The sequence below is a fragment of the Pantoea sp. B623 genome, assembly GCF_024814475.1.
Taxonomy (GTDB): Bacteria; Pseudomonadota; Gammaproteobacteria; order Enterobacterales; family Enterobacteriaceae; genus Pantoea; species Pantoea ananatis.
The window spans coordinates 1,549,909-1,665,251 of record NZ_JANUXM010000004.1; the positions used below are offsets into that span (position 1 = coordinate 1,549,909).

Here is a 115,343-nt window from a genome sequence, read left to right on the forward strand (position 1 = left end):
CGCCAGCCGGGTGACTGGCGCAACAGCACCAGCGCATCAACAATGCGGGTCGCAAAATAGCGCCCATCCAGTACGCCATCATGACGGCCAGGCGTCCTGCCTGGAATCCCCTGGGCATAATTCAGGTTTGGATTCATACGGCTGGCAGGATCGATAAACCAGTGGCGGATCATCGATTGTGCTTTGCTGGCATAGCGTGCATCGCCAGAAAAGAACCAGGCCAGCGAGAGTGTCTGTACATCTGCGCTAAAGCGCGCCAGCCGCACGCCGTCGGTTTGGTTATTTTTCGTGTCGGGATTAATCTCACCATCCCGACGAATCCAGGGCAACCCCGTTTTCTGCTTTCCGTCCGGCCACCAGTAGGCGCTCAGGCTCAGATAGTCATGCCGCGATCCGCTGGGCGGCATCAGCCCCTTATCCATCACGCTGGGATCGGGCTGGCTGAGCGCCTTTTCTGCCTGATGTTGCAGCTGACGCCAGGCCTGTTCCGTCAGTGTGCTCGCCTGATGATTCTGCAAAGCCTGCCGGGTATTCATCAGGGCATCAGTAGAGAGAAAAATCAGGCTGTCAGGCCGTGCCTGGCAGGTAAACGTAACGATTAGCAGGCAAAGTATGGCGGGCAATATACGCATCGGGCGTCCTCATGGTTTCATAAGCAGCGTCATCAGCCCTGCTCATCCAGCTGTAACGCAATATACAGCAGTAATCGATCGTCAAAATGACCAAGGTTCAGTCCGGTTAACTCAGCGATCCGATTCAGTCGATACTCCAGCGTATTACGATGAATAAACAGCGCGCGTGATGTTGCGCCGGGCTGGACGTTATTGCTGAACCAGGCGCTTAAGGTCCGGCGCAGTAAACCGTTGCTGTCCATGCTTTTCAGTTTTTCCAGCGGACGTGCCAGCTCGTTCGCCTGCCAGCCACCGCGTAAACTGTCCAGTAATACCGGCAGCATCAGATCCTGATAAAAATAGCTGCGGACGTCTGGCATGCGCTGCTTTCCAACGGCCATGGTGGTGCGCGCAGTGCGGTAAGAGCGGGCGATGCTGCCCGGACCGGTAAAGAAGTTGCCCAGCGCAATACGCATGCGCAGATGACCGCTTTCGTTCATTCGCTGCATCAGTTGCTCAACCCGCTTGCGATGATCGTGACGGTCGTAACGTCCGTGTGTGTTTAATGCCGGTTTCAGTACGACCATTTCGGTTAGCGACACAATGGCTATCAGGTTATCCCGAACGGGGGTGGTGAGTAAGGTTTGCAGCTGCTGTAATTCAGACATGGCGCTGTCCACGCCTAACTGCCCGCTGTCGACTTCGATCACTGCCACCACGCGGGGCTGATTAAGATCGATCCCCAGGCGCTGTGCCCACTCTGTCAGCTGTGGCGTCAGCGCATCACTTCTTATCAGGTTGAGCACCAGCTCTTCACGCAGTCGGCTGTCCTGAGCCAGCATATGTAATAGTCGGGCCTGCTCCAGCATCATCTCTGCCGCCATACAGACTAATTCGCCATAGTGACGCAGTGCGCCCGGCTCGCCTGTCAGGCCAATGACGCCCACGATCGCCCCGTCAATACGTAGCGGAAGGTTGATGCCTGGCCGCACGCCGTGCAGATGTTTTGCCACAGCATCGTCGATATCCACGATGCGCCCCTGAGACAACACCAACAGCGCGCCCTCATGCAACTCCCCGATGCGCTCCCTGTCACCACTGCCAATGATTCGCCCACGCGCATCCATCACGTTGACATTGCCATCAATGATTTTCATGGTGCGCGCAACAATTTCCTGCGCCAGCCGCGCGTCGAGATGACAGGTAGCCATCCTTATCTCCTGAGTCATATGAGAGGAAGGACAGAATAGCCGTGTGACACGCGGAGAACATTATGCATTCGCCCATAGCCGCGCCGGCTTTGGCAGAAATGCGGCAGGCATCACATTTGTGATCTGTGCCATAAAAAAGGCGGACCGAAGTCCGCCTGATAAGCATCAAGCAGTGATTACTGCATCAGCAGGTAGAGCGATGTGTCGCCACGTTGCACATTCAGCGCCAGCACCGGTGGTTTGGTATCGAGGATCTTGCGTAGTTCCCCTAAGTTGGTCACCGGCTGCTGGTTGACGCCAAGAATCAGGTCGCCTTTTTTCAGACCCACTCTTGCCGCCGCACTGCCCGCTTTCACGCTATCGACCCGCACGCCTTTCTCTTTGCCTGCGTTATTACTCAGATCTGCACCTTCAATGCCGGTGTAAATCGTAGCGGACTGCACTTTGTCCTGGGTGCTCTGCTGCAGCTGCACGGAGACATCCAGCGGTTTGCCATCACGCAGCAGGCCCAGCTTCAGCGTCGTGCCTACCGGTAAAGAGCCGACTTCAGCGCGCAGTGAGGCAAAGCTGGTGAGCGGCTTGCCGTTCATAGAAACGATCACGTCACCCGCTTTAATACCGCCTTTCGCTGCGGCGGAATTGGGCACGACCTGACTAACAAAGGCGCCGCGCTGCGCATCGACCTTCATCGCTTTAGCCAGTTCAGAGTTGAGCTCTGTTCCCATGATACCCAGCTCACCGCGTTTCACCTGACCATACTCCACCATCTGTGCGGTCAGGTTTTTCACCATGTTGCTGGGGATGGCAAAACCAATACCAATGTTGCCGCCGTCTGGGGCCAGAATCGCGGTGTTAATACCAATAAGCTCACCGTTGAGGTTCACCAGCGCGCCACCCGAGTTACCGCGGTTAATCGCGGCATCGGTCTGGATAAAGTTTTCATAGTTCTCAACGTTCAGACCACTGCGTCCCAACGCCGACACGATGCCCGAGGTTACGGTTTCGCCCAGACCATAGGGGTTACCGATTGCTACGGTATAATCGCCAACGCGCAAATTATCAGAGTCAGCCATTTTAATGGCGGTCAGATTTTTCGCGCCTTCCAGCTGAATCAGCGCTATATCCGAGCTGGGATCTTTGCCGATGACTTTGGCGTCGTAACTACGACCATCGCTCAGTTTGACCTGAATTTTCGTCGCATCGTTGACCACGTGGTTGTTGGTTACCACATAGCCTTTTTCTGCGTTAATGATCACGCCAGAACCCAGCGCTCTGAATTTTTGCTGCTGCGTATCCGGGCCTGCAGGCGCACCGCCGCCGCTCCCGCCCGCGCCCTGGCACAGCGGCGAGCCCATGAACGGAGAACCGTCCTGACAGAAAGGCGAATTATCGCCAAAAAATTGCTGGAACTGCTGCGGCATACGCGGCGTTTTGACCGTTGTACTGCCTTCCACGCTGATGCTCACAACGGAAGGCATCACCTTCTCCAGCATGGGGGCAAGGCTTGGCAACGGCTGGCTTGGGGAAGATGAAACGGAAGAGGATGTCTCCGCAGCGAAAGCACTCACAGGGGTCAGTGCCATGCCAAGACTAAGCGCCAGAGCGCTTAACATTAACGAGGTTTTTTTCATTTTGGTATCTCACAATGATGGATATACTGACCATTGCTGTGGTCGAATGTTGAGATAAATGTTTTAGCGCGAAGTTCCTCGAAAAGTTTTAGGCAAAGGTAAAAATTTATTCGCGCTCTTTACAATTCTCTGCTTATTCCACCGCCATCAAACGACGGTACTCATCCCAGGCATAGAGATCGGTCATGCCGCTAATGTAATCCTGAATCAGACGAAAGCGATAATAACGTTCCCATAACAAACGCTCATATTTGTGTTCAACAACCAGCGTGCGCATTTTATGCAGATAGGCTTTTCTGTGCTTTCCGGAAAGTTTATGGAAAAGACGTGTCTCAATCGGATGGTTGCGCAAAAAATCTTCATTTATCAGGGTAGTAAAGTCTTCATAATTCAACATCATTAACGGTTGGTATATTTCAAGCAACCCCTTTATGACGCGATAACCCTGCAGCTCCAGCTGTTCAACTTCGGAATGATTAAACACCTGCTGCCGTGCTACAGTTTTAAATATTTGTAATAAACGCCCCTCTTCGCCGCCGTCTTCTAATAATGCATGGTTGAAGTTTCCGTCAAAAATAGCGGGCAGATTGTCGATAAAACGTTTAACGGCATAGGTGACCAGAACATTCTGAACATTAACCCGGAGGGACATGAAAAATTGATCGCTTCGGCTGCGGCGTTTTTTACTTCCTGCTTCGCGCCAGGCCTCACCTACGGTACGGCTGAACGCATCATTGTTATTTATTGGCCCCCAGGCTTTGCTGAGGAATTCATACAAACTGTCGACATTGAAAATGGCTTTTTCGACGGCGTCATCCAAATCGGCAATACAATATGAAATGTCATCAGCCGCTTCCATGATATAGGTCAGCGGGAAACGATGATGCTCCGTCAGATGCGTCGCGGCACGGAGATCGCTGATATATTCCCGCTCAGACAAATAAAAGCCCGGCTTTTTCATTAATACGCTAAATTCGGCCGGTTTCTCACCCTGCCACCATGCCGGCGCGGTATATTTAAGAATACAGGCCACCTGAGAGTAGCTCAGGTTGAGCTGCAGCAAGGTGTGCACCATACGGATCGCCTGGGCATTGCCTTCAAAATGGCATAAATCCTGACGAATCATAGCGTTCATTTGATCAAAGGACTGGCGCTGCTCTTCGCTTTCGACGCCAGCCACCAGCGGATCGACCAGTTCGGCAGCCAGATTATCTTCAAACCAGTCGTTAATGGCAGCTTCGCCAAAATGCCCGAACGGAGGATTCCCGACGTCATGCAACAGACACGCCATTTCGACCAGACTTTCAAAGGCCCCTTCCATGTCGTCCAGTCCATATTTTGCCAGCCCACCCTGCATTTTTAAGGTTTGCAGAATCTCTTTGCTGATATATCGACCGGTTTGCTGCACTTCAAGCGAATGCGTCAGGCGTGAACGGACGGCGGCGTTGCGCTCAAGCGGAAAGACCTGGGTTTTTTGTTGCAGTCGGCGAATGGCCGCCGAATTAATGATGCGTCCACGATCGCTTTCAAAATGGCGGGTAATAAAATATTCACCTTGCGGATCTTTACGGTTGCTATAAGGGCGAGTGAAGCTGATCTTCTTCCTGAAATTGATCGCCGCCATACCTGTCCCCTTATTTTTTCGTGAAATGATCCCGTCAGTGCCATGATAGACTATGCCCGATTTTTAAATTCATTACATTAGCGAGACGCAAAATGAAAGCAGGCATCATTGGCGCAATGGAGCAGGAAGTGACCCTGCTGCGTGACAAAATTGAAAATCGTCAGACTCTGTCTCTGGCGGGCTGTGAAATTTACACTGGCACACTCAATGGTGTTGACGTTGCCTTGCTGAAATCAGGCATTGGTAAAACCTCGGCAGCCCTTGGCACCACGCTGTTGCTGCAGCTGTGTAAACCCGATCTCGTTATTAATACCGGTTCCGCAGGCGGTTTAGCCCCGACGTTAGCCGTAGGTGACATCGTGGTGTCGGAAGAAGTGCGCTATCACGATGCCGATGTGACCGCGTTTGGCTATGAGCCGGGCCAGATGGCAGGTTGTCCGGCTGCCTTTACGGCTGACAGCACCCTGATTGCCGAGGCGGAAGCCTGCATTAAGCAGCTCAACCTGAACGCGGTTCGCGGCCTGGTGGTGAGCGGCGATGCGTTTATCAACGGGGCTGAGCCCCTGGCGCGCATCCGGGCGACCTTCCCACAGGCTATTGCGGTTGAAATGGAAGCGACCGCCATCGGCCATGTCTGTCATCAGTTCCAGGTGCCTTTTGTGGTCGTCAGAGCGATTTCCGACGTGGCCGATAAGGAATCACACCTGAGTTTTGACAAGTTTCTGAGCGTCGCGGCCAGCCAGTCGTCACTGATGGTTGAAAATTTGCTGGCCCGTCTGGCTCGTGGCTAAACGGCTGTTGTTGTGCTGGCTGCTGCTGTTGAGCAGCAGCCTGTATGCTGCCCCACCCCGCGTCATCACCCTTGCTCCCCATCTGACTGAGCTCGCCTTTGCCGCAGGTATTACTCCGATTGCGGTCAGCGCCTGGTCCAGCTATCCGCCTGAAGCAAAAAACATTGAACAGGTCGCTAACTGGCAGGGCATCAATCTTGAACGTATTTTGCAGCTTAAACCCGATGTGGTGTTGGCGTGGCGCGGCGGCAATCCGCAGCGTCAGGTAGACCAGCTGCAGCAGTTGGGTATTAAGGTTGAATGGGTCAATGCCGCAACGCTGGATGGCATGATTGATGCACTGGCAGGATTAGCAAAGTGGAGTCCAGCTCCGCAACATGCCGCACAAGCCGCCGGGGAGCTGCGCCAGCAGGAAGCGGCTTTGCGGAAGCGCTACCACACACAACATCCCATTCCCGTCTTTCTGCAGTTTGGCTTTTCGCCCATGTTTACCGCGGCTAAGGCGACGCTGCAAAACGATATCATCAGGCTGTGTGGCGGGCAGAATATCTTTGCCGACAGTGCGGTGAGCTGGCCCCAGGTGAGCCGGGAACAGGTGCTGATGCGCCATCCGCAGGTCATCGTCACAACAGGTGATGCACAGCAGGCGAGTCACACGGCGCAGTTCTGGCGACCGCAGCTTAACGTCAGCGTGATTGCCATTAACGACGACTGGCTCAGCCGTCCGGGACCGCGCATCCTGTTAGCCGCCGACCAGCTGTGTAAAGGCCTGCACCCGGTTAAATAATGCTGTCGGTTCTGCATGCGTTACACCGTCAACTAAAGAAATCACCCTGACTGCCGTTAATTTTAAGTATGAGACACGTGCCACGTATGCCCGATGTCCGTTTTAGCGCTTAGCGCATTCGACTACACCAGGAATTTAAATATGACCAAAGCACCGCTTCTGGCCATAGGGCTTCTGATCGCGCAGCAGGCCTACGCGGGATCGACGACCGGCTCTATTAACGTCAGACTCGTCATCTATTCACGTTGTGAAATTAACCGTTCAATGGGTCAGTCTGTGCCGCAGGTTGAGTGCGGTCGTCAGATAAACGCACAGCCGCGCGTGACACAAACGGTGTTAAAGCGACAGGGAAGCAGCGGGACGAACGATCGTCTGGTGACGGTTGAATGGTAACCGAGGCCGCCCGCAGAGGCGGCCCGATAATCAGATACTGAATGACGACCCGCAGCCGCAGGTGGTTTTGGCGTTAGGGTTGGTGACGATAAAGCGCGATCCTTCCAGCCCTTCCGTGTAATCAACAGAACCGCCCACCAGATACTGCAGGCTCATGGGATCAACCACCAGCGAGACGCCCTGCTTTTCAATGGTCATGTCGCCGTCGTTCATTTGATCGTCGAATGTAAAACCATACTGAAAGCCGCTGCAACCACCACCAGTGATATACACACGCAGCTTCAGTGCCGGGTTCTCTTCGTCAGCAATCAGATTCTTAACTTTTTTGGCTGCTGCGTCGGTAAACTGCAACGGCAGTGCTACTACTTCATCACTCATGAGTTACTCCGTAAACGTCCGGGTCAGAAAACGACCTCAATATTGCTATTATCTGCCAGCGACCCGGCGCAATCAAGCTTTCAGCTTCGCACTCTGTGCCGGATTCACTTTGATGATTATAGCGGCCTTTCGTCAGCAGCCCCTCTTCCGTAGAATAGCCCGATATTTTATGAACTGCTGGAGCCGAAAATGAGTAAGTCTGAAGAACTGTTCGCCGAAGCACAACGCCTGATCCCCGGCGGTGTGAACTCGCCGGTACGGGCGTTTACCGGTGTGGGTGGCGTTCCGCTGTTCATTGAGCATGCTGACGGTGCATATCTTTATGACGCCGACGGTAAAAAGTACATCGACTATGTTGGGTCATGGGGCCCGATGGTGCTGGGACATAACAATGATGGCATTCGTCAGGCCGTGATTGAGGCTGCCCAGCGCGGCCTGAGCTTCGGGGCACCAACCGAGATGGAAGTCACCATGGCGCAGCTGGTGTGTAAACTGGTGCCCAGCATGGAAATGGTGCGGATGGTGAACTCCGGCACCGAAGCCACCATGAGCGCGATTCGTCTGGCGCGCGGTTTTACCGGTCGCGACAAAATCATCAAGTTTGAAGGGTGCTACCACGGTCATGCCGACCATCTGCTGGTGAAAGCCGGTTCCGGTGCGCTGACGCTGGGGCAGCCTAACTCACCGGGCGTGCCCGCCGATTTTGCCAAGCATACGCTGACCTGTACATATAACGATCTGGATTCGGTGCGCGCTGCGTTTGAACAGTATCCGCAGGCTATCGCCGCTATTATTGTCGAGCCCGTGGCCGGAAACATGAACTGTATTCCGCCCCAACCCGAATTCTTACCCGGCCTGCGCGCGCTCTGTGATGAGTTTGGCGCACTGCTGATTATCGATGAAGTGATGACGGGTTTCCGCGTTGCCCTGGGCGGTGCGCAAGAGTACTACAACGTTAAACCGGATCTCACCTGCCTCGGCAAAATCATCGGTGGCGGTATGCCGGTGGGTGCTTTTGGCGGCCGTCGCGAAGTCATGGAGGCACTGGCACCGACCGGACCGGTTTATCAGGCGGGTACGCTGTCCGGTAACCCTGTCGCTATGGCTGCCGGCTATGCCTGCTTAACCCAGATTGCCCAGCCGGGCATGCATGACAAACTCAATCGTCTGACCTCACAGTTAGCGCAGGGACTGCTCGACGCGGCAAAACAGGAAAATATTCCGGTGGTGGTGAATCAGGTTGGCGGCATGTTTGGCCTGTTCTTTACCGATGCCGACAGCGTCACCTGCTATAAAGATGTGACGCAGTGCGATGTTGAACGCTTCAAGCGCTTTTTCCACCTGATGCTTGAAGAAGGCGTTTACTTTGCGCCGTCCGCCTTTGAAGCCGGCTTTATGTCGCTGGCGCACAGCGCAGAGGACATTCAGCACACTGTCGATGCCGCCCGTCGCTGCTTCGCTAAGCTGTAAAAAATGCAGACCGGCAAACGCCGGTCTTTTTTTTAACGAGCGCGCCGCAATAACCAAATAAAATAGGGTGCCCCTAAAAATGTGGCCATCAATCCCGCCGGAATTTGGTTTGGGAACGCCACCATTCGCCCACACCAGTCAGCTATCATCATTAAACCTGCGCCAAGCACACCCGACTGTAACAGCTGCGGCAACGCGCGACGGAACCCCAGCATGCGCGCCATGTGTGGTGCCATCAGCCCCACGAAGCTCAATGGCCCAATCGTCAGCGTGGCACTGGCCGTTAAGGCCGCGGCCAGCAGCAGCAGCGCCAGCCGCGAGGCGGTGAGCGCCATGCCGGCCGAGCGCGCCGTGGCGCTTCCCAAAGGCAGCAGCGTGAGCCAGCGGCTGGCCAGCGGCGCTAACGACACCAGCACGACTGCACAGCCTGCACTTTGCAGCGCCTGGGTGGCGCTGACGTTATAGGTCGAGCCGGAGATCCAGGTCAGTAAACCCGACATCCGGGGATCGCCACTGGCCATCAACAACATCAGAATGGTGACAAAAGCGCTGTTTAACGCCATCCCGGCCAACAGCATGCGTTCGGGTGAAAACCCGCCACGGCTGGCAACCAGCATAATGATCGCCAGGGTTACCGCTGCGCCCAGCGCACCGGCAGGCAACAGAAACGCCAGCGCATTACCGGGTACCAGGAATAACATCACGACCACACCACAGGCCGCCCCGGAACTGATGCCCAAGACTTCCGGGCTGGCCATCGGGTTACCGGTCAGTCGCTGAATCAGGCTACCGGCTACGCCCAGCATTAAGCCTACCGCCAGGGCCGCCAGCACACGCGGTGCGCGCCACGGAAGCAGCGCATTGAGCATGTCACCCTGGGTCCAGATCCAGCCTTGCGCGTCCCGTCCAAACGCCAGACAAAGCCAGGCCAGCATGCCTAACACCACCAGACCGGTCAGGCTCCAGCGCAGAAAATGATGACGTTCAACCGGCACGCTGTCGCCCTGATCCAGTGCGGGGGGAACGGACCCCGTCCGCAGGCGCGGGAGCAGCCAGAGCAGAATCGGCACGCCCAGTAACGCCGTCACCGTGCCGGTGGAAACCTCGCGCCAGTGCGTCGTAAGCCACAGGACGCAGGCATCCGCCAGCCACAGCAGCAATGCGCCAATCAGCGGAGCCAGCAGCATGCGGCTCAGCAAGCGGCGTCCACCGAGCAGCCTTGCCAGCAGCGGCGCAAACAGGCCGATAAAACCAATGATGCCGGCGACGCTCACCAGCTGTGCGCTCAGCAGTATTGCCAGCGCCAGAATCGCTAGCCGGGTGACGGACAGGGCCAGCCCGAGGTTTTTTGCCACGCCATCGTCCAACCCCATGAGCGTCAGCGGCCGCAGAAGCGCCAGTGACAGTATCAGCGCCAGCACCAGGCGCGGCCAGAGCTGGGTAACGCTGTCCCAGCTCATCTGGTTCAGTGCGCCCGTGCTCCACAAAAACATATTTTGCAACTGGTCGTGATTGAAGATGGCGAAGATCTGATTAACCGCCCCGCTGTAGAGACTCAGGACCAGCCCTGCCAGAATCAGGGTAACGGGCGATAAGCGTTTACTCCAGGCCACGCTAAAGACCAGCGCCCCCACCAGCAACGCACCACCTGAGGCGGCAAGCTGCTGGGTGAGTGCTCCGCCCGGCAGGTGCCACAATGTGGCGACGGTGATCCCCAACTGTGCGCCGGATGAAACCCCTAGCGTTCCCGGTTCCGCCAGCGGGTTTCGCAGTACCTGTTGAAACAGCAAGCCCGCTAATCCCAGACCGGCACCCACCAACAGCGCCAGCGCCCAGCGCGGCAGCAAACTGTAGTGAAACACCATCTGCTGGACATTAGCGGTATCCGGTGACCACAAGGCCTGAGTCCACTGCCCCGGAGGCAGGGCCTGCTGAAGGTTTATCGCGGTGAGCGCCAGCGCGAGCAGAAACAGGACGCTCAGCACGGTGACAGGAAAATAACGATGCCGCATCAGACCTTCTCCAGCGCATGTTCCAGCACGCGTATAAAATGCAGGGCCGACAATGTTGCCCCGTAGTACCAGACCGCCGGTACGCGTTGAAAATGACCGCTTTGGACAAAAGGCATTGCCTGCCACAGCGGGCTGCGCGACAGCTGCTGCATAACGGCCGCATTGTCGTGGTCGAAGCAGATGGCTTCGACATCGTGAAACGCCGCCAGCCTTTCCAGGCCAATCACTGAACTTCCCCAGAAATTGGTTTCTCCCTGCCAGGCATTCTTCAGGCCAAGCCGTTCCATGACTTCAAGGAATAAGCTGTTCTTACCGAAGGTGATGGCATGGCGGCTGTCAAGCAGTGACATCAGCAAGATAGCGCGTCCGGCATAGGGAGCCAGACGCTGACGGGCTGCGGCGATTTCCGCATCCACGTATTGCAGATGCGCTTCAGCCTGAGCCTCTCGCCCCAGTCTGGCTCCGAGCGCGCGCAGCGAGACACGCGCGCGCGACAAGGGTTTACCGTCGCCGCCGTGCAGGTCAAACCCCATAATGGGCGCAATACGCTGGAGTTTCTCTTTAGGCGGTCCATAGCCGTTTGAACAGAGAATCAGGGAGGGATGCATCTGGGTCATCAGTTCAAGGTTAGGCTCGGTACGCAGCCCAACATCCACCACGCCGGCAGGCAAGGCTGGCTGCCCGACCCAGATATTATAATTATGCACATCGGCGACCCCAAAGGGCTTAACGCCTAACGCCAGCAGCAGTTCGGTAGGTAACCACTCCAGCGCGATGATGCGATCGGGATCGGGCTGCGCCGCCTGGAGTGAAAAGGGGCTCATCAGTGGCGATAACGCCATCGCCATCATCAGGCGACGGCGGAATAAATCGGGCATTATCCTGTCCTTAACACACAAAGCTCACCGGCGCGCCGCCGCCAGGATGGGGAAAGATCCCCATTGGAATACCATAGATATCCTGCAAAACGTCCGCCTGCATGATGTGCTCCGGGCCGCCTTGCGCGATAAGCCCACCGCCACGTAATGCCACCAGATGGTCGCAGTAACGGGCCGCCATGTTGATGTCATGCAATACGGTAATGACGGTTAAGCCATGCTCCCGGCTCAGCGTCTGAATCAGGGCCAGCACGTCCACCTGGTGGGCAATGTCCAGCGCGGAAGTGGGTTCATCCAGCAGCAGACAGCGGCTGTTTTGCGCCACCATCATCGCCAGCCAGGCCCGTTGCCGTTCCCCACCCGATAAGCTGTCTACCAGACGAAAGGCAAAAGGCGTTAATCCGACGAGCGAAATCGCCTGCTCAACGCGTGCCCGGTCCTCCTGACTGAAACGTCCCAGCGCCCCATGCCAGGGATAACGCCCGATGGCCACCAGCTCACGCACCGTCATGCCTTCGGCAGCCGGTAACTGCTGCGGTAAATAGGCGACCTCCCGGGCAAACACTTTGCTTTTTAAGCTCTCTACAGGCCGACCGTTAAGGAGCACCCGGCCTTCGCTGGCCGCGTGATGCCGCCCCAGCATTTTTAACAGCGTGGATTTGCCTGAACCATTATGACCTATCAGTGCGGTCACTTTGCCTGGAGTAAAAGAGAGAGACAGCGGCTGGAGAAGCGTGCGACCGGGTACACGAAAGCTGGCATTCTCCAGTTGGAAGGTCGTTTGTTGATGCTGCGGAAGCTGCATGGTAATCCCTGTAAACGGGCGCCGGAGCGCCCTCATCTATCAGAACCGGAACGTGGCGGTACCTGTAATCTGCCGTTCTGCGCCCCAGTAGCACGCATACTCACGGTAACAACTGGCAACGTAGTCGCGGTTAAACAGGTTGTTAACGTTAACGCCTACCGTTGAGCCAGGCAAACCAAAACGTCCTAAATCATATTTCAGTGCAGCATCGACAGTGGTATAACCCGCCACGCTAAAGTTCTGGTTGGCATCAGGACCTGTGCTATACAGCCCCTGACTTTCGCCCACGTAACGGACGCCCGCTCCGACCGTGACGCCTGACAGCGCGGTTTCGTGGAAGGTATAGTCACTCCACAGTGACGCCATGTGTTTGGGCACCTGTACCGGGGTTTTGCCCTGGAGCTGGGTATCTTCCGTATACTCGGCATCGGTATAGGTATAAGAGGCCGTCAGGTTTACGTTGGCGTTTAGCGCCGCTTTGGCTTCCAGTTCCAAACCGCGAGAACGGATTTCGCCGCTCTGGATGCTGAAATTAGGACTGTTAGGATCAGCTGTTAAGTTCTTGGTCTTTGTCAGCTCATAAATCGCGGCCGTGACAACGACAGGGCGATCTTTTGGCACAAACTTTACGCCCGTTTCATACTGCTTAGCGCGTGAAGGGTCGAAAGGTTGACCACTTTGAGTCGTTCCGGATGTCGGAATGAAGGATTCGCTATAACTGAAATACGGCGCGATACCATTATCGAACACATAGTTTAAGCCGCCACGCCAGGTAAACGCCTGGTCATGACTTTTAACTTCGGTACTGCTACTGCGATTAAAAGCAGAGGTCATTGCGTAATCATAGCGACTGCCCAATGTCAGTACCCAACGATCCCATTCCATCTGGTCTTGTGCATACAGGCCGGTTTGCTCCTGTTTGTTGAGATAGCGATACGGGAAAGCTGTGCCGTTTAGCGCGTCATTGCCGTATTGCGGATTAACCGCATTCAACGGGAATGCTGAGCCAAAAGCCGCATTAATATCATTTCGCATGCGCTGATAATCAACGCCAAGCAGTAACGTATGATCAAGCTGGCCGGTGGCAAATTTAGCCTGAGCCTGATTATCTACCGCAAACTGATTCAGTTTCTCGTCTGAAGCCGCAGACCCGCGGGTGATTTGCTGAGTGGTTGCATCAAAGCCGTTTCCATAGATACTGCGGTAATCCGTGGTTAACTCGGCATAGCGCAGATTCTGACGCACCGTCCAGGTATCATCAAAACGGTGCTCGAAGCTGTAGCCCAGCATTTTGGTATTGCGTGAGATGCGGTTGCTCTTCTCGCCCTCATCAAAGTTGGTCGGCAGTTTGTACTGGCTGCCATCAGGCCGGGTGATCGGCACAACGGTCCCTTCACGCGGCAGCCAGCCGTAGTAGCCGGTGTCCGGCTCGTTCTGGAAATAGGTCAGCAGATCTAAACGGGTATTTTCATCCGGACGCCAGCTGAATGAAGGGGCGATAGTGTAACGCTTTTGTTTATTGTTCGCCTGTTGGGCATCCTGGCTGCTGGCCTGGCCTGTCAGGCGATAGCTGTATACGCCCGCATCATCTATGGCACCGCCAAAGTCGAAACCGGTGGAGTAAAGATTATGGTTGCCCATCTGGAACTGGACTTCGCGCAGCGTTTCCTGAGTGGGACGCTTGCTGACTAAAGCGACAACACCGCCGGGATTGCTTTTACCGTACAGCACGGAAACCGGACCGCGCAGCAGTTCAGCCCGCTCCAGAAAATAGGGATCGATAGCGAATTCAGAGTAGTTGTCACCCTGCAGCTTCAGCCCATCGAGATACTGGTTGGTGTTGGTTTCGCTAAAGCCGCGAATCGACAGCGCGTCAATGACTGAAGAGCTGCCGCGGTTGCCGGTCAGTACGCCAGGCGTATAGTTAAATGCCTGCTTGACGCTGCTGACGTTGCGCATCTCCATCTCTTCACGCGTGACCACGGAAACCGACTGCGGGTTCTTTTCAATCGGCGTATCCGTTTTGGTACCGGTAGCGCTGCGTTTCGCAGCAACGGTGGCCGCCGGTCCCCACGGATTTTCCTGCCCGACAGCGGCACCACCGTTGGCCGAAACCACCACCGTTTGTTCGGCGAAGGCCAGCGAACTTGCGCCGCCGGAAAGCAGCGCAATCATCAGTGCCAGAGGGCGACGGGTAAATAACCTTTGTGGGAAACCAAAAGTGGTAGTGCGCGCAGTCATGAAGGTGTCTCTCAAATGGGGATGAACAAGCGAATCGAAACGATAATGATTATTATAACGTTTCGATAATATGCGAGATCCAACATTTTCTGCAAGCGGAATTCCCTTCAGTGGCGCTGTTTGTCGCTCGATTCCTTCATCATCAGCAGGCACAAAAAAAGGCACCGGAGTGCCTTTTTTTAACCGCTTTTAGCCGGTTATTTACCAAACATATCTTTTATCCAGCCCGCAACGCCATCACTGTCTTTCTGTTCCTGTTGTTGCTGCTGTTGCAATTGTTGCTGCTGTTGCTGTTGTTGTTGCTGCTGCATTTGCTGCTGCTGAACCTGCTGCTGCTGCTGTTGACACAGCGCGTTGGGATCCAGCGCCCAAACCGGTAGCGAACGCCAGGTGCTGCTGCCCGAGCCACAAACAAAGTTGCCTGCCGAATCTATATTCATCATCGTGACATCTTCAGGCGGCGTCAGCTGCAACGGCATGGGTGCCTGGTTATCAAGATAGCGACGATAGATCTGCATGGCGCCGCTGGCACCGTACAGTTTGGTGGGCTGGTTGTTATCACGCCCTACCCAGGTTATCGCTACTTCTTTACCGTCGATGCCCGCAAACCAGCTGTCGATCAGGTCGTTTGTGGTGCCTGTTTTACCTGCCAGATGCGCATTCGGGAAACGCGCGCCCAGAGCGCGCGCTGTACCGTGATCGGCAACCTGCTGCATCGTGTAGAGCGTTAAATAGGCCGCCTGCGCCGGTTCAACCCGCTGGGCCTGTGGGAAGCTCTGGTACAGTACGGTTCCATCTTCCGCAATGACGGAGCGCACTGCAGACAGATCGGCACGATTCCCTCCGCTGGCAATCGACTGGAACGCCTGGGCAACTTCAACCGGCGTCAGGTTGAGTGCGCCCAGCAGCATAGCCGGCACCGGGTTGAGCTGATCTTTTGGCACGCCCAGTTTGGTCCAGGTATCCACCACTGCATTGAGCCCCAGCGTCATGCCCAGGTTCACCGTTGGCACGTTCATAGAGTTGGTTAACGCGTCCACCAGCATAACTTTGCCACTGAAGCGGCGGTCGTCATTCATGGGTTTCCAGACGCTGCCGTTGGGCTGTTTCAGCGCAATAGGTTCGTCGGCGATCCATGTATTCAGCCGGTACGTATTCGGCTGGCTCAGTGCGGTAAGATACGTCGCGGGTTTCGCCAGAGAACCAATTGAACGGCGAGCCTGTAACGCACGGTTATAGCCTGCAAACTGCGGATCGGCGCCGCCGACCATCGCGCGAACTTCACCCGTGAAGCGGTCAACGACCACCATTGCGGTTTCCAGATCTTTCAAACCGCGCTGCTTTTTCAGGGTGGGAATACCATCGATCACCGCTTTTTCAGCGGCATCCTGTGAGACCGGATCTAACGTGGTGAAAATTTTCACACCCGACAGATCTTTGACCTTGTCGCCCAGCTTCGCCTGCAGCTCATTGCGTACCATTTGCATAAAGGCAGGCTGAGGCGTGATCACACCGCCTTTCGGTTGCACGCCTAACGGACGGGCTGACAGCATGTCATACAGTTCCTGGTCGATGACTTTCTGCTGCTGCAGTAAGCGCAGAACCAGATTGCGTCGTTCCAGCGCCAGCTTCGGGTTACGCCATGGATTATAGAGCGAAGCGCCTTTTACCATGCCAACCAGCATTGCCTGCTGATCGAGGCTCAGTTCATCTACCGGTCGGCCAAAGTAGTAAAGGCTGGCCAGGGGGAAACCACGAATCTGATCGTTACCTGCCTGGCCGAGGTACACCTCGTTAAGGTAAAGCTCCAGAATGCGATCTTTACTGTAACGGGCGTCCATGATCACGGCCATATAGGCTTCACGCGCTTTACGCCACAGTGAACGCTCGTTGGTCAGGAACAGGTTTTTTACCAGCTGCTGAGTCAGCGTGCTGCCGCCCTGCACCGCTTTACCTGCCGTAATATTCGCGACGAAGGCACGACCGATAGAATAGGGGCTGATACCGTCATGCTCGTAAAAATGGCGATCTTCGGTGGCAATCAGCGTATCAACCAGCAGATCCGGGAAACCCGCACGGGGCACAAACAGGCGTTGTTCACCGTTGGGTGACTGCAGCATGGTAATCAGACGTGGATCAAGACGGAAGAAACCAAAATCACGTCCGGTTTCAACGTTTTTAATCTCGCTGAGTTCATCTTTGCTAAAGGTCATACGGGCATGGATCTGCCCCTCTTTGCTGTCCGGAAAATCAAACGGACGGCGCAACAGTTCAATGGTGTTGCCCTTGACCGAGAACTCACCCGGGCGCGTAATACGTGAAACTTCACGGTATTGCGTGCCTTCAAGCAGCGCGATCATTTCACTTTTGTTGTAGGCCATGCCAGGTTCAAGGCTGACCATACGACCGTATACGGCGGCGGGCAGTTGCCAGACTTTCCCGTCTATACGGCTGCGAATTTCCGAGTCGAGGTATACGCCCCACGCGGCCATTACCACCACAAATACCAGGAACAGCTTAATTAACCATCCCAGCCAACGGCGTTTGCCGCGCGGCGGTTTTCCACCTTTACCTTTACGTGGCACCGGCGCTTCCTCCTCGTAGTCATCATCAAAATCGTCCTGAGCATCGTCATCGATGTCTCTGCGCCGCCCACGGCGGGCGCTACTGCGCGGTGGCAGCGGTTTTCCTTTGCGCCCAATAGGTTCGCGATCGTTCCCAGACATGCGTTTTATTCTCCAGGCATAGCTTACGGCTGCGCCGCTACTCTAACTGCTTTCTTCACTGTCGCATGGCAGAACCCTCTGAATTAACCTGAGGTTCCGCCCTGTGACGTATTCTTTTTTGTCCGCCTTGTCGGCAAGGCAGAGGCAGGATCGTCAGGCCAGAGATGTTTGGGATAACGCCCTTTCATCTCTTTTTGCACGTCCGCATAGGCACCCCGCCAGAAGGCCGCAAGATCGCGGGTGATCTGTAAAGGGCGCTGGGCGGGCGATAACAGCTCCAGTACCAGTGGAACCCGCCCTTCTGCCACGGTCGGATTGCTGGCTTCGCCAAACATTTCCTGGATGCGTACCGCCAGTGCAGGCGGTTTATCCGCATCATAGCGGATGGGCAGCCGACTTCCGGTGGGCACAGTGTAATGAGTTGGCAGCACAGTATCCAGCCGCTGACGTTGTGACCATGTGAGCAAATGTAAGAGCGCGCTGACAAGGTTCACGGACTGTAAACTCTTCAGGTCGCGCACTCCGCTCATCTCAGGCAGAAGCCAGTGTTCGAGCGACTCAAGCAGGCTGGCGTCATCAACCTGAGGCCACGGCTCCTCGGGTAACCATTGGGCCGCACACTGAATGCGCAGGCGCAACTGCCCGGACGCCGGCGTCCAGCCCAACACCGAGAGTCCTTTTTTACTGATCCACCGTAGCATGGCCGCCTGCAGTACTTCTGTATCGGGCCGGGCAAGCGGTTGGGTTTTCAGGACCAGTTCGCCAATCTGCTCACGCCGCAACGTGCGCAGTGTGCCTTTCTCCTCATCCCATTCCACCTCGGTACGCTGTTCAACGAGCAGCGGACAATGTTGCGTCAAGGTATCAATATCGACGGGCATGGCCAGCAGGATGCGCGCGTCCGGCGCGCTGCTGCCCTGTAACAATGTGGGCGCGATTAACCATTCGTAACGCGTCAGTGCCTGTTGTTCGTCCAGCATCGCGCCCAGTCCGTTAGCGAGCTGATACCGGCCGCTGTTATCGCGACGTCGTGCCAGGCGGTCGCTGAATCCAGCAGTCAGCAGCGCGGCAAACCGGTCTTCGTCCACCCGGCCACCCAGGACGCCGATGCGTTTTTGCCAGTGCTGTGCGCGGCGTTGCCACTGAGGCGATGGACGATAAAGCGCGTCACGTAAATCGACGCTGGCGCTGCGAGGAGGATCTTCCAGAATGGCCACCAGCAAGGCCGCGCTGGCAACGGCATCAGCGTCGCCGCCTGCCGCACATAACATCGCGCTAAGACGGGCGTCGCTGCCCAACTGCGCCATTCGTCGTCCCTGGGCATTAAGATGGCCCTGATCGTCCAGCGCCCCCAGCCGCAACAGCTGCTGCCGGGCCGCGCGCAAATGCTTTTCCGGCGGCAGATCGATCCACTGTAGTTGATCGATACGGGTACATCCCCACTGCAGCAGCTCCAGCCACAACGAGGTGAGATCGCTGTGCAAAATTTCCGCTTCGCTCTGCGCAGGCGCGCGTGAGGCCTGTTCCTGCGCTGCCAGATGCAGGCAAATACCGGGCATGACACGTCCGGCTCGTCCGGCGCGCTGCGTCATGGAGGCCTGACTGACGCGCTGGGTCTGCAGCCGCGTCACACCGCTGCGGGCATCAAACAGCGCGCTTCGTTCCTGCGCGCTGTCCACCACCAGGCGAATGCCTTCAATTGTCAGGCTGGTTTCGGCGATGTTGGTCGCCAGCACCACTTTGCGGCGTCCGCTGGCGGCAGGCAGGATGGCCCGTTGCTGGGCCGCAAGGGGAAGTGCGCCATACAGCGGGGTCAGATCCACATCAGCGTCAACGCGCGCTTCCAGCTCTCGCTTTACCCGCTCGATTTCCGCAACGCCAGGCAGAAACAACAGCAGTGAGCCCGTTTCCTCTCGCAGCAACTGCGCGACTTCGCGCGCCACCGCCTCTTCAAACCGCAGAGTCTGGCTCATTGCCGTATAGCGGCGTTCAACCGGGTAGCTCCGCCCTTCCGAGGTAATGAGAGGGGCATTCGGTAACAAGGCTGCCAGCCTGGCGTTATCGAGCGTCGCCGACATCAGCAGGATTTTCAAATCTTCACGCAACCCCTGCTGCACGTCCAGCAGCAGCGCCAGCGCCAGATCGGCCTGGAGGCTGCGCTCATGAAACTCATCCAGGATAACCAATGATACGCCGTCCAGCATGGGATCCTGCTGCAGCATTCGGGTCAGAATGCCTTCGGTCACCACTTCAAGCCGGGTCATCGGCCCTGTGCAGCTTTCGCCACGCATACGGTAGCCTACGGTCGCGCCGGGTTGTTCACCCAACTGTTCTGCCAAGCGTTGCGCCACATTACGTGCGGCAAGCCGACGCGGCTCCAGCATAATGATGCGTCCCGCTATCGCCTGATGCTGTAAAAGCTGAAGCGGCAACCAGGTGGATTTACCTGCGCCAGTGGGCGCGGCCAGCAGGATGTTTGAGGCGTCGTTAAGCGCGCTCAGAAGGTCAGGCAACACCGCGCTGACGGGTAGATCACTCACCGCAAACTCCACGAATGGCTGTGTTAAGATGGCGCGCATTGTAGCACTCATCCGTGAGGATTGCCGGAGACCGCCATGGCGTCACAACGCTTATTTTTTGCTATTACCCCGCCAGAGGCGCTGCAACAGCAACTGGTGCACTGGCGGGCACACACTTTTAGTGAGGATGCTGGCCGCCCGATTGCAGCCGCCAACCTCCACCTGACGCTGGCTTTTCTGGGGGATGTCTCCCCTGAAACCGCCATCCAGTTGCAGACGCTGGCGTCGCGTATCCGCCAGCCCGCGTTTGACGTCGCATTAGACGATGCGGGCCACTGGCCTCGTCCCGGCGTGGTGTGGCTGGGTTGCCAGCGTCCGCCGCGCGGCTTGTTACAGTTAGCAAGCCTGCTGCGCGCCCAGGCCGCGCGCCACGGCTGCGGGCAACCGGCCCAGCCCTTTCATCCCCACGTGACGCTGCTGCGTGCGGCGACGCAGCCCGTCGCCCTGCCCCCTCGCGGCTTTCACTGGCAATTTTCAGCCAGCGAATTTTCCCTTTTCGCCTCCGAGTACGTGCAAGGCCGGACCCGCTACCGCACGCTGGCCAGTTGGCCCTTACTGCCTTAATCAGGAGCCTTATGCTTTTTTCCCCCGTTCTCAAATCTGCGCGACTGGTTACCCGCTATAAACGTTTTCTGGCCGATGTCGTGACGCCTGAAGGCGAGACGCTGACAATACATTGCGCCAATACCGGCGCAATGACCGGCTGTGCAACCCCGGGCGACACCGTTTGGTATTCAACCTCTGACAGCCTGACGCGCAAATATCCGCATAGCTGGGAGATGACCGAGACGCAGCAGGGCCACTGGATCTGCGTGAATACCCTGCGCGCCAACCAACTGGTACGTGAGGCGCTAAGCAAAAACCAGATTTTACCGCTGGCGGGCTACGAGGAATGTCAGGCCGAAGTCAAATATGGCACTGAAAAAAGCCGAATTGATTTCCTGCTCAAGGCACAGGATCGACCTGAGTGCTATATTGAGGTGAAATCCGTGACGCTTTTGCAGGAAGGTAAAGGCTATTTTCCGGATGCGGTGACGATTCGAGGACAGAAACACCTGCGCGAGCTGAGTCAGGCTGTGGCAGAGGGTCATCGGGCCGTTTTGTTGTTTGCCGTTCTGCACTCGGGGATTGAGGACGTTTCCCCGGCGCGTCACATTGATGCCGCTTACGCAGAGCAACTGGTACAGGCGCAGCTGAGTGGCGTGGAGATTTTGGCTTATCGGGCAGAACTGTCATCCGCGGGGATGTTATTAACGACGCCGGTTGACGTAACATTGTAATATCACTGGCATCCTTCTGTGATATGACTACCTTCTGTCAGGGGTCAACTACGCTGTTCCTCACAGGCTTGTCAAGATGCGATCAGGAATAATTGCCAACCTTGACTGCTTCTGTTATTTATAGCGGCCTGTTTTTTCCCCGTTGGGGGATCGATGTACCCAGGAGAGGGCCATAAACACGGTCAGCGTGAATGCGCTTACCGATGGCTATCGAAGGGTATAGTGCGTGTTATCCAGGAGAGAAACAACATGCAAGAAGGGCAAAACCGTAAAACATCGTCCCTGAGTATTCTCGCCATCGCTGGGGTGGAGCCTTATCAGGAGAAGCCGGGCGAAGAGTATATGAATGACGCGCAACTGGACCATTTTCGCAAGATTCTGGAAGCCTGGCGCAATCAATTGCGGGACGAAGTCGATCGCACCGTTACACATATGCAGGATGAAGCTGCTAACTTCCCTGACCCGGTTGACCGTGCCGCTCAGGAAGAAGAGTTCAGCCTGGAACTGCGTAACCGCGACCGCGAGCGTAAGTTAATTAAAAAGATCGAGAAAACGCTGAAGAAAGTCGAAGATGATGACTTTGGCTATTGCGATTCCTGTGGCGTAGAGATCGGTATCCGCCGTCTTGAAGCGCGTCCTACCGCCGATCTGTGTATCGACTGTAAGACACTGGCAGAAATTCGTGAGAAGCAAATGGCGGGTTAATGTTGCCGTCTGACTGCAGCCACACGGCGGAAGAAGTCCCACTTTTTCCGCCGTGTGATTCATAACGCCTATGTCATACTCATCCTGCGTTGGGCGCTTCGCGCCATCTCCCTCTGGCGAACTCCATTTCGGCTCCCTGATTGCTGCGTTAGGCAGTTACCTGAGCGCACGTTCACAGCACGGCCGCTGGCTGGTTCGTATTGAAGATATCGATCCGCCGCGCGAAGTCGCCGGTGCCGCAACGCGTATTCTGCAACAGCTGGAGCATTACGGCCTGTTCTGGGACGGCGAGGTGATGTGGCAATCCCAGAGACACAACGCTTATCGCGATGCACTGCACTGGTTAAGAGCGCACCGTCAAAGTTATTTCTGCACCTGTACCCGAAGCCGCATTCAGCAAGCCGGTGGCTTTTATGATGGTCACTGTCGGGATCGTCAACGCGGCCCCGAAGGTGCGGCCCTGCGCCTGCGCCAGCATGCGCCTGTTTATGGTTTTCAGGATCGGCTCAGAGGCGAGATCATTGCCGATCGGCGGCTGGCTGAGGAAGATTTTATCATTCATCGTCGTGATGGGCTGTTTGCTTACAATCTGGCTGTCGTCGTGGACGATCATCATCAGGGCATCACGGAAATTGTGCGCGGTGCAGACTTAATTGAGCCTACGGTACGGCAGATTGCCCTTTACCAGCAATTTGGCTGGACGCTGCCGGACTATTTGCATTTGCCGCTGGCAACGACGGCCGATGGTCACAAACTTTCTAAGCAAAATCATGCGCCCGCGTTACCGGAAGGGGATACGCGGCCGAGCCTGGTGCAGGCTTTACGCTTTCTGGGGCAGCCTGTCGCCGAAGGCTGGATGGACAAAACGCAGGAGAAACTGCTGTCTGACGCCGTGAAGCAGTGGAATATCGCTTTGATACCTCACGATAACGCCCTGATAACGGATGCATAGACAACAGCATTCTCAAATGATTCACAACAGGCTATGATTAGCCGCTGATTTTACCTACACCCTAATTGTCACTGTCGAGGTGTCCCATTTTTACCCGAGTCGCTAATTTTTGCCGGAAAGTCCTGAAGCGTGATGACGAGGAAGCACCAGCAGAGGTTGAACCTGAGAGTCATATGACCATCATTCCTCGTGAAAGCCACACCATCTCACGTAAAGACATCAGCGAAAATGCCCTCAAGGTGCTGTATCGTCTGAATAAAGCCGGTTATGAAGCCTATCTTGTTGGCGGCGGCGTGCGCGATTTGCTGCTGGGACAGAAGCCTAAAGACTTCGACGTGACCACAAACGCCACGCCGGAGCAGATGCGTAAACTGTTCCGCAACTGCCGTCTGGTTGGCCGCCGCTTCCGTCTGGCGCACGTGATGTTTGGGCCGGAAGTGATCGAAGTGGCGACATTCCGCGGTCATCATCAGATTGAAGAGACCAGCGACGATCATAACAATTCTCAGCGTGCCCAGAGCGGTATGCTGCTGCGCGACAATATTTTCGGCAGCATCGAAGATGATGCTCAGCGTCGCGATCTGACGATCAACAGCCTCTATTACAGCGTGGCCGATTTTTCGGTTCGGGATTATGTTGGTGGTCTGAACGATCTGCAGCAAGGCATTATTCGCTTGATTGGCGATCCGGAAACCCGTTATCGCGAAGATCCTGTGCGCATGCTGCGCGTTGCGCGTTTCGCTGCCAAATTAAATATGCGTATTGCGCCTGAAACGGCTGAGCCGATTCCCCGTCTGGCGTCGTTACTTCGTGACGTGCCCGCCGCGCGTCTGTTTGAAGAGTCGCTAAAACTGCTGCAGGCCGGCTATGGTTACAGTACCTGGCTTAAGCTGTGTGAATACCAGTTATTTCAGCCGCTGTTCCCCACGCTGGCCCGTAACTTTACCGAGAACGGCGACAGCCACATGGAGCGCATGCTGGCCCAGGTGCTGAAGAACACGGATAACCGTATTCAAAATGATATGCGGGTTAATCCGGCCTTCCTGTTCGCCGCGATGTTCTGGTATCCACAGCTCGAAGCGGCTGAACGCATTGCGCAGGAAAGTGGCCTGACCTATTACGATGCCTTTGCCCTGGCCATGAACGATACGCTGGACGAAGCCTGCCGTGCGTTAGCCATTCCTAAGCGCATCACATCGTTGATTCGCGACATCTGGCAGCTGCAGCTACGCATGTCTCGTCGCCACGGTAAGCGGGCCTGGAAGCTGATGGAGCATCCTAAGTTCCGTGCTGCTTACGACCTGCTCTCGCTGCGAGCGGAGGTAGAAAACAATCCGGAACTGCTGCGCCTGAGTAAGTGGTGGGGAGAGTTCCAGGTTGCCGCGCCGCCACAGCAGAAAACGATGCTGAATACCCTGGGAGACGATCCGGCCCCGCGCAGCCGTACGCGCCGCCCTCGTCGCCGTTCAACGGCTCCGCGTCGTGATAACAACAACGCCTCATGACCCGGGTTTATCTGGCATTAGGCAGTAACCTTGCCGATCCGCTGCATCAGATTGATGCAGCGCTCTCAGCCCTGGACGCTCTCCCTGAGACTCAACGCGTAGCTACCTCCCCCTTTTACCGCACGCCGCCCTATGGCCCACCCGACCAGCCGGACTACCTTAATGCAGCGGTAGCGCTTGAAACCACGCTCACTGCCGAGGCGCTCCTGGATCAAACCCAGCGAATTGAACGGGAACATGGTCGCGTTCGCAAAGCCGAGCGCTGGGGCCCGCGCACGCTGGATATTGATATCATGCTGTTTGGTACAGCCAGCCTCAACAGCGATCGGCTGATCGTGCCGCATTACGACCTGCTTAATCGCGCATTTATGCTGGTACCGCTGCTGGCGATTGCGCCCAATCTGCACCTGCCTGATGGCCGCCCGCTTCAGCCGCTTCTGGCCAGACTTGACTGCTCCAGCATCCGTCCCTGGCACAGTTGATCATCTATTCACACGTCACAGATTCCGCTCAGCAACGCGATACAGTAAAATGCGTCCATCTGAATTTCTGAGTTGAGAGCGCCATGAAACCCACCACCATTTCTCATTTGCGTCAGTGGAAAGAAAGCGGCAAAAAATTCGCGACCCTGACCGCCTACGAGTTTAGTTTCGCCCGGCTATTTGCCGATGAGGGCATTCAGGTGCTACTGGTAGGCGACTCGCTGGGAATGACCGTACAGGGCCATGATTCGACGTTGCCTGTAACGGTAAGCGATATCGCCTACCATACCGCAGCGGTGCGTCGGGGTGCGCCTCAGTCGCTCTTACTGGCTGACCTGCCCTTCATGAGTTATGCCACGCCAGAGCAAACCTTTAATAACGCAGCGCAGCTCATGCGAGCCGGAGCCAATATGGTGAAGCTGGAAGGCGGCGCATGGCTGGCAGAGAGCGTACGCATGCTGACGGAGCGCGCCGTGCCGGTATGTGGCCATCTGGGATTAACGCCGCAGTCTGTGAATATTTTTGGCGGTTATAAAGTACAGGGGCGCGATGAAGCAGGCGCGGAGCAGCTTCTGGCTGATGCGCTGGCTATCGAAGCGGCGGGGGCTCAGCTGCTGGTGCTGGAATGTGTCCCTGTTGCGCTGGCGCAGCGCGTGACCCAGGCGCTGGCGATTCCTGTGATTGGTATCGGCGCAGGTAACGTTACCGACGGTCAGATACTGGTCATGCATGACGCCCTGGGGATCACCGGCGGGCACGTGCCCAAATTTGCGAAAAACTTTCTGGCTGAGACCGGCGACATCCGGGCGGCCATCCGCCGCTATATTGCTGAAGTTGAAGCAGGAAGCTATCCCGCTGTTGAACACAGTTTCCAGTAATTCAGGAGAATTGCCGTGCTGATCATCGACACTCTGCCTATGTTGCGACGTGACGTTCGTCGCTGGCGCGAGCAAGGTAAACGTATCGCGCTGGTGCCGACAATGGGCAACCTGCACGAAGGGCATTTAACGCTGGTCGACGAGGCGCGTGAACGGGGTGATATCGTTATCGTGTCCATTTTCGTCAACCCCATGCAGTTTGATCGTCCTGACGATTTGGCTCGCTATCCGCGTACGCTCCAGGAGGATTGCGAGAAGCTCAACCGTCACGGCGTCGATGTCGTGTTTGCGCCCTCACCTGCCGAGGTTTATCCCCAGGGGCTGGCGAATCAGACGTTCGTAGAGGTCCCGGTGTTGTCATCGCTGCTGGAAGGCGCGAGCCGTCCCGGCCATTTTCGCGGCGTCGCGACCATCGTCAGCAAGTTGTTTAATCTGGTTCAGCCCGATATTGCCTGCTTCGGTGAGAAAGATTTTCAGCAGTTAGCCATCATTCGTAAAATGGTGGCGGATATGGGGTTCGACATCGAGATTGTCGGTGTGCCCACCGTCCGTGCCAAAGATGGCCTGGCACTCAGCTCACGCAACGGCTATCTCACTGACGATGAACGCAAGCTGGCCCCCGGTTTGAGTCAGGTAATGAATGAAATGGCCGCCCGACTGGCTAATGGCGAGCGGCAGATTGACGATATTATTGATGCCGCGAATCTGTCGCTGCAGGAAAAAGGATTGCGGCCGGATGGCCTGGCAATCTGCGATGCAGAAACGCTAGCCCCTCTGACGGTGGACAGCCAGCGTGCCGTGGTTTTAATGGCGGCCTGGCTGGGGAACGCACGGCTGATCGATAATCAACAGGTCGACCTCACGCAGTAAAGGCTGCAGGTCGTATTTTTGGCTGTATAACAAGGTTTCTGACTATGATTCGCACGGTTTTACAAGGCAAATTGCATCGCGTGAAGGTGACGCAGGCAGACCTCAACTATGAAGGCTCCTGCGCCATCGATCAGGATTTCCTTGATGCTTCTGGCATCCTGCAATACGAAGCCATCGATATTTACAACGTGACCAACGGTCAGCGTTTCTCTACCTATGCTATCGCCGCCGAACGAGGTTCAAAAATCATTTCGGTCAACGGCGCAGCGGCGCGCTGTGCCTGTGAAGGCGATATCCTGATTATCTGCTCCTATGTGCAGGTTGAAGATGCAGAAGCCCGTCAGTGGAAGCCCAACGTGGCCTACTTTGAAGGGGATAATCAGATGAAGCGCCTGGCGAAAGCCTTGCCGGTACAGTTGGCGTAAGCCCGGCCCACATAAAAAAGCAGCGATATCGCTGCTTTTTTTGTCCGTCATGGCATCAGGTACGCAATCCGCGCCCGCGCTGAATCAGGAAGTAGACCGCGATATAGAACACCACGATAAAGGCAATCAGTACCGATAAGGTCAGCGCCAGCGGAACATCGTGGATGCCGAGGAAACCAAAGCGGAAGCCGCTTATCATGTACACCACCGGGTTCAGCTTTGAAATGGCTTGCCACACGGGCGGTAACAGCGTCAGCGAATAAAACACGCCGCCCAGGTAAGTTAATGGCGTCAGTACAAAGGTCGGTATCAGGCTGATATCGTCAAAGGTACGGGCAAACACCGCGTTAATCAGGCCGGCCAGCGAAAACAGCACGGCAGTGAGCAGCAGCGTGACGGCAACCATCATCCATGAATGAACATGGAAAGGGACAAAAAACAGCGACACCGCCGTAACCAGCACACCGACACAAACGCCGCGTGCCACACCGCCACCGACATAGCCCGCAATGATGATGTGCGTCGGCACCGGTGCCACCAGCAGCTCTTCGATATTGCGCTGAAACTTGGCGCTAAAAAACGAGGAAGCCACGTTGGCATAGGCGTTGGTGATCACCGACATCATAATCAGGCCAGGCACAATAAACTGCATGTAGCTGAACCCATTCATATCGCCGATACGCGCACCAATAAGGTTGCCGAAGATAATAAAATACAGCGTCATGGTGATAACGGGTGGCACCAGCGTCTGAATCCAGATACGGGCGAAGCGGTTCACCTCCCTGGCCCAGATGCTCTTTAACGCCACCCAGTACAAATGTGTCATGCTTTAGCTCCTGTTTTTCCTTGCGTCAGGCCGACGAACAGCTCTTCCAGACGATTCGCTTTGTTGCGCATACTCAGTACCTGCACGCCCTGAGCGCTGAGCTGGCTAAATACACTGTTCAGCCCCTGCTCACGTAGGACTTCGACCTCCAGCGTCGATGTATCGACCAGGCGATACTGGAAACCTTCCAGCGACGGCAGCGGACTGCGCGGGGCCAGGTCCAGGATAAAGGTTTCCGATTTCAGCTTTGACAGCAGAGATTTCATTGAGGTGTTTTCCACCAGCTCGCCATTTTGAATAATGCCGATGTTGCGGCACAGCATTTCTGCCTCTTCAAGATAGTGAGTGGTCAGAATGATAGTGGTGCCCTGCGCGTTCAGATCTTTCAAAAACACCCACATCGAGCGGCGCAGTTCAATATCGACCCCGGCGGTAGGTTCATCCAGAATCAGCAGCTTGGGCGCATGCATCAGGGCGCGGGCGATCATCAAACGACGTTTCATGCCACCGGACAACATCCGCGCACGCTCATTGCGTTTTTCCCACAGGTCGAGTTGCTTCAGGTGCTTTTCCGCACGTTGCAGGGCTTCACGGCGCTCAACGCCATAGTAACCGGCCTGATTCACTACGATCTGCATGACCGTTTCAAACGGGTTAAAGTTAAACTCCTGTGGGACAAGGCCCAACTGGCGTTTGGCGTTCACTACGTCTTTTTCCAGATCGTAGCCAAAAACCCTGACGCTGCCCTCAGACTTATTCACCAGCGAACTGATAATGCCGATAGTGGTCGATTTACCCGCGCCGTTAGGCCCTAAAAGCGCATAAAAATCACCGGCTTCGACGTTCAGATCGATGCCCTTGAGCGCCTGTACGCCGCCGGGATAGGTCTTGGTCAGCCGGGAAAGTTCCAGTGCATAGGTCATTCTGAATACATACCCTGTTGTATGGCATTGTAATGCCGTTTGAATTTAGGAAGCCTTCGCCTATAGTACGCGCACGCAAATGCGCAGTAACAGGTTGCTTAACGCCATGACAGATATTGATACCCTGATCAGTAATAACCGCGAATGGTCCACATTACTGGTCAAAGAAGATCCCGGCTTTTTTGAGCGACTGGCTCAGGCGCAAAAACCGCGTTTCCTCTGGATTGGCTGTTCAGACAGCCGCGTGCCCGCCGAACGCCTTACCGGCCTTGAGCCCGGCGAACTGTTTGTTCATCGCAACGTCGCCAACCTGGTCATTCATACCGACCTCAACTGCCTTTCTGTGGTGCAGTACGCGGTAGAGGTGTTAGAAGTTGAACATATCATCGTGTGCGGCCACTATGGCTGCGGTGGTGTTCAGGCCGCTATGGATAACCCGGAGCTGGGTCTCATAGATAACTGGCTGCTGCACATTCGCGATCTCTGGTACAAGCATAGCGTGTTACTGGGGGAACTCTCGCCGGATAAACGCCTGGGTAAACTTTGCGAAATCAACGTTGTTGAGCAGGTTTATAATCTTGGGCATTCCACGATTCTGCAATCCGCCTGGAAACGTGGACGCAAAGTGTCGCTCCATGGCTGGGTTTACGGTATCCAGGATGGCTGCCTGCGCAATCTTGATGTGACAGCAAGCAGCCGGGAGAATCTTGAACAACGCTATCGTCACGGCATGGCTAATCTGTTAGTTAAGGGCGATTTTCAGCGCCAGTAACGCTGTTGCGCGACAAGCCTACACGAAACGACGGGCTCAGGCCTTGGAAGAATGTGCGGTCAACGGCATTCAGTCTTCGAGCGGCACCACTTTGCCGATGTAAGGCAGGTGGCGATAATGTTGCGCATAATCAATACCAAAGCCCACCACAAACTCATCGGGAATAGAAAAGCCGACGTATTCAACGTTGACGTTGACTTCCCGACGTTCAGGCTTATCCAGCAGCGTACAAATCGCCAGGGATTTTGGCTCACGCAAGCGCAGGATTTCACGCACTTTCGAAAGCGTGTTACCGGAGTCGATAATGTCTTCGACAATTAAAACATCTTTGCCGCGAATATCTTCATCCAGGTCTTTCAGGATTTTCACATCCCGGGTCGTGGACATACCGCTGCCGTAACTGGATGCGGTCATAAAATCCACTTCGTGCGGAACGTCAATGACGCGGCATAAATCAGCCATAAACATAAATGAGCCACGAAGTAGCCCCACCAGCACCATATCACTGCCGCTGTCGCGGTAATGGTCGGTGATTTCTTTGCCCAGTTCAGCGATGCGCGCGGCGATTGCCTGTTCAGGGATCATTACGTCAACAGTATGTTTCATTGCCTTTTGCCCGGTAGCTCACAAAGCCACGCAGTCTATCATAGTAGAAAGGCGTACTGATGCCGCGCGGAAAAAGCAAACGTTTACGTGTAGTAAAAATCTTCACCTGTCGTCTGGCAGTTGCACACTCAGCATTACCTTAGAACAACACAGCATTTAACAGCATTAATTGCTGCATGATAGGATTTTATCAACATATCGTTATGCAGTTAACGACCTTATTGGGAGATCTCAATGACTTCACCCTCAAGTAAGAAAACTCACGTTGGCGATCGTCAACTGCATCCTGAAACCCAGATGCTGAATTATGGCTACGATCCTCGCCTGTCGGAAGGTGCCGTGAAGCCGCCCGTGTTTCTTACCTCTACCTTTGTTTTTGACAGCGCAGAAGAAGGCCGCGATTTTTTCGACTATGTTTCAGGCCGTCGTCAGCCTCCGGAAGGCAAAAGCGGCGGACTGGTTTATTCCCGCTTTAATCATCCCAACAGCGAGATCGTAGAAGATCGCCTGGCCATTTACGAACAGGCGGAAAGCTGTGCCCTGTTTGCTTCCGGTATGGCGGCTATCTCGACAACGCTGTTAACCTTTGCACGACCGGGAGAAGTCATTCTGCATTCGCAGCCGCTGTATGGCGGCACGGAAACGTTGCTGAGTAAGACACTGCACAATCTGGACATTCAGGCGGTCGGCTTCAGCGACGGACACGATGAAGCAAAAGTGCGTGATGCGGCTCATCGTGCGATGGCGCAGGGGCGCGTCGCGATGATTCTGGTGGAAACCCCGGCGAATCCCACCAACAGCCTGGTGAATATTGCGCTGATGGGGCGCATCGCCGACGAGATCGATCGGCATCAGGGTTCGCGTCCGGTCATCGCCTGTGATAACACCTTGCTGGGCCCGATTTTTCAACAGCCGCTGACGCTGGGGGCGGACTTATCGCTGTATTCTCTGACGAAATATGTCGGCGGGCACTCTGACCTGATCGCTGGCGCGGTGATGGGTAAGAAAACGCTGATGACGCAAATTCGCGCCCTGCGAAGCGCTATCGGTACGCAACTGGATCCGCACTCAAGCTGGATGATTGGCCGTTCGCTGGAAACGCTGTCGCTGCGCATGGAAAAAGCCTTTCGCAATGCCGAAGCCGTTGCCGCCTTTCTGCAGCCGCATCCTAAGGTAGCAGCGTTGCACTGGTTGCCCTATCTGGATGCAGAAAGCCCCGCGGGCAAAACGTATCGCGAGCAGTGCAGCGGCGCCGGCTCGACCTTCTCTTTTGATATCGTGGGCGGACAACCTGCCGCGTTTCGCTTTCTCAATGCGCTTGCGTTGTTTAAGCAGGCCGTTAGCCTGGGCGGCACCGAGTCACTTGCCAGCCATCCCGGCACAACCACGCATTCTGGCGTGCCGGATGCAGTCCGTGAGCGCATCGGTATTACCGACGCGACGATACGCTTATCGATCGGCATCGAACATGCCGGAGATCTGGTAGAAGACATCCGACTGGCCCTTGAACAAGCCTGATCAGGTCACGGTGAAGCCCAGCATCATCCCGGTATCTTCATGCTCCAGCAAATGGCAGTGGGCCATATAAGCATGATCGGCGGCGGCGGCGTGATTGAAACGCACCAGTACTTCACTGCGCCAGCCGTCGACATTCACCATGTCTTTCCATCCCTGACGATGGGCGGCGGGCGGTTTGCCGTTTTCTGAAAGAATACGGAACTGCGTACCGTGAATATGAAAAGGATGCAGCATGCTGTCGCCTTCGCCGGAAATGGTCCATTTTTCCACGGCGCCCTGCTTCACATTGAAGGCGGGACGCGTCATATCAAATGCCAGACCGTTAATTTTATTGCCATTATGGAAATCATAGGCGGCAGCGGACATTGCGCCATGGTCCATATTTTGGTGATCCATCGTCTCTGCGCCGCTGTCATGTTTCATCCCGCTCGCGTCGTTGCCCATTGGCATAGCGTGCTGCCCTCCTTTGCCCATGGCTTTCTCAGCGTAACGCGCCATTAACGCCTGCATACCTTGCTGATCCAACTGGGGATCCATACTGAGCTGCAGCCAGCGCGTTGTCAGGCCTTCTGTTTTTGGCACAGCTGGCAGCGTGGCGAGCTGGTCGGGTAAAGTTGCACTGGCCATGATCCGCAGCGGCAAGATATTCACCAGCGGCAGGGGGCGATCGAAAGGTGCCAGCGTCATGCCCATCTGCGTGACCGGCAGCGTAACGATATCAAAGGCGTTGCCGTCAGAGGTATCGACCATGATCTCAAAACGCTCACCAGGGAGCAGCGGAAGTGAATCCACTTTCACCGGCTCCGACAGCAGCCCACCGTCACTGGCGATAACATACAGGGGACGTTTGTCGCTGGCCGCGATATGCAGCGAACGGGCATTGCAGCCGTTAAGCAGGCGCAGACGTAGCCAGCCACGCGGCACGGCGTGCTGCGGATACTGCACGCCATTCGTCAGCATCATGTCGCCAAACCAGCCCACCGCCGCCCGCATCACGTCAAGTTGATAATCGATATGCTCGCCAGACTGACTCAGCAGCTTATCCTGAAAGATAAGCGGTACATCGTCGGTGCCCCACTGGCTGGGCAGCCGGAGCGTACCTGACGGCTGATCCTCCAGCAAAATTAACCCCGCCAGGCCCTGAGCGACCTGATGGCCGGTTTTGCCGTGTAGATGCGGATGATACCAGCAGGTTGCCGCAGGCTGATCCGGGGTAAAGGTCACCTGACGCATCGCACCCGGCGCAATGACGCCCTGTGGGCCGCCGTCTACCTCACCGGGAATGTCCAGCCCGTGCCAGTGAAGCGTCGTCGCTTCTTTAAGCCGGTTATGAATGTTGATGGTGGCTGTCGTACCGCGCTTCAGGCGAATGGCCGGGCCCAGCAGGCTGCCATTGTAGCCCCAGGTGGGTACGGCTTTCCCCTGCCACTGCGTCGTGCCCTCCATCGCCGTCAGGCTGTACAGGCCATTCGCATCCGCCTCCAGCAACGCGGGGATAAGAAGCGGCGGTCGGGTAGCGGCCATGAGCGAGCGGCTCCAGAGCGGCAGCGCACCCGCCGCGCCCAGTGCCGCGCTGAGTTTCAAAAAGTGGCGACGTTGCATAATCAGCATCCTTGTAACGAAATTACCTGAAGCCTAAACCCTGCCCTTATGGCAAGGTCAAGCATAGCCGGACAGAATGCCCCGAAAAGCGTAAATTGATCGAAAATCTTTACATAACTGTGCTAACGTCTTAAGACAATTATCTGATGAGAATAACTATGAAGAAAAGCATCAAGATCCTGCTGCTGGCGGGACTCTTCGGCTTCTCCTCCACCAGCTTTGCCCTGAGCGAATCCGAAGCAGAAGATCTTGCCGATCTCACTGCCGTATTCGTTTATTTAAAAAATGATTGTGGCTACCAGGATTTGCCCGATGCGCAGATTCGTAAGGCGTTGGTGTTTTTTGCTCAGCAGAACCGCTGGGACTTAAGCAATTACAACAACTACAACATGAAAGCCCTCGGCGAAGCCAGCTATCGTGATTTAAGCGGCATCGCGATTGCTAATGACCAAAAATGTAAGTCGTTGGCCCGGGATTCTCTCAGCCTGCTTGCTTATGTAAAGTAGCGCGCCAGCCCGCTCTCCCACCAGACATTTGCCCGTGCAAGGACTATCATAGTTAGCTATGATGTCCCGCCGATTTTCGGGGTGATGTCACGAAAGGAGAGCTTCATCATGGCCCAAAATGAGATGTGGTATGAAACACTTCATGCCGGCTTTGGCCAGTATTTTACCGTCGATAAACAGCTTTATCGGGATAAAACGGCCCACCAGGATTTAATCATCTTTGAAAACGCGGCCATGGGTCGCGTCATGGCGCTGGATGGCGTGGTGCAAACAACCGAACGTGATGAGTTTATCTATCACGAGATGATGACGCACGTGCCGTTGCTGGCTCACGGCTCGGCAAAAAGCGTGCTGATCATCGGCGGCGGCGACGGTGCCATGTTGCGCGAAGTGTCCCGCCACGCTGATATCCAAAAAATCACAATGGTCGAGATTGATGCTGGCGTGGTCACCTTTTGCCGTCAGTATTTGCCCAATCACAGTGCCGGCGCTTACGACGATCCGCGTCTCAATCTGGTTATCGATGACGGCGTGAATTTCGTCAATCACACCACTGAAAAGTTTGACGTTATTATCTCAGACTGTACCGATCCCATCGGTCCGGGCGAAAGCCTGTTTACCTCTGAATTCTATGCAGGCTGTAAAAAAGCCCTGAATGAGAACGGTATTTTCGTTGCACAAAACGGCGTCTGCTTCCTGCAGCAGGATGAGGCAGTGAACAGCCATCGTAAACTCAGCCACTACTTCCAGGATGTCAGCTTTTATCAGGCGGCTATCCCGACCTACTATGGCGGGATCATGACGTTTGCCTGGGCCAGCGACAATCCTGCTTTGCGCCAGCCCGACGCGGCCCTGTTACAGGCGCGTTTCGAAGCCTCTGGCTTGCGCTGCCGTTACTATACACCGGCGATTCATACTGGCAGCTTTGCCCTGCCACAATATCTGTTGAATGCACTGGAAGACCCGCGCTGACTGGGCATTTATAAGGGGGTGAATAAAATTGCAAAAGCTAAAACTACATGGCTTCAATAACCTGACCAAAAGCCTGAGTTTTTGTATCTACGATATTTGCTATGCAAATACTGAAGCTGAACGTGATGGGTATATTGCTTATATCGATGAGCAATATAATGCCAATCGCCTGACAGAAATTCTGACCGAAACCTGTTCCATCATTGGCGCAAATGTCCTGAATATTGCCCGTCAGGATTATGAGCCACAGGGTGCCAGCGTGACCATTCTGGTCAGTGAGGAACCCATCGATCCCAAAGATATTGATACGTCAGAACATCCGGGTCCGCTGCCCAACTCCGTCGTTGCGCACCTTGATAAGAGTCATATCTGTGTACATACCTATCCAGAGAGCCACCCAGAAGGCGGCCTTTGCACCTTCCGTGCCGACATCGAAGTATCGACCTGTGGCGTGATCTCCCCTCTTAAGGCGCTTAATTATCTGATTCATCAGCTGGAGTCAGACATCGTCACGGTGGATTATCGCGTGCGCGGCTTCACGCGTGACGTGAACGGCGTGAAACATTTTATCGACCATGAAATCAATTCTATTCAGAACTTTATGTCTGAAGACATGAAGGGCATGTACGACATGGTGGATGTTAACGTTTACCAGGAAAACATCTTTCACACCAAGATGTTATTAAAAGAGTTCGATTTAAAACACTATCTTTTCAATACCCGCCCTGAAGATCTGACGCCTCAGGAGCATAAACGTATTACCGACCTGCTGTGGAAGGAAATGCGTGAGATTTACTACGGCAGAAATATTCCGTCAGTGGGATTAAAAACGTACTAGTCACCCTACCGCTGCCCTGCCCCCTGCGTTGGGGGCCATTTTCTCCTTCGTCATTATCCATGCCTCTTCCCGTTTCAACCAGAACAGGACTTATTATGCGCTGCAAACCAGGATGGCCGCCGTCCGGTTAATTTGCCTCTTCTGGTGGCTTTATCGCCTGGTGGCCGCGAGCACTTTTCTTGTAATACGCGCAGAACCCCGCGTCTCACTTTCTCCTGCTCAGCGCTGTCATCGCTGCCCTCCTCCGGCCGTTCTTGTCTCTTTTCCGCTACAACACAGGTATTAATTCAAATATTCAGCACTAAACACTAAAAAACCAATCCAGATCCGTCAAAATCATTAATTTATTTAACATGAATTTCTGTAATGAAAATGATGTGACCTAACAAACTGCATCGCTTTACGCCACGCTAACCAATGCTTTTTCCATGAGGAAGATCACATTATATCGCAAGAAAACATAAGATTAATTTTTGATTAAAAGTAAGCCATTTAAGGTTAGTCATCTAAAACCCCATTAAAAACCTTAACTATCATAGGTATAAAAATAATCCCATTAAAAAAACCAATAAAACATAAAAATAACTTAATGATCACATCACCCTGTGATATACATTAAAAAAATTTACTTTTCGCGGGTAATCGTTGGTAAGGAGAGTGATATGAGTCACGCATACTCTGTTATAAACATAAACAAACTTAACGTTTATGTGGAATTAGTGAAATGCAGCGTGCCCACACGTAACAGGACCATCCTGATAAATGGCGCGCTGGCGACCTCGTCTTCCTTTCGGAACTGGAAGCGGTTTCTGGCGGATAAATCAGATGTGATTACGTTCGATCTGCCTTTTTCCGGCAAATCGAAACCCTACAATGAGCAGGACTGTAATATCGTTACGCTGGATGATGAAGTGGCGATCATTCGGGAAATTATTTCAATCTATAAGCCTAACATTATTGCCTCTGCTTCGTGGGGCGGCGCATCGACGCTGAAGCTGTTAAATAACGGCGAAGATGGCCTGGAACACGCCATTATTGCGTCTTACTCTTTCGAATTTAACGATCGAATGCGCACCTACGTTAAACAGGCAAATCTGTACTCAAAAGAGAAAAAATTTGTCGATCTTGCGCATTTGATGAACGAAGAAGTCGGCGCCTATTTGCCGAACAAAATGAAATTCTGCAATTTCAGACACCTCACCACGCTGGATGAAATTGAGTACCGCCAGGGGCGCTTCCACCTTGAGCAAATCGCTAATATTCGCAATCATGACTACAAAAGTATTATCGATAATTCGGCATGTCAGTTTCACTTTATCAATGGCGATCTGGATATTCATACGCCGCAGAAAAACATTGAAAAGATTTGCGGCGAGTCGGACAAAACCTGCTTTTATCAGATCAGAGATGCGGGACACTTTTTAGATCTGGAAGGAAAAGTTAGCCGGGAGCGTACGGCTGCCGCCTTTAACACCATTTTTAACCAGATTGGTGTCTGAAATGAAAGTGATCATTGGCGCACTCGGCTCAGCTGGCGATGTCTTTCCCTGTATTGAAATTGGATCGCTTCTGAAAGAAAAAAATCACGATGTTTATTTGCTCGCTAACGATTACTTCAGGTCAGAAGCCGTTTCTCGCGGACTTTCCTTTGTTGCGGTAGGCGATAAAGAAACGTACGTCAACGCGGTACAGGACCGTTCGCTGTGGGAAAAAAAGCACTCTCTGAAACGTATCTCACACTATATGGCGGAACAGCAGGAAGCCATGTTCAATGCCATGAGCGCCCTTGTGGATGATGACTGCATTATCATTCATTCTTTATGGTGCTTCGCTGCAAAAGCGGTAAGTGACAAATACCAGATTAAGAAATATGCAATCAGCCTGACCAATTCAAATTTAAAATTGCAGCCCGGGCGCGTGATTAACGCGCTGGAAAAAGGCCTGCGAGTGAATCTGAACTGGAAACTGGCCTTATTTCAACGCGCACTGGTGTCACCCGCACTTCAGGATACGCTGGACAAATTACGCCGCGACAATCACCTGCCCGCCTGTCGAAATATTTATGCTGACTGGGTGAGCGGTGGACAGCGTTCGATCGTGTTATATGAACCCTGGTTCTATCAGAAAAAAGCGCCTAACGGGTTTTACGCTGGTTTTATGCTTAATAAAAGCCGTGCATCAACGGATGACGAACAGATTACCGCCTTTATTGACTCCCGAACGGTGGTGTTTTTTACCAGTTGGGCACTGGCTGAGAAAAAGTCCGTTAGCCAGATATTGCAGGACTTAAAAGCTGAGGGGTTAAAATGCGTACTTGTTACGCCAACAGCAACCACCTTGTCGGTGAACGATGACGTGATGACCGTACCTCAACTGAATATTGCCCTTGTCGAAACGTGCTTATTTGCCATTCATCATGGCGGTATTGGCACCACCGCGCAGTTACTCAAGAATGGCGTTCCCCAACTGATCTATCCCCGCGCGTTCGATCAGTTTGAAAACGCCCGTGCACTTGAGCGGCTGGCCTGTGGGCTGAAAGGAAAAGGGATAAAGGAAATCCGGAAAATGGCGGTGCTTTCACGCCATAAGAAACATAATTGCGATTACTACGCGGCGCAATTTGATAAAGCGGGCAATAAAAGTCACGAACTGGAAAACTTTCTGACCCGTTAAGCCATCCGGCACAGCCAGCCAGGCATGATTTACCCTGGCTGGCCGATGGGCATCAGATCTGAAACGCGGCCGTTAATACTCTCAGGCTCCTTGCCTGTTCCGTTAACGACTGGGATGCAGAAGCGGACTGTTCGACCAACGCCGCGTTGCTCTGCGTTACGCTGTCCATTTGGGTCACAGCCACGCTGACCTGCGAAACGCCCTGCATTTGTTCTACCGATGCCAGAGCCAGCCCATCCATATATTGTGCCAGCGAGGCGACCTCGCTCGCGGCTTTAAGAATACTGTGTGCCGTATTATCTGCCGCTTTTACGCCTTTCTCGACGCCACTGACGGCTTCTTCAATCAGGGTGCCGATTTCTCGTGACGACGAGGCGCTGCGTTGAGCCAGCGTCCGGACTTCGCTCGCCACCACGGCAAAACCGCGACCATGTTCACCTGCTCTTGCTGCTTCAACGGCGGCATTCAGCGCCAGAATGTTCGTCTGAAACGCGATGCTCTGAATGACCGCCGTAATCTCTTTGACCTTGGCCGCACTCACCGAAATGCTGTGCATGGTCTGACTCATTTCATTGACGGCTTTTTCACTGGCGCGGGTCAGCGATTCCGTCTCGCGAGCCGAAGAGGCGGTGGATTCTGCGACGGAAGTGTTATTGCGCACGGTAGCGGTAATCTGCTCCATACTGGCTGCCGTCTGCTGCAACGCGGCAGCCTGCTCCTCCGTGCGGGAAGAGAGCTCTGTATTTCCCTGTGCAATTTCGCTGGCTGCCAGTTCAACCGACGCAGCGGAATCTTTGATCTGAGAAACCAGTGTCCGCAGATGATTTTGCATATTGGCCAGCGCCGCAAGCAGCTTGCCGGTCTCATCCTTTCGATCCACGGTAATGACGGAGGTCAGGTCGCCCCGGGCGATGGTATCAGCCGTATTCACCGCCAGCGTCAGAGGACGGGAAATGCTACGGGAAATAAGCAGTCCCAGCACCAATGAGATGGCTGTCGAAAGCACCAGCCCGCCTGTTAACGTCATTCTGGTCTTTGTACGCTCAGTGATTAACTCGTCTGCACGGGCCTGCAGCAACGATTTTTCAGTGGCAATCATTGACTCAATGACAGAGCGCATCGCATCCATTTGAACTTTCCCTTCACCCGAGGCAAAGAGCTCAAAAAAGCGCTGCTGATCCAGCGAGCCCTGATTCAGGCGTTCGCGCGCATCGATCACCTTTTGGGCATAGGTTTCCAGCCAGGCCTTTTGTCTGTTTTCCAAATCAACTAAACGTTTCTGCTGTTCCGGATTATCCTGGGTCAGCTGATGCGTACTCTCTATATATCGACTGAATGCCTGTTTTCCTTCATTAAACGGGACCAGCATCTGCGGTTTGCCGTTGAGCGCAAAACCACGCACCCCCGTCTCCATATTAAGCAGGTTTTCGGTGGCCTTGTTTAATCCTTCAACAACCTGATAAGTATGAATATTAAGCTGGCTGGCTTGTGTTACCCGGCCAAACCCGGCATAAAACAGGCCACAAACGACAATCATGACCAGCGTAATCGCGCCAAATGCAATATAGAGTCGTGTTCTGATAGATGTGTTGCTGAGCATAATTTCTCCGCGAGTGGAAAAAAATAAATAAATTCCATTAATTAACTGAGACTAATGGCAAAAACATTAATAATCAGGCATGTAAATTTAATGAAAAGCCTGTTAACGCACCCAAAAATGAGTGACGCCAATATAAACGCATTAATGTCCAGTTGATTATTAACGCAGTTGCTGAAATTTCCACTGCGTTACCTTTTTAATTTTAAGCCACTTCAAAAAATCGCAGAGATGCTTATCTATCACTATGCAGCTTCAGCGGAGCGTGAATTAACCCACCGAAATAAAAGAGATTAAAATCAAAGACTTTTAAAAGAGATGAGAATGAAAATGCTTACAACATTGCGTTGAAGGAATAAAGTGCAACGTTAATTTGACTTAGCGCCATCGCATTATTAACCAATTAAATGTTATCACTCATGTCAAAACCGCCTGTCATCTCCTCATCTTTTTGGTGAAAGGTTATATTTTAATAAAACAGAACATCGCGCGCGGCGTTAAATATTGCCCTGTGCCCCGTGCTCTTAATACAAATCAGCCCTACCTTGTGCTCTCTGAAATCGATTTTAACCTGCACATCGACTGCAACGTCGCCGATGTACAGGCCCGGGCTTAGGGTTGGAGATACAACTCTTCTATGTAGTGCAGGGCTTCGCATAGCGTACTGTCTGTGCCAAATCCCCCCGCCTTGGTAATAACCGGCAGGTCATCAATTTCACTGTTCACGAAGGTACCGCAGGGGATACAGGGAGCGACTTCGCTCTGAATACGATAACCTTCAGCGCCCAATGCGTTAGCCACCGCAATAGCGATGTCCCCACCGGTGAGAAACAGGCCGCCGGTACGAGCACGATCGAGAATCGCCAACGTGATCTCTCCCAGCCGCTGACTCAGCTTTTCACCTAAGGCTTCACGACTCAGTTCGTAGTGCGCGGTCAGAGCATCAATCTGATTACGATCGTCAACGCTGCTGCTGGTCTGAAGAACACAGTGCCTGTTCTGCATCAGAATCTCGCACGCCTGGGCCACGATATGCTCGCACTCATCTTTAGGCCCCAGAAGGGTTTGTACCGCAATTCTGACAACGTCAACGCGTCCTGAGCGCTGCGCCTGCTCAACCTGACGTCGGGTCATTTCACTCATTGAGCCTGCCACCACCAGTACGGGCAGAGTTTGATGCATAGTCATGTAACTTTCAGCCGGAAGTGCATTCGCCAGCCCCGCCGCACCGACCAATAAAGGGGGCTGGGTCATGGCCAGGGCGGCCTGGGCAATTAGCGTCAGATCGTTATCATTTTCGGCATCCATGACCACGATGCCCCCTCCCTGCCGGGCCAGACTTTCAAGCCGGGCACGTAGCTCACCGCCTCTTACCACGTCCAGCGACATTTCACTCACCGGCAGACGAGTCTGTAAGCCGATAAGCGTACTGATTCGCGACGAAATAATCGGGGTGCGAGGATCGCTGGCAAACTCTGTCTCCAGCAACGGACGCTGGTGCACCAGGCACTCACCCTGGCGCGTGATGCGGCCTGCCGAAGGTATGGCCGCGGCAACGATCGCCAGCGTGGCACCACTTGCCGCCATAGCCGCGGCAATCTCTGCCCCGGGGTTCCCCCGCAAGGTCGAGTCGATTTTTTTATAAATCAGTACGTTATTTTGCGTCGTGCCCAGCCAGGCAGAAAGCGCCTGAGTAACGGCAATGCTCGCCTGCTCTGCGCTAAGCGCCCGGCTATCCGTGTTGATGACGAGTACGTCAGTCCGCCGCGAGGGTTTCTGCTGTGGCGTCAGCATCACTTCGGTGCGTGCGCCCTTTTTGGCCAACTGGACACCGGTATCGTTTGCGCCCGTAAAATCGTCGGCGATGACAAGCATTTTCATCATAACTTCTCCGTGGATGACAGCGATCGCTGCTGATTACTCTTTGCCACCCATGAGGTCAGCATGGGCGTTAAAATTGCGGTAACAATGACGGACGTCGCGACCAGCGGCGTGGCCGACGCAACGACGTCCGCCAGGGCGGGATCGGCGTGAGCAATAGCAACAGGCGTGGCGACAGCATTGCCCGCCGTGCTGGATGCCGCCGCGCCGGCAATTCCGCTGCCACCTAACAAGCGATCGACTTTTATATTAAAGAAGCCGCCGACGAGCGTGGTTAAGCTCCCCAGAACAATGCCAGCCAGCCCGCCTTTGAGCAGCATGGCAAAATCAATGCTGGCGCCCAACGCAAAGGCAAAGAAGGGAATCAGTATCGGGCCGCCCTGAGACAAAAAATCGCGCATTTTTGGATCGAGATTACCGAGCAACATGCCCAGCAGCATGGGGACGATCACCACCACCACCGACATGACAGGAATATTTGCCATCCCTGCCGCGCCCAGGGCAATCATGGTGAGTACCGGACCATCGTTAAGGGAGATCACGGGGGTCGCGCCGACTTCATTGTCCTGGCCAAACTCCCCCGCGAGCGCAGCATAAAGGCCGCCATTCGTATTGCTCATGGCCGAAATGACGGCGACCGACGTCAGTCCCCACAGCCCCTCCGCGCCAAAAAAGGTATCCACAGCAAAGCCCACGGCCACAGCAACAAGAAACTTGCTTGCCGTGACGCCACCGCCTATCAACAAGGCTTTGGGTGCCGCTTTGATATATATCCCTGCGCCCATACAAAACAAAAATGCCCCAATCAGAGCAGGTGCACCTTCTTTAAAAAGCGCGGTGGTAAAGCCGCCCACCTGTAAGGCTTCGGGCGCGAGCGTATTCACGATGGCCCCTAAAACCAGCGGGACAACCATCATACCGCCCGGGATTTTTTCAACTGTTGCTTTAATATCCATATTATCACCATTATGATTAATTATAATCACCATGATGATATTAAATCATTAAGAGGAAAATTGCGGCATGAATCGCAGAATAGCGCGCGGTTAGTTGAGCATAATCAATCAATACGGAGGGGAACCACAGGGCCTGCAATACTCACCGGTATTATCTGTTTTGCATGAAGCGCCGCCAGGCAGCAATGACCGCCAGAAAATCTTCCATACCGCAGAAGCATAAGCTTTCTTCATCGTAATAATTCATGCCCTCTTCCATTTCATCGCCTTCAAAATTCAGCGTATTCGCGCGGACAATCACCTCTTCGTCATCCATCCACAGCGTGTATTCCCGCCCGATACGTTGCCACTGACGTTCACTTCCTTTTAATTTATGGGCTTCCGCTTCTACCTCATCCAGCACGCTGGCATCGTGCTCGACCTCTTCATTAAACCAGTGGCCCAGTGCTTCATGTCCCATCGACATACGAACTTTCACTTTGCCCGTGATGTCACGTAGAAATTCATACTCCATGATCTTATCTCTCTATCAGTCACTCGCGCTGTTATACCGCTATTTTCATTACCATGCACCTGCTTAGCGCACACATCCGGCTTCCTTCATGACACTTTTCAGGCATAAAAAAAGAGGAACGCCAGAGCGTCCCTCTTAAATGGACCAACGATCAGCAATCAGACGGCGGTCTGGAAAATCACGCCATCCGCTTTTTCAGTGTACTGGCTCAACTGGTCAAAGTTGAGATAGCGATAGGTATCGCTAGCCGTTTTATCCACCTGCGCCATAAACTGCTGATACTCATCTGGCGTTGGCAGCTTACCTAACAGTGATGAGACCGCCGCCAGCTCCGCAGAAGCCAGGTAGACGTTAGCCCCTGTACCTAAACGGTTCGGGAAGTTACGGGTTGAGGTCGAAACGACCGTTGCGCCATCGGCGACACGTGCCTGGTTACCCATGCACAGTGAACAACCCGGGATCTCGATACGCGCACCGCTCTTACCGAACACGCTGTAGTAGCCTTCTTCCGTCAGCTGTGCCGCATCCATTTTGGTCGGTGGTGCGACCCACAAACGGGTTGGCAGCTGGCCTTTGTGGCTGTCCAGCAACTTACCTGCCGCGCGGAAGTGACCGATGTTGGTCATGCACGAACCGATAAAGACTTCATCAATCTTCTCGCCCTGCACATCTGACAGCAGACGCGCATCGTCGGGATCGTTTGGCGCGCACAGAATCGGCTCTTTGATCTCCGCCAGATCGATGTCAATCACCGCAGCATATTCTGCATCGGCGTCGGCTTCGAGCAGCTGTGGATCCGCCAGCCATTTCTCCATGCCTTCGATACGGCGCTCAAGCGTACGACGATCGCCGTAGCCTTCTGAGATCATCCATTTCAGCAGGACAATGTTAGATGTCAGATACTCTTTGATCGGCGCCTGATCCAGCTTGATGGTACAGCCTGCAGCAGAACGCTCAGCAGACGCATCGGTCAGTTCGAACGCCTGCTCCACTTTCAGATCGGGCAGACCTTCAATTTCAAGGATGCGACCGGAGAAGATGTTCTTCTTGCCTTTCTTCTCAACGGTTAACAGGCCCTGCTTAATCGCATACAGCGGAATGGCGTGAACCAGATCGCGCAGCGTAATGCCGGGCTGCATTTTACCTTTAAAACGTACCAGTACCGATTCCGGCATATCCAGTGGCATAACGCCGGTCGCTGCCGCAAAGGCAACCAGACCCGAACCTGCCGGGAAGGAAATACCGATTGGGAAGCGGGTGTGGGAATCGCCACCGGTGCCGACAGTATCCGGCAGCAGCATACGGTTCAGCCAGGAGTGAATTACCCCATCCCCAGGACGCAAGGAAACGCCGCCACGGTTCATGATGAAGTCTGGCAGCGTGTGGTGCGTGTTCACATCGACTGGCTTAGGATAAGCCGCCGTGTGACAGAACGACTGCATCACCAGATCGGCAGAGAAGCCCAGACATGCCAGGTCTTTCAGCTCGTCGCGGGTCATAGGACCGGTGGTATCCTGCGAGCCTACCGAGGTCATTTTCGGTTCGCAATAGGCACCCGGACGGACGCCGTCCACGCCACAGGCGCGGCCAACCATTTTCTGCGCCAGTGAGTAGCCACGTGAGCTTTCCGCCACGTCTTTCGCGATACGGAACACGGTGCTGACAGGCAGCCCCAGGGATTCACGCGCTTTGCTGGTCAGGCCACGACCGATGATCAGTGGAATACGGCCACCGGCACGCACTTCATCAATCAGCACGTCGGTTTTCAGTTCAAAACTGGCCAGCAGATCGCCGGTTTCGTGATTGCGCACTTCGCCTTTAAACGGATAGATATCAATGACATCACCCATATTCAGGTCGTTCACATCCACTTCGATCGGCAGCGCGCCGGCATCTTCCATGGTGTTGAAGAAGATAGGCGCAATCTTGCCGCCCAGAACAACACCACCGCCTTTCTTATTCGGCACGTTAGGGATGTCATCGCCCATAAACCACAGCACCGAGTTGGTGGCCGATTTACGGGATGAACCTGTGCCCACAACGTCGCCCACATAGGCCAGCGGGAAACCTTTAGCCTGCAGTGCTTCGATCTGTTTGATCGGACCGATGTTGCCTGACTCATCCGGCTCAATGCCTTCACGGGCATTTTTCAGCATCGCCAGGGCATGCAGTGGGATATCAGGACGTGACCAGGCATCCGGTGCCGGAGACAGGTCATCGGTGTTGGTTTCACCCGTGACTTTGAAAACCGTAACGGTAATTTTTTCAGCCAGCTCAGGACGTGACAGATACCATTCGGCATCCGCCCACGACTGCATCACCTGCTTCGCGTGTGGATTGCCTGCTTTGGCTTTTTCTTCAACGTCGTAAAAGCTGTCAAACATCAGCAACGTGTGGGAAAGCGCTTTTGCCGCAATCGGTGCGAGTTTCGCATCATCTAATGCTTCAATCAGAGGATGGATGTTGTAGCCGCCCTGCATGGTACCGAGCAGTTCAACAGCTTTTTCAGGAGATACCAGAGGAGAGGTTGTTTCGCCTTTGGCGACAGCAGCCAGGAAACCTGCTTTAACATACGCCGCTTCATCGACGCCGGGTGGTACGCGGTTGACCAACAAATCGGTCAAAAATTCTTCTTCACCCGCAGGTGGATTTTTTAGCAGTTCAACCAGCGCGGCCATTTGGGAAGCATCTAATGGCTTAGGTACGATCCCTTGGGCAGCACGCTCGGCAACGTGCTTACGGTATTCTTCTAGCACGACGTTCTCCTCGCTCTCATTGTATGGGTTTCCGGTGCACCCTGATGACAACGCATTCCATGAGTAGGGTAAGGTGCCCGGTTCCGCGTGGGGCAGCATAGCAGGATTTAACCGCCTTGTTAATCTGTTTACAAAAAAGCAACATTAGGGTTTTCTGTAGCAGAATGCGCTAACTAATCCGGTGTAAACGGAAAAAAAGCAGGGCGTAAAGCCCCGCCTGCTAACACAGTCATACCCGATTACGTTTAGCGGTCGATCATACCGTATTCTGCATTGGCGTAGCGCTCACCGCGAATGTTTTCCGGGGCAAACACAGTATCCAGCATGTCGATGTCGACCTTTTTCAGGGCAACTGACGCGGCGGCACAGTTTTCTTCCAGATGGTGGACTTTGCTTGCTCCCGGAATAGGCACGATATCCTCACCCTTCGCTAAAACCCACGCCAGTGCCAGTTGAGCCGCAGAAATACCATAACCCCGCGCCATCTCCATCAGTTGATCCACTAACTTTTGGTTATGTTGCTGTGACTGCTGCTGGAAACGCGGCAAGCCACGGCGGAAATCATGCGGATCAAGGTCGGTCACCGCTGCCAGCTTACCGGTCAGAAAACCGCGGCCCAGAGGGCTGTAAGGCACGAAACCGACGTTAAGTTCGCGGCAGGTAGCAAGAATGCCCTGCTCGGGATCGCGAGTCCAAAGTGAGTACTCGCTTTGTAAGGCCGAAATCGGATGTACGGCACAGGCACGGCGCAGCGTGGCGGCAGACACTTCCGACAGGCCGAGGTAGCGCACTTTTCCCTCATTAATTAAATCTGCCATCGTGCCCACCACGTCTTCGATCGGCACCGCGGGATCGAAACGATGTTGATAAAGCAGGTCAATATGATCGGTGCCGAGACGCGTCAAAGATCCTTCTACTGCCTCGCGAATATGCTGTGGCTGACTGTTCACACCGGTCATGTTCTCCCAGCCCTGACCGGCACCGCTAATGCTAAAACCAAATTTCGTCGCAACGGTCACGCTATCACGGCGGCCTTTAAGGGCTTTTGCAATCAGCGCTTCGTTTGTGAAGGGCCCGTAGATCTCAGCGGTATCCAGAAAATTAATGCCCAGTTCAAATGCGCGGGAGAGCGTATTTAATGCCTGTGACTCATCCGTGTTGCCATAGGCGAAGGTCATGCCCATGCAGCCCAGCCCGAGTGCTGATACCTGTAAACCCTGATTACCTAATTGACGTTGTTGCATGACATCTTCCTCATTATTGCGGTGTTATTGTTATAATCCTCATCAATCGCAACAACAATTGTGCTTAATTTTCTAATTCAGTGAGAAAAACTCATCAATGACGCTATCCCGGGCAACGATTCAGGAACTGGAAATGTTTTGTGCGATTGCGCACCATCGTAGCTTTCGCAAAGCCGCGCAGGCGCGTAACGTCACGCCCTCGGCACTCAGCCATGCAATGCGCCATTTCGAGCAGCGGCTCGGCGTGAGGCTGCTTAACCGCACCACTCGCAACGTTTCCCTGACCGAAGCGGGCGCGCATTTTCTCCAGCGTATTCAACCCGCGCTGGTCGAACTCTCTCAGGCCGTGGATGAACTTAATGACTGGCGGGCGCGTCCACACGGCAAGCTGAAACTCAATATGCCGCGTTCTGCTGAAACACTGTTCTTTGAAAGCTTGATTCTGCCGTTTATCCAGCGCTATCCGGAAATCACGCTGGAAATTGACAGTAATGATGCGCTGGTCGATATTCTGGAAGCGGGTTTTGATGCAGGCATTCGCTATGGCGATGTGCTGGCACAGGATATGATTGCCCTGCCCTTTGGCCCGGCAATGCGCACTCTGGTTGTCGCAAGCCCGGCCTTAATCGAACGTCATGGCGCACCACAAACGCCGGATGAACTGCTTGCATTTCCCTGCATCGAACGCCGCTTCCCCAGTGGCCGACGCTATCGCTGGGAATTCTGGCACGCGGGGCAAAGGCAGGAGGTCGCGGTCAGTGGCCCGCTGGTGCTGGATAACAACGAGCGGATTTTGCAGGCCGCCCTTTCAGGGGCAGGGATCGCCTTCTTACAGGAAGCCGTGGTCAGCGCCCATCTGCAGCGCGGCGCACTCGTTGAACTGCTCAGTGGCTTTACCCAACATGCAGATGGCTTCTGGCTGTATTATCCTGGCAGGCGTTATGTCTCTGCGCCGTTGCGGCATTTTATTGACTGGCTACGCCTTAATAATAACGAAGCAGGCAATCATAAAAATTGAATAACAACGTGATCTCGCGTTAAAAAAATTAAAAAGGCGCAAAAAAATAAATATAAAAACCTTTTGACCAGGATGCATTAACCTCTGACGATCTTATTAATGGTTCACTAAATAATCCAATAAAATATAAAGAGACACTGAAATATTACATGCGCAGACTGCGGTTGGGTACCTGAATCATTCTGCCTGACGTGAGAACCTGAGGTGGAAAGAGACAGGAACCGCTCACAATAATTTTAACGCGTGCGAGCGGGGAAACCCTGATACCTCAACACTGCAAGCGCTAACCCCTTGCACGATAAAATCAAGAGAGGTGCCACCATCAAGTCGAAATAAGGCTCGCTTGTTTTCAGCGGGTCAATGCTCTTAGGATTACGTTTATCAAATTGACGTTCATTATGTGAACTTCGCCTCAGAATAATGAGTACTGAACTTTTGGCTGTCTTGAATAACGAAACCAGACAGTAAAAAATGCGTTAATGGCGGGATTGACTACGCCATTTTTGCCCGTGTAAACGTGTTAGCACAGGCGCCCTTTCTTTTATTCCTTTCATTATCCGATTGAATCTAAGCCATAAAAAAACGGCCCCATAAGGGGCCGCTATTTCAGTTCTGAAACTTATTTCTTTTTCGCTTTCGCGTTAGGCAGATCGGTGATGCTGCCTTCAAAGATTTCAGCGGCCAGGCCTACTGACTCATGCAGGGTCGGGTGCGCATGGATGGTCAATGCGATGTCTTCTGCATCACAGCCCATTTCAATGGCCAGACCAATTTCGCCCAGCAGCTCACCGCCGTTAGTACCGACGATGGCGCCACCGATAACGCGATGGGTTTCTTTGTCGAAAATCAGTTTGGTGATACCGTCTGCGCAGTCAGAAGCAATAGCACGGCCGGATGCTGCCCACGGGAATGTGGCAGTTTCGTAGCTGATGCCTTTCTCTTTCGCTTCTTTCTCGGTCAGACCTACCCAGGCAACTTCTGGTTCAGTATAGGCAATGGACGGAATCACTTTCGGATCGAAGTAGTGCTTCAGACCTGAAATGACTTCTGCCGCAACGTGGCCTTCATGCACGCCTTTATGCGCCAGCATCGGCTGCCCGACGATATCGCCGATAGCGTAGATGTGCGGCACGTTGGTGCGCATTTGTTTGTCAACGCGGATAAAGCCACGGTCGTCAACCTCAACGCCGGCTTTATCTGCATCCATGCCCTTACCGTTTGGCACGCGACCAATTGCCACCAGAACCGCATCATAACGCTGGGCTTCGCCTGGCGCTTTTTTACCTTCCATTGAAACATAGATACCGTCGTCTTTTGCTTCAACGGCGGTCACCTTAGTTTCCAGCATCAGGTTGAATTTCTTGCTGATACGTTTGGTGAAGACTTTCACCACGTCTTTATCGGCAGCCGGGATAACCTGGTCGAACATTTCAACCACGTCGATCTCTGAACCCAGCGCATGGTAAACCGTCGCCATTTCCAGACCGATAATACCGCCGCCCATGACCAGCAGACGTTTAGGCACTTCTTTCAGTTCCAGCGCATCGGTTGAATCCCACACGCGAGGATCTTCATGAGGAATGAACGGCAGCTCGATTGGGCGTGAGCCCGCAGCGATAATGGCGTTGTCGAAGTTAATGGTGGTTGCACCACCTTCACCTTCAACCACCAGCGTATTCGCACCGGTAAATTTGCCCAGGCCGTTAACAACCTTGACTTTACGACCTTTTGCCATGCCTGACAGACCGCCAGTCAGCTGGTTAATCACCTTCTCTTTCCAGCTGCGGATTTTGTTGATATCCGTTTGCGGCTGACCAAACACAATGCCGTGTTCTTCCAGCGCTTTCGCTTCTTCAATCACTTTGGCAACGTGCAGTAGCGCTTTAGACGGGATACAGCCTACGTTAAGACAGACACCGCCGAGGGTGCTGTAGCGCTCAACCAGTACGGTTTCCAGACCTAAGTCAGCGCAACGAAAAGCTGCAGAGTAACCTGCAGGACCTGCCCCAAGTACCACGACCTGAGTTTTAATCTCTGTACTCATCATGACCTCTTATTGGATTTCCGGCGGGTCAGACGCTGAGCCTATCCCATTAGGCTAGTTAACTGGCCATATTGCGTATGTTGCTACCACCCTACCGTTGACGGGTTTGCGTGGCAGGTACGCAAGCTGACTGCGCCAATTATGCCTAATGGAATAGGCTCATGATGTCCTTATTCCACCGGGACATGTTCACCGCAAGAGTTTACAGAATTGTTAATAAACTGCCAACCGCGGTGCCCTGAATGTTACAAAAAGGCCGGCATTTGCCGGCCTTTTGCGCTTTTTACATAACCAGACGACGAATGTCTGACAGCATATTGCCAATAATGGTAATGAAACGTGCGCCATCTGCACCGTCGATAACGCGGTGATCGAAGGACAGAGAGATTGGCATCATCAGACGTGGTGCAAACTCTTTACCGTTCCACACTGGCTCCATCGCTGACTTTGACACACCAAGGATGGCCACTTCTGGCGCGTTAACAATCGGCGCAAAGTGGGTGGTGCCCAGGCCGCCAAGACTGGAGATGGTGAAACAGCCGCCCTGCATGTCGCCTGCGGTTAGTTTGCCATCGCGCGCCTTTTTAGAGATCGCCATCAGTTCACGAGACAGTTCTGTGATGCCCTTCTTGTTCACGTCTTTAAAGACCGGAACCACCAGGCCGTTTGGCGTATCCACCGCCACACCGATGTTGATGTACTTTTTCAACGTCAGCTTCTGCGCATCTTCAGACAGTGAGCTGTTAAAGCGTGGCATCTGCTCAAGCGCCGCCGCCACCGCTTTCATGATGAAGACCACTGGCGTGTATTTCACGTCCAGCTTACGCTTCTCCGCTTCGGCGTTCTGCTGCTTACGGAAAGCTTCAAGCTCGGTAATATCGGTTTTGTCGAAGTGCGTAACGTGTGGGATCATGACCCAGTTACGGCTCAGGTTCGCACCCGAGATTTTCTGGATACGGCCCAGCTCCACTTCTTCAACTTCACCAAACTTACTGAAGTCAACTTTTGGCCATGGCAGCATGCCCGGTAGGCCGCCACCGCTGGCGGCGGCTGGCGCGGCTTCTGCGCGTTTCACGGCATCTTTAACGTAAGCCTGAACGTCTTCTTTCAGAATACGACCTTTACGGCCTGTGCCTTTAACTTTGGCCAGGTTAACGCCAAATTCACGCGCCAGACGACGAATGACCGGCGTGGCATGCACATACGCATCGTTTTCGGCAAATTCGCCTTTGCTCTCTGCTTTAGCAGCAGGTGCAGCAGGCTTCGATTCCGACGCCGCTGGCGTAGGTGCCGCCTCTTTTTTGGCAGCCGGTGCAGCGGCAGGCGCAGCGCCTTCCACTTCAAACACCATGATCAGCGAACCGGTGCTGACTTTATCGCCCTTTGCCACTTTCAGTTCTTTGACCGTGCCCGCGAAAGGTGCCGGGACTTCCATCGACGCTTTATCGCCTTCCACCACAATCAGTGACTGCTCAGCTTCGACTTTATCACCCACCTTCACCAGCACTTCGGTGACTTCGACTTCGTCACCGCCGATGTCAGGTACGTTGACCTCTTTTGAACCCGCAGCCGCGGCAGGTGCCGATGCCGCTTCTTCTTTCACTTCTGGCTTCGCATCAGAGGCCGGTGCTGCACCTTCTGCTTCAAAGACCATGATGGCTGAACCGGTGCTGACTTTGTCGCCGGTCGCAATGGTGATCTCTTTGACCACACCCGCGAACGGAGCCGGAACTTCCATTGACGCTTTGTCACCTTCGACGACAATAAGTGACTGCTCGGCTTCGACTTTATCGCCAACCTTAACCAGAATCTCAGTGACTTCAACTTCGTCACCGCCGATATCCGGCACAGCAACTTCTTTGCTGGCAGTGGCCGCAGCAGCGGCTGGCGCAGGCGCCGCGTCCGCTTTCTTCTCTTCGGCGGCGGCAGGGGCTGCTTCCGCAGCGCCTTCAGCATCAAACATCATGATCAGCGAACCGGTTTCCACTTTGTCACCGGTTGCGATTTTGATCTCTTTCACCACGCCAGCCTGCGGCGAGGGAACTTCCATAGAGGCTTTATCGCCTTCCACGGTGATCAGCGACTGCTCGGCTTCCACCTTGTCGCCAACCTTGACCAGAATTTCGGTGACTTCAACTTCGTCTGACCCGATATCTGGTACCTTGATTTCAATAGCCATTACTCTGTTACCTCTTAAGCCAGACGCGGGTTAACTTTATCGGCATCGATCTTGAACTTCACGATCGCATCCGCCACGACTTTCTTATCGATTTCGCCACGTTTAGCCAGTTCACCCAGCGCGGCAACCACAACGTAAGATGCATCCACTTCAAAGTGGTGACGCAGATTTTCACGACTGTCAGAGCGGCCAAAGCCATCCGTACCCAGCACGCGGTAATCGCTTGAAGGCACATAGCTGCGAACCTGCTCAGCGAACAGCTTCATGTAGTCGGTGGAGGCCACGGCTGGCGCTTCGTTCATCACCTGAGCGATGTAAGGCACGCGTGGGGCTTCCGTTGGATGCAGCATGTTCCAGCGCTCACAGTCCTGACCATCGCGGGCCAGCTCGGTGAACGAGGTGACGCTGTAAACGTCTGAACCAATGCCGTAATCGGTCGCCAGAATCTGGGCAGCTTCACGCACGTGACGCAGGATAGAGCCTGAACCCAAGAGCTGAACTTTACCTTTGCTACCCTCAACGGTTTCCAGCTTGTAGATACCTTTACGGATACCTTCCTCGGCACCTTTCGGCATCGCTGGCATGTGGTAGTTTTCGTTCAGCGTGGTGATGTAGTAATAAATATTTTCCTGCGCTTCGCCGTACATACGAACCAGACCGTCATGCATGATGACTGCCACTTCGTAGGCATACGACGGATCGTAGGAGATACAGTTAGGGATCGTCAGTGACTGAATATGGCTGTGGCCATCTTCATGCTGCAAACCTTCGCCGTTCAGGGTGGTACGGCCTGATGTACCGCCGACCAGGAAGCCCCGCGCCTGTTGGTCGCCCGCCAGCCACATCAGATCGCCAATACGCTGGAATCCGAACATCGAATAATAGATGTAGAACGGAATCATCGGCAGGTTGTTGGTGCTGTAAGAGGTTGCCGCCGCCAGCCAGGATGATCCTGCGCCCAGCTCGTTAATCCCTTCCTGCAGAATCTGACCTTTCTCGTCTTCTTTATAGTAAGCCACCTGCTCACGGTCCTGCGGTGTGTACTGCTGACCGTTCGGGCTGTAGATACCAATCTGACGGAACAGGCCTTCCATACCAAAGGTACGGGCTTCATCCGCAAGGATAGGCACCAGACGATCTTTGATCGATTTGTTCTTCAGCATCACATTCAGTGCACGCACGAACGCGATGGTGGTCGAGATCTCTTTGTTCTGCTCTTCAAGCAGCGCACTGAACTCTTCCAGCGCCGGCATTTCCAGCTTTTCAGTGAACTTCGGCTGACGTGATGGCAGGTAACCGCCTAACTTCTCACGCTGGCCGTGCAGGTAGTTGTACTCTTCAGAGCCTTTATCGAAGGTGATGTAAGGCAGAGATTCGATCTTGTCGTCTTCGACCGGCACGTTGAAGCGATCGCGGATGTAGCGAACGCCATCCATGTTCATCTTCTTCACCTGGTGCGCGATGTTCTTACCTTCGGCTGTGTCGCCCATACCATAACCTTTAATGGTATGCGCCAGGATCAGTACCGGCTTGCCTTTGGTGTCCTGCGCTTTTTTCAGTGCCGCATAGATCTTCTTCGGATCGTGACCACCACGGTTCAGTGCCCAGATTTCATCATCTGACCAGTCTTTCACCAGGGCAGCGGTTTCCGGATATTTGCCGAAGAAGTGCTCACGCACATAGGCACCATCACGTGACTTAAACGTCTGGTAGTCGCCGTCAACGGTTTCGTTCATCAGCTGGATCAGTTTACCGCTGGTGTCATTACGCAGCAGTTCATCCCAACGACCGCCCCAGATAACCTTGATCACTTCCCAGCCAGCACCGGCAAAAATGCCTTCCAGCTCGTTGATGATCTTACCGTTACCGGTGACCGGTCCATCCAGACGCTGCAGGTTACAGTTGATGATGAAAACCAGGTTATCCAGTTTTTCACGGGTGGCGATGGTGATCGCACCTTTGGATTCTGGCTCATCCATCTCGCCGTCGCCCAGGAAAGCGTAAACGGTCTGACCGGAGGTATCTTTCAGACCACGGTGTTCCAGATATTTCAGGAATTTAGCCTGATAGATGGCATTGAGTGGGCCCAGACCCATGGAGACGGTCGGGAACTGCCAGAATTCCGGCATCAGTTTAGGATGCGGATAAGAGGACAGACCTTTACCGTCCACTTCCTGACGGAAGTTATTCATCTGCTCTTCAGTCAGACGACCTTCCAGGAAAGCACGGGCATAGATACCCGGAGAAATGTGGCCCTGGAAGTACACCAGATCGCCGCCGTCTTTTTCACTGCGCGCGCGGAAGAAGTGGTTAAAACACACTTCATAGATGGTGGCAGAAGACTGGAAGGAGGACATGTGGCCGCCAAGTTCCAGATCTTTCTTCGATGCGCGCAGCACCGACATGATGGCGTTCCAGCGAATGGCGGAACGGATACGACGTTCAAGTGAGGTGTTGCCCGGATAATCCGGTTCATCTTCAACGGCAATAGAGTTGATGTAGTTACTGATTGCGGCAGCACCGCCAGCAACTTTCACACCGCCTTTGCGGGCTGCACTCAGCACCTGATCAATCAGATACTGTGCACGTTCAACACCTTCTTCACGGATGACCGATTCGATCGCCTGTAGCCAGTCACGAGTTTCAATCGGATCCACGTCATTGTGTAAACGTTCTGACATGGGGGTATTCCTTATCTGTGTCTAATACGTTGAAAAATCGGGAGCCTGTTAACGTCAGGGAGACAGGCTCGTCGCACATGTTCGCACGATCTTTGCCGCACGTTATTCCTTACGTTGCTGTAAACGACGCAGGGAGCGTTCTCGACGGCTCTGCTCCCGACTTCTGTCCAGCAAGATTTCCTCAATGAACGCCAGGTGACGGTGTGAAGCCTCGCGTGCTTGTTCCGGCTCACGAGCCACAATCGCCTCGAAAATTCTGGCGCGGTGACCGCTCACTTTCGCCAGCATTTCCCGGCGCGAGTAGAGCAATTCAAAATTCTGTCGAACGTTCTGTTCCAGCATAGGTCCCATTGATCGTAGCAAATGCAAAAGCACGACATTATGGGCTGCTTCTGTGACAGCGATCTGATACTTCATTACTGCGTCTGCTTCAGCGTCGAGATCGCCGCTGTCCTGCGCCTGCTGAATATGAAGATGGCAGTCGCGAATCCGCTGTAAATCCTCTTCTGTACCGCGCAGCGCGGCATAGTAAGCGGCGATGCCTTCTAACGCGTGGCGCGTTTCCAACAGGTCAAACTGCGATTCCGGATGCTCGGCAAGAAGCCCAACGAGAGGATCGCTCACGCTCTGCCAGAGATGTTTCTGTACAAATGTTCCGCCGCCCTGACGGCGTAGTAACAATCCTTTCGCTTCTAAACGCTGGATTGCCTCACGGAGAGACGGACGTGAAACATCGAATTGTTTGGCGAGTTCGCGCTCGGGGAGCAACTTCTCTCCCGGCTGCAGCGTCCCTTCCATAATCAGGGATTCAAGTTGCTGCTCAATGGCATCGGAGAGTTTGGGTTGACGAATCTTAATGTAAGCCATCTTCCCTTCTTAGTGTGCCTGTCTGATAAAGTAAATTGGTAATACCAATTCAAAAAAGGAGCCCGTAAAGTAACAAAGTATTCACCTTGTGTCTATACGGCATCGGTGACATTAAGGTGACGTAAGGCTGTGCTTTTGCATTAACTGTTGAGTTGAAAAGTGGAAAACAGGGTGTTAACTCAATGTTAAATTTTTTCGGGTTTACCTAAAATTACACAAAGCTCCCAGTTAAACCGATTTAGCTCGCTGCGCTTTCCTTTCGCTGCGTTCAGGTTCGTTTTTTACCCACCTCGTCAACATCCCCCTTTTTCCGCTGCTTCTTTTTCAGCCAACTCGTAACAGGTAAAGCGAAAGCAGGTGCAAAGCCCTGCGCTTATCACTATTCTGGTCGGCAGGTTACAGCTGGCGGCATTACGCAAGTCAGATTCCCTAAAAATATCAGTCTTACGTGTATTTAATTCTTTACAGTCAGAGCATCCTGCGGCGAAGAATAACAACATCATGAGGTGTGTATGGAACAACAGCACGGCGAATCGCTGAAGCGCGGTTTAAAAAACCGCCATATTCAGTTGATTGCCCTGGGTGGTGCAGTGGGAACCGGCCTGTTTCTGGGCAGTGCGTCGGTTATCAAATCCGCTGGCCCGGCCGTTATTTTAGGCTATGCCATTGCCGGATTTATCGCTTTTTTAATCATGCGCCAACTCGGCGAAATGGTCGTAGAGGAGCCGGTCGCCGGCAGCTTCAGCCATTTCGCTTACAAATACTGGGGCAACTTCGCCGGTTTTGCCTCCGGCTGGAACTACTGGGTCCTGTATGTGCTGGTGGCGATGGCCGAGCTGAGCGCGGTGGGCAAGTATATCCAGTTCTGGTGGCCTGATTTTCCTACCTGGGCCTCAGCCGCCATCTTCTTTGTGCTGATCAACGCCGTTAACCTGACCAATGTAAAAGTGTTTGGTGAGATGGAGTTCTGGTTCGCCATTATTAAGGTGATTGCGGTTATTGCCATGATCCTGTTCGGCGGCTGGCTGCTGTTTAGCGGTACCGGCGGTCCACAGGCCACCGTGCGCAACCTGTGGGAGCAAGGCGGCTTTATGCCCAACGGCCTGGGCGGACTGGTGATGGTCATGGCCATTATTATGTTTTCGTTCGGCGGACTGGAGCTGGTAGGGATTACGGCTGCCGAAGCGGACAATCCTGAAACCACGATTCCTAAAGCCACTAATCAGGTGCTGTGGCGTATTCTGATCTTTTATATCGGTTCGCTGGCGGTACTGCTTTCTTTAATGCCGTGGACGCGCGTAACCGCAGAAACCAGCCCGTTTGTGTTTATTTTCCACGAGCTGGGCGATGCGATGGTGGCTAACGCGCTGAACGTCGTCATTCTGACTGCGGCGCTGTCGGTCTATAACAGCTGCGTTTACTGTAACAGCCGTATGCTGTTTGGTCTGGCGCAGCAGGGCAATGCACCTAAAGCGCTGCTGAACGTGGACCGTCGCGGTGTGCCCGTGATGAGTATTCTGGTGTCGGCCGTTGCCACGGCATTGTGTGTACTGCTCAACTTTCTTATGCCGGCTGAAGCGTTTGGCCTGTTGATGTCGCTGGTCGTTTCTGCCCTGGTCATCAACTGGGCGATGATTAGCCTGGCGCACCTGAAATTCCGTAAAAAGAAAAATCAGCAAGGCGTAACCACCCGATTCAAGGCCGTTCTCTACCCGCTGGGTAACTGGATTTGCCTGGTGTTCCTGGCCGGCATTCTGGTTCTGATGGCCATGACGCCGGGGATGGCCATCTCCGTCTGGTTGATTCCTGTCTGGCTGCTCGTTCTTGCTGTTGGCTATTTCGTCAAAAATAAGACGCAAAAAGCCTGATCCTCCTGCCCACCCGCCGCCATTTTTCAGCGGGTGGGCCGTCACCAGACCCGACGCGGTTCACACTTCTTCTCGCATGGCTGTTTTGTCCATCATCGCAACGATTTATTGCCGCTCATCCTGCTGATTAAACATTAATACTTCTTTTCTGTTTAATTGTTCTGCAGGAAACATTAATGACAGGTAAAACCCTCTCGTTCAGAGAAAAGCTGGGTTACGGCATGGGTGATGCAGGCTGCAACATGATTGGCGGTGCCGTCATGTTATTTCTCAGCTATTTCTATACCGACGTATTTGGCTTAGCCCCGGCGCTGGTCGGTGTGCTGTTACTCTCCGTCCGGATTCTGGATGCCATTACCGATCCGATAATGGGCGCGATTGCCGACAGAACCCAAAGCCGCTGGGGGCGCTTTCGCCCCTGGCTGCTGTGGGTATCGGTGCCCTACGTTATATTCAGTGTGCTGATGTTTACCACGCCTGACTGGAGCTATCACAGCAAAGTTATCTGGGCGTTTGTGACCTATTTTTTCATGTCCCTGACCTACACCGCGATCAATATCCCCTACTGCTCGCTGGGTGGCGTGATCACTAACGATCCTGGCGAGCGTGTATCCTGTCAGTCGTACCGTTTTGTGATGGTGGGGATTGCCACGCTGATTCTCTCGCTGTCTTTACTGCCCATGGCAGAGTGGTTTGGCGGCGACAATAAAGCGCGCGGCTACCAAATGGCGATGGGCGTACTGGCCCTGGTCGGCCTGGCGATGTTCCTGTTCTGTTTCGCAAACGTCCGTGAACGTATTCATCCTGCCGTGCCGACAAATGATGACCTGAAACACGATTTGCGCGATGTCTGGAAGAATGACCAATGGGTGCGCATTCTGCTGCTCACGCTCTGCAACGTGTGTCCGGGGTTTATTCGTATGGCGGCGACCATGTATTACGTGACCTGGGTAATGGGCCAAACGCCGCACTTTGCGACGTTGTTTATCAGCCTGGGCGTGGTGGGCATGATGCTGGGCAGTACGCTGGCCAAAGTGCTGACCGATCGCTGGTGCAAGCTGAAAGTCTTTTTCTGGACCAATATTGTCCTGGCCCTGTTCTCCTGCGGCTTCTACGGGCTTGATCCTCATGCCACCGTAGCAATCGTTATCGCTTACTTCCTGCTGAATATCCTGCATCAAATTCCTTCCCCCCTGCACTGGTCCCTGATGGCAGACGTGGATGACTACGGTGAATGGAAAACTGGCAAGCGCATCACGGGTATCAGCTTTTCAGGCAACCTGTTCTTTCTCAAGGTCGGGTTAGCGGTAGCAGGGGCGATGGTGGGGTTCCTGCTCTCCGCTTACGGTTACGATGCGGGAGCTAAGCAGCAATCCGCCCAGGCGATTAACGGCATCGTGCTGCTGTTTACCGTTATTCCTGGCATCGGCTATTTGATTACCGCGGGCGTAGTACGACTGATGAAAGTGGATCGTACCTTAATGCAAACCATCCAACGCGATCTTGCCCTGCGTCGCATCGCGGCACAGTCGGGCAGCAACCAGCCGCTGAGCGAGATCCAGACAGGAGCACTGAAATGAGTGAACACTGGCCGAACCCCTTTATCGAACGGCGTGCCGATCCTTTTATCCTGCGCCACAGAGAGCACTACTACTTTATTGCCTCTGTGCCGGAATACGATCGTCTGGAAATCCGACGCGCCAGTACGCTAATGGACTTACGCCACGCGGAGCCGGTGGTGATCTGGCACAAGCCCGATATCGGTCCCTTCAGCGAGCTGATTTGGGCGCCGGAGCTGCATCACATTGACGGTCAATGGGTCATCTATTTTGCCGCAGCGCCCTCGCGTGACATCAAAGACGGGCTGTTTCAGCACCGCATGTATGCGCTGGTTTGCGAGGGTGAGGATCCGCTCAGCGGCCGCTGGCAGCCTGTACGCCAGGTTTTGAGCCATATCGACAGCTTCTCGCTGGACGCCACTCACTTCGTTCATCAGGGTAAAAACTGGTATTTATGGGCGCAGAAAGATCCCGGCATTCCGGGCAATTCCAACCTCTATCTTGCGGAGCTGCGCAACCCATGGACGCTTAAAGGTAAACCGGTCATGCTGAGCCGTCCGGAATATGAATGGGAGTGCGCAGGCTTTAGTGTTAATGAAGGGGCGGCGGCGATAGTGCATGGCGACCAGCTTTTTATTACCTATTCCGCCAGCGCAACGGATGAGAATTATTGTATGGGCCTGCTGTCGATTCCGCGTGATGCCGATCCGCTTAATGCCCTGGCCTGGCAGAAGTCAGCGCGGCCGGTATTCTCAACCAGTTGGGAGAACCGCCAGTACGGCCCTGGGCACAGCTGTTTTACCCAGGATGAAGCGGGGCGGGATCTGCTGGTCTACCATGCGCGCAACTATACGGAAATTGAAGGGGATCCACTGTGGGATGGCAACCGCCACACGCGCCTGAAATATTTTTACTGGCGTGAAGATGGCACACCGGATTTTGGCGTGCCACCTGCGGATTACACCAGCGTCCCGTAAATGGTCAAGAGCGCCACGACCACCACTAATACCAGTGAAATGCGTTTTGCCAGCGCCACCGCAACACGTGGCGTAGCAACCTTATCAGTATGAGGATCGCGGGCCAGCGAAAACTGTGCCAGCGTCGTCAGCACATGGTATTGAGAGCGATGCCTGTCGGTTAATGATGCAAACCAGGCAGGCAACGCTTTTTCACCATGCCCCAGCAGCGCATAGGCAACGCCCGCCAGGCGGACCGGGATCCAGTCAACCAGATGCAAAAGCGTGTCTACGCCTGATTGCGCGCGCGCCATTGGCGTACCGTGTTTTGCCAACCAGCTTTGCCAGGCCCGTAAAAAGGCGTAGCCGACCAGTAAAACTGGCCCCCATGCGCCGCCCACCACAAACCAGAACATTGGCGCCAGATAGAAACGAAAGTTAATCCAGATAAGGGCGTTTTGTAACTCGCGTAAAAATTCGCGTTCGCTGCATTCAACCGGCACGCCGTGGATCAAGGTCAGTTCTGCCGCCATCGCCTGATGCGCGGCCGCCTCATCCCGACTCGCCGCCTGCAGATAGGCATGATAATGCTGACGCACCACACCGGCACCGATGCACAGTAATCCCACCACAATCCAGAACACAAGCTGCGGGATCCCAAACAGAATCCCTTTCAGGCTCCACACCACCAGCGCAGTCAATGCCATCACGACCAACAACATCAACAGAGTACGCATGAGGGAAACCTGCCGACGGCGACGAAAAACAGGTTCAAGCCGATGATCCAGTTGCCAGTGCTCTCCCAGCTTAAACAGCCGCTCCCAACCTAAAACCAGTAACAAGGTAAATAACGTCATAGTTACTCCAGATGAATCACGATTTTTGTTGCGGTAACCGCTGCAGATAATATTGCCAGTTAAACGCCGGTCCGGGATCGGTTTTACGTCCCGGTGCAATGTCGCTGTGTCCGGTAATGCGAGCAGGCGTTATCGGATAGTGCTGTAACAAAATTTGCGTGACCTGATGCAGCGCGTGGTATTGCGCTTCGGTATAGGGCTCAACGTCCGTTCCTTCCAGCTCGATACCGATGGAAAAGTCGTTGCAGTTTTCCCGCCCTTCAAACTGCGATATGCCTGCATGCCAGGCGCGTTGATCAAAAGGAACATATTGCACAATCTCGCCATCACGACGAATTAAGCAGTGGGCTGCAACGCGCAAATGCGCGATATCAGCAAAGTAGGGATGCGCGTCTGAGGGCAGTGTGCCCGTGAACAGTTTATCGATCCACGGCCCGCCATATTCGCCAGGCGGCAGGCTGATATTATGAATGACCAGAAGAGAGGGCGCCTCGTTGTGCGGCCGTTCATTACAGTGGGGTGACGGTACCTGGCGCACACCGGTCAGCCATCCATGTTCTAATTTCATACTGATTTCTCATCGCGAAGTCGAACTGAGAATAGCATGAATTCTAAGGCATTATTGCGCCAAAATGCGCCGCGCTCTCCTCACTCTCGCCCGCTTGTTAAGTATACTAAACAAAAATCCCCTCGGGGCTGGCACCGCTTTGTTATCCAGGATATGGTAATCCCACTGTTATCTGTCTTTTGCTGGAGCTGAACGCTATGTCTGTGCGTCGCTATGATCCTGACAGTCGCCGGAGTGCGCTGCTTGAACGTATTGAAAATGATATTCCTGAAACGGTCGCACGCGCATTACAGGAAGATCTTGGCGGTGAGGTAGACAGCGAACGGGATATTACCGCCCAACTGTTGCCCGCCGAAAGTCGCGCCCACGCCCGGGTGATTACCCGCGAAGCCGGTGTTTTTTGTGGTAAACGCTGGGTAGAGGAAGTCTTCAACCAGTTGGGTGCCTATACCGCGCTGACATGGCACGTGGAAGATGGCCAAACGCTTACGCCGGATCAACTGCTGTTTGAAATCGAGGGCCCTGCCCGCCTGTTGCTCACCGCCGAACGCACCGCCCTGAACTTTGTGCAAACGCTGTCTGGCGTTGCCACCGAAGTCAGTCGCTATGTTGCGCTGCTGGAAGGCACACAGACTCAGCTTCTGGATACACGCAAAACCCTACCAGGGCTGCGCACAGCTTTGAAATATGCGGTGCTGTGCGGTGGCGGCAGCAATCACCGTCTGGGTCTGTCAGATGCCTTTTTGATTAAAGAAAATCATATCATTGCCAGTGGTTCGATTCGCCAGGCCGTGGAAAAAGCCTCCTGGCTCTATCCGGATGTACCGGTAGAAGTCGAAGTTGAGTCGTTAAAGGAGCTACAGGACGCGCTTACGGCGTCGGCCGACATCGTCATGCTGGACAACTTCACGCTGGATGAGATGCGCGAGGCGGTGAAGATAACCGAGGGCCGTGCGCTGCTGGAAGTCTCAGGCAACGTGACCGAAACGACGATCCAGGAGATTGCTCAGACCGGTGTGGACTATGTTTCCGTCGGCGCACTGACTAAACATGTCCATGCCCTGGATCTTTCTATGCGCTTTGACGCTAAATAACAGCTTGTGCCGTGCCGCTGGCACGGCCTGTTTTGTGCTATTTCTTCCAGCGTAACCGCTGTATTGCTGTAACCCGCTGTATTTACTGCCTGCCCTTTTCCACTCTTCCCTTTTGCTGCTGTTAACGCCATCACAGGCTTTTTAAACTGCGACCTTCTTATTCAGGAGGTAATGCAATGATCTCTCAACGTGGATTCACGCTGGTCGAGTTAATGATTGTGGTCGGCATCGTGGCAATACTCAGCGCTATTGGGTTGCCCGCCTACCAAAATTATCTGCAGCGCGCCGCGCTGACCGACATGCTGCAAACGATGGTGCCGTTTAAAACGGCGGTTGAGCTTTGCGCCATTGAACGCGGAGGCCCGGACGCCTGCCAGGCCGGACAGCGAGGGATTCCGCAAGGCACAACATCACGGTATGTTTCAGCGGTCACCGTCGTGAACGGCACGATCACCCTGACCGGACAGGAAAGCCTTAACGGGCTAAGCGTTGAAATGCTGCCCGTGTGGGACAGCAATGAAGGCAGCATTCAGTGGCAGCGCACCTGTACCAGCACTAACACCACGCTACGTGATAATTGTCAGGAGCAGTTCCGCTTTGCCGATCGGGGAGGTGCCTATGCCCACGTCTGATGATGCGATTGCGCTCATCTGCCAGCGCTTTCGGGCGATTGTCCTTGAGCACAGTGCGACACACTTGCGCCTTGCCGTTCCTGAAAGCGTCCCGGCGGGCCTGATGGAGGCATTACAGTTTGCCAGCCAGTGTCAGGCAGAGGTGGAGTGCTGGCCTCGTGCCCGGATAGAACAGTTTGAATCGATGCGTAAACCTTTGGTGGCCAATGAAAAAGCTCCCGGCGAATCGACCATTGATACGGCCAGTCAGCTTTTGCGCCAGGCAACTCTGCGTCGTGCATCGGATATTCATATCGAACCTTATCAGAGCACTCTGCGTATTCGCCTGCGGATTGACGGGGTCCTGCATCCTCTCCCCCTGCAGTTTGATACACAACCGGCTGCGCTGCTGGCACGACTGAAAATTCTGGCCGGTCTGGATATTGCCGAACGGCGCCTGCCTCAGGACGGACAGTTTAGTTGTGACATTGACGGAAAATCGGCCTCTTTTCGGCTCTCTACCCTGCCCGTTCAGGGCGGCGAAAAAGCCGTCGTTCGCCTGCTTCAGAGTGAGGGCGCGGCCTTGTCGCTGGACAAGCTGGGATTACCCACCGCGCAGTTACGCCTTCTGACCGCCGCGCTCAGGCAGCCACAAGGGCTGATTTTGGTAACGGGCCCTACCGGGAGTGGCAAAACCTTCACGCTTTACAGTGGCCTGAGCGCGATCAACCAGCCTGATAAGAATGTCTGCAGCGTGGAAGATCCTGTTGAAATCCCTCTCCCCGGTATCAACCAGACCCAGATTAATCCAAAGTATGGCCTTGATTTTAATCGCGTGTTACGCGCCCTGTTACGTCAGGATCCGGACGTGATGATGGTCGGTGAAATACGTGACGGCGAGACGGCGGAGATTGCCGTTAAGGCAGCTCAGACCGGTCATCTGGTTCTCTCTACCCTGCATACTAACTCGACAGCGGAAACGCTGACGCGCTTGCGTCAAATGGGCATTCCCGGTTATCTGCTGGGTTCCGCACTTCGTCTGATCGTTGCCCAGCGGCTGGTCAGGCGTTTGTGCCCTCACTGCCGTAAGCCAGCACAGGCTGTTGCCCACTTTCCCGCCTCACTTTGGCCCGGAACGTTACAAACCTGGCGGGCGCCGGGCTGCGATCACTGCTTCTCCGGTTATTTTGGTCGGCTGGCCTTGTTTGAATTACTGCCCATAACGGCTAAGTTACAAAACGCCATTGCCGCCGAAATGCCACTTGAGGGCTTGCTGAGTCTGGCAAAACAGCAGGGCATGCGCACCCTGCTGGCGTCGGGTCTTGAAGCCGTCAGCCGTGGGGATACCTCCCTGGAAGAAATGCAGCGCGTTGTCGGACTGGATAATGACTAGCCTTTATGTGTATCGCTGGCATGCGGTAGACGGCAGCGGAAGGTTGCAAACGGGCCACCATCTTGCGCCTGACGGCGAGACGTTGTTTTCTGACCTGGCACAGCGTCATTTACTGCCCGTCAGCTGGACGCGGGGAAAGGTGATGCGGCGAAGAGACTGGAAGTGGCAGCACAAAATTGACTTGATTCGCCAGCTCGCCACGCTGCTTAAGGCAGGCCTTCCTCTGTCACAAAGCCTGAGCCTGCTTGCCGAAGGACATTCGCAGACGCCCTGGCGAGCCTTGATGCTGGCTCTACAACATCAGATATTAGCGGGCGAACCTTTTTCCAGCGCCTTACGACAGTGGCCGCAAATATTTCCCCCGCTTTACCCGGCGCTCATGGAGGTGGGTGAGCTGACGGGCCATCTGGATGTCTGCTGCGAGCAGCTGGCACTGCAGCAAACGCGCCAGCAACATTTGCGGAGCAAGGTGATCAAGGCGCTGCGCTATCCGCTGTTTATTCTGGCCGTCGCACTGACCGTTACCTGCGGCATGCTGCTGTTCGTCTTGCCGGAGTTTGTTTCCGTGTATGCTTCCTTCAATGCTCCCTTGCCTGCGTTCACTGCGGCCGTGATCGGGCTCTCTGAGCGATTACAGGCATGGGGATTCCCGCTAAGTGGATTGATTATTCTGCTGGTCGCAGGGTGGCAACAGTGGCGGCGGCGTTCTGAAAACTGGCAGCGGCGCGAACAGCGCGTTTTGATGCACATTCCGATCGTTGGCGGGCTATGGCAGGGCAATCAGCTGACACAAATCTACAGCGTTCTCCAGTTGACGCAGCAGGCTGGACTCACGCTGCTACAGGGACTTGAGGCAGCGAAAGTCACCCTGTCCTCGCGACTGTGGCAGGACGCCATCAGGCTGCTACAGAACCACATTGCGCAGGGTAATCCCCTGTATCTGGCGCTGAGCAATCATCCCTTATTTAGTCCGCTCTGCAGCCAGTTGATTCGCGTGGGGGAAGAGGCTGGCGCACTGGATGTGATGCTGGCGCGCCTGGCTGAATGGCATGAAGGGCAAACGCTGATGCGGGCTGATAACCTTGCCGCCTCGTTGGAGCCTGTCATGATGGTGGTGATTGGCGGCATCGTTGGCACGCTGGTGATTGCCATGTATTTGCCGGTGTTTGGGCTGGGAGAAGCGATGCAGTAAAGGCGCTGTATAGCCCTTACTGCATACGCAGCAGGCAACCTTAACGATTAAAGGTTCGGTTTTCCTGCTCGGCGACCCGAATAAAGGTGGTGCGCTTGGTTAACTCTTTCAGACGCTCAGCGCCAACATAGGTGCAGGCAGAACGAAGACCACCAAGGATATCGCGGAGGGTTTCCTCTACCGGCCCGCGCAACGGTAGCTTCACCGTTTTGCCTTCGGCCGCACGGTATTCTGCGACGCTACCGGCATGACGCTTCATGGCCGATTCTGAACTCATGCCGTAGAACAGCATGAAACGCTCACCGTTTTCTTCTGTTATACGACCTTCGCACTCGTCATGCGCCGCCAGCATGCCGCCCAACATGACGAAGTCTGCGCCACCACCAAAGGCTTTTGCGATATCGCCGGGTACGCTGCAGCCACCGTCGCTGACGATCTGACCGCTCAGACCGTGCGCTGCATCGGCACATTCAATAACCGCAGAAAGCTGGGGATAGCCGACACCCGTTTTGACTCGCGTGGTGCAAACTGAGCCAGGCCCAATGCCCACTTTGACGATATCCGCCCCAGACAGGATGAGCTCTTCCACCATCTCACCGGTTACCACGTTACCCGCGCAGATTGTCTTGCCGGGAAACGTTTCACGGGCACGCTTCAGGAAATCAACAAAGTGTTCAGAGTAGCCGTTGGCGACGTCGATGCAGATAAATTGCAGCTCATCGGAGATCGCCATGATCGCAATCAGTTTATTGAGATCGGCATCCGAGGTACCGGTTGAAACCATGACATAGTTCAGTACTGAACCCGGCACGCGCTGAACAAAGGCCCGCCACTCTTCCACGCTGTAATGCTTATGGACGGCCGTTAAAAGATGAAAACCCGCCAGCGCCTCAGCCATCATAAAGGTGCCAACGGTATCCATATTGGCGGCGATAACCGGGACGCCGCTCCAGCTCAGACCGGAATGCTTAAAGGTGAAGCGGCGATCCAGCTCAACCTGTGAGCGACTTTTCAGCGTGGAGCGCTTGGGGCGAATCAGTACGTCTTTAAATCCCAGTTTCAAATCTTCTTCAATGCGCATACATCGTGTCCTGGTAAGAGGTTATACACTGCCGTACATGACGCCATCAGGGTTTTCCCTGTCTCATGATACGCGCCATTCCAGCCGCAACAAGACTGCGAATTTCACTTTATTTACGCTACAATCCATTACATTCAGATGCGGATTTTTAGTGTGATCCGGCACGCATTTTTTCCTGTAACGACGCGTTGACCTGCGTGATACTGACCGACTAAGAGAGTTCGAGTGAGAAATCCCCCCTACACCGTGGCGCTGACTGGCGGAATTGGCAGCGGTAAAAGTACGATTGCCGGGTATTTTGCTGCGTCCGGTGTCGATATCATTGATGCGGATGTCATTGCACGCGAAGTCGTTGAACCCGGCACGCCAGCGCTTCAGGCCATTATCGAACGCTATGGCGATGCGATATTGACCGAACAGGGAACGTTGCAACGTTCACGGTTAAGAGAAATCATCTTTGCGACGCCCGATGAGAAAACCTGGTTAAACGCGCTGCTTCACCCGCTTATTAATGCCCGGACGCAACAGCTTAAAGCTCAGGCGGCCTCACCTTATGTTTTGTGGGTCGTGCCCTTGCTGGTCGAAAACCGGCTGCAGCGCCAGGCCGATCGCGTGCTGGTGGTCGATACCGACGAAGAGACGCAGCTCAGACGAACGCTGCAGCGCGATAATGTTTCTCTTGAGCAGGCTAAACGTATTCTTGCAGCACAGGCCACTCGCCAACAGCGCCTTGACTGTGCTGACGATATTATTGATAACAGTGGCGCACCTGAAAAGGCGCTACCCCAGGTTGCCAAGCTTCATCAGCTTTATCTAAAGCTTGCGGCAACGAGACAGGATTAACCCATGAGTACAGTCGTTCTGTTTGAACATCCACTGAATGAAAAAATGCGTACCTGGCTGCGCGTAGAATTTTTGATCGACCAGCTGCATGACATTATGCCGCTGGAAAACACCGCCACGGCACTGACTTTTTTCCGCCTGGTTGGCGAATTACTGGATATCTTCGAGCGCGGCGACATGCGCACCGAGTTGCTGAAAGAACTTGAACGCCAGCAAACGAAACTGCGCGCCTGGGCGGATGTCCCCGGTGTCGATATGTCCGTGGTCGATGCATTGCGTGACAAACTCAAAGCGCAGTCTGTTTTGCTTAACAGCGCCCCACGAATGGGCCAGCAGCTGCGGGAAGATCGTCTGATTGCCCTGGTGCGCCAGCGACTCAGCATTCCCGGCGGATGCTGTAGCTTTGATTTACCCGGCCTGCACATCTGGCTGCACCTGCCCCAGGCGACGCGCGGCGCGCAGGTGACGCGCTGGATGGAAACGCTTATACCGCTGCACAGTACGCTGGCGATGTTGCTGGATTTGATTCGCCAGTCAGGCACCTACCGTTTACAAACCAGTTTGAACGGGTTTTACCAGGATAATGCTGAAGGCGCTGATTTACTGCGGCTGCAGCTGGAAATGGAGGATGCGCTGTATCCTCAGGTTTCAGGCCATAAAAGCCGTTTTGCGATTCGTTTTATGCCATTGGACAGTGAGCGCGGCGAAGTGCCTGCGCGCCTGAATTTCCAACTGGCCTGTTGTTAGAGGTGAACATGCAGGAAGAGATAATGACGGTGGAATGTCCACAGTGCGGTAAAACGGTGATTTGGGATGAACTCAGTCCGTGGCGGCCATTTTGCAGTAAACGCTGTCAGTTGATCGATCTGGGCGAATGGGCGGCGGAAGAGAAGCGCATTCCCAGCAGTGATGATTTAAACGACAGCGACAACTGGAGTGAGGAAGAGCGCTGAGTGAGACGTGGGGCTTTGTTGCCCCACTCTGTTAAAGTTCGCCCGCCACCAGACGTGCGATCAGCTCATGATTCGCCGCCGGAAACTCATCGGCGATCAGCGCCTGTTGATCGACCCAACGCTGTGGTTGCCCTTCTTTGCCCCAGGGTTCTCCTTTCCAGCCTTCCACCAGAAAAAAGTGCAGCGTCACGCGCAGGTCATCGTAAGTGTGATCTTTCGTGCCAATTGCCCGCGCCTGCGTCACTTCAATCCCGGTTTCTTCGGCCAGTTCGCGCACCAGCCCTTCCTCTGCGCTCTCACCGGCTTCAATTTTGCCGCCGGGAAATTCCCATTTATTGGCCATATAGGAAGAAGCCGCACGCTGGGCAAGGAAAATTTGTTTACTGGCATTACGAATGATGCCGACTGCAACCTGCAGGTGCTTCATGAAAATATCCCGAAGAGTGGGTGAATGAGGGCTGATTCTAAAACATGTTAAGCAGGTTGTTAACCGCTCAGGGGGCCGAATGGTCAGCGGAAAAGTAAAAAAAAGGAGCCAGTGGCTCCTTTTCGTTAACCGCTTATCAGGCCAGACGACCGTGACACTGTTTGTATTTTTTACCTGAACCGCACGGACAAGGATCGTTACGCCCCACTTTGCGCTCACCGCCCTGCTGCGCAAGAGATTCCGCTGCCAGAATTTCTTCGCTGGCGTGGCTCAGATGCTGCTGTTGCGCCAGACGCTCGGCCTCTTCACGACGCTGTTGCTCCATCGCTTCAACCTCTTCCGGCATGCGCACCTGGACTTTGCTCAGCGTGCTGATCACTTCGTACTTCAGCGTTTCCAGCATCGCGGCAAACATGGCAAAAGATTCACGCTTATATTCCTGCTTAGGATCTTTTTGCGCATAGCCACGCAGGTGGATGCCCTGACGCAGATAGTCCATTGCGGCCAGGTGCTCTTTCCACAGCGAATCCAGCGTTTGCAGCATGACGCCTTTTTCAAAGTTGCGCATCATTTCTGCGCCGACAATCTCTTCTTTTGCCGCATAACTTTCGGCCGCGTGCGTCATGATACGTTCACGCAGTGTCTCTTCATGCAGATCCGGTTCTTTGTCCAGCCACTCGCTAATCGGCAGATCCAGATCGAAGTCGTTACGCAGGCGCTCTTCAAGGCCCGGTACATCCCACATTTCTTCCAGCGACTGAGGTGGAATGTAGCTGTCGATAATGGATTTATAGACGTCTTCGCGAATGCTGTTGATAGTGTCTGATACATCGGACACATCCAGCAGTTCATTACGCTGGCTGTAGATAGCACGACGCTGATCGTTGGCCACGTCGTCATATTCCAGCAGCTGCTTACGAATATCGAAGTTACGGCTTTCAACTTTACGCTGTGCGTTGGCAATGGCTTTGGTCACCCACGGATGCTCAATGGCCTCGCCAGGTTTCATGCCCAGCTTGCGCATCATGTTTGAAACACGATCCGAAGCAAAGATACGCATCAGGGCATCTTCCATTGACAGGTAGAAGCGTGAAGAACCGGCGTCACCCTGACGGCCTGCACGACCACGCAGCTGGTTATCGATACGGCGAGATTCATGGCGCTCAGTACCCACGATATGCAGACCGCCAGAGGCCAGCACCGCATCATGACGAATCTGCCAGGCGGCTTTAATCTCGTTGATTTGCGCATCGGTTGGGTTTTCAAGCTCGGCAACGTCCGCATGCCAGCTACCGCCCAGCATGATATCGGTACCACGGCCCGCCATGTTTGTCGCGATGGTAACCGCGCCCGGTTGACCAGCCTGCGCCACGATGTCCGCTTCGCGGGCGTGAAACTTAGCATTCAGTACGTTGTGTTTAATGCCTGCACGTGTCAGCTCGTTCGATACCACTTCTGATTTTTCGATGGAGATCGTACCCACCAGAACCGGCTGCCCGTTAGCCGTACGCTCACGAATATCTTCGATGATGGCGTCAATCTTCTCTTTCTCGGTCATATAAACCAGATCGGCAAGATCTTTACGCACCATCGGACGGTTGGTCGGGACAACAATCGTGTCGAGTTTGTAGATGGAACTGAACTCAAACGCTTCTGTATCAGCCGTACCGGTCATCCCTGCCAGCTTGTCGTAGAGGCGGAAGTAATTCTGGAAGGTGATTGACGCCAGCGTCTGGTTTTCGTTTTGAATTTCAACGCCTTCTTTGGCTTCAACGGCCTGATGCAGACCATCTGACCAACGACGGCCCTGCATCGTACGACCCGTGTGCTCATCAACAATGACAACTTCACCCTCTTTGACGATGTAGTCAACGTCACGCGTGAACAACGCATGGGCGCGAAGCGCAGCGGTAACGTGGTGCATCAGCATGATATTGGTCGGTGAATAAAGCGACTCACCTTCTACCATGATGCCCTGGCTCACCAGCAGTTCTTCAACTTTGACCAGACCGCGCTCGCTCATATGTGCCTGGCGCGCTTTCTCATCAACCCAGTAGTCACCTTCGCCCTGGAAATTGTCTGAGTCTTCTTTTTCCTGACGAATCAGATGAGGAATGATTTTATTCACTTTGGTGTACAGGTCTGAACTGTCTTCTGCCGGACCCGAGATGATTAATGGCGTACGGGCTTCATCAATCAGGATGGAGTCAACCTCATCCACCAGTGCATAGTGCAGCTTACGCTGTACGCGCTCGTCAGGGCTGAACGCCATGTTGTCACGCAGGTAGTCGAAACCGTATTCGTTGTTGGTACCGTAAGTAATGTCTGCGGCATAAGCTTCACGTTTGGCGACGGAAGGCAGGCCTGACATGTTGATCCCGACGCTCAGGCCAAGGAACTCAAACAGGGGGCGGTTATTTTCCGCATCACGCTGGGCCAGATAATCGTTGACGGTAACGACGTGTACGCCTTTTCCGGTTAATGCGTTCAAATAGGCTGGCAGGGTTGCCGTCAGGGTTTTACCTTCACCAGTGCGCATCTCTGCAATACAGCGGTTATTCAGCACCATCCCGCCAATCAGCTGCACGTCGAAGTGGCGCATGCCAAACACACGCTTACTGGCTTCACGTACCGTCGCAAAAGCTTCAGGAATCAGGCTTTCGAGTGATTCCCCTTTTTTCAGGCGCTCACGGAACAGCTCAGTTTTGGCTTTCAGTTCTTCATCAGAGAGCGCTTCGAATTCCGGCTCCATCTTGTTGATGATATCAACGTTTTTGCGCATACGGCGCAAAGTACGATCGTTGCTGCTACCAAAAACTTTGGTCAACATTTTGATTAACATAATAAATATATTCTCAATTCAGCCGGGTCACCCGGACTGCGAAATCTAAAATGGGATTTAAAGCACAAAGATTAGCAGAACAATGGCGCGGGTCCGGCACGGATACCGTGCACTTTGCCGTGTCCGTCAGCCTGTGAGGATACCGGAGCAGCAGGAAGAGGTTGCGGGGACAAACCAACAGGGATGCCGGACTGTGCCGCCTGAGACGTTAATAACGCATGAAGGGAATCAATCAACGCCAGCTTTTGTGCGGCCAGCGGATGCACCTGCTCTTCCGCCTGCGCCTGTGGCGTTAACGTGAAAGAGAGATGGCGGATAACCGTGCGAATGGCATGCTGGTGCCAGTAGTCAACCGTAAAACTGGGGCGTCGCGAGGCTTCCTGAAGACGAATCAAATGATCAAAACGGACCGCATTGCCAATGAACAGGCTACTGGCTGAGGCTTCGGATGCCGTATTGAGTTCAGTGGTTTGCGCACACGCCGGCAAGCCAAGACTGGCCGCCACCATTCCCAGGAGGAAATGAGGCCAGAAATAGCGTCTACCTATTTGTCGCCAGCGTAGAAAAATTCCGATCACAATTGTTCCATTGCGCATAACATTTTAATTATTCACTGCTGTTTTCAGCAGCATGCAGCCTGTAAAAGCGCCAGAGATAGTAACACTAATGTGGCGCGGCGACACCTGAGTTTAGTGCAACAGTGGGAGAAATCGCGCGCGATTGTGCAGCAATTCAGCAATTGGTCGTTCTGAGCGGAGAATGCTGTCGCAGCAAGCGGAAATGAATGGCGAGGCAATAAAAAACGGCTGGTGCAACTGACCGGAGAGAGTGTCAGCGCAACCAGCCGTTTTTACGTTCTGAGCCGATATCAGGCCAGAACCAGATTAGGTGCTTTAAACGCCAGTGGCAATTCAGCTTCGTCTTCGAAGGTCGCCCATTCCCAGGCTTCCTGCTTCGCCAAAACGGCCTGCAGCAGTTTGTTGTTCAGAGCATGACCCGATTTGTACGCGGTAAACGCGCCAATAACGTTATGGCCACACATAAACAGATCGCCGATGGCATCTAACATTTTGTGACGCACAAACTCGTCTTCAAAACGCAGGCCTTCTTCATTAAGCACGCGGAAATCATCAAGGCCGATCGCACAATCTAAACTACCGCCCAGGCACAGGCCTTTAGACTGCAGATATTCGATTTCACGCATGAAGCCAAAAGTACGTGCACGGCTGATCTGACGAACAAACGCTTCGGCAGAGAATTTCATCTGGTAACGCTGAGAGCTGGAATCGATAGCCGGGTGATTGAAATCAATGGTGAAATCAAGCGAGAAACCGTTGTAAGGTTTGATCTCAGCCCACTTGTCACCGTCTTCAACACGCACCGTCTGCTTAACACGCACAAATTTCTTCGCGCTGTTCAGCTGCTCGATGCCTGCATCCATCAGCAGATAGATGAAAGGCGCTGCACTGCCGTCCATAATTGGGATTTCTGGCGCATCAACTTCGACAATAATGTTGTCAATGCCCAGACCTGCCAGTGCGGCATTTAAGTGTTCAACTGTCGAAATACGCACGCCTTCATCGTTCACCAGGCAGGTGCTCAGCATGGTGTCGCGCACGTATTTTGCATCAGCCGGAAAATCAACCGGTGGATTCAAGTCAGTGCGACGATAGATGACCCCGGTATTAGCCGGCGCAGGGCGCAGGGTCAGGCTGACTTTCTTGCCGGTATGTAAACCGACACCTGTCGCCTGAACAATACGTTTTAATGTCCTTTGTTTGATCATCGTTATTATCTCGCAATATCGCTTTCCGACCGCCAGTATACGTTACCAGCGGGCGAACACTTTAGCACAAAGAGCGGGAAATCCCAATTATAAGGTTATTCCTAGTCGGCCTGCTTGCGCAAAAACGCCGGAATATCAAGGTAATCGGGCTCTTTGTTTGACTGTGCACTCTGATCGTTTACCACTTTCGCAGCAGGTTTTTGCTCCTGCGGCAGCGGGGACATACCATGCTGCTGGTAACGATGATCCATGACAGGCTGGCTGGCTGGTTTGTTCGTTACCAGTGTGATCTCTGGACGCTTATCCATGCCGATACCAGTTGCCACCACGGTGACGCGCAGTTCGTCATTCATCTCTGGATCCAGAGAGGTACCAATTACAACGGTCGCGTTGTCTGAAGCGAAGGCGCGGATAGTGTTACCCACGGTTTCGAACTCATCCAGACGCAGGTCGAAGCCCGCAGTAATGTTGACCAGCACGCCGCGCGCACCAGAGAGGTCGATATCTTCCAGCAGTGGACTGGAGATCGCCATCTCAGCGGCTTCTTCTGCACGGTCTTCACCACAAGCCACGCCTGAACCCATCATCGCGTAACCCATTTCTGACATCACGGTACGTACGTCAGCAAAGTCCACGTTCATCAAGCCAGGACGGGTAATCAGCTCGGCGATCCCCTGTACGGCGCCTTTCAGCACGTCGTTAGCCGCACCAAACGCGTCGAGCAGGGAAATACCACGTCCGAGAACTTTTAACAGCTTGTCGTTCGGGATAGTGATCAGTGAATCCACGTGCTTGGACAGCTCAGCGATCCCCTGCTCAGCAAAGGCCATGCGCTTTTTGCCTTCAAAATTGAAGGGCTTGGTCACGACCGCAACGGTCAAAATACCCAGATCTTTGGCCACTTCAGCCACAACAGGCGCAGCGCCGGTACCGGTACCGCCACCCATACCTGCTGCGATGAACACCATGTCTGCCCCTTCCAGCGCAGAACGCAGTGCTTCGCGATCTTCCTCTGCAGAGTTACGGCCGACTTCCGGGTTCGCACCCGCTCCCAGTCCTTTGGTAATGTTATTACCAATCTGGATGGTCTGGCCGACTGCTGTTTTACGCAACGCCTGCGCGTCGGTATTCACAGCGAAGAATTCCACACCTTCGATACGCTCGCGTACCATGTGCTCTACGGCGTTGCCACCGCCACCGCCGACGCCGATGACTTTAATCACCGCGTCATTGGTTAATTCCATAGGTTCAAACATGATTTCTCTCCGTTATGTGCCTGTCGCCTGGAGATCACTAAAGAAAACAGCATGATCCCCTTTTACAAAAATTAAAACTCTTTTTTTAACCAACTATTAATACGTTTAAACCAGTTACCCACGGAAACGCGCTTTTCAGCCTCTGCGTCACCGTTCATATGTGACTCTTTACCGTAGTGCAACAGCCCGACCGCCGTGGAATAGTAAGACTCCTGGGCGTAGTCCGTCAGGCCAGTAATGTTCAGCGGCTGTCCAATGCGCACCTGCGTATGGAATACGCGCTGTGCGCAGGCTGCCAGACCTTCAATCTGCGCCGCACCGCCGGTTAACACAATCCCGGCTGCCAGATGGTGCTTAACGCCCTGCTGGCGAAGCTGTTCCTGTAACTGCAAAATCTCGTCATTGACCAGATTTAAAAGCTCGGTATAACGTGGCTCAATCACCTCTGCCAGCGTCTGACGTTGCAGGCTTCGTGGCGGACGTCCGCCTACGCTCGGCACTTCAACGTTTTCATCTTTACCTACAATCGATCCTAGCGCACAGCCGTGACGCACTTTAATGGCTTCCGCATCGGTGGGCGGCGTACCAAATGCGTAGGCGATATCGCTGGTTACCACATTCCCCGCATAGGGAATCACCTTAGTATGACGCAATGCACCGCCAGTATAGACGGCGATATCCATTGTGCCGCCACCAATATCCACGACACAAACACCCAGTTCACGTTCGTCTTCGGTCAGGACCGCAAAGCTGGACGCCAGACCGGCAAAAATCAGTTGGTCAACTTTGAGGCCACAACGTTCAACGGCTTTAACAATATTTTTTGCCATGTCGTTGTGACAGGTGATCAAATGCACCTTTGCCTGCATGCGCACACCAGACAGGCCGACCGGATTTTTGATGCCTTCCTGATAGTCGATAGCATATTCCTGCGGAATAACGTGCAGGATACGATGCTCATCACGAACGCGCACTGACTTCGCAGTATGCACCACGTTCTCGACATCATCCTGAGTCACTTCCTCTTCGGAAATCGGAACCATCCCGATTTCGTTCTGACAGCTGATATGTTTGCCCGATAATGCAAGGTAAACAGAGGAGATCTGGCAATCCGCCATCAACTCAGCCTGATCGATGGCGCGCTGAACGCATTTCACCACCGACTCAAGATCGTTTACGCCGCCTTTATCCATACCGCGGGACGGACAACTGCCGACCCCAATAATATTGACCATACCATCGGGCAGAATTTCCCCAACCAGGGCGGCGACCTTCGCAGTGCCGATTTCGAGTCCAACTACCAGTTTTCTGTCCGTTGCCTTGATCATTGTTGTTTAGCCTGTGCCTGGTTTTGTTGCTGATTACTGTCCTGTGGATCCATCACTATCGGTGTCCAGCCAACAGAAGCGCCAGAGTCATAGCGTAAATCAACCGAGTTGATGCGCTTGTGTTCATTCTGACCTTGCTGCAGCAGCACCGGATAGAGCTCAATAAAACGATTCAGACGCTTCATGGTATCGGTCCGCCCCAGCTCAATGCGGACATCATCGCTGGTCACTAACTGCCATGAACGTCGCGCCGTCATCGACGCCACCTTCAGGGTAAACTTCCTAGCCTTCAGCACGTCATCCATACTGTGATAACCCGCCAGCACCTCTTTTTCACTGCCTTCTGGACCGTATAACATCGGCAGCGTTTCTTTACCCATGTGGTTAGCCGGGACGCTGAATGACACACCGTCGCTGTCCACCATGTGTGAGTCATTCCAGCGCGCTACCGGTGTAAACTCCACCAAATGAATTTTCAGTTCGTCTGGCCACTGCTTACGCACGCTAACCTGTTTAATCCATGGCAACCGTTCTATCTGCTGCTGGATCACGTTCACGTCCTGCGACATAAACGTGCCCGGTGAACCCAGTGACAAAATCGCCTGACGAATATCGTCATGGGTGGTGTAGTGCAGTTGCCCCGTGACCACCAGCTTCGACAGGGGTAAACGGGAGGCATCGTTCATCCACTTCAGAACGACCAGGCCACCCGCAATCATTACGCCCATCACCATCAGCAGAAACACGATGCCGAAGAGCCGGGCACCGTTACTGCGACCGGTGCGTGCCCGCTCCTGCGCTTCACGATTACGTACATTCATCGCCGCCTGTGACATATCAGTCGGCCAACTCCAGAATACGTACGACCAGTTGAGAAAATGTCAGCCCGGCCTGCTTTGCCGCCATCGGCACTAAGCTGTGGCTGGTCATGCCCGGTGAGGTGTTCGCTTCCAGCAGTTGGAAGTGTCCTTGATCGTCAGTCATGACATCAACGCGTCCCCAGCCGCTGCATCCGAGTGCACGCCAGGCTGACCACACCAGCTGTTGTAATTCCGCCTCGCGCTCGGCACTCAGCCCGGCTGGACAGAAGTACTGAGTATCGTCAGAAATGTATTTCGCTTCATAGTCATAGAACTCGCTGGCGGTCTTTATTTTTATCGCGGGCAGAATCTGGTCCCCCAGAATGCCAACGGTATATTCCTCACCGCTCAGAAAAGCTTCGACCAGCACATTGTCGTCGTGGCGAAACGCCTCTTCCAGCGCAGCTGACAGATCGCTTAACTGGTTTACACGGCTGATGCCGACGCTGGATCCCTCGCTGCTCGGTTTCACGAACAGGGGTAATCCCAATACGCTAATCGCCGCCTCGGTCGCCGCATCCAGACCGCTCTGCATCTGTTCACGCGTAATCCAGACAAATTTACCCGCCGGCAGTCCCCTGCCCTGCCACAGCAGTTTGGTGCGCAACTTGTCCATGGTGACGGCGGAAGCCATCACACCGCTGCCGGTGTAAGGCAACTGCAGGAATTCCAGCACCGCCTGAAGCGTGCCGTCCTCGCCGCCGCGACCATGCAGGGCGATAAACACTTTTTCAAAACCTTGCGCGGTTAACTCCAGCACTGAGACGTCGCGGGTATCAATACCCTGTGCATCGATACCGGCTTCACGCAGGCCCGCCAGCACGGCACCGCCGGACATCAGGGACACGTCGCGCTCGGCTGACGTGCCGCCCATTAAAACGGCAACTTTAGTCATGACGGCCCTCCACTTTGCGTGCTGGCTGCAGTTTGCATTCAGCCAGCTTCCGCGCCACTTTACCGACGTTTCCTGCCCCCTGAACCAGAATCAGATCGTTGCCTGACAGCAAAGGCGCCAGCATTTCAACGAGCGCATCATGTTCCGGCACCAGAATAGGATCGACCTTGCCGCGATGACGAATGGCGCGGCACAGTGCACGGCTGTCTGCGCCTGGGATGGGCGTTTCGCCTGCGGCGTAGACATCCAGCATCAGCAAAACGTCAACCTGAGACAGCACGTTGGCAAAATCATCAAACAGGTCACGCGTGCGGGTATAACGGTGCGGCTGAAACACCATCGCCAGTTTTTTATCCGGCCAGCCCGCTCGCGCGGCTTTAATGGTGGCGTCAACTTCCGTGGGATGATGACCATAATCGTCCACCAGCATGGCAGTGCCAGGCTGCCCATTAACCGGCTCCGTAGGAAACTCACCCAGCTGGTCGAAACGACGACCGGTACCCTGGAAGCTTTCCAGCGCAGCCAGAATCGCGCTGTCTTCAATCCCTTCTTCGCTGGCCACCGCCACGGCGGCGGCGGCGTTTAATGCATTGTGTCGACCCGGCGCATTCAGAGTGATCTGTAACGGCGCCTTGTCCTGACGAATCAGGCTGAAATGAACCTGCGCGCCGCGTTGTTCAAACGCCTCGATGCGAAAGTCGGCGTCGTCGCTGAAACCATAAGTAGTAATCTGGCGGCCGACACGCGGCAGCAGATCGCGAATCACGGCATCATCAACACACATCACCGCACGACCGTAAAACGGCAAATTGTGCAGGAAATTAATGAACGTCTGCTTCAGGTTTTCAAAATCGCCCTGATAGGTGTCCATATGATCCGCTTCGATATTGGTGACAACGGCGACCATTGGCTGCAAGTGCAGGAATGACGCATCGCTCTCGTCCGCTTCGGCGATCAGGTAGCGGCTACTGCCCAGACGTGCATGCGTGCCTGCGGCTTTTACCAGCCCCCCATTCACAAAGGTGGGGTCCAGACCGCCTTCCGCGTAAATGCTCGAGACCATCGCCGTCGTGGTGGTTTTGCCGTGCGTGCCGGCAATCGCAATACCGTGGCGAAAGCGCATCAGCTCTGCCAGCATCTCTGCGCGGCGGATGACCGGGATTCGCTGTTCGCGTGCAGCCACCAGCTCAGGGTTGTCCTGCGCCACCGCACTGGAGACCACGACAACGCTGGCATCCGTTACGTTTTCCGGGCGATGGTTAAAGTAAATGGTCGCGCCCAGATTGATCAGATTCTGTGTCACCGGATTTGGCGCCAGATCAGAACCGCTGATATGGTAACCTTCATTCGCTAACACTTCGGCAATACCGCCCATGCCAGCACCACCGATGCCGACAAAGTGAATGTGCCGGACGCGACGCATCTCGGGCACGATAGAACGCAGTTTCGCCAGTTGTTGTGTATTCATTACGCTTTATTACCTACCTACTCATTCAGTTTGTGCTCAATATGAGCACGGGTCAGCCAGGCTGACCTGATGCGTTAATGTGCGGCGCGAGCCACTTCCTGCGCGACCCGTTCAGTCGCATCGGGTACCGCCACCTCGTGGGCTTTTTCAGCCATCGCGAGTAATGTTGGTCGATCCCAGTGACGCAACGTTTCCGCTACCGCCTCCGCTGTAAACTGCGGCTGCTCAAAAATTTTGGCTGCACCTGCGCCCTCAAGCGGCAAGGCATTCCAGTACTGCTGACGATCTTTATGCTGAAACGGCACGAAGATCGCCGGTAATCCTGCCGCGGCGATCTCACTCACCGTCAGTGCACCTGAGCGGCAAATCACGACGTCTGCCCAGGCGTAGGCCGCTGCCATATCATCAATAAACTCGGTCACCTTGTGATGGTCCTGGCCCGCTTGCTGATAAGCATGTTGAACGTCCTGCAACGCGCCTTTTCCGGTCTGATGCCAGACGGTAATCTGCTCACCCAGTAGAGCCGCAATCTGAGGCACGGTCTGGTTAAGGATACGTGCGCCCTGGCTGCCACCCACCACCAGAATACGGATAGCGCCGCTGCGCCCGGCCAGACGCTGAGCCGGTGAGGGCAATGCCAGCACGTCTGTACGTACCGGGTTTCCTACCACCTCTGCGTGAGGAAAGGCGCCGGGAAACGCCTGCATAACCTTGGTGGCAATTTTTGCCAGCCACTTGTTTGTCAGCCCGGCGATCCCGTTTTGCTCATGCAGCACCACAGGAACACCACAGCTCCATGCAGCCAGGCCACCCGGCCCCGAAACATAGCCACCCATGCCCAGCACAACGTCAGGCTTCCAGGCTTTAATAATCTTGCGAGCCTGACGCCAGGCGTTGAAAATACGCACCGGTGCCAACAGCAGGGCTTTGATGCCCTTGCCGCGTAATCCGCTGATACGAATGAAGTCGATGTCGATACCGTGCTTCGGTACCAGATCGGCTTCCATACGATCTGCAGTGCCTAACCAGCGAACTTCCCAGCCCTGCGCTTTCAGATGATGGGCAACAGCCAGCCCCGGGAAAACGTGTCCACCGGTGCCACCTGCCATTACCATCAATCGTTTACCACTCATCGACCACCTCGGGTAAACGCCTGCGCTTTAGCCAGACGCGTTTCATAATCAATACGTAACAAAAATACGATGGCCGTCGACATAATGATCAAACTCGAGCCACCGTAACTAATCAGCGGCAACGTCAGACCTTTGGTCGGTAACATACCGGCCGCAGCGCCCACGTTGACCAGTGCCTGAAAGCTGAACCACACGCCAATTGAACAGGCTAAAAAGCCGGAAAAACGTTGATCAAGTTCAAGCGCGCGCCGGCCAATCGACATCGCACGAAAAGCCACGAAGAATACCATTAACAGCGCTAAAACCACACCGATGTAACCCAGTTCTTCTCCGATAATGGAGAAAATAAAGTCGGTATGGGCTTCGGGCAAATACTCCAGTTTCTGAACCGAATTCCCCAGCCCCTGCCCCCAGAATTCACCGCGGCCAAACGCCATCAGAGACTGCGTCAGCTGGTAGCCGCTGCCGAACGGATCTTCCCACGGATTCCAGAACGAGGTGACACGGCGCATACGGTATGGCTCGGCGATGATCAGCAGCACCACAGCAAAGATGCCGGAGCCGATAATGGCCAGGAACTGCCACAGTTTGGCCCCCGCCAGAAACAGCATCGCCAGCGTAGTGACAAACAGCACGACCACCGTCCCCAGATCGGGCTGGGCCAGCAGCAGTACGGCCAGCACCACCATCACGCCCATTGGCTTACAAAAGCCCCAGAAGTTATTTCGCACCTCTTCTACCTTGCGCACCAGGTAACTGGCGAGATAGCAAAAGAGCGTGAGTTTAGATAACTCGGCGGGCTGAATACGCAGCGGCCCCAAGGCAATCCAGCGTGACGCACCGTTTACCGAACTGCCCACCACCAACACAATCAGCAGCATGGCGACGGAAACCATCAGCATTATGTTGCTGTAGCGCTGCCAGAAATCCATCGGAACGCGCAGCGTGACCAGCGCCATGCCGAATGCCAGCGCAATGTAGAACGCATCACGCTTGGCAAAGTAGAACGGATCGTCATTCAGACGCTGACCTACCGGCATTGATGCCGACGTCACCATCACAAAACCAACCGCGGCTAATCCCAGGGTTAACCACAGCAGCGTACGATCGTAGAGCACCAGTGAGGTATCGTCGCTCTCACGCGACCCCATCACCCAGTTGCTCAGGCGACCTGACAGATAATTCACTATGCCTGCACCAGGAATCCGCATCAGCTTAACTCCCTGGCCAGCTGCGCGAAGACGTCACCGCGCTGTTCAAAATTGCGAAACTGATCGAGGCTGGCACAGGCGGGGGAAAGCAGTACCATATCGTCCGGCTGGACCTGTCTGGCGATCTGCTCCATGGCCTGCTGCAGCGTATCGGTACGCACCGCCACGTCAGGCCGCAGCGCGGCGAGCGCATCGCCATCGCGACCAAAGCAGAACAGCCGGATACGATCGCCTTGCAGATAAGTGGCCAGCGGCGAGAAATCAGCCGATTTACCATCGCCCCCGAGCAGCAGCCAGAGCGTGCCGTTAACCTGTAAGCCTTTCAATGCCGCTTCCGTGCTGCCAACGTTGGTCGCTTTTGAATCATTGATCCAGCGCACCCCGCGACTCTGATGAACCAGTTGAAAGCGGTGTGGCAGTCCAGAGTACGCTGCCAGCGCAGACAGGCTGGTTGAGCGGGGCAGCCCTACCGCATCTGCCAGCGCTAAAGCCGCCAGCGCATTGGTGTAATTATGTTGGCCTACCAGCGTCATTTCGTCGGTATTCAGGACCTTCTCGCCTTTGGCGCGCAGCCAGATGCTGCCCTGCTGCTTATTAAGGTGATAATCGCCAATATCGATGCCAAAACTCACGCAGCGCGCGTCAGCGCCGCGTACCGGCATCGTCATGCCATCATCCGCGTTCACGACACAGACCTGCGCGTTTTCGTAAATCCGCAGTTTTGCTGCCCGATACTGCTGCATACCTAACGGATAGCGATCCATATGATCTTCAGTCACGTTAAGGATGGTGGCCGCTGCGGCTTTCAGGCTGTGAGTGGTCTCCAACTGAAAGCTGGACAGTTCAAGGACATAGAGCTGCGCAGGCGCTTTCAGCAGGCTGAGGGCGGGTAAGCCAATGTTGCCGCCGACACCGACCTGCCAGCCTGCGGCCTTCGCCATTTCGCCGACTAAGGTGGTGACCGTACTTTTTCCGTTCGAACCGGTAATTGCCACGATGGGTGCCTGTGCTTCACGGCAAAACAGCTCAATATCGCCCACGATTTCGATGCCCGCATCCGCGGCTTCGCACAGCGCCGGATGTGCCAGCGCAATACCGGGGCTGGCAACAATCAGGTCGGCAGCCAACAGCCAGTCGCTGTTGATCCCGCCCACATAGCGCTCCACCTGCTCAGGCAGCTTGTCCAGCCCGGGCGGTGACATACGGGTATCCATCACGCGTGGCGTTACGCCCTGCGCTACAAAGAAATCAACACAGGACAGTCCGGTCAGGCCCAGTCCGATGATGACAACTTTTCTCCCGCGATAGTCAGCCATGATTAACGTACCTTCAGCGTCGCCAGGCCAATCAGCACCAGCATGAGCGAAATAATCCAGAAGCGCACAATCACGCGCGGCTCCGGCCAGCCTTTAAGTTCATAGTGGTGGTGAATCGGCGCCATACGGAAAATGCGTTGCCCGCGGAGCTTGAACGATCCCACTTGCAGGATCACCGACAGGGTTTCAACAACAAACACGCCGCCCATGATCACGAGTAAAAATTCCTGACGCAGCAGCACGGCGATGGTGCCCAGTGCGCCGCCCAGCGCCAGCGATCCGACATCCCCCATAAACACCTGGGCCGGATAGGTGTTGAACCAGAGGAACCCTAAGCCCGCCCCCACGATAGCGGTACAGACGATCACCAGTTCGCCAGCGTGGCGCAGATAAGGAATATGCAGATATTCTGCGAATTTCACGTTACCCGTTGCCCAGGCAACCAGCGCAAAGCCCGCCGCAACAAAGACGGTCGGCATGATCGCCAGGCCGTCCAGACCATCGGTGAGGTTAACGGCATTGCCGGTGCCGACGATGACGAAGTAAGCCAGTACGATGTAAAACAAGCCCAGCTGTGGCATAACATCTTTAAAGAAAGGCACCACCAGCTCGGTCGCCGGGGTATCTTTTCCGGCCAGGTAAAGCGCAAAAGCGACGCCCAGAGAGATCACCGACATCCAGAAATATTTCCAGCGCGCAATCAGCCCTTTCGTGTCTTTACGGACCACTTTGCGGTAATCGTCGACAAAGCCGATCACGCCAAAGCCCACCAGCACCACCAGTACGCACCAGACGTACGGGTTGGAAGGGTAAGCCCACATCAATACTGACAGGGTTATCGACGTCAAAATCATGATGCCGCCCATGGTCGGCGTACCGCGCTTGCTAAAGTGCGACTCCGGACCATCGTTACGCACAACCTGGCCGATTTGCAGTTTTTGCAGCCACGCAATCAGCCGTGGGCCCATCCACAGTGAAATAAACAGTGCGGTCAGCAGGCTGACAATGGCGCGAAACGTCAGATACGAAAAGACGTTGAAGCCGGAATAAAATGCGACCAGATGCTCGGCCAGCCAAACTAACATGTTCCTTTCTCCTGTAAACTCTGTACTACCTGCTCCATGGCGGCACTACGCGAGCCCTTAATCAATACGGTCATTTCCTGGTGTTCGGACAGCAGCTGGCGTAAACGTTCAGTCAGCGCGGTTTTATCGCTGAAATGTTCGCCAACGCCACTGCTTTCACTCAGGAAGTGGCTGAACTGACCGGTGCTGAGCACCCGATCCAGCCCTGCAGCTTTAGCCGCCAGCCCGACTTCACGATGAAACTTTTCGCTTTCATCACCTAATTCAGCCATATCGCCCACGACCATCACACGGTAGCCCGGCATCTCAGACAGCACCTGTGCCGCCGCAACCATCGATCCTACGTTGGCGTTATAGCTGTCATCCAGAATGAGTTGATGCTCAGAGAGGCGAACAGGGAATAAGCGGCCGGGAACGGACTGAAGACTTTTCAGGCCCGCCTGAACTGCGCTAAGCGGCGCATCGACCGACAGGGCGAGCGCAGCAGCGGCCAGCGCATTGGCGATATTGTGCCGCCCGGGCAACGGCAGAATGATGTCGGCTTCTCCACGGGGCGTGCGCATCACAAAATGGGTCCCATCCTGACGAATGCGGATATCATGCGCACCGAAGTCACAGTCCGCGGCCTGAGGCGAGAAACGCCAGACCGTTTTACCGTGCAGGTTCTCCTGCCAGCGCGGCCAGTCATTGCTGTCAGCATTTAAAATGGCCGTTCCCCTGGCAGGCAGGCCGTAAAAAATTTCACCCTTCGCTTTTGCTACACCTTCCAGCGACCCGAAGCCTTCGAGGTGCGCGGCGGCCAGATTATTGACCAGTGCCGCTTCCGGACGAACCAGGTCAGTGGTGTAAGCGATTTCGCCCTGATGATTGGCGCCAAGCTCAATGACGGCATACTGATGTTCTGGCGTGAGACGCAGCAAGGTCATGGGCACGCCAAAATCGTTATTCAGGTTACCGGCGGTATGCAGCGTTTCGCCGCACTGACGCAAAATGGACGCGGTCATCTCTTTCACTGACGTTTTGCCGGATGAGCCGGTCAGCGCAACAACGCGGGCAGTGGCCTGCTGGCGCACCCATGCTGCCAGCTTACCAAAGGCGATACGCGTATCTTTTACAACCACCTGAGGCACTGAGACAGGTAAATGCTTACTCACCAGCAAGGCTCTGGCACCCTTGGCGATGGCATCTTCTGCAAAGTCGTGGGCATCAAAACGCTCGCCCACGATGGCCACAAACAGGCTGCCTGCGGTGACCTTACGGGTATCCGTCGTAACGTCATTTAAAACCAGGTCATCGCCGTGCAGGGTGCCGCTGGCGATCTCTGCCAATGTGCTTAATGAAACCGGAATCATGCTACGCCTCCTAGCAGTGTGGCGACCGTGGCACGATCGGAGTAATCCAGGCGTTGATTGCCAATAATTTGATAGTCTTCGTGACCTTTTCCAGCCACCAGTACGATATCATCGGGCTGGGCCTGCATAATGGTGCTGGTCACGGCCTGCGCCCGACCGGCGACCACGCGGGCACGGCCAGGGTCAAGCAGCCCACTCAGAATATCCTGTACGATAGCCTGCGGATCTTCGCTTCGTGGGTTATCATCTGTCACCACCACGATGTCGGCAAATTGCTCAGCGATCGCTCCCATTAGTGGGCGCTTACCTTTATCACGATCGCCACCACATCCAAACAGGCACCATAGTTTGCCTTTGCAATGCAGCCGCGCCGCTTCCAGCGCTTTCTCTAATGCATCTGGCGTATGGGCATAATCCACTACCACGGTGGGTTTACCGGTGGCGCTAAAGACCTCCATGCGTCCGTTCACCGGCTGCAGTCTTGCCGCTACGCGCAGCAGATCGTCCAGGGCGTAGCCCAGCGCCAGCAGCGTCGCCAGCGCCAGCAGTAAATTGCTGACGTTAAAGGCGCCCATCAGGCGACTGTTCATTTCGCCCTCGCCCCAGCTGGAGTCAAAACGAATGTGCGCACCATTGTCGTGATAATTCACGTCAGTCGCACGAAGCCAGCGGCCATGACAGCCGGGCTGCAGATTATTTTCCATCGTGACGGCCACAGCGTCTGGCAGGTTTGCCAGCCAGCGGCGACCGACCTCATCGTCAGCATTGATAATGGCCACACCGACCTGATGTTCGGAAAACAGCAGCCATTTAGCGGACTCGTACTGCTGCATGTCACCGTGATAATCAAGATGGTCGCGACTGAGATTCGTAAAGACGGCAGCGGCAAACGGCAGCGCTGCGACCCGATGCTGTACTAGCCCGTGCGAGGAAATTTCCATTGCCGTCAGCGATGCGCCCTTCCTGACCAGTTCGTCCAGGTTATGTTGCACATCCACCGCTGAACCGGTGGTGTTTTCAGCCGGGACCAGTTGCCCGACCAGACCATTGCCGACTGTCCCCATCACCGCGCTGGTTTCACCCAGCAGGCTGGCCCACTGCGCCAGCAGCTGTGTGGTCGTGGTTTTGCCGTTCGTACCGGTCACGCCAATCAGTTTCTGCTTTTCGCCCGGCTGCTGGTAAAAACGGCCTGCCAGGGCAGAAAGACGCTGATGCAGTTGCGCCAGATAAATCACCGGTACGCCGTGCATCTCCCGAATTTCACCGTCGCTTGCTTCCCCTTCCGCTTCCGCGATAACGGCCGCCACGCCCTGCGCAATTGCCTGAGGAATAAACCGGCGTCCGTCAACCTGATGGCCTGCAATTGCAACAAACAGATCACCTGCAGCCGCTAAGCGACTGTCCAGAGTCATGTCACGCAACGGGCGCGCGGGTGCGTCAGGCACCCACGGTCCGAGTAAGTCGCGCAGGTTACGATCTGTCACTTGATTCCTCACTTCTGTTTGTCACCAACTCGTTTTTGTCATTGGTCGGCAGGGCATCCGGTTCGATGTTCATGGTGCGCAGCACGCCGCCCATGATGGCACCGAACACCGGTGCAGAAACCGCACCACCATAATATTTACCGGCCTGGGGATCGTTAATGACCACCACCAGCGCAAAACGAGGGCGACTGGCAGGCGCAACGCCTGCGGTATACGCAATGTATTTATTCACGTAACGACCATCCGGGCCGACCTTTTTCGCCGTACCGGTTTTGATCGCCACGCGATAGCCTTTAATGGCGGCTTTTACCCCGCCGCCGCCCGGTAGCGCCACGCTTTCCATCATGTGGACCACGGTTTTCACGAGGGCCTCAGGAAACACGCGCTCTCCGCCTACCGGCGGATCAACTTTCGTTATCGACAGCGGACGGGCAATGCCAAAGCTGCCAATGGTTGCATAGACTCGCGCTAACTGTAACGGGGTTACCATTAGCCCGTAGCCGAAAGAGAAGGTGGCCCTCTCTATGTCAGACCACCGTTGTTTTTTAGGGTATAAGCCACTACTTTCCCCGACCAGCCCCAAATTGGTCGGTTTGCCCAGCCCAAAGCGCGCGTAAGTTTCTACCAGTGCTGAGGAGGGCATCGCTAACGCCAGTCGTGAAACACCAACGTTACTCGATTTCTGTAAAACACCTGTCAAAGTCAGTTCGTTATAACGCGCGACATCTTTGATTTCATGGCCGTTGACGCGGTAGGGAACGGTATTCAGCACGCTGTTCTCTTTCACCACGCCACGTTGCAGCGCCGTCATCACTACCATCGGCTTCACCGTTGAACCGGGTTCAAAAATGTCGGTGATGGCGCGGTTACGCATCAGGTCTTTGGCCGTGTCGCTCAGATTATTCGGGTTGTATGCCGGACTGTTGGCCATCGCCAGCACTTCACCGGTGTTAACGTCCACCAGCACCGCCGTGCCTGATTCCGCTTTGTTAAACGCCACCGCGTTATTAAGTTCGCGGTAGACCAGCGCCTGCAGGCGTTCGTCGATGCTCAGCGTCAGGTTATGCGCGGCACGGCTGTCTACAGAGGAGATATCTTCGATAACACGGCCATAGCGATCTTTACGTACGGTTCGCTCGCCCGGCTCGCCGGTCAGCCATTTATCGAAGCTCTTTTCGATGCCTTCAATGCCTTCGCCATCAATATTGGTAAAGCCGATGAGGTGTGAGGTGACCTGCCCCGCCGGATAGTAGCGACGGGACTCTTCGCGCAGGTGAATGCCCGGCAGCTTGAGTTTTTTAACATATTCCCCAATGGCGGGATTAACCTGGCGCGCCAGATAAATAAAGCGCCCTTTGGGATTGGCATTTACGCGCGCGGCCAGCTGATCGATCGGGATGGAAAGCGCATCTGACAACGCTTTCCAGCGGCTGTCGAGCGTGACGCCACCGGCATCGTGCAGCTCTTTAGGATCGGCCCAGATCGCATTAACCGGCACGCTGACCGCCAGCGGACGGCCACCGCGATCGCTGATCATCCCGCGCGCGGTCGGCACCGCCTGAACGCGTAAGGAGCGTAAATCGCCCTCTTTAACCAGCTTGTCTGGATTGATCACCTGCAGCCACGCAACCCGGGACAGCAGCCCACCTAACGCCAGCAAAATGCAACCGCATAACAACGCAAAACGCCAGCTTACAAAGCTGGCTTTATCTTCTGGTTTTTTTAACTTCAGCGTTCTTTTTACGCCGTTCATTAGCAGTAACAGATCCTTATTTTTGCACCACGATGTTTTCCTGCGAAGGATCAACGTGCTGCATCTGCAGCTTTTCGGTGGCGATCCGCTCAACGCGGCTGTGATCGCCAAGGGCGTTCTCTTCCAGAATCAAATTGCGCCATTCAATGTCCAGCGCATCGCGCTCCAGCACCAGCTGCTCTCGCTGGGCAGTTAACAGGCGCGTTTTATGCGTAGTGGTGACCACCAACACGGCAGAAACCAGTACAGCAATCAGCAACAGCAGTGGAATTTTGCCTTTGCGCAAAATATCCCCGGCGATAACGCCGGGTAGGCTGTGCCTTTCGTTGCCGATCATGCGTCGGTTCTCTCCGCGATGCGTAAAACGGAACTACGCGCACGGGGGTTCTCTTTCACCTCGGCGTCACCCGGTACCATCTTGCCCAGTAACGTTAACTGACGACCGCCCAGCGCATTGAGCTGCTGTTCGGTCATTGGCAGTCCACGCGGCACCTGCGGACCCCGACTTTGATCGCGCATAAAGCGTTTTACTAAACGGTCTTCCAGCGAATGGAAGCTAATAACGGACAAACGCCCTTGTGGAGCCAGGACCTCGACCGCGCCTTTCAGGGCGGTATCGATCTCTTCCAGTTCGCTGTTAATCCAGATCCGAATCGCCTGGAAGCTGCGGGTGGCCGGATGTTTAAACTTGTCTTTAATCGGCGTGGCCGCGGCGATCACCTCTGCCAGCTCTTTCGTGCGCGTCATTGGCTGTTCACGGTTGCGCTCGACGATGGCGCGGGCGATGCGTTTTGCAAAACGCTCTTCCCCATACGTTTTCAGCACAAATGCGATATCGGCTTCTTCCGCCTGCATTAACCATTCGGCGGCAGAGTGGCCCCGCGTTGGATCCATTCGCATATCCAGCGGTCCGTCGCGCATAAAAGAAAAGCCACGTTCAGCATCATCCAGCTGCGGGGACGAAACCCCCAGATCCAGCAAGATGCCGTCGATGCGCCCAACCAGTTCACGCTCTGCCACGTAGTCCGCCAGGGCGGAAAAAGGGCCGTGAACAATGGAAAAGCGCGGATCCTTTATCTCAGCCGCCGCGGCGATAGCTTGCGGGTCACGGTCAATGGCGATGAGCTTTCCGCTGGCGCCAAGCTGCGCCAAAATTAAGCGTGAGTGACCGCCACGACCAAAAGTGCCGTCGATGTAGATTCCGTCTTCCTTGATGTTGAGGCCATTAACCGCCTCATCCAACAGCACGGTGGTGTGTTTGTAATTTTCCTGCATAGCTATAGCGATAAATCCTGCAACCGCTCAGATAAAGGCGCCTGAGCTGACTGTTCTGCGTCAATATCTTCCCTGACTTGTTGATACCAGGTCTGTTCATCCCACAGTTCAAACTTGTTGAACTGCCCAACCAGCATCACTTCTTTGCTTAAATTTGCATGCTGACGAAGCGTATTCGCCACCAGTAAGCGGCCCGCATTGTCCATCTGACATTCACTGGCATGCCCCAACAGCAAGCGCTGCACGCGGCGCTCCAGAGGATTCATGCTGGAAAGACTCGCCAGCTTCTTCTCAATGATTTCCCAGGCGGGCAAGGTGTAGAGCAACAGGCATGGCTGGTGGAGGTCGATGGTACACACCATCTGCCCCTGTGATTCCTCGTTCAGCAAATTGCGATAGCGGGTTGGTACCGCCAGGCGTCCTTTGCTGTCGAGATTGACTAACGTTGCTCCACGGAACATGCCAGTCTCACCCCTCAATTACCCAATAACACCACTTTATCCCACTTTTTACCACAAAACGAGTTTAAGGATCGTAGGAAATCATTGTCAAGCCGGAGCGGCAGGTGAATATGATTATTTACCGAGGCGGGAATTAACGCTGGGAAGGTTTCAAAACGCCAAAAGATGATTAATCAAAATTAAACTAATGAATAACTGAATAAAAAAACCTGCCCCGAAACAGCATGGCTAAAATTAGCGCGCTTATTCCGGCCGAACGGCGGCGCGTCGTTTTGAGACAGGGGACGCATTTTAGGGGATTTCTTAAAGGATGCACAGCGGCACGCGCGCGGACGGGGGTTTTAAACAGCGGCTAAGTTGTAAGTAAACAAGAATGGTCTGTTAAGTTAATTTGTTAGCATAGATGATTAGCGCTGACGCTTTTTTACTTTGTAAGGAAAGAGTTTAAAAACAGCAGGTAATAATCAGGGGCAGACGCATTGCTGCCCTGATTTTATTTAGAAATTCTGCTTAATTGTCCCCGCCGTAATAAATTACGACGAATTCGGGTTAAACCGGGTTTGGGTTTTCTGGGCTCATCTAAAGAAGCCAACACTAATTCCAGCACCCGTTCGGCGACATCACGATGACGTTGACCCACAGACAGGACCGGACATTCAAGAAAGTCCAGCAGCTCATGATCGCCGAAGGTGGCAATCGCCAGGTCGGCCGGTAAGCGGCCGTTACGTTTCAGCGTAACATCCATAACGCCCTGCAGCAGGCCAAAAGAAGTGGTGAAAAGCGCATCTGGCATTGGATGATTTTCCAGATAGGTTTCGAACAGGGCTGCGGAGGCAGTGCGTTCAAAACTGTTACAGTAAATGTAATCTATCGGGCGCTCATCCCCTTTCCAGGCATCTCTGAAGCCCAGCTCGCGCAGAAAACTGACCGACAATTCAGGTAACGCGCCCATAAACAGCACATTACTGATTTTAAGCTGACGCAATTCAGCAGCCAGCGCAAAGGCATCATCCTGATCGGCACCCACCACGCTGGTAAAGTGTTCGCGATCCAGCGCCCGGTCCAGCGCAATAATCGGCAGCGGGTGATTAATCCAGCGCTGATAAAAAGGATGTTCGGGCGGAAGCGACGTTGAAACGATAATCGCATCAACCTGGCGTTGCAGCAGATGTTCAATACAGCGCATCTCGTTATCGGGCTGATCTTCAGAACAGGCGATCAACAGCTGGTAGCCGCGCTGGCGGGCCTGGCGTTCAAGGTAGTTAGCAATACGCGTGTAACTGGTATTTTCCAGATCGGGGATGACCAGCCCAATCGAGCGCGTGCGACCGGCGCGCAGACCTGCCGCTACCGCATTGGGATGGTAATTGTGCTCGCGCACCACCGCCATGACTTTCTCAACGGTTTTGTCGCTGACACGATACTGCCGTGCTTTCCCATTAATAACGTAACTGGCCGTGGTGCGCGATACACCCGCCAGACGCGCAATTTCATCCAGTTTCACTGTAACCCCACCATTAAACAGGCTTAAGCTGATCGTTAATCCGCAGATAAGCTATGGACATCCTTTCTAGCACATCTAACAGCAGAAAAGTGCGCGTAGCAACCGCTTTTCCGATGGTTGGCTGTCTTACGCATTAAAAAGAAAAAACCCGGCATTTCGCCGGGTTGCAAATTTCGCTGATGCTACCAGTGCGTCATTAACGCATAATGCGCTCACCACGAGACACGCCCACAATACCCGAGCGGGCCACTTCAACAATTTCCGCCACTTCCCGGACGGTGTTCAAAAAGGCATCCAGCTTGTCGCTAGTCCCTGCCAGCTGAACCGTGTAAAGCGAAGGCGTAACGTCAATGATCTGTCCACGGAAAATTTCGGCGCTGCGCTTTACCTCTTCACGGCCATAGCCCGTTGCCTGAATTTTCACCAGCATAATTTCACGTTCAACGTAAGCGCCCTGCCCCAACTCCGTGACGCGCAGTACATCGACCAGCTTGTGCAGTTGCTTCTCGATCTGCTCCAGCACTTTCTGGTCGCCCACGGTCTGAATCGTCATGCGTGACAACGTAGGATCGTCAGTGGGCGCAACGGTGAGACTCTCAATGTTATAGCCGCGTTGTGAAAACAGGCCCACTACGCGAGACAATGCGCCGGATTCGTTTTCCAGCAAAACCGATAAAATGCGACGCATAATTATGTCCTCTCCGTTTTGCTCAACCACATTTCGTCCATACTGCCACCGCGAATCTGCATCGGGTAAACATGCTCGCTGCCGTCAACGTTGACGTCAACAAAGACCAGCCGTCCTGTCGCCAGGGTTTCCAGCGCCATGGCCAGCTTCTCTTCCAGCTCAGCGGGATGATTAATGGCAATACCCACGTGGCCATAGGCTTCTGCCAGACGAACAAAATCAGGCAGCGATTCCATATAGGATTGAGAGTGGCGGCCAGAATAGATCATATCCTGCCACTGCTTCACCATGCCCAGGAAACGGTTATTCAGGTTCAGCACCAACACCGGCAAATCGTACTGCAGTGCGGTAGAGAGCTCCTGGATGTTCATCTGAATACTGCCATCGCCCGTAACGCAGATGACGGTTTCGTCAGGCAGGGCCATTTTCACCCCCAGTGCGGCAGGCAGGCCAAAGCCCATGGTGCCGAGACCACCGGAGTTGATCCAGCGACGGGGTTTATCGAAGGTGTAATAGAGGGCGGCGAACATCTGATGCTGACCCACATCCGAGGTCACATAGGCCTCCCCGTTGGTGAGACGACAAATGGTTTCGATAACCGCCTGCGGTTTGATTTTGTCGCTGGTGCGATCGTATTCGAGGCATTGACGACCACGCCAGGTTTCAATCGACTGCCACCAGTCGCGCAGACTGTCCAGTTGCTGCTTCGCTTCGCTTTGGTCAAGCAGTTCGAGCATTTGCTGTAACGTCTGTTTGGCATCCCCAACGATCGGAATATCGGCCGCCACCGTTTTTGAAATGGAAGTAGGATCGATATCGATGTGCATCACGGTAGCGTTCGGGCAATACTTCGCCAGATTGTTCGTGGTGCGGTCATCAAAACGGACGCCCACCCCGAAGATCAAATCGGCATTGTGCATGGTCATATTTGCTTCGTAGGTGCCATGCATGCCAAGCATGCCTACGCACTGACGATGACTGCCGGGAAACGCGCCCAGCCCCATCAATGACGTGGTAACCGGAATATTCAGGCGCTCGGCCAGCTGCAGCAGTTCGGCTTCGCACGAAGAGGTAATCGCGCCGCCTCCGGCGTAGATCACCGGCTTATGCGCTGCCAGCAACGTGTTTAACGCACGCTTGATCTGGCCCTTATGCCCCTGAATCGTCGGATTATAGGAGCGCATGCTCACTTCCTGCGGATAATGATAAGGCAGCTTATTGGCAGGATTGAGAATATCTTTTGGCAGATCGATAACTACCGGTCCAGGACGCCCCGTGGATGCCAGCCAGAAGGCTTTTTTCAGTACCGTCGGGATCTCTTCGGTATTTTTCACCAGGAAACTGTGTTTCACCACCGGACGGGAAATACCGACCATGTCACATTCCTGGAAGGCGTCGTAGCCGATCAGGGATGAAGGCACCTGACCTGACAGAATAACCAACGGAATAGAATCCATATAGGCCGTCGCAATACCGGTGATCGCATTGGTTGCGCCCGGACCCGACGTTACCAGCACCACGCCCACTTCGCCGGTTGCGCGAGCCAGGCCATCGGCCATATGCACGGCGCCCTGCTCGTGACGAACCAGAACGTGATCAATACCGCCGACGGTCTGCAGCGCATCGTAAATGTCGAGCACTGCGCCACCCGGATAACCGAATACCTGCTTAACGCCCTGATCGATTAACGACCGGACGACCATTTCGGCTCCTGACAACATCTCCATTTTCTGCCTCCCGGCTTGAGGAACTGAATCTACTGACGACTGCTTTCCCGCTAGCCACATGCATCCTGCCCTGCTATTCGCCAATTAAGATCAAAACCTTATGTTTTTGCAAAGACAGCAGAATTCATTTCTGCTGTCCCGATACAGAGAATTCTGCTGGGTTATTTTTCTAAGAGTAGGTCGATTACCATAACCGCAGAAAAACGGGCTGGCAAACGCCAAACGCCTTTTATTAAAGGGCACAGGATACAAAGGCTCTGCTCGCCAACTTTGGCTTACGATTATTAAACTAAATACGTCTGTTAATAGCAGAGGAAAATGCTGGGATTGATATTTTTTCCAGCCGTATCTAAGAAATAAAAAAAACATATGATGCAGGCCTTCAGGCAGCCGTGTTTTGGTCGGGCACTTTTATGGCGTAAGTCTCTTATAAACGCGTCATGCACATTCGATTATGCTGCCTTTAAACAAAACCGCCTGGGTAAAATAATGCCACGACAGTAAATTATCATTATATTTCATTGCATTACTCCATCACCGTAGCCCTTCAGGCCCGGATCGTCGGCACTAAACGCCGCGCGTGCAAAGGGTCTCGTTTAATACTCTGCGCAGGCGTTAAATGTCAGAACATTTTTCTTTACTGTGACAAAAAAATAACCCTTCGCTTATGGTTGACATTGATTGGCGATTCCAGTACCAATAGAGGCAGCAAAAAATTCACGAGGTTTGAAACATGTCACGTTCTTTCCGTCTATCAGGTCTACTACTAAACGCAACTTATCTGCGCGGTAGACTTGTGGGCGAAATCAAACACTGATTCGAACCTGCTAAAAGTTAAAAACCCGCGCCTGTCGCGGGTTTTTTTATGCTCGTTGCAAGGCAAGAAACGCAAAAGGATGAACACGATGAGCCAGCAAGTTATTATTTTCGATACCACTCTGCGTGATGGTGAACAGGCATTACAAGCCAGCCTGAGTGTGAAAGAAAAACTGCAAATTGCGTTAGCGCTGGAACGTATGGGCGTTGATGTTATGGAAGTCGGTTTCCCTGTGTCCTCACCGGGTGATTTTGAATCCGTGCAAACCATTGCACGCACGATTAAAAACAGCCGGGTTTGCGGCCTGGCACGCTGTGTTGAACAAGATATTGATGCCGCCTACGAGTCTTTACGCGTCGCCGAGGCCTTCCGTATCCATACTTTTATTGCCACCTCACCCATGCACATTGCCACCAAGCTGCGCAGCACCCTGCCTGAAGTGATTGAACGTGCGGTGCGCATGGTGAAACGCGCCCGTAACTACACGGACGATGTGGAGTTTTCCTGCGAAGACGGTGGCCGTACCCCGATTGACGACCTGTGCCGCATGGTCGAAGCCGCAATTAATGCCGGTGCCACCACCATAAACATTCCGGATACCGTTGGCTACACCTTGCCAAACGAGTACGCCAACATTATCAGCCAGTTAATTCACCGCGTGCCAAACATCGATAAAGCCATCCTGTCTGTTCATACCCATGATGATTTAGGTATGGCGACCGGCAACGCGATTGCTGCCGTGCAGGCTGGCGCGCGTCAGGTGGAGGGTACGCTGAACGGGTTAGGTGAGCGCGCCGGTAACTGCGCACTGGAAGAAGTGATCATGGCGATTAAAACCCGTCAGCAGATCATGAATGTTCACACCAACATTCACCATCAGGAAATTTATCGTACCAGCCAGATGATTAGTCAGATCTGCAATATGCCAATCCCGGCTAATAAAGCGGTGGTCGGTTCTAACGCCTTTGCCCACTCTTCGGGCATTCATCAGGACGGCGTCATTAAAAACCGTGAAAACTATGAAATCCTGACCCCAGAATCCATTGGCCTGCACAAAATTCAGCTTAATCTGACATCCCGTTCCGGCCGCGCAGCGGTAAAACATCGTATGGAAGAGATGGGCTACACAGAAAGCGAATACAATCTGGACTCCCTGTATGACGCTTTCCTGAAACTGGCGGACAAGAAAGGTCAGGTGTTTGATTACGACCTGGAAGCGCTGGCTTTCATTAATAAACAAAACGAAGAGCCTGAATTTTTCCAACTGAATGATTTCAATGTGCAGTCAGGCTCCAGTATCACGGCCACCGCGTCGGTGAATCTGGGCTGCGGCGAACAAACGAAATCAGAAGCGGCGACCGGTAACGGTCCGGTTGATGCGGTTTATCAGGCCATTAACCGAATTACCCAGTTCAACGCAGAGCTGGTTAATTACAAGCTGACGGCAAAAGGCCACGGCGAGAATGCGCTGGGTCAGGTTGATATCGTGGTGGGCTACAACAATCGTAAGTTCCACGGCGTCGGTCTGGCGACGGATATCGTCGAGTCTTCTGCCAAAGCGATGGTGAACGCATTAAACAACATCTGGCGAGCCAAACAGGTCGAGAAAGAGTTACAGCGCAAGTCTAAAGATCAGAAGGAAACGGTGTAATCATGTCAAACTCTTCACATATCGCAGTACTGGCGGGCGACGGAATCGGCCCGGAAGTGATGGCCCAGGCTATCAAAGTATTGGATGCGATTCGTCAGCGTTTTAACCTGCGTATTACCACCAGTGAGTACGACGTCGGTGGTATCGCCATTGACCGTCACGGCGAACCCTTGCCACCGGCTACCGTTGCAGGCTGCGAACAGGCCAACGCAATCCTGTTTGGATCGGTAGGTGGCCCTAAGTGGGAGCACCTGCCCCCGGCCTCTCAACCCGAGCGCGGGGCGCTGTTGCCGCTGCGTAAACACTTTAAGCTGTTCAGCAACCTGCGTCCTGCGGCGCTCTACAGCGGCCTGGAAGCTTTTTGTCCCTTGCGCAGCGATATCGCAGCACGCGGTTTCGATATCCTGTGCGTACGTGAACTGACCGGCGGCATTTATTTTGGTCAGCCGAAAGGACGCGAAGGCAGCGGCCCGCACGAGCGCGCTTTTGATACCGAAGTCTATCATCGTTTTGAAATCGAACGCATTGCGCGTCAGGCTTTCGAGTCCGCCCGCAAGCGCCGTAATAAAGTCACCTCTGTCGATAAAGCTAACGTGCTGCAAACATCCGTTATGTGGCGGGAAATCGTGAACGAGATCGCGAAAGATTATCCCGATGTTCAGCTGAGCCACATGTACATCGACAACGCCACCATGCAGTTGATCAAAGATCCTTCTCAGTTCGACGTGCTGCTGTGCTCTAACCTGTTTGGCGACATTTTGTCAGACGAGTGCGCGATGATCACCGGCTCAATGGGCATGTTGCCGTCCGCCAGCCTGAGCGAAGACGGTTTTGGCCTGTATGAACCGGCTGGCGGCTCGGCGCCGGATATCGCCGGGCAAAATATTGCTAATCCCATTGCCCAGATCCTGTCACTGTCGCTGCTGCTGCGCTACAGCCTGAATGCCGATGACGCCGCCGCCGCTATTGAGCGCGCCATCAGCCGGGCGTTAGCGGAAGGCTATCGCACCAAAGACCTGGCCGGTGACGGCTCTGCGATCAGCACAGATGAGATGGGCAGCATCATTGCCCGCTTTATCGCCGAGGAAAAATAATAAAATGAAAACCTTATACCAGAAGTTATTTGATGCACATGTCGTTCACGAAGCGCCGAATGAAACACCGTTGCTCTATATCGATCGTCATCTGATTCATGAGGTGACTTCGCCACAGGCCTTTGATGGCTTGCGTGCCCACGGTCGTAAAGTTCGTCAGCCTTCAAAGACGTTTGCCACCATGGATCACAACGTGTCCACCCAGACCAAAGATATTAATGCTTCGGGTGAAATGGCGCGTATTCAGATGCAGGAACTGATGAAAAACTGTGCCGAATTCGGCGTGCAGTTGTATGACCTGAATCACCCGTTCCAGGGCATCGTGCATGTGATTGGGCCAGAGCAAGGCATGACGCTGCCCGGCATGACCATTGTCTGCGGCGATTCCCACACGGCGACGCACGGTGCCTTTGGTTCACTGGCCTTTGGTATTGGTACGTCAGAGGTTGAGCATGTTTTTGCCACGCAAACCCTGAAACAGGGCCGTGCCAAAACCATGAAGATTGAAGTGACAGGTACGGTTGCGCCGGGCATTACGGCGAAAGATATCGTACTGGCGATTATTGGTAAAACCGGCAGCGCAGGCGGTACCGGCCACGTTGTTGAATTCTGTGGCTCGGCGATTGAAGCGTTGAGCATGGAAGGCCGCATGACGCTGTGCAACATGGCTATCGAGATGGGCGCAAAAGCCGGTCTGGTCGCCCCGGATGAGACCACCTTCGCTTACCTGAAAGGTCGCCAGTTTTCACCTCAAGGTGAAAAATGGGAGCAGGCCGTTGAGTACTGGGGCACGCTGAAGTCCGACCCAGGCGCTAAGTTTGACCGCGTGGTGACGCTGCATGCGGAAGAGATTGCACCGCAGGTGACCTGGGGAACCAACCCCGGCCAGGTGATCGCGGTGGATGCGCAGATTCCCGATCCGGCTTCGTTTGCCGATCCGGTCGAGCGCGCCTCTGCGGAGAAAGCGCTGGCTTACATGAATCTGCAACCCGGCATCAAACTGACCGATGTCAGCATTGATAAAGTCTTTATTGGCTCCTGCACAAACTCACGCATTGAAGATCTGCGTGCCGCCGCCGCGATTGCCAAAGGGCGTAAGGTCGCGCCTGGCGTTCAGGCACTGGTGGTGCCGGGTTCAGGCCCGGTTAAAGCACAGGCCGAAGCGGAAGGGCTGGATAAGATCTTTATTGAAGCAGGATTTGAGTGGCGCCTGCCCGGCTGCTCAATGTGTCTGGCCATGAACAACGACCGTCTGAACCCCGGCGAGCGCTGTGCCTCAACCAGTAACCGTAACTTCGAAGGCCGCCAGGGCCGTGGCGGACGGACGCATTTGGTTAGCCCGGCAATGGCCGCCGCTGCCGCCGTTAATGGCCATTTCGCCGACATTCGCAGCCTGACATAAGGACACCATCATGGCAGAAAAATTTACCCAACATACTGGTTTGGTGGTTCCACTGGACGCCGCTAACGTCGATACCGATGCCATCATTCCAAAGCAGTTTTTGCAGAAAGTCACCCGCGTAGGCTTTGGCGCCCACCTGTTTAATGACTGGCGTTTCCTGGACGATCACGGTCTGGAACCCAATCCGGATTTCGTGCTCAACTTTCCGGAGTATAAAGGTGCATCTATCCTGCTGACGCGGGAAAACTTTGGTTGTGGTTCGTCACGTGAGCATGCGCCCTGGGCACTGACCGATTACGGCTTTAAAGTCGTGATTGCGCCCAGCTTTGCCGATATTTTCTATGGCAACAGCTTCAACAACCAGTTGCTGCCGGTTACGCTGAGCGATGAGCAGGTGGAGGAGCTGTTTACGCTGGTAAATGCGCATCCGGGTATCCGCTTCGAAGTGGATCTGGAAGCGCAGGTCGTGAAAGCGGGCAACAACACCTACAGCTTTAAGATTGATGACTTTCGTCGTCACTGCATGCTGAACGGGCTGGACAGTATCGGCCTGACGCTGCAGCACGAAAGCGCGATCTCGGCTTACGAAAGTAACCAGCCTGCCTTTATGCGTTAACGCGTAAATAATGTAACCAGCCCGTTCGGCTCTGCCGTTCGGGCTTTTTTTCATCTGGCAAAACTGCGCTAAAACAATTAATCGCGATTTATTTTATTGCAGAACTCCTGTAATTTATTCAGCAACAACGTTGATATTTTGACTCGCATCATTTTCTTCTCAACTTTCCCTTCTCTTTTTTAACAAGACGTAAATGGCTTGCTGATTTAATTAATATCGTTTTCATTTTTATGTTATTTGATCGTTAACTCCATAGAGCTCACCTATAGCTTGTAGAAAAAAAAGCATTATTTCCGCTCATTCTCCCTCGCTATCATCGCCACAGATAAAGATTAACGCAAAACACATCGAGATCGTCTCAGCCTGGCTGTCGGATCTTTTGTGGAGACTCTGTATGCACGCTTATCCTCACCTGTTTACCCCGCTCACAATCAACGGAATGACGTTAAAAAACCGTGTCATCATGCCGCCAATGGGCACCAACCTGGCCAGTCTGAATGGCGAAGTGTCTCAGGAACAGCTTGATTACTATTCGCTTCGCGCCAGGGGCGGCACTGGGCTCATTACGATTGAGAATATTTGTGTGGATTTTCCCTTCGCGTCGAACGGCACCACACAACTGCGCATTGATAATGATCAGTATATTCCTGGCTTATACAAACTTACCGAAACGTTGCATAAACATGGAACCTGTGTCGCCATCCAGTTAAACCACGCCGGTGCATCAGCCTATGCCTATCGCCTCAATGGGGAAATGCCCATTTCCGCCTCCGCGGTCCCCTCCAAAAAGAATGGTAATATTCCCCGTCCGATGACGCATGAGGAAATATATCGGGCGGTTGACAAATTTGGCGACGCAGCAGAACGCGTCAGACGCGCCAATTTTGACTGCGTAGAGATTCATGCCGGTCACTCTTATTTAATCAGTCAGTTTTTATCTCCACTGTTTAATCAGCGTACTGATGAATTTGGTGGCAATATCGAGAATCGGTCGCGCTTTTTAACCCTGATTGTCGACAAAGTTCGGGCCTGCGTGGGACCGATGTTTCCCATCAGCCTGCGTATCAGCGCGGATGATTTCTTACAAGGCGGAAACACGCTGGAAGATTCGCTACACATTCTTGAACGTTGTCAGGAAAAGGTCGACATCATCAATGTGTCAGCGGCGCAGAATGACAACCTGTATTTACAGATAGACCAAATGTCTCAAGAGGATGGCTGGAAACGCTATCTGTCACGTGCCGTTCGCACCAGATTTAATAAGCCCACCGTTGTCGCAGGCAATATTCGCACCCCGCAACTTGCTGAAGACATTCTTGCTCAGGGTGACGCGGACCTGATCGCCATTGGTCGTGGGTTGATTGCTGAACCGGATTGGGTACAAAAGGTACAGAGTGGGCATGAGGAGACGATGCGTAAGTGTATCTCATGCAATATTGGATGCGCCGACCATCGCATCGCCCGCTCTCTTCCCCTTCGCTGCTCAATTAACCCCGATATCATCCATGGCGACGCTTATAAGCAGCGCCAGGTCAAGCGTCCGACGCGTGTCGTCGTGATCGGGGCTGGCACGGCAGGCATCGAAGCCGCCTGCACCGCCGCAGAGGTAGGGTGCAAGACCTGGCTGTTCGAAGCCAAAAACCATATCGGTGGGCTGGCTGTCGAGATCGCACGATTACCCGAAAAAAAACGTATTGCCGATTTTCCGCAATTCCTGCGCAACCGTATGGCCCGGCTGGAGAATTTACAACTGCATCTGGGACAACAGGTTCAGCCCGAGCAGCTTGAGGTTCTGCGTCCCGACTTAATTGTTAATGCCACGGGCTCTGTCCCCCTGCTGCCGCCCATTGCGGGATTACATGAGACGATCGACCGCCCCGGCAGCGTCGTGTTCACGATTACGGGCATGATTCAACACCTGGATACATTCAGCGCGCTGCAAGGCAAACGTATCGCCGTGGTCGGCGGCGGTGCCGTTGGACTCGATGTCATCGAGTATTTTGCCACCCGGGGCGCTGAAGCAGTACTGATTGAAATGCAGAATTCACCAGGACGTGACCTCGACATCATCACAAAGAGTGCCATGTTAACGCTGCTTGAACAGCACCAGGTAGAACAACACATGGACACGCAGCTCATTGAGGTCAAACCCGATCGCTTCCGCGTTAAAAACGCCCACCACACCTTCGACATCGCCTTCGACTACGGCTTTATCTGTCTGGGGATGCGCCCCAACCGCAGCGGTTTCGAGGCCGTTGAGCGCTGGGCCACCGCCAGACATATCAAAATAATGAACATCGGCGACAGCCTGAAAGCCCGGCGAATTATTGATGGTGTACGCGAAGGACGCAACGTACTGGATGCCCTGGAAGAGACTGGCGCACTGGGCAGCCACGAAGCGACAAGCATTCCACTTTTAACTTACTGAGGACACTATCATGGCAGAACGTATTACCGGGCATACCGAGCTGATTGGATTGATCGCCACCCCCATTCGCCACAGCATGTCGCCAACCATGCACAACGAAGCCTTCGCGCACCTTGGGCTGGACTATGTTTATCTGGCTTTTGAGGTCGGCACTGCGGAACTGGAGAAGGTGGTGCAGGGTTTTCGTGCGCTGAAGCTGCGCGGATGCAATGTTTCCATGCCCAATAAGACGGAGGTTTGCCGCTATCTGGATACGTTGTCTCCCGCAGCACAGCTTGTGGGCGCGGTGAATACCGTCGTCAATGATAACGGCGTGCTGACCGGGCACATCACGGATGGGACAGGTTATATGCGCGCCCTCGCTGAAGAGGGCATCGATATTCTGGGCAAAAAGATGACGATTCTGGGCGCGGGCGGTGCGGCAACGGCCATTTGCGTTCAGGCCGCCCTGGATGGCGTTAAGGCGATCTCGGTCTTTAACCAACGCGATAAATTCTTTGCAAATGCCCAGGAAACCGTCGCGAAGATTCGCGCCCATACTGACTGTGAGATTCACCTTTTTGACCTCGACGACCACGATCGTTTGCGTGCTGAAATTAACGACAGCGTTATTCTGACCAATGCGACCGGCGTCGGCATGAAACCCTTCGAAGGACAGATGCTGCTTCCCGACGAGAGCTTCCTGCGTCCTGAGCTTATTGTCTCCGATGTGGTCTATATCCCACGTAAAACACATTTGCTTGAGACGGCCGAGAAAAAAGGCTGCCGTATTATTAACGGTCTCGGCATGATGCTGTGGCAAGGCGCAAGCGCGTTCGAAATCTGGACGGGAAAACCGATGCCGGTTGATCACATCAAAAACATCCTTTTTTGAGGATGGCTGAGATGAAAAACAAGTATATTCCCACCGCCGCCGGGCTGTATCTCAATTACCTCATTCATGGCATGGGCGTGCTGGTCATCACTCTTAACATGGCTAACCTGCAGGCACAATGGAATACCGATGCGGCGGGCGTATCGATTGTGATTTCCTCACTGGGCATTGGCAAACTGATTACCATCGTTACCGGTTTTCTGTCGGATCGTTTTGGCCGAAAGCCTTTTGTCTATTTTGGCATCATCAGTTACGTGGCCTTTTTCATCGGTATCCTGTTTACCCGGGATATTTATACGGCCTATTTCTTTGGCGTGCTGGCAGGAATGGCTAACAGTTTCCTTGATTCTGCTACCTATCCGGCGCTGATGGAGGCCTTTCCGGACTCCGCCAGCCGCGCTAACGTGCTTATAAAAGCGTTTGTCTCCGCCGGACAATTTTTATTGCCGTTTATCATTAGCCTGCTTATCTGGGCGGATTTGTGGTTTGGTTGGTCATTCGTGCTGGCAGCAGCCTTAATGACGATAAGCGGAATCTACCTGATCAAAATGCCGTTTCCCGATCACCGGGTACAGAAAGTCTCGGAAACATCAGCCAGCGTGACCGCGCCACCGCGTAGTCGTCTGTATCAGCTGGATATGGTTGTGTTCACCTTTTACGGCTATATCAGCATGGCGACGTTTTATCTGGTGAGCCAATGGCTGGCACAGTATGGGCAGTTTGTCGCGGGCATGCCCTACACCGCATCGGTGAAGTTACTCAGTATCTACACGGCAGGATCGCTGACCTGCGTATTCGTCACTGCGGTCATGGTGAAAAAAGTGTTGAGCTCCGCCATCGCGATGGTCATTTACACGTTCCTGTCGGCCCTCTCACTGCTGATCGTCTGCCTCTATCCAACGCCACTGATTGTTACCGCTTTTGCGTTCGTATTTGGGTTTGCGGCCGCGGGCGGCGTTATGCAACTGGGTGCAACGATTATGGCGATGAGTTTTCCACAAGCGAAAGGCTTTGCGACAGGCGTGTTTTATACCGCCGGCAGTCTGGCCAGCTTTACCATCCCTTTATTTACAGCGCATCTCTCACGAACCAGTATCGCCAGCATCATGTGGTTTGATCTGATTATTGCGGTGACAGGTTTTATCCTTGCGCTTTATATCGCTTCCCGCCAATTTCAACGTCATTGTGCGGAAACACGCCGTCAATCCGCTACAGCGGCTAGTTGAACAGTTAAAACAGGAATGACTATGACTCAAACGGTTAGGGTTAAAAACATCGTCTTTCAGGCAGGGCAAACGCGGCTTTGTGTGCCCTTGACAGGCCGCACTCGCGAGGAGCTTCAGGCCAGAGCACAGTTACTGACTTCCGCACAGGCAGACATTATCGAATGGCGCGTCGACCACTTCATCGAGGGTAAAGACGAGAAGCAAGTCTTGCTGGCGCTGGCCGACATTCGTCAGCAACTTGGGGAAACGCCGCTGCTCTTTACCTTCCGCAGTAAAAAAGAAGGTGGCGAAATGGACATCAGTGATGACGAATACTTCGCGCTCAACCGCGCGGCCGCCTTAAGCGGGCTGGCTGATGTGATTGATATTGAGTTGTTTAACGATGAGTCACGCATCCGTTCGCTGGTAAGCGAGGCGCATAACGCAGGTGTTAAGGTCATTATGAGTAATCATGACTTTCACCAAACGCCCGCGAAGGAAGAGATCATTTACCGGTTACGTCGCATGCAGGATTTAGGTGCAGACCTGCCCAAGATTGCCGTAATGCCTCAAACACCTCAGGATGTGCTGACGCTGCTGTCTGCGACCCTGTTAATGAAAGAGCACTACGCAACGCGGCCGCTTATCACGATGTCGATGGGAAAAATGGGCGGAGTCAGTCGGGTCACCGGACGCCTGTTCGGTTCCGCAATGACGTTTGGCACCCTGGGCCAGTCCTCGGCACCAGGGCAAATCGCCGTTACACAACTGCGGGAGATGATGGAGACGCTTTCCTAGCGGCGGACATGCCCAAAGCCGCGCTTTGGGCATGTTTCCTGGCGACATCACTGTGAGTAATAATAAAGTTTTTTAGCCTCAGCGCCGCCGGTGAAAGCATTTTTGTTTTAATTGTCGCCAGACAAATATAACGCGGTGGAAGCGAATTTTTGATCGTCAGGTTATGGAGATTGTAGTGCGTGAGCGCCGCAATTCTTGGCATGATGGCAATACCATAGCCGATACTGACCAACCCGGCCATTGCTAAATCCTCTTCCACATAACAGGCAATATCCGGTGACAGCGTTTGCTGGTGAAAGATGTCGTCAATAAACGGACGTAGCCCACTACTTTCTGAAAAATAGACATAGGGATAATGGATGGTTTCCGCTAAATCAACGTCGCTTTCGTGAAGACGCGCTAACGGATGATCTTTCGCTGTCACTACCACTAATTCTTGTTCAATAACCGGGATAAATTCAATATCAGGATCGTCGCCAATCCGCGAACAGATGACCATATCAACCTTATCCGCTTTGAGTGACTGCAACAACGCAACTGACGTCCCCTGTTTAAAAGAGAATGTCACATCATTATGACGAAAGTGTTGCGAGTAATTGTTGATAATTTGCGGAATAACATATTCTCCCATTGTATAGATAAACCCAATTCGGATATTTTCCCGGCACAGAAGGTGATTGTTTTTTAGCCTATCCCTGCCATTTTCCAGTGCCGACAGTGCTGTCTCAACATAGGGTAAAAAACATTTCCCACTTTCACTAATCCTTACATTTCTGCCCTGACGGAAAAAGAGTGAAACGCCTAACTCCTTTTCTAACTCAGCGATAGCATGGCTAAGAGAGGGCTGGGTGATAAAAAGACTGGATGCCGCTTCCGTGTAATGCTCCGTTTCTGACAGGCGTTTAAAATAATAAAGTTGCTTGAGGTTCATGGCATTTGCCTTTGAATGAAAAGTAAATCTGCTATCGCTACTTTATCACCGTTAAAAGGACTAATTATGTACTCAGGTCAAAATTAATGACGCTTAAAAAATGCTATAAAGAAACAAAAAAATTAGCAATATCAGACTATTTTTCAATGTAAAAAAAACATCAAAAAATAGTTTAAACTTCAGGGATACATCATGGAAAAGTTATACAATGAGGAACACGCTGGCAGGCGCACGCCGAAAAATAAACCCACGAAAGTCAGAATAATCATTCTGTTATTAATATCCGCTGGCACAATGATTAACTATCTTGATCGGACAATTTTAGGCATCGTTGCGCCAAAAATCACCCGCGAACTTGAAATCGATCCCGCTATGATGGGCGTGGCTTTTTCTGCCTTCGCCTGGACGTATACGCTGGCACAAATCCCCGGAGGGATGTTTTTAGATCGCTTTGGTAACAAACTGACCTACGCCCTTTCCGTGCTGTTTTGGTCGATTTTCACTCTACTGCAAACATTTACTCTTGGGCTCAAGTCTTTGATCTTCCTGAGACTGGGGCTGGGATTGAGCGAAGCACCCTGTTTTCCGGTTAACAGTCGCGTAGTGGCAAAATGGTTCCCGCGTCATGAACGTGCCCGCGCCACCGCAACCTATACCGTCGGGGAATATATTGGTCTGGCGGCTTTCTCGCCCTTACTCTATCTCATTCTGGAGTATCACGGCTGGCGCAGCCTTTTTTTTATTACCGGCGGAGCCGGTATTCTGTTCACGTTTATTTGGTGGCGACTTTACCATGAGCCTGAAGCATCCCAAAAAGCCAATCAGGAAGAAATTGATTACATTATCAATAATGAACCCATTGAAACATTAAAAAACACGCCCTTTAATTGGCCCGATGCCAAACGTTTACTCTGCTGCCGGCAAATTATTGGCGCCAGTCTCGGACAATTCGCTGGAAATACGACCCTGGTGTTTTTTCTGACATGGTTTCCCACCTATTTAGCGAAAGAACGGCAACTGGAATGGCTTCAGGTGGGCTTTTTCTCTGTATGGCCATTTATGGCTGCCGCTGTAGGCGTTTTCTTTGGCGGGTGGCTCTCAGATAAACTGTTGAATGCAACAGGATCTATTAATCTGAGCCGAAAACTTCCGGTTATTAGCGGCCTGGTGCTTTCCGGCACGATTATTGCGGCTAACTGGATGAGTTCAGACAGCGCCGTTATCATCGTTATGTCCATTGCCTTTTTTGGACAAGGCATGGTCGGTCTGGGCTGGACAATAATCGCAGATATTGCCCCGGCTTCTATGGCAGGACTCACTGGTGGTATATTTAACTTTTGCGCCAATATGGCTTCGATTTTAGCGCCCCTGATTATTGGCATTATCATTTCAATGACAAGCAGCTTTTTTTATGCGCTCGTGTATATCGGTATCACTGCGGTGATTGGCTTAGTCGCCTATATCTTTATCATTGGCGATATTAAGCGGATTGTGCTCTAAAGCACCGTTCCCCCGGCACTGTTATGCCGGGGGTATGTGCTTATTAAACGTCTTTAACGTTGCGTATCATTCCCAGCGTCAGTAAAGCAATCGCGGCAATCACCCAGTACACGCTGCCGTGACCAAAATGTTCAACCAGTATGCCCTGAAATAACCCCGCCAAAATAATGCCGGTCGAAATGCTGTTGGTAAACAGGGTTGTGGCTGCGCCTGCCCGCCCCGGCATCAGATCCTGAAACCACAACATTCCAATGCCCGCGACAACGCCGATAAACAGGGCGTTGAACACCTGCAGGACCAGCAGCGCCAGGTGGCTGTGAAACAGAATCAGGCCGCTGTAAAACACAACGGCGGAGGCCACCGCGCCCACCATCATCTTTCGCTTACCCCAACGTTTGGCATAGAAACCGGCCAGGATCATGACCGGGATTTCTAACCCGGCGGCCGTGCCCATTAAGAGACCGGCAAGCTTTTCGGGCAGGCCCAGATCGTTGCTGATCCACAGCGGCATATCGATAATGTACATGGTGTTACAGGTCCACATCAGCGTTGATGCGGCAAACAAAATGCGCACGTCACGAATCCGCCAGCCGCTCAGGGGGATCCCGCCCGACTGCATCAGGGAAGCCGCACGCGGCACCGAGGGCACGGTAAACCAGATCAGCAGGAAACAGAGAAAAAACAAGCCGGCCGCCACGCTGAACAGCGTAACGAAACCAAAATTCAGCGCCAGCGCAAACGACAGCGGTGGCCCAATCACCCACGCCAGCGACACCTGAGCGCGCATAATGGAACTGAACATCACCACTTCGCGCGAGGAACTGTCGGCATATTCTCGCGCCAGCGCAAAGAGCTGCGGCATGGCGACGTTCGCCAGCGACGATAACAGCACGCCCAGCGTTATCAGCGTCAGGTAATGGCGGGTAAACGCGAACAGTATGGCGTTTGCCAGGGCAAGGATACAGCACACTAAGATGATATTCCGCCGATCGCCAACGCTGTCGGAGCGCTTTGCGATCATCATGCTGACCACAATGCCGGCGATGGCATTGATGGTAAAAAACAGCCCGACCCACAGCGGTGGCACCTGTACTTCTCGCGATAAAAACAGGCTCAGCGTCGGCGCCTGCAGCGCACCGGCCACGCCGAGGATAAAGGCTGTCACCATAAAAGCCAAAAAGACCGGATTGAAACGGCGCGAGAACGATAACAAAGATTTCATGCCTTATCCCTGACAGAACAACGGGAGAAACGGGAACAATGGAACCCCGACCCAAACCTGCAACGTAAAAAAAACCAGCAGAATAACCCTGCTGGCGAAATCGTAACACACTACTCAGAAGGGACAGACATCGCTGCCAGTCCATGTCAGAGCGCCATTCATTACTGAATGCCTCCCGCTCTTCCAATACAGGAAAGATTGCCTCTAAAATGGGGTAAGAAAAACAGAGCACCTTTATCAGGGAGTTCCTCTTTTATGTCGTCATCACGTCTGAAGCAGCAGTTCATTCGTCTGTGGCAAAATTGCCAGGGACAACCACAGGAAACAACCCTGGGCGAACTGGCTGATTTGCTGCACTGTTCGCGTCGCCATATGCGAAACCTGCTCAACAGAATGCAAGCGGCTGGCTGGCTCACCTGGCAGGCCGAAGCCGGACGGGGCAAACGTTCCCTGATGACCTTCTGCTACACCGGGCTGGCGCTCCAGCAGCAGCGTGCCGAAGATCTTCTGGAGCAGGATCGTATCGATCAGTTAGTCCAGCTGGTGGGGGATAAAGATCAGGTCAGACAGATGATCAGCGCCCACCTGGGGCGGAGCTTCCGCCAGGGCAAACATATTTTGCGCGTCCTCTATTATCGCCCTCTGCTGAATCTGTTACCCGGTTCGCCCCTGCGCCGTTCGGAAACCCATATTGCCCGCCAGATCTTTAGCGGCCTGACGCGCATAAATGAGGAAAAGGGGGAAATCGAGGCCGATATCGCCCATCACTGGCAGCAAACATCCGATCTCCACTGGCGCTTTTATTTACGTCCTGCCATTCGTTTTCATCATGGCCGGGAGCTGGACATGGCCGATGTGATCGCAAGCCTGGAACGCCTGCGTCAGTATCCCCTGTTTTCTCATATCCAACGGCTCGACTCACCGGCCCCCTGGACCCTGGATATCTATCTGGATCAGCCCGACAGCTGGCTGCCCTGGCTGCTGGGCAGCGTCAGCGCCATGATTCTGCCACGGGAATGGCCTGAAATTCGCGATTTTGCCCGTCAACCTGTGGGAACAGGTCCTTATCGGGTCGTCCGTAATCAGCACAGCCAGTTGAAGATAGAAGCGTTTGACGACTACTTTGGCTATCGCGCGCTGATCGATGATGTGTCGGTGTGGGTACTGCCAGAGATCAGTGACGAGCTGGTTTATGCAGGGGTTCGCCTGCAGGGCGAAAAAGCCGATGAGAAACAGGAAGAGAGCCGGCTTGAAGAAGGTTGCTACTATTTACTGTTCGATCAGCGTTCAGAAAAAATGGCCGATCGAGACATTCGACGCTGGCTCAGCGACCTGCTTAACCCGATAGCACTCCTCAATAATGCGGGCAGGGGTTATCAGCGCTACTGGTTCCCGGCTTACGGCCTGCTACCCCGCTGGCACCATCGCCGCGATCTGACCCCAGTGGACAAACCGGCGGGCCTCACGAGCCTGACGTTAACCTGGTATAACCAGCATATTGAGCATGTCAGTATTACGGATGCCTTACGTCCGTTGCTGGCAGAACAGGGCGTTACGTTGAACACCCGGGAAGTCAGTTACGAAAGCTGGCATCAGGGCGAAGGCGAGAGTGATATCTGGCTGGGCAGCGTCAATTTTACCCTGCCCCTCGAATATTCCCTGTTTGCCCTGTTATACGAAACGCCGTTGATGCAGCACTGTCTGCCTGTTAACTGGCAGCAGGATGCCACGCGCTGGCGTGAAAAAACGCTCTCCCTCGCTGAATGGGGTAAATATCTGGTGGAAAATAGCTGGCTTCATCCGCTGTTTCATCACTGGCTGCTGCTGGAGGGCCAGCGCAGTATGCGCGGCGTGCGGATGAATACATTGGGCTGGTTTGATTTTAAATCCGCCTGGTTTGCCCCGCCTACGCTGTGAGCCTTTCCCCTTGCGCATTTAATGACTAGAATGTGGCGTTCTCAACGGGGTGCCCCTTTCCACAGTGTCAGGGCGCTGAGAAATACCCGTCGAACCTGAATCGGTTAATACCGACGTAGGGATTTGAGAGGTTGTTTTGCTCAGATCCTTTGCGACTCAACCCTGCCGCCCTAGGAGCGCAAAGTGTTAAAAAACGTCCTGCCCGTGCTGCTGTTACTTTCTGCCCCGGTCTTTGCGGCCAAACCTGTCCTGACGGTTTACACCTACGACGCCTTTTCCGCTGACTGGGGGCCGGGTCCGGCCGTCAAAAAAGCCTTTGAAGCCCAGTGCGGTTGCGAGCTGAAATTTGTCGCGCTGGAAGACGGTGTTTCGCTGCTGAACCGTGTACGTATGGAAGGCAAGAACACAAAGGCCGATGTGGTACTAGGCCTGGATAACAACCTTCTGCAGGCCGCGCAGCAAACCGGCCTGTTTGCCAAAAGCGACGTGGATACCCGTGAGCTGCAGGTGCCCGGCGGCTGGAAGGACACCACCTTTGTGCCGTTCGATTACGGTTATTTCGCATTCGTGTACAACAAAAACACGCTAAAAAATCCCCCTACAAGCCTGAAAGAACTGGTCGAAAGCCCAGAGAAATGGCGCGTGATTTATGAAGATCCTCGCACCAGCACGCCAGGCCTTGGCCTGCTGCTGTGGATGCAAAAGGTTTACGGGGACAACGCGCCTGAGGCCTGGCAAAAGCTGGCGAAGAAAACCGTCACGGTCACCAAAGGCTGGAGTGAAGCCTACGGCCTGTTTCTTAAAGGCGAGAGCGATCTGGTGCTGAGCTATACCACGTCACCGGCTTATCACATCATTGAAGAGAAAAAAGATAACTATGCTGCGGCATCCTTCGCCGAAGGCAACTATCTGCAGGTTGAGGTGGCCGCCCGACTGGCGAACAGCAAGCAGCCCAAACTGGCAGAACAGTTTATGCAATTCATGGTTACGCCAGCCTTTCAGAACACCATCCCTACCGGGAACTGGATGTATCCGGTGATCAAAACTGACCTGCCCGCCGGGTTTGCCTCGCTCAGCGTGCCGAAGACAACATTGCAGTTTTCACCGGAAGAGGTTGCCAGCCACCGTTCGCAATGGGTTAGCCAATGGCAACGCGCCGTCAGCCGTTAATCCCTTTCTGGCTGATTCCGGGTTCGCTCGCCACGCTGCTGCTCTGCAGCGTGGCGCTGCTGGCCTTCACAGCACTGTGGATGGCGGCGCCAGCGACCAACTGGCGGTCTGTCCTGCAGGATACGTACCTGCATCATGTTATTGGCTTTTCGTTTAAGCAGGCGCTGCTTTCCGCCCTGCTCTCCTTGCTGCCGGCCATTCCACTGTCCCGAGCCCTTTATCGGCGGCGCTTTCCCGGACGTCAGGTGTTGCTGCGCCTGTGCGCCATGACGCTGGTTCTGCCCGTGCTGGTGGCCGTATTCGGCCTGCTCACCGTCTATGGTCGGGTGGGCTGGCTGGCACAGCTTTGCGCCTGGCTTGGCGTGGACTATCACTTCTCGCCTTACGGGCTTCAGGGAATTTTACTGGCCCATGTGTTTTTCAACCTGCCGCTGGCCACGCGCCTGATGCTGCAGGCGCTGGAAAGCATTCCTGCCGAACAGCGTCAGCTTGCTGCCCAACTGAACATACGTGGCTGGCATCATTTCCGGCTGCTTGAATGGCCCTGGCTGCGCCGCCAGCTCCTGCCCACCGGGGCATTAATCTTTATGCTCTGTTTTGCCAGTTTTGCCACCGTGCTATCGCTGGGTGGCGGGCCGCAGGCGACCACCATCGAACTGGCCATCTTCCAGGCGTTAAGCTATGACTACGATCCGGGCCGCGCGGCGCTCCTGGCGCTGATTCAGCTCAGCTGCTGCCTGGTGCTGGTGCTCCTCAGCCAGCGCTTCAGCAACGCCATTCCGGCGGGTAGTCCGCAACTGAACGGCTGGCGCGATCCTCAGGATTCCACGCTGGCCCGCGTCAGCGACGCCGCCATCATCTTTTTCGCCCTGCTGCTGCTACTCCCACCGCTGCTGGCGGTGATCGTAAATGGTCTGGATGGCGGGCTTCGGGGCGCGTTACAGCAACCGGCGTTATGGCAGGCAACGTTGACCTCGTTACGTATCGCGCTCGGCGCCGGCGTGCTGTGTCTGGTCCTGACCACCATGCTGTTGTGGAGCAGCCGGGAGCTGCGCCTGCGGCGGCATACACTCGCCGCACAGATCATGGACACCAGCGGCATGCTGATTTTGGCAATGCCCGGTATCGTGCTGGCAACCGGCTTTTTCCTGCTACTGAACGCCACGACCGGCTTGCCGGACTCCGCGGATGGCGTGGTGATCTTTGCCAATGCGTTAATCGCGATTCCCTACGCGTTGAAAGTGCTGGAAAACCCGATGCGGGATATCGCTGAACGTTACGCCCACCTGTGCGGGGCACTGGGCATTAGCGGCTGGAACCGCCTGTGGCTGATTGAACTCCGGGCGTTGAAACGTCCGCTGGCGCAGGCGCTGGCGTTTGCCTGCGTGCTGTCGATTGGTGATTTTGGCGTCGTGGCGCTGTTTGGTAATGGCGATTTCCGCACGCTGCCGTTCTACCTTTATCAGCAGATAGGCGCCTATCGCGGTGCCGATGGTGCCGTTACTGCACTGTTATTGCTGCTACTCTGCCTGTCTCTGTTCACCTTGATGGAAAAATTACCGGGCCGCCATGCTGACACTGAATAATCTGACTTACCTGTATCAGCATTTGCCGATGCGTTTTTCCCTTCACGCCGGGCGCGGCGAACGACTGGCGATTCTCGGCCCAAGCGGGGCAGGTAAAAGTACGTTATTAAACCTGATTGCCGGTTTTCTGCCCGTCAGCCAGGGCAGCCTGACGATTAACGGTGTTGACCATACGAATAGCGTGCCCGCCCAGCGCCCGGTATCAATGCTGTTTCAGGAAAATAACCTGTTTCCGCACCTGAGCGTAGAACAGAACCTGGGGCTGGGCTTACATCCCGGTCTGAAGCTGACCTCAGATCAGCGCCAGCAGGTGACGACCATTGCGCAGCAGGTCGGACTCAGTGAGATGCTGTCACGCCTGCCGGGCCAGCTCTCGGGAGGACAACGCCAGCGCGTTGCCCTGGCACGCTGTTTACTGCGCGATCGCCCGGTGCTGCTGCTGGATGAACCTTTTTCGGCGCTCGATCCGGCCCTGCGCGGCGAGATGCTTAATCTGGTGCGCACCGTCTGCGAAACCCGTGCGATTACGTTGCTGATGGTGTCGCACAGTCTTGAAGACGCACAGCAGATAGCGCCACGTAGCGTGGTGGTGGTGGATGGACGCGTTTACTGGCAGGGATCGACGGACGCACTGTTGTCAGGGAACATACGGGAAGCCGATGTGCTCGGCATCCCGCGCCGTTAACCGATAAAGACCTGCCACAACAGGTGGCGGAAAATCGGCATCATCGGATGAAACTGGATGCCGACGAACGCCGCAACGGCCACCACAAAACTTAGCGGCGCCAGCCAGCACAGACGTTCGGGTGGCAAATACGCCGTCGCCCAGTCGCGCGTTTTTCCACTGCGCCACCAGCGCCAGCACAGCCAGCATCCCAGCCATACCAGGATAGCAACGCCTAATAACAGCCAGATGAAATGGCCGCCCTGGGCTTCTTTCGGAACATCAATCGCGACGCCTGCCAGAATACCCGGCAATAAATAGAGCGGTGGCCATAAAATACAGCCGATCAGATTGGGGGGCAGAAATTTGCGTACCGGCAATTCCAGCATGCCCGCCACCAGCGGGATCAGCGGTCGGGTTGGCCCGACAAAGCGC

98 protein-coding genes and 1 riboswitch (2 of these 99 only partly in view) are annotated in these 115,343 nt (G+C 54.1%); of the genes, 45 read left to right on the top strand and 53 right to left on the bottom strand.

Annotation, left to right across the window (positions count from 1 at the left end; genetic code table 11):
* The 4 genes from NXS97_RS09180 to dgt all read right to left on the bottom strand — a co-directional run.
* Nucleotides 1-632: the 5' portion of an alginate lyase family protein gene (locus tag NXS97_RS09180; RefSeq protein WP_014592956.1), read on the bottom strand. 580 nt of this gene lie to the left of the window's left edge; 632 of the gene's 1,212 nt are visible here — the first part of the coding sequence; its start codon is at nt 630-632; its stop codon lies beyond the left edge, outside the window.
* 32 nt (nt 633-664) lie between these two features.
* Complete coding sequence (locus tag NXS97_RS09185) at nt 665-1,822, bottom strand: CdaR family transcriptional regulator (protein ID WP_014606551.1); 1,158 nt, start codon at nt 1,820-1,822, stop codon at nt 665-667.
* A gap of 176 nt (nt 1,823-1,998) precedes the next feature.
* Nucleotides 1,999-3,453, bottom strand: a complete 1,455-nt coding sequence (gene degP, locus NXS97_RS09190) for a serine endoprotease DegP (RefSeq protein WP_013024679.1) — start codon at nt 3,451-3,453, stop codon at nt 1,999-2,001.
* A gap of 133 nt (nt 3,454-3,586) precedes the next feature.
* A complete protein-coding gene (gene dgt, locus NXS97_RS09195) occupies nt 3,587-5,077 on the bottom strand; it encodes a dGTPase (protein ID WP_019106443.1) in 1,491 nt (496 codons plus the stop codon).
* A 92-nt stretch (nt 5,078-5,169) separates the two neighbouring features.
* Between dgt and mtnN the strand changes: the two genes are divergently transcribed.
* The 3 genes from mtnN (at nt 5,170) to NXS97_RS09210 (ending at nt 7,048) form a co-directional block, all read left to right on the top strand.
* Nucleotides 5,170-5,868, top strand: coding sequence for a 5'-methylthioadenosine/S-adenosylhomocysteine nucleosidase (mtnN, locus tag NXS97_RS09200; RefSeq protein WP_116220026.1), 699 nt, complete (start codon nt 5,170-5,172; stop codon nt 5,866-5,868).
* Complete coding sequence (gene btuF / locus NXS97_RS09205) at nt 5,861-6,655, top strand: vitamin B12 ABC transporter substrate-binding protein BtuF (protein ID WP_116220025.1); 795 nt, start codon at nt 5,861-5,863, stop codon at nt 6,653-6,655. The genes mtnN and btuF overlap by 8 nt, the downstream gene beginning before the upstream one ends.
* Nucleotides 6,656-6,796: 141 nt before the next feature.
* Nucleotides 6,797-7,048 (top strand): hypothetical protein, encoded by a 252-nt coding sequence (locus NXS97_RS09210; protein ID WP_041930705.1) that lies wholly within the window; start codon nt 6,797-6,799, stop codon nt 7,046-7,048.
* Between the two features lie 30 nt (nt 7,049-7,078).
* On the opposite strand, the gene erpA is transcribed toward NXS97_RS09210, so the two are convergent.
* The gene (gene erpA / locus NXS97_RS09215) at nt 7,079-7,426 is read right to left on the bottom strand and encodes an iron-sulfur cluster insertion protein ErpA (RefSeq protein ID WP_013024674.1); all 348 of its coding nucleotides are present in this window, start codon (nt 7,424-7,426) and stop codon (nt 7,079-7,081) included.
* Between the two features lie 189 nt (nt 7,427-7,615).
* On the opposite strand from erpA, the gene hemL reads away from it, so the two are divergent.
* Nucleotides 7,616-8,896, top strand: a complete 1,281-nt coding sequence (gene hemL, locus NXS97_RS09220) for a glutamate-1-semialdehyde 2,1-aminomutase (RefSeq protein WP_014592952.1) — start codon at nt 7,616-7,618, stop codon at nt 8,894-8,896.
* Nucleotides 8,897-8,928: 32 nt separating this feature from the next.
* Here the strand turns inward: hemL and fhuB are convergent, their stop codons facing one another.
* The 6 genes from fhuB to hrpB all read right to left on the bottom strand — a co-directional run bounded on the left by fhuB (nt 8,929) and on the right by hrpB (nt 20,137).
* Nucleotides 8,929-10,908: a Fe(3+)-hydroxamate ABC transporter permease FhuB gene (gene fhuB / locus NXS97_RS09225; RefSeq protein WP_181901435.1), complete on the bottom strand. Its 1,980-nt coding sequence runs from the start codon at nt 10,906-10,908 to the stop codon at nt 8,929-8,931.
* Nucleotides 10,908-11,786: a Fe(3+)-hydroxamate ABC transporter substrate-binding protein FhuD gene (fhuD, locus tag NXS97_RS09230; RefSeq protein ID WP_015700930.1), complete on the bottom strand. Its 879-nt coding sequence runs from the start codon at nt 11,784-11,786 to the stop codon at nt 10,908-10,910. Before fhuD ends, fhuB begins: the two co-directional genes overlap by 1 nt.
* Before the next feature lie 10 nt (nt 11,787-11,796).
* Nucleotides 11,797-12,591, bottom strand: coding sequence for a Fe3+-hydroxamate ABC transporter ATP-binding protein FhuC (gene fhuC, locus NXS97_RS09235; protein WP_116220024.1), 795 nt, complete (start codon nt 12,589-12,591; stop codon nt 11,797-11,799).
* Between the two features lie 39 nt (nt 12,592-12,630).
* Nucleotides 12,631-14,832: a ferrichrome porin FhuA gene (fhuA, locus tag NXS97_RS09240; protein ID WP_105087810.1), complete on the bottom strand. Its 2,202-nt coding sequence runs from the start codon at nt 14,830-14,832 to the stop codon at nt 12,631-12,633.
* Between the two features lie 197 nt (nt 14,833-15,029).
* On the bottom strand, nt 15,030-17,558 hold the full coding sequence (mrcB, locus tag NXS97_RS09245; protein WP_013024668.1) for a bifunctional glycosyl transferase/transpeptidase: 2,529 nt from the start codon (nt 17,556-17,558) through the stop codon (nt 15,030-15,032).
* An 83-nt stretch (nt 17,559-17,641) separates the two neighbouring features.
* Nucleotides 17,642-20,137 carry an ATP-dependent helicase HrpB gene (gene hrpB / locus NXS97_RS09250; protein WP_022622247.1) on the bottom strand — a complete coding sequence of 832 codons (2,496 nt, stop codon included), beginning with the start codon at nt 20,135-20,137 and terminating at the stop codon, nt 17,642-17,644.
* Nucleotides 20,138-20,173: 36 nt separating this feature from the next.
* On the opposite strand from hrpB, the gene thpR reads away from it, so the two are divergent.
* The 9 genes from thpR (at nt 20,174) to panD (ending at nt 27,234) form a co-directional block, all read left to right on the top strand.
* Nucleotides 20,174-20,701 (top strand): RNA 2',3'-cyclic phosphodiesterase, encoded by a 528-nt coding sequence (gene thpR / locus NXS97_RS09255; protein WP_105077138.1) that lies wholly within the window; start codon nt 20,174-20,176, stop codon nt 20,699-20,701.
* Between the two features lie 11 nt (nt 20,702-20,712).
* Complete coding sequence (sfsA, locus tag NXS97_RS09260) at nt 20,713-21,417, top strand: DNA/RNA nuclease SfsA (protein ID WP_014592945.1); 705 nt, start codon at nt 20,713-20,715, stop codon at nt 21,415-21,417.
* Between the two features lie 249 nt (nt 21,418-21,666).
* On the top strand, nt 21,667-22,122 hold the full coding sequence (gene dksA, locus NXS97_RS09265) for an RNA polymerase-binding protein DksA (RefSeq protein WP_006117731.1): 456 nt from the start codon (nt 21,667-21,669) through the stop codon (nt 22,120-22,122).
* A 70-nt stretch (nt 22,123-22,192) separates the two neighbouring features.
* A complete protein-coding gene (gluQRS, locus tag NXS97_RS09270; protein WP_022622248.1) occupies nt 22,193-23,074 on the top strand; it encodes a tRNA glutamyl-Q(34) synthetase GluQRS in 882 nt (293 codons plus the stop codon).
* An 86-nt stretch (nt 23,075-23,160) separates the two neighbouring features.
* Nucleotides 23,161-24,579: a polynucleotide adenylyltransferase PcnB gene (gene pcnB, locus NXS97_RS09275; RefSeq protein WP_206099803.1), complete on the top strand. Its 1,419-nt coding sequence runs from the start codon at nt 23,161-23,163 to the stop codon at nt 24,577-24,579.
* Nucleotides 24,576-25,061 carry a 2-amino-4-hydroxy-6-hydroxymethyldihydropteridine diphosphokinase gene (gene folK, locus NXS97_RS09280; RefSeq protein WP_013024661.1) on the top strand — a complete coding sequence of 162 codons (486 nt, stop codon included), beginning with the start codon at nt 24,576-24,578 and terminating at the stop codon, nt 25,059-25,061. Before pcnB ends, folK begins: the two co-directional genes overlap by 4 nt.
* 83 nt (nt 25,062-25,144) lie before the next feature.
* The gene (gene panB, locus NXS97_RS09285) at nt 25,145-25,939 is read left to right on the top strand and encodes a 3-methyl-2-oxobutanoate hydroxymethyltransferase (RefSeq protein WP_019106435.1); all 795 of its coding nucleotides are present in this window, start codon (nt 25,145-25,147) and stop codon (nt 25,937-25,939) included.
* Nucleotides 25,940-25,954: 15 nt separating this feature from the next.
* A complete protein-coding gene (gene panC, locus NXS97_RS09290; protein ID WP_013024659.1) occupies nt 25,955-26,809 on the top strand; it encodes a pantoate--beta-alanine ligase in 855 nt (284 codons plus the stop codon).
* Between the two features lie 44 nt (nt 26,810-26,853).
* Entirely contained in the window at nt 26,854-27,234 is a 381-nt protein-coding gene (gene panD, locus NXS97_RS09295; protein ID WP_013024658.1) for an aspartate 1-decarboxylase, read from the top strand.
* Nucleotides 27,235-27,289: 55 nt separating this feature from the next.
* On the opposite strand, the gene NXS97_RS09300 is transcribed toward panD, so the two are convergent.
* Both NXS97_RS09300 and NXS97_RS09305 read right to left on the bottom strand, forming a co-directional pair.
* A complete protein-coding gene (locus NXS97_RS09300) occupies nt 27,290-28,060 on the bottom strand; it encodes an ABC transporter permease (RefSeq protein WP_013024657.1) in 771 nt (256 codons plus the stop codon).
* On the bottom strand, nt 28,057-28,983 hold the full coding sequence (locus NXS97_RS09305) for an ABC transporter ATP-binding protein (RefSeq protein ID WP_013024656.1): 927 nt from the start codon (nt 28,981-28,983) through the stop codon (nt 28,057-28,059). The genes NXS97_RS09300 and NXS97_RS09305 overlap by 4 nt, the downstream gene beginning before the upstream one ends.
* Nucleotides 28,984-29,089: 106 nt before the next feature.
* On the opposite strand from NXS97_RS09305, the gene can reads away from it, so the two are divergent.
* A complete protein-coding gene (gene can / locus NXS97_RS09310; protein ID WP_181901434.1) occupies nt 29,090-29,755 on the top strand; it encodes a carbonate dehydratase in 666 nt (221 codons plus the stop codon).
* Between the two features lie 69 nt (nt 29,756-29,824).
* On the opposite strand, the gene hpt is transcribed toward can, so the two are convergent.
* The gene (hpt, locus tag NXS97_RS09315; RefSeq protein ID WP_013024654.1) at nt 29,825-30,361 is read right to left on the bottom strand and encodes a hypoxanthine phosphoribosyltransferase; all 537 of its coding nucleotides are present in this window, start codon (nt 30,359-30,361) and stop codon (nt 29,825-29,827) included.
* 234 nt (nt 30,362-30,595) lie between these two features.
* Here hpt and NXS97_RS09320 point away from each other — a divergent pair, with 234 nt between their 5' ends.
* Nucleotides 30,596-31,879: a cystathionine gamma-synthase family protein gene (locus NXS97_RS09320; RefSeq protein ID WP_013024653.1), complete on the top strand. Its 1,284-nt coding sequence runs from the start codon at nt 30,596-30,598 to the stop codon at nt 31,877-31,879.
* Here NXS97_RS09320 and cueO read toward each other — a convergent pair whose 3' ends face one another.
* Nucleotides 31,880-33,481: a multicopper oxidase CueO gene (gene cueO / locus NXS97_RS09325; RefSeq protein ID WP_259232003.1), complete on the bottom strand. Its 1,602-nt coding sequence runs from the start codon at nt 33,479-33,481 to the stop codon at nt 31,880-31,882. It lies immediately after the preceding gene.
* Nucleotides 33,482-33,639: 158 nt separating this feature from the next.
* On the opposite strand from cueO, the gene NXS97_RS09330 reads away from it, so the two are divergent.
* The 5 genes from NXS97_RS09330 (at nt 33,640) to NXS97_RS09350 (ending at nt 38,470) form a co-directional block, all read left to right on the top strand.
* Nucleotides 33,640-33,987 carry a YacC family pilotin-like protein gene (locus NXS97_RS09330; RefSeq protein WP_014606565.1) on the top strand — a complete coding sequence of 116 codons (348 nt, stop codon included), beginning with the start codon at nt 33,640-33,642 and terminating at the stop codon, nt 33,985-33,987.
* Between the two features lie 108 nt (nt 33,988-34,095).
* On the top strand, nt 34,096-34,959 hold the full coding sequence (gene speE, locus NXS97_RS09335; RefSeq protein WP_014606566.1) for a polyamine aminopropyltransferase: 864 nt from the start codon (nt 34,096-34,098) through the stop codon (nt 34,957-34,959).
* A gap of 28 nt (nt 34,960-34,987) precedes the next feature.
* On the top strand, nt 34,988-35,797 hold the full coding sequence (gene speD / locus NXS97_RS09340; RefSeq protein WP_013024649.1) for an adenosylmethionine decarboxylase: 810 nt from the start codon (nt 34,988-34,990) through the stop codon (nt 35,795-35,797).
* Nucleotides 35,798-36,528: 731 nt separating this feature from the next.
* Nucleotides 36,529-37,296, top strand: a complete 768-nt coding sequence (locus NXS97_RS09345; RefSeq protein ID WP_259232006.1) for an alpha/beta fold hydrolase — start codon at nt 36,529-36,531, stop codon at nt 37,294-37,296.
* 1 nt (nt 37,297) lies between these two features.
* Nucleotides 37,298-38,470, top strand: coding sequence for a nucleotide disphospho-sugar-binding domain-containing protein (locus tag NXS97_RS09350; protein WP_116220022.1), 1,173 nt, complete (start codon nt 37,298-37,300; stop codon nt 38,468-38,470).
* 52 nt (nt 38,471-38,522) lie between these two features.
* Here the strand turns inward: NXS97_RS09350 and NXS97_RS09355 are convergent, their stop codons facing one another.
* The 6 genes from NXS97_RS09355 to NXS97_RS09380 all read right to left on the bottom strand — a co-directional run bounded on the left by NXS97_RS09355 (nt 38,523) and on the right by NXS97_RS09380 (nt 47,418).
* Entirely contained in the window at nt 38,523-40,070 is a 1,548-nt protein-coding gene (locus NXS97_RS09355; RefSeq protein ID WP_014606568.1) for a methyl-accepting chemotaxis protein, read from the bottom strand.
* A gap of 609 nt (nt 40,071-40,679) precedes the next feature.
* The gene (locus NXS97_RS09360; RefSeq protein WP_031283385.1) at nt 40,680-41,948 is read right to left on the bottom strand and encodes a D-threonate kinase; all 1,269 of its coding nucleotides are present in this window, start codon (nt 41,946-41,948) and stop codon (nt 40,680-40,682) included.
* Nucleotides 41,948-42,904, bottom strand: coding sequence for a 2-keto-3-deoxygluconate permease (locus NXS97_RS09365; protein ID WP_139366895.1), 957 nt, complete (start codon nt 42,902-42,904; stop codon nt 41,948-41,950). Before NXS97_RS09365 ends, NXS97_RS09360 begins: the two co-directional genes overlap by 1 nt.
* Before the next feature lie 151 nt (nt 42,905-43,055).
* The gene (yacL, locus tag NXS97_RS09370) at nt 43,056-43,418 is read right to left on the bottom strand and encodes a protein YacL (RefSeq protein ID WP_013024643.1); all 363 of its coding nucleotides are present in this window, start codon (nt 43,416-43,418) and stop codon (nt 43,056-43,058) included.
* Nucleotides 43,419-43,576: 158 nt separating this feature from the next.
* Entirely contained in the window at nt 43,577-46,174 is a 2,598-nt protein-coding gene (acnB, locus tag NXS97_RS09375; RefSeq protein WP_085980279.1) for a bifunctional aconitate hydratase 2/2-methylisocitrate dehydratase, read from the bottom strand.
* Nucleotides 46,175-46,419: 245 nt separating this feature from the next.
* Nucleotides 46,420-47,418, bottom strand: a complete 999-nt coding sequence (locus tag NXS97_RS09380) for an aldo/keto reductase (protein ID WP_013024641.1) — start codon at nt 47,416-47,418, stop codon at nt 46,420-46,422.
* Between the two features lie 97 nt (nt 47,419-47,515).
* Here NXS97_RS09380 and NXS97_RS09385 point away from each other — a divergent pair, with 97 nt between their 5' ends.
* The gene (locus NXS97_RS09385; RefSeq protein ID WP_105077131.1) at nt 47,516-48,436 is read left to right on the top strand and encodes a LysR family transcriptional regulator; all 921 of its coding nucleotides are present in this window, start codon (nt 47,516-47,518) and stop codon (nt 48,434-48,436) included.
* 619 nt (nt 48,437-49,055) lie between these two features.
* Here NXS97_RS09385 and lpdA read toward each other — a convergent pair.
* The 4 genes from lpdA to pdhR form a co-directional block, all read right to left on the bottom strand.
* Nucleotides 49,056-50,480, bottom strand: coding sequence for a dihydrolipoyl dehydrogenase (lpdA, locus tag NXS97_RS09390; protein ID WP_014606575.1), 1,425 nt, complete (start codon nt 50,478-50,480; stop codon nt 49,056-49,058).
* A 283-nt stretch (nt 50,481-50,763) separates the two neighbouring features.
* Nucleotides 50,764-52,659 carry a pyruvate dehydrogenase complex dihydrolipoyllysine-residue acetyltransferase gene (gene aceF, locus NXS97_RS09395; RefSeq protein ID WP_112900227.1) on the bottom strand — a complete coding sequence of 632 codons (1,896 nt, stop codon included), beginning with the start codon at nt 52,657-52,659 and terminating at the stop codon, nt 50,764-50,766.
* Between the two features lie 14 nt (nt 52,660-52,673).
* Nucleotides 52,674-55,340 (bottom strand): pyruvate dehydrogenase (acetyl-transferring), homodimeric type, encoded by a 2,667-nt coding sequence (gene aceE / locus NXS97_RS09400; RefSeq protein ID WP_014592928.1) that lies wholly within the window; start codon nt 55,338-55,340, stop codon nt 52,674-52,676.
* Between the two features lie 102 nt (nt 55,341-55,442).
* Entirely contained in the window at nt 55,443-56,207 is a 765-nt protein-coding gene (gene pdhR, locus NXS97_RS09405) for a pyruvate dehydrogenase complex transcriptional repressor PdhR (protein WP_013024636.1), read from the bottom strand.
* Nucleotides 56,208-56,719: 512 nt separating this feature from the next.
* On the opposite strand from pdhR, the gene aroP reads away from it, so the two are divergent.
* From aroP to NXS97_RS09420, 3 genes are all read left to right on the top strand, one after another.
* The gene (gene aroP / locus NXS97_RS09410) at nt 56,720-58,075 is read left to right on the top strand and encodes an aromatic amino acid transporter AroP (protein ID WP_105080503.1); all 1,356 of its coding nucleotides are present in this window, start codon (nt 56,720-56,722) and stop codon (nt 58,073-58,075) included.
* A gap of 176 nt (nt 58,076-58,251) precedes the next feature.
* Nucleotides 58,252-59,655 carry a glycoside-pentoside-hexuronide (GPH):cation symporter gene (locus NXS97_RS09415; protein ID WP_014606577.1) on the top strand — a complete coding sequence of 468 codons (1,404 nt, stop codon included), beginning with the start codon at nt 58,252-58,254 and terminating at the stop codon, nt 59,653-59,655.
* Nucleotides 59,652-60,611, top strand: coding sequence for a family 43 glycosylhydrolase (locus tag NXS97_RS09420; RefSeq protein ID WP_105077128.1), 960 nt, complete (start codon nt 59,652-59,654; stop codon nt 60,609-60,611). Before NXS97_RS09415 ends, NXS97_RS09420 begins: the two co-directional genes overlap by 4 nt.
* On the opposite strand, the gene ampE is transcribed toward NXS97_RS09420, so the two are convergent.
* Both ampE and ampD read right to left on the bottom strand, forming a co-directional pair.
* The gene (ampE, locus tag NXS97_RS09425) at nt 60,593-61,447 is read right to left on the bottom strand and encodes a beta-lactamase regulator AmpE (protein ID WP_013024632.1); all 855 of its coding nucleotides are present in this window, start codon (nt 61,445-61,447) and stop codon (nt 60,593-60,595) included. The genes NXS97_RS09420 and ampE overlap by 19 nt on opposite strands.
* A 16-nt stretch (nt 61,448-61,463) precedes the next feature.
* Complete coding sequence (ampD, locus tag NXS97_RS09430) at nt 61,464-62,015, bottom strand: 1,6-anhydro-N-acetylmuramyl-L-alanine amidase AmpD (protein ID WP_014592923.1); 552 nt, start codon at nt 62,013-62,015, stop codon at nt 61,464-61,466.
* A gap of 197 nt (nt 62,016-62,212) precedes the next feature.
* Here ampD and nadC point away from each other — a divergent pair, with 197 nt between their 5' ends.
* From nadC to hofC, 4 genes are all read left to right on the top strand, one after another.
* Nucleotides 62,213-63,109 (top strand): carboxylating nicotinate-nucleotide diphosphorylase, encoded by an 897-nt coding sequence (gene nadC, locus NXS97_RS09435; protein WP_022622253.1) that lies wholly within the window; start codon nt 62,213-62,215, stop codon nt 63,107-63,109.
* 176 nt (nt 63,110-63,285) lie between these two features.
* Nucleotides 63,286-63,741 (top strand): prepilin peptidase-dependent pilin, encoded by a 456-nt coding sequence (ppdD, locus tag NXS97_RS09440; protein ID WP_116220021.1) that lies wholly within the window; start codon nt 63,286-63,288, stop codon nt 63,739-63,741.
* Nucleotides 63,728-65,113: a type II secretion system protein GspE gene (gene gspE / locus NXS97_RS09445; protein ID WP_026021064.1), complete on the top strand. Its 1,386-nt coding sequence runs from the start codon at nt 63,728-63,730 to the stop codon at nt 65,111-65,113. Before ppdD ends, gspE begins: the two co-directional genes overlap by 14 nt.
* The gene (gene hofC, locus NXS97_RS09450) at nt 65,106-66,305 is read left to right on the top strand and encodes a protein transport protein HofC (RefSeq protein WP_105077126.1); all 1,200 of its coding nucleotides are present in this window, start codon (nt 65,106-65,108) and stop codon (nt 66,303-66,305) included. Before gspE ends, hofC begins: the two co-directional genes overlap by 8 nt.
* A 40-nt stretch (nt 66,306-66,345) precedes the next feature.
* Here the strand turns inward: hofC and NXS97_RS09455 are convergent, their stop codons facing one another.
* On the bottom strand, nt 66,346-67,386 hold the full coding sequence (locus tag NXS97_RS09455; RefSeq protein ID WP_116220020.1) for a GMP reductase: 1,041 nt from the start codon (nt 67,384-67,386) through the stop codon (nt 66,346-66,348).
* Nucleotides 67,387-67,611: 225 nt separating this feature from the next.
* Here NXS97_RS09455 and coaE point away from each other — a divergent pair, with 225 nt between their 5' ends.
* From coaE to yacG, 3 genes are read left to right on the top strand one after another with little or no spacing between them, the layout of a single operon-like run.
* The gene (gene coaE, locus NXS97_RS09460; protein ID WP_015700956.1) at nt 67,612-68,229 is read left to right on the top strand and encodes a dephospho-CoA kinase; all 618 of its coding nucleotides are present in this window, start codon (nt 67,612-67,614) and stop codon (nt 68,227-68,229) included.
* Between the two features lie 3 nt (nt 68,230-68,232).
* Nucleotides 68,233-68,976 carry a cell division protein ZapD gene (gene zapD / locus NXS97_RS09465; protein WP_112900228.1) on the top strand — a complete coding sequence of 248 codons (744 nt, stop codon included), beginning with the start codon at nt 68,233-68,235 and terminating at the stop codon, nt 68,974-68,976.
* An 8-nt stretch (nt 68,977-68,984) separates the two neighbouring features.
* Complete coding sequence (gene yacG, locus NXS97_RS09470; protein ID WP_014606584.1) at nt 68,985-69,182, top strand: DNA gyrase inhibitor YacG; 198 nt, start codon at nt 68,985-68,987, stop codon at nt 69,180-69,182.
* Between the two features lie 31 nt (nt 69,183-69,213).
* Here yacG and mutT read toward each other — a convergent pair whose 3' ends face one another.
* From mutT to ilvI, 22 genes are all read right to left on the bottom strand, one after another.
* Nucleotides 69,214-69,609, bottom strand: coding sequence for an 8-oxo-dGTP diphosphatase MutT (gene mutT, locus NXS97_RS09475; RefSeq protein ID WP_013024622.1), 396 nt, complete (start codon nt 69,607-69,609; stop codon nt 69,214-69,216).
* A gap of 136 nt (nt 69,610-69,745) precedes the next feature.
* A complete protein-coding gene (gene secA, locus NXS97_RS09480) occupies nt 69,746-72,451 on the bottom strand; it encodes a preprotein translocase subunit SecA (RefSeq protein WP_028714819.1) in 2,706 nt (901 codons plus the stop codon).
* 71 nt (nt 72,452-72,522) lie between these two features.
* Nucleotides 72,523-73,029: a secA translation cis-regulator SecM gene (gene secM / locus NXS97_RS09485; protein ID WP_014606586.1), complete on the bottom strand. Its 507-nt coding sequence runs from the start codon at nt 73,027-73,029 to the stop codon at nt 72,523-72,525.
* 290 nt (nt 73,030-73,319) lie between these two features.
* Nucleotides 73,320-74,237 carry a UDP-3-O-acyl-N-acetylglucosamine deacetylase gene (gene lpxC, locus NXS97_RS09490; RefSeq protein WP_013024619.1) on the bottom strand — a complete coding sequence of 306 codons (918 nt, stop codon included), beginning with the start codon at nt 74,235-74,237 and terminating at the stop codon, nt 73,320-73,322.
* A gap of 101 nt (nt 74,238-74,338) precedes the next feature.
* Nucleotides 74,339-75,493, bottom strand: coding sequence for a cell division protein FtsZ (gene ftsZ, locus NXS97_RS09495; RefSeq protein WP_013024618.1), 1,155 nt, complete (start codon nt 75,491-75,493; stop codon nt 74,339-74,341).
* A 71-nt stretch (nt 75,494-75,564) separates the two neighbouring features.
* Complete coding sequence (gene ftsA, locus NXS97_RS09500; protein ID WP_006117681.1) at nt 75,565-76,821, bottom strand: cell division protein FtsA; 1,257 nt, start codon at nt 76,819-76,821, stop codon at nt 75,565-75,567.
* On the bottom strand, nt 76,818-77,657 hold the full coding sequence (gene ftsQ, locus NXS97_RS09505) for a cell division protein FtsQ (protein WP_013024616.1): 840 nt from the start codon (nt 77,655-77,657) through the stop codon (nt 76,818-76,820). Before ftsQ ends, ftsA begins: the two co-directional genes overlap by 4 nt.
* 1 nt (nt 77,658) lies before the next feature.
* Entirely contained in the window at nt 77,659-78,576 is a 918-nt protein-coding gene (locus NXS97_RS09510; protein WP_259232016.1) for a D-alanine--D-alanine ligase, read from the bottom strand.
* On the bottom strand, nt 78,569-80,044 hold the full coding sequence (murC, locus tag NXS97_RS09515; RefSeq protein WP_013024614.1) for a UDP-N-acetylmuramate--L-alanine ligase: 1,476 nt from the start codon (nt 80,042-80,044) through the stop codon (nt 78,569-78,571). The genes NXS97_RS09510 and murC overlap by 8 nt, the downstream gene beginning before the upstream one ends.
* Before the next feature lie 74 nt (nt 80,045-80,118).
* A complete protein-coding gene (murG, locus tag NXS97_RS09520) occupies nt 80,119-81,177 on the bottom strand; it encodes an undecaprenyldiphospho-muramoylpentapeptide beta-N-acetylglucosaminyltransferase (RefSeq protein WP_029571009.1) in 1,059 nt (352 codons plus the stop codon).
* Nucleotides 81,174-82,388: a cell division protein FtsW gene (gene ftsW / locus NXS97_RS09525; protein ID WP_116220019.1), complete on the bottom strand. Its 1,215-nt coding sequence runs from the start codon at nt 82,386-82,388 to the stop codon at nt 81,174-81,176. Before ftsW ends, murG begins: the two co-directional genes overlap by 4 nt.
* The gene (gene murD / locus NXS97_RS09530; protein ID WP_116220018.1) at nt 82,388-83,704 is read right to left on the bottom strand and encodes a UDP-N-acetylmuramoyl-L-alanine--D-glutamate ligase; all 1,317 of its coding nucleotides are present in this window, start codon (nt 83,702-83,704) and stop codon (nt 82,388-82,390) included. Before murD ends, ftsW begins: the two co-directional genes overlap by 1 nt.
* Before the next feature lie 2 nt (nt 83,705-83,706).
* A complete protein-coding gene (gene mraY / locus NXS97_RS09535) occupies nt 83,707-84,789 on the bottom strand; it encodes a phospho-N-acetylmuramoyl-pentapeptide-transferase (protein ID WP_013024610.1) in 1,083 nt (360 codons plus the stop codon).
* Nucleotides 84,783-86,141, bottom strand: a complete 1,359-nt coding sequence (gene murF / locus NXS97_RS09540) for a UDP-N-acetylmuramoyl-tripeptide--D-alanyl-D-alanine ligase (protein ID WP_259232017.1) — start codon at nt 86,139-86,141, stop codon at nt 84,783-84,785. Before murF ends, mraY begins: the two co-directional genes overlap by 7 nt.
* Complete coding sequence (murE, locus tag NXS97_RS09545; protein WP_014606589.1) at nt 86,138-87,625, bottom strand: UDP-N-acetylmuramoyl-L-alanyl-D-glutamate--2,6-diaminopimelate ligase; 1,488 nt, start codon at nt 87,623-87,625, stop codon at nt 86,138-86,140. The genes murF and murE overlap by 4 nt, the downstream gene beginning before the upstream one ends.
* Nucleotides 87,612-89,378 carry a peptidoglycan glycosyltransferase FtsI gene (locus tag NXS97_RS09550; RefSeq protein ID WP_013024607.1) on the bottom strand — a complete coding sequence of 589 codons (1,767 nt, stop codon included), beginning with the start codon at nt 89,376-89,378 and terminating at the stop codon, nt 87,612-87,614. Before NXS97_RS09550 ends, murE begins: the two co-directional genes overlap by 14 nt.
* A gap of 16 nt (nt 89,379-89,394) precedes the next feature.
* Nucleotides 89,395-89,715: a cell division protein FtsL gene (ftsL, locus tag NXS97_RS09555; protein ID WP_013024606.1), complete on the bottom strand. Its 321-nt coding sequence runs from the start codon at nt 89,713-89,715 to the stop codon at nt 89,395-89,397.
* Entirely contained in the window at nt 89,712-90,653 is a 942-nt protein-coding gene (rsmH, locus tag NXS97_RS09560; protein WP_014606590.1) for a 16S rRNA (cytosine(1402)-N(4))-methyltransferase RsmH, read from the bottom strand. Before rsmH ends, ftsL begins: the two co-directional genes overlap by 4 nt.
* Nucleotides 90,654-90,655: 2 nt before the next feature.
* Nucleotides 90,656-91,114 (bottom strand): division/cell wall cluster transcriptional repressor MraZ, encoded by a 459-nt coding sequence (gene mraZ / locus NXS97_RS09565; RefSeq protein ID WP_014592911.1) that lies wholly within the window; start codon nt 91,112-91,114, stop codon nt 90,656-90,658.
* A 493-nt stretch (nt 91,115-91,607) separates the two neighbouring features.
* Entirely contained in the window at nt 91,608-92,618 is a 1,011-nt protein-coding gene (cra, locus tag NXS97_RS09570) for a catabolite repressor/activator (RefSeq protein WP_019106419.1), read from the bottom strand.
* A gap of 196 nt (nt 92,619-92,814) precedes the next feature.
* On the bottom strand, nt 92,815-93,306 hold the full coding sequence (gene ilvN / locus NXS97_RS09575; protein ID WP_014592909.1) for an acetolactate synthase small subunit: 492 nt from the start codon (nt 93,304-93,306) through the stop codon (nt 92,815-92,817).
* Nucleotides 93,307-93,308: 2 nt separating this feature from the next.
* Nucleotides 93,309-95,033, bottom strand: a complete 1,725-nt coding sequence (gene ilvI / locus NXS97_RS09580) for an acetolactate synthase 3 large subunit (protein ID WP_014606592.1) — start codon at nt 95,031-95,033, stop codon at nt 93,309-93,311.
* A 733-nt stretch (nt 95,034-95,766) separates the two neighbouring features.
* On the opposite strand from ilvI, the gene leuL reads away from it, so the two are divergent.
* The 9 genes from leuL (at nt 95,767) to aroD (ending at nt 105,918) form a co-directional block, all read left to right on the top strand.
* The gene (gene leuL, locus NXS97_RS23305; RefSeq protein WP_109707008.1) at nt 95,767-95,850 is read left to right on the top strand and encodes a leu operon leader peptide; all 84 of its coding nucleotides are present in this window, start codon (nt 95,767-95,769) and stop codon (nt 95,848-95,850) included.
* Nucleotides 95,851-95,938: 88 nt separating this feature from the next.
* Nucleotides 95,939-97,501 (top strand): 2-isopropylmalate synthase, encoded by a 1,563-nt coding sequence (gene leuA / locus NXS97_RS09585; RefSeq protein ID WP_014606593.1) that lies wholly within the window; start codon nt 95,939-95,941, stop codon nt 97,499-97,501.
* Between the two features lie 2 nt (nt 97,502-97,503).
* Complete coding sequence (gene leuB, locus NXS97_RS09590; RefSeq protein WP_022622256.1) at nt 97,504-98,595, top strand: 3-isopropylmalate dehydrogenase; 1,092 nt, start codon at nt 97,504-97,506, stop codon at nt 98,593-98,595.
* A gap of 4 nt (nt 98,596-98,599) precedes the next feature.
* Nucleotides 98,600-99,997: a 3-isopropylmalate dehydratase large subunit gene (gene leuC, locus NXS97_RS09595; RefSeq protein ID WP_014606594.1), complete on the top strand. Its 1,398-nt coding sequence runs from the start codon at nt 98,600-98,602 to the stop codon at nt 99,995-99,997.
* A 10-nt stretch (nt 99,998-100,007) separates the two neighbouring features.
* Nucleotides 100,008-100,613 (top strand): 3-isopropylmalate dehydratase small subunit, encoded by a 606-nt coding sequence (leuD, locus tag NXS97_RS09600; protein ID WP_013024597.1) that lies wholly within the window; start codon nt 100,008-100,010, stop codon nt 100,611-100,613.
* Between the two features lie 394 nt (nt 100,614-101,007).
* Nucleotides 101,008-103,041, top strand: coding sequence for an FAD-dependent oxidoreductase (locus NXS97_RS09605; RefSeq protein WP_019106417.1), 2,034 nt, complete (start codon nt 101,008-101,010; stop codon nt 103,039-103,041).
* 10 nt (nt 103,042-103,051) lie between these two features.
* Nucleotides 103,052-103,915, top strand: coding sequence for a shikimate dehydrogenase (locus tag NXS97_RS09610; protein WP_014606596.1), 864 nt, complete (start codon nt 103,052-103,054; stop codon nt 103,913-103,915).
* Nucleotides 103,916-103,926: 11 nt separating this feature from the next.
* Entirely contained in the window at nt 103,927-105,141 is a 1,215-nt protein-coding gene (locus NXS97_RS09615; protein ID WP_019106416.1) for an MFS transporter, read from the top strand.
* 21 nt (nt 105,142-105,162) lie between these two features.
* Entirely contained in the window at nt 105,163-105,918 is a 756-nt protein-coding gene (aroD, locus tag NXS97_RS09620; RefSeq protein ID WP_019106415.1) for a type I 3-dehydroquinate dehydratase, read from the top strand.
* Here the strand turns inward: aroD and NXS97_RS09625 are convergent.
* Nucleotides 105,881-106,849, bottom strand: coding sequence for a LysR family transcriptional regulator (locus NXS97_RS09625; protein ID WP_259232021.1), 969 nt, complete (start codon nt 106,847-106,849; stop codon nt 105,881-105,883). The genes aroD and NXS97_RS09625 overlap by 38 nt on opposite strands.
* Before the next feature lie 192 nt (nt 106,850-107,041).
* Here NXS97_RS09625 and NXS97_RS09630 point away from each other — a divergent pair, with 192 nt between their 5' ends.
* A complete protein-coding gene (locus NXS97_RS09630; RefSeq protein WP_014606600.1) occupies nt 107,042-108,349 on the top strand; it encodes an MFS transporter in 1,308 nt (435 codons plus the stop codon).
* A gap of 43 nt (nt 108,350-108,392) precedes the next feature.
* Here NXS97_RS09630 and NXS97_RS09635 read toward each other — a convergent pair whose 3' ends face one another.
* Entirely contained in the window at nt 108,393-109,571 is a 1,179-nt protein-coding gene (locus NXS97_RS09635) for an MFS transporter (RefSeq protein WP_013024590.1), read from the bottom strand.
* Nucleotides 109,572-109,826: 255 nt separating this feature from the next.
* Here NXS97_RS09635 and sgrR point away from each other — a divergent pair, with 255 nt between their 5' ends.
* The 4 genes from sgrR (at nt 109,827) to thiQ (ending at nt 114,929) form a co-directional block, all read left to right on the top strand.
* Nucleotides 109,827-111,488, top strand: a complete 1,662-nt coding sequence (sgrR, locus tag NXS97_RS09640; RefSeq protein WP_014606601.1) for an HTH-type transcriptional regulator SgrR — start codon at nt 109,827-109,829, stop codon at nt 111,486-111,488.
* Nucleotides 111,489-111,523: 35 nt separating this feature from the next.
* A riboswitch (TPP riboswitch) is annotated at nt 111,524-111,628 on the top strand.
* 43 nt (nt 111,629-111,671) lie between these two features.
* Nucleotides 111,672-112,658: a thiamine ABC transporter substrate binding subunit gene (thiB, locus tag NXS97_RS09645; protein WP_013024588.1), complete on the top strand. Its 987-nt coding sequence runs from the start codon at nt 111,672-111,674 to the stop codon at nt 112,656-112,658.
* Complete coding sequence (gene thiP / locus NXS97_RS09650) at nt 112,634-114,244, top strand: thiamine/thiamine pyrophosphate ABC transporter permease ThiP (RefSeq protein ID WP_014592897.1); 1,611 nt, start codon at nt 112,634-112,636, stop codon at nt 114,242-114,244. Before thiB ends, thiP begins: the two co-directional genes overlap by 25 nt.
* Entirely contained in the window at nt 114,228-114,929 is a 702-nt protein-coding gene (gene thiQ, locus NXS97_RS09655; protein ID WP_013024586.1) for a thiamine ABC transporter ATP-binding protein ThiQ, read from the top strand. Before thiP ends, thiQ begins: the two co-directional genes overlap by 17 nt.
* On the opposite strand, the gene NXS97_RS09660 is transcribed toward thiQ, so the two are convergent.
* On the bottom strand, nt 114,926-115,343 hold the 3' portion of the coding sequence (locus NXS97_RS09660; protein ID WP_116220016.1) for a DedA family protein. The gene runs 347 nt beyond the window's last position; only the last 418 of its 765 coding nucleotides appear in the window; the start codon falls outside the window, past its right edge; its stop codon occupies nt 114,926-114,928. The genes thiQ and NXS97_RS09660 overlap by 4 nt on opposite strands.

What these genes read in the sequence shown, in the direction of transcription:
- NXS97_RS09185 (WP_014606551.1), bottom strand. Translation starts at nt 1,822, where the DNA reads ATGGCTACCTGTCATCTCGACGCGCGGCTGGCGCAGGAAATTGTTGCG.
- degP (WP_013024679.1), bottom strand. Translation starts at nt 3,453, where the DNA reads ATGAAAAAAACCTCGTTAATGTTAAGCGCTCTGGCGCTTAGTCTTGGC.
- dgt (WP_019106443.1), bottom strand. Translation starts at nt 5,077, where the DNA reads ATGGCGGCGATCAATTTCAGGAAGAAGATCAGCTTCACTCGCCCTTAT.
- mtnN (WP_116220026.1), top strand. Translation starts at nt 5,170, where the DNA reads ATGAAAGCAGGCATCATTGGCGCAATGGAGCAGGAAGTGACCCTGCTG.
- NXS97_RS09210 (WP_041930705.1), top strand. Translation starts at nt 6,797, where the DNA reads ATGACCAAAGCACCGCTTCTGGCCATAGGGCTTCTGATCGCGCAGCAG.
- erpA (WP_013024674.1), bottom strand. Translation starts at nt 7,426, where the DNA reads ATGAGTGATGAAGTAGTAGCACTGCCGTTGCAGTTTACCGACGCAGCA.
- hemL (WP_014592952.1), top strand. Translation starts at nt 7,616, where the DNA reads ATGAGTAAGTCTGAAGAACTGTTCGCCGAAGCACAACGCCTGATCCCC.
- fhuB (WP_181901435.1), bottom strand. Translation starts at nt 10,908, where the DNA reads ATGCGGCATCGTTATTTTCCTGTCACCGTGCTGAGCGTCCTGTTTCTG.
- fhuD (WP_015700930.1), bottom strand. Translation starts at nt 11,786, where the DNA reads ATGCCCGATTTATTCCGCCGTCGCCTGATGATGGCGATGGCGTTATCG.
- fhuC (WP_116220024.1), bottom strand. Translation starts at nt 12,591, where the DNA reads ATGCAGCTTCCGCAGCATCAACAAACGACCTTCCAACTGGAGAATGCC.
- fhuA (WP_105087810.1), bottom strand. Translation starts at nt 14,832, where the DNA reads ATGACTGCGCGCACTACCACTTTTGGTTTCCCACAAAGGTTATTTACC.
- mrcB (WP_013024668.1), bottom strand. Translation starts at nt 17,558, where the DNA reads ATGTCTGGGAACGATCGCGAACCTATTGGGCGCAAAGGAAAACCGCTG.
- hrpB (WP_022622247.1), bottom strand. Translation starts at nt 20,137, where the DNA reads ATGCGCGCCATCTTAACACAGCCATTCGTGGAGTTTGCGGTGAGTGAT.
- thpR (WP_105077138.1), top strand. Translation starts at nt 20,174, where the DNA reads ATGGCGTCACAACGCTTATTTTTTGCTATTACCCCGCCAGAGGCGCTG.
- sfsA (WP_014592945.1), top strand. Translation starts at nt 20,713, where the DNA reads ATGCTTTTTTCCCCCGTTCTCAAATCTGCGCGACTGGTTACCCGCTAT.
- dksA (WP_006117731.1), top strand. Translation starts at nt 21,667, where the DNA reads ATGCAAGAAGGGCAAAACCGTAAAACATCGTCCCTGAGTATTCTCGCC.
- gluQRS (WP_022622248.1), top strand. Translation starts at nt 22,193, where the DNA reads ATGTCATACTCATCCTGCGTTGGGCGCTTCGCGCCATCTCCCTCTGGC.
- folK (WP_013024661.1), top strand. Translation starts at nt 24,576, where the DNA reads ATGACCCGGGTTTATCTGGCATTAGGCAGTAACCTTGCCGATCCGCTG.
- panB (WP_019106435.1), top strand. Translation starts at nt 25,145, where the DNA reads ATGAAACCCACCACCATTTCTCATTTGCGTCAGTGGAAAGAAAGCGGC.
- panD (WP_013024658.1), top strand. Translation starts at nt 26,854, where the DNA reads ATGATTCGCACGGTTTTACAAGGCAAATTGCATCGCGTGAAGGTGACG.
- NXS97_RS09300 (WP_013024657.1), bottom strand. Translation starts at nt 28,060, where the DNA reads ATGACACATTTGTACTGGGTGGCGTTAAAGAGCATCTGGGCCAGGGAG.
- NXS97_RS09305 (WP_013024656.1), bottom strand. Translation starts at nt 28,983, where the DNA reads ATGACCTATGCACTGGAACTTTCCCGGCTGACCAAGACCTATCCCGGC.
- can (WP_181901434.1), top strand. Translation starts at nt 29,090, where the DNA reads ATGACAGATATTGATACCCTGATCAGTAATAACCGCGAATGGTCCACA.
- hpt (WP_013024654.1), bottom strand. Translation starts at nt 30,361, where the DNA reads ATGAAACATACTGTTGACGTAATGATCCCTGAACAGGCAATCGCCGCG.
- NXS97_RS09320 (WP_013024653.1), top strand. Translation starts at nt 30,596, where the DNA reads ATGACTTCACCCTCAAGTAAGAAAACTCACGTTGGCGATCGTCAACTG.
- cueO (WP_259232003.1), bottom strand. Translation starts at nt 33,481, where the DNA reads ATGCAACGTCGCCACTTTTTGAAACTCAGCGCGGCACTGGGCGCGGCG.
- NXS97_RS09330 (WP_014606565.1), top strand. Translation starts at nt 33,640, where the DNA reads ATGAAGAAAAGCATCAAGATCCTGCTGCTGGCGGGACTCTTCGGCTTC.
- speE (WP_014606566.1), top strand. Translation starts at nt 34,096, where the DNA reads ATGGCCCAAAATGAGATGTGGTATGAAACACTTCATGCCGGCTTTGGC.
- NXS97_RS09350 (WP_116220022.1), top strand. Translation starts at nt 37,298, where the DNA reads ATGAAAGTGATCATTGGCGCACTCGGCTCAGCTGGCGATGTCTTTCCC.
- NXS97_RS09355 (WP_014606568.1), bottom strand. Translation starts at nt 40,070, where the DNA reads ATGCTCAGCAACACATCTATCAGAACACGACTCTATATTGCATTTGGC.
- NXS97_RS09360 (WP_031283385.1), bottom strand. Translation starts at nt 41,948, where the DNA reads ATGAAAATGCTTGTCATCGCCGACGATTTTACGGGCGCAAACGATACC.
- NXS97_RS09365 (WP_139366895.1), bottom strand. Translation starts at nt 42,904, where the DNA reads ATGGATATTAAAGCAACAGTTGAAAAAATCCCGGGCGGTATGATGGTT.
- yacL (WP_013024643.1), bottom strand. Translation starts at nt 43,418, where the DNA reads ATGGAGTATGAATTTCTACGTGACATCACGGGCAAAGTGAAAGTTCGT.
- NXS97_RS09380 (WP_013024641.1), bottom strand. Translation starts at nt 47,418, where the DNA reads ATGCAACAACGTCAATTAGGTAATCAGGGTTTACAGGTATCAGCACTC.
- NXS97_RS09385 (WP_105077131.1), top strand. Translation starts at nt 47,516, where the DNA reads ATGACGCTATCCCGGGCAACGATTCAGGAACTGGAAATGTTTTGTGCG.
- lpdA (WP_014606575.1), bottom strand. Translation starts at nt 50,480, where the DNA reads ATGAGTACAGAGATTAAAACTCAGGTCGTGGTACTTGGGGCAGGTCCT.
- aceF (WP_112900227.1), bottom strand. Translation starts at nt 52,659, where the DNA reads ATGGCTATTGAAATCAAGGTACCAGATATCGGGTCAGACGAAGTTGAA.
- aceE (WP_014592928.1), bottom strand. Translation starts at nt 55,340, where the DNA reads ATGTCAGAACGTTTACACAATGACGTGGATCCGATTGAAACTCGTGAC.
- pdhR (WP_013024636.1), bottom strand. Translation starts at nt 56,207, where the DNA reads ATGGCTTACATTAAGATTCGTCAACCCAAACTCTCCGATGCCATTGAG.
- aroP (WP_105080503.1), top strand. Translation starts at nt 56,720, where the DNA reads ATGGAACAACAGCACGGCGAATCGCTGAAGCGCGGTTTAAAAAACCGC.
- NXS97_RS09415 (WP_014606577.1), top strand. Translation starts at nt 58,252, where the DNA reads ATGACAGGTAAAACCCTCTCGTTCAGAGAAAAGCTGGGTTACGGCATG.
- NXS97_RS09420 (WP_105077128.1), top strand. Translation starts at nt 59,652, where the DNA reads ATGAGTGAACACTGGCCGAACCCCTTTATCGAACGGCGTGCCGATCCT.
- ampE (WP_013024632.1), bottom strand. Translation starts at nt 61,447, where the DNA reads ATGACGTTATTTACCTTGTTACTGGTTTTAGGTTGGGAGCGGCTGTTT.
- ampD (WP_014592923.1), bottom strand. Translation starts at nt 62,015, where the DNA reads ATGAAATTAGAACATGGATGGCTGACCGGTGTGCGCCAGGTACCGTCA.
- nadC (WP_022622253.1), top strand. Translation starts at nt 62,213, where the DNA reads ATGTCTGTGCGTCGCTATGATCCTGACAGTCGCCGGAGTGCGCTGCTT.
- ppdD (WP_116220021.1), top strand. Translation starts at nt 63,286, where the DNA reads ATGATCTCTCAACGTGGATTCACGCTGGTCGAGTTAATGATTGTGGTC.
- gspE (WP_026021064.1), top strand. Translation starts at nt 63,728, where the DNA reads ATGCCCACGTCTGATGATGCGATTGCGCTCATCTGCCAGCGCTTTCGG.
- hofC (WP_105077126.1), top strand. Translation starts at nt 65,106, where the DNA reads ATGACTAGCCTTTATGTGTATCGCTGGCATGCGGTAGACGGCAGCGGA.
- NXS97_RS09455 (WP_116220020.1), bottom strand. Translation starts at nt 67,386, where the DNA reads ATGCGCATTGAAGAAGATTTGAAACTGGGATTTAAAGACGTACTGATT.
- zapD (WP_112900228.1), top strand. Translation starts at nt 68,233, where the DNA reads ATGAGTACAGTCGTTCTGTTTGAACATCCACTGAATGAAAAAATGCGT.
- yacG (WP_014606584.1), top strand. Translation starts at nt 68,985, where the DNA reads ATGCAGGAAGAGATAATGACGGTGGAATGTCCACAGTGCGGTAAAACG.
- mutT (WP_013024622.1), bottom strand. Translation starts at nt 69,609, where the DNA reads ATGAAGCACCTGCAGGTTGCAGTCGGCATCATTCGTAATGCCAGTAAA.
- secA (WP_028714819.1), bottom strand. Translation starts at nt 72,451, where the DNA reads ATGTTAATCAAAATGTTGACCAAAGTTTTTGGTAGCAGCAACGATCGT.
- lpxC (WP_013024619.1), bottom strand. Translation starts at nt 74,237, where the DNA reads ATGATCAAACAAAGGACATTAAAACGTATTGTTCAGGCGACAGGTGTC.
- ftsZ (WP_013024618.1), bottom strand. Translation starts at nt 75,493, where the DNA reads ATGTTTGAACCTATGGAATTAACCAATGACGCGGTGATTAAAGTCATC.
- ftsA (WP_006117681.1), bottom strand. Translation starts at nt 76,821, where the DNA reads ATGATCAAGGCAACGGACAGAAAACTGGTAGTTGGACTCGAAATCGGC.
- ftsQ (WP_013024616.1), bottom strand. Translation starts at nt 77,657, where the DNA reads ATGTCACAGGCGGCGATGAATGTACGTAATCGTGAAGCGCAGGAGCGG.
- NXS97_RS09510 (WP_259232016.1), bottom strand. Translation starts at nt 78,576, where the DNA reads ATGACTAAAGTTGCCGTTTTAATGGGCGGCACGTCAGCCGAGCGCGAC.
- murC (WP_013024614.1), bottom strand. Translation starts at nt 80,044, where the DNA reads ATGAATACACAACAACTGGCGAAACTGCGTTCTATCGTGCCCGAGATG.
- murG (WP_029571009.1), bottom strand. Translation starts at nt 81,177, where the DNA reads ATGAGTGGTAAACGATTGATGGTAATGGCAGGTGGCACCGGTGGACAC.
- ftsW (WP_116220019.1), bottom strand. Translation starts at nt 82,388, where the DNA reads ATGCGGATTCCTGGTGCAGGCATAGTGAATTATCTGTCAGGTCGCCTG.
- murD (WP_116220018.1), bottom strand. Translation starts at nt 83,704, where the DNA reads ATGGCTGACTATCGCGGGAGAAAAGTTGTCATCATCGGACTGGGCCTG.
- mraY (WP_013024610.1), bottom strand. Translation starts at nt 84,789, where the DNA reads ATGTTAGTTTGGCTGGCCGAGCATCTGGTCGCATTTTATTCCGGCTTC.
- murF (WP_259232017.1), bottom strand. Translation starts at nt 86,141, where the DNA reads ATGATTCCGGTTTCATTAAGCACATTGGCAGAGATCGCCAGCGGCACC.
- NXS97_RS09550 (WP_013024607.1), bottom strand. Translation starts at nt 89,378, where the DNA reads ATGAACGGCGTAAAAAGAACGCTGAAGTTAAAAAAACCAGAAGATAAA.
- ftsL (WP_013024606.1), bottom strand. Translation starts at nt 89,715, where the DNA reads ATGATCGGCAACGAAAGGCACAGCCTACCCGGCGTTATCGCCGGGGAT.
- rsmH (WP_014606590.1), bottom strand. Translation starts at nt 90,653, where the DNA reads ATGCAGGAAAATTACAAACACACCACCGTGCTGTTGGATGAGGCGGTT.
- mraZ (WP_014592911.1), bottom strand. Translation starts at nt 91,114, where the DNA reads ATGTTCCGTGGAGCAACGTTAGTCAATCTCGACAGCAAAGGACGCCTG.
- ilvN (WP_014592909.1), bottom strand. Translation starts at nt 93,306, where the DNA reads ATGCGTCGCATTTTATCGGTTTTGCTGGAAAACGAATCCGGCGCATTG.
- ilvI (WP_014606592.1), bottom strand. Translation starts at nt 95,033, where the DNA reads ATGGAGATGTTGTCAGGAGCCGAAATGGTCGTCCGGTCGTTAATCGAT.
- leuL (WP_109707008.1), top strand. Translation starts at nt 95,767, where the DNA reads ATGTCACGTTCTTTCCGTCTATCAGGTCTACTACTAAACGCAACTTAT.
- leuA (WP_014606593.1), top strand. Translation starts at nt 95,939, where the DNA reads ATGAGCCAGCAAGTTATTATTTTCGATACCACTCTGCGTGATGGTGAA.
- leuB (WP_022622256.1), top strand. Translation starts at nt 97,504, where the DNA reads ATGTCAAACTCTTCACATATCGCAGTACTGGCGGGCGACGGAATCGGC.
- leuC (WP_014606594.1), top strand. Translation starts at nt 98,600, where the DNA reads ATGAAAACCTTATACCAGAAGTTATTTGATGCACATGTCGTTCACGAA.
- leuD (WP_013024597.1), top strand. Translation starts at nt 100,008, where the DNA reads ATGGCAGAAAAATTTACCCAACATACTGGTTTGGTGGTTCCACTGGAC.
- NXS97_RS09605 (WP_019106417.1), top strand. Translation starts at nt 101,008, where the DNA reads ATGCACGCTTATCCTCACCTGTTTACCCCGCTCACAATCAACGGAATG.
- NXS97_RS09610 (WP_014606596.1), top strand. Translation starts at nt 103,052, where the DNA reads ATGGCAGAACGTATTACCGGGCATACCGAGCTGATTGGATTGATCGCC.
- NXS97_RS09615 (WP_019106416.1), top strand. Translation starts at nt 103,927, where the DNA reads ATGAAAAACAAGTATATTCCCACCGCCGCCGGGCTGTATCTCAATTAC.
- aroD (WP_019106415.1), top strand. Translation starts at nt 105,163, where the DNA reads ATGACTCAAACGGTTAGGGTTAAAAACATCGTCTTTCAGGCAGGGCAA.
- NXS97_RS09625 (WP_259232021.1), bottom strand. Translation starts at nt 106,849, where the DNA reads ATGAACCTCAAGCAACTTTATTATTTTAAACGCCTGTCAGAAACGGAG.
- NXS97_RS09630 (WP_014606600.1), top strand. Translation starts at nt 107,042, where the DNA reads ATGGAAAAGTTATACAATGAGGAACACGCTGGCAGGCGCACGCCGAAA.
- NXS97_RS09635 (WP_013024590.1), bottom strand. Translation starts at nt 109,571, where the DNA reads ATGAAATCTTTGTTATCGTTCTCGCGCCGTTTCAATCCGGTCTTTTTG.
- sgrR (WP_014606601.1), top strand. Translation starts at nt 109,827, where the DNA reads ATGTCGTCATCACGTCTGAAGCAGCAGTTCATTCGTCTGTGGCAAAAT.
- thiP (WP_014592897.1), top strand. Translation starts at nt 112,634, where the DNA reads ATGGCAACGCGCCGTCAGCCGTTAATCCCTTTCTGGCTGATTCCGGGT.
- thiQ (WP_013024586.1), top strand. Translation starts at nt 114,228, where the DNA reads ATGCTGACACTGAATAATCTGACTTACCTGTATCAGCATTTGCCGATG.